The sequence below is a fragment of the Hymenobacter edaphi genome, assembly GCF_003258365.1.
Taxonomy (GTDB): Bacteria; Bacteroidota; Bacteroidia; order Cytophagales; family Hymenobacteraceae; genus Solirubrum; species Solirubrum edaphi.
On the sequence record NZ_QHKM01000008.1, the window covers coordinates 113,956 to 229,298 of the forward strand.

The 115,343-nt window shown below is 65.7% G+C and carries 93 protein-coding genes, 1 other RNA gene and 2 pseudogenes (2 of these 96 only partly in view); 55 read left to right on the forward strand and 41 right to left on the reverse strand.

Annotated features, from left to right (window positions below):
• Positions 1-1,461: the 5' portion of a hypothetical protein gene (locus tag DLM85_RS20270; protein ID WP_111480003.1), read on the reverse strand. It extends 669 nt beyond the left edge of the window; the window shows 1,461 of its 2,130 coding nt (coding positions 1-1,461); its start codon is at positions 1,459-1,461; its stop codon lies off the left edge, out of view.
• A gap of 442 nt (positions 1,462-1,903) precedes the next feature.
• On the opposite strand from DLM85_RS20270, the gene DLM85_RS20275 reads away from it, so the two are divergent.
• Positions 1,904-2,620, forward strand: a complete 717-nt coding sequence (locus tag DLM85_RS20275) for a hypothetical protein (protein ID WP_133257167.1) — start codon at positions 1,904-1,906, stop codon at positions 2,618-2,620.
• A 212-nt stretch (positions 2,621-2,832) separates the two neighbouring features.
• On the opposite strand, the gene DLM85_RS20280 is transcribed toward DLM85_RS20275, so the two are convergent.
• From DLM85_RS20280 to DLM85_RS20295, 4 genes are all read right to left on the reverse strand, one after another.
• On the reverse strand, positions 2,833-3,402 hold the full coding sequence (locus tag DLM85_RS20280; protein ID WP_111480005.1) for a Riean_0653 family protein: 570 nt from the start codon (positions 3,400-3,402) through the stop codon (positions 2,833-2,835).
• Positions 3,403-3,548: 146 nt separating this feature from the next.
• The gene (gene icd, locus DLM85_RS20285; RefSeq protein ID WP_111480006.1) at positions 3,549-4,814 is read right to left on the reverse strand and encodes an NADP-dependent isocitrate dehydrogenase; all 1,266 of its coding nucleotides are present in this window, start codon (positions 4,812-4,814) and stop codon (positions 3,549-3,551) included.
• Between the two features lie 478 nt (positions 4,815-5,292).
• Positions 5,293-8,343 (reverse strand): M16 family metallopeptidase, encoded by a 3,051-nt coding sequence (locus DLM85_RS20290; protein WP_243636072.1) that lies wholly within the window; start codon positions 8,341-8,343, stop codon positions 5,293-5,295.
• A gap of 367 nt (positions 8,344-8,710) precedes the next feature.
• Positions 8,711-10,798: a DNA polymerase III subunit gamma/tau gene (locus DLM85_RS20295; protein WP_111480007.1), complete on the reverse strand. Its 2,088-nt coding sequence runs from the start codon at positions 10,796-10,798 to the stop codon at positions 8,711-8,713.
• Between the two features lie 477 nt (positions 10,799-11,275).
• Between DLM85_RS20295 and DLM85_RS20300 the strand changes: the two genes are divergently transcribed.
• The 4 genes from DLM85_RS20300 (at position 11,276) to DLM85_RS20315 (ending at position 14,589) form a co-directional block, all read left to right on the forward strand.
• Positions 11,276-11,794 (forward strand): hypothetical protein, encoded by a 519-nt coding sequence (locus tag DLM85_RS20300; RefSeq protein ID WP_111480008.1) that lies wholly within the window; start codon positions 11,276-11,278, stop codon positions 11,792-11,794.
• A 157-nt stretch (positions 11,795-11,951) separates the two neighbouring features.
• Positions 11,952-12,321: a transfer-messenger RNA gene (ssrA, locus tag DLM85_RS20305) on the forward strand.
• A 317-nt stretch (positions 12,322-12,638) separates the two neighbouring features.
• Entirely contained in the window at positions 12,639-13,196 is a 558-nt protein-coding gene (locus tag DLM85_RS20310; protein WP_111480009.1) for a hypothetical protein, read from the forward strand.
• Between the two features lie 79 nt (positions 13,197-13,275).
• Positions 13,276-14,589 carry a cystathionine gamma-synthase family protein gene (locus DLM85_RS20315; protein WP_111480010.1) on the forward strand — a complete coding sequence of 438 codons (1,314 nt, stop codon included), beginning with the start codon at positions 13,276-13,278 and terminating at the stop codon, positions 14,587-14,589.
• A 191-nt stretch (positions 14,590-14,780) separates the two neighbouring features.
• On the opposite strand, the gene DLM85_RS20320 is transcribed toward DLM85_RS20315, so the two are convergent.
• The 5 genes from DLM85_RS20320 to DLM85_RS20340 form a co-directional block, all read right to left on the reverse strand.
• A complete protein-coding gene (locus DLM85_RS20320; RefSeq protein WP_111480011.1) occupies positions 14,781-15,143 on the reverse strand; it encodes a hypothetical protein in 363 nt (120 codons plus the stop codon).
• Positions 15,144-15,158: 15 nt separating this feature from the next.
• Entirely contained in the window at positions 15,159-16,073 is a 915-nt protein-coding gene (gene uvsE, locus DLM85_RS20325; RefSeq protein WP_111480012.1) for a UV DNA damage repair endonuclease UvsE, read from the reverse strand.
• Between the two features lie 67 nt (positions 16,074-16,140).
• Positions 16,141-16,893: a carboxypeptidase-like regulatory domain-containing protein gene (locus tag DLM85_RS20330; protein WP_165822227.1), complete on the reverse strand. Its 753-nt coding sequence runs from the start codon at positions 16,891-16,893 to the stop codon at positions 16,141-16,143.
• A 161-nt stretch (positions 16,894-17,054) separates the two neighbouring features.
• Positions 17,055-17,735, reverse strand: a complete 681-nt coding sequence (locus DLM85_RS20335; RefSeq protein ID WP_111480014.1) for a hypothetical protein — start codon at positions 17,733-17,735, stop codon at positions 17,055-17,057.
• A 115-nt stretch (positions 17,736-17,850) separates the two neighbouring features.
• The gene (locus DLM85_RS20340; RefSeq protein WP_111480015.1) at positions 17,851-19,098 is read right to left on the reverse strand and encodes a metallophosphoesterase; all 1,248 of its coding nucleotides are present in this window, start codon (positions 19,096-19,098) and stop codon (positions 17,851-17,853) included.
• A 114-nt stretch (positions 19,099-19,212) separates the two neighbouring features.
• Here DLM85_RS20340 and radC point away from each other — a divergent pair, with 114 nt between their 5' ends.
• From radC to DLM85_RS20375, 7 genes are all read left to right on the forward strand, one after another.
• Positions 19,213-19,956 (forward strand): RadC family protein, encoded by a 744-nt coding sequence (gene radC / locus DLM85_RS20345; protein WP_111480016.1) that lies wholly within the window; start codon positions 19,213-19,215, stop codon positions 19,954-19,956.
• A 60-nt stretch (positions 19,957-20,016) separates the two neighbouring features.
• Positions 20,017-20,640: a DUF1684 domain-containing protein gene (locus DLM85_RS20350; protein ID WP_111480017.1), complete on the forward strand. Its 624-nt coding sequence runs from the start codon at positions 20,017-20,019 to the stop codon at positions 20,638-20,640.
• Between the two features lie 221 nt (positions 20,641-20,861).
• Positions 20,862-23,300, forward strand: a complete 2,439-nt coding sequence (gene pheT, locus DLM85_RS20355; RefSeq protein WP_111480018.1) for a phenylalanine--tRNA ligase subunit beta — start codon at positions 20,862-20,864, stop codon at positions 23,298-23,300.
• A 128-nt stretch (positions 23,301-23,428) separates the two neighbouring features.
• Positions 23,429-23,725, forward strand: a complete 297-nt coding sequence (locus DLM85_RS20360; protein ID WP_111480019.1) for a hypothetical protein — start codon at positions 23,429-23,431, stop codon at positions 23,723-23,725.
• Positions 23,726-23,771: 46 nt separating this feature from the next.
• Complete coding sequence (locus tag DLM85_RS20365; RefSeq protein ID WP_111480020.1) at positions 23,772-24,062, forward strand: cell division protein ZapA; 291 nt, start codon at positions 23,772-23,774, stop codon at positions 24,060-24,062.
• Positions 24,063-24,282: 220 nt separating this feature from the next.
• Positions 24,283-25,947 carry a ribonuclease Y gene (rny, locus tag DLM85_RS20370; RefSeq protein ID WP_111480021.1) on the forward strand — a complete coding sequence of 555 codons (1,665 nt, stop codon included), beginning with the start codon at positions 24,283-24,285 and terminating at the stop codon, positions 25,945-25,947.
• Positions 25,948-26,207: 260 nt separating this feature from the next.
• Positions 26,208-26,936, forward strand: coding sequence for a hypothetical protein (locus DLM85_RS20375; protein ID WP_133257168.1), 729 nt, complete (start codon positions 26,208-26,210; stop codon positions 26,934-26,936).
• A 119-nt stretch (positions 26,937-27,055) separates the two neighbouring features.
• On the opposite strand, the gene DLM85_RS20380 is transcribed toward DLM85_RS20375, so the two are convergent.
• The 4 genes from DLM85_RS20380 to DLM85_RS20395 all read right to left on the reverse strand — a co-directional run bounded on the left by DLM85_RS20380 (position 27,056) and on the right by DLM85_RS20395 (position 32,492).
• A complete protein-coding gene (locus tag DLM85_RS20380; RefSeq protein WP_133257169.1) occupies positions 27,056-28,132 on the reverse strand; it encodes a hypothetical protein in 1,077 nt (358 codons plus the stop codon).
• 101 nt (positions 28,133-28,233) lie between these two features.
• Positions 28,234-29,049, reverse strand: coding sequence for a hypothetical protein (locus tag DLM85_RS20385; protein WP_111480024.1), 816 nt, complete (start codon positions 29,047-29,049; stop codon positions 28,234-28,236).
• A 60-nt stretch (positions 29,050-29,109) separates the two neighbouring features.
• On the reverse strand, positions 29,110-30,615 hold the full coding sequence (gene glpK, locus DLM85_RS20390) for a glycerol kinase GlpK (protein WP_111480025.1): 1,506 nt from the start codon (positions 30,613-30,615) through the stop codon (positions 29,110-29,112).
• A gap of 278 nt (positions 30,616-30,893) precedes the next feature.
• Positions 30,894-32,492 carry a glycerol-3-phosphate dehydrogenase/oxidase gene (locus DLM85_RS20395; protein ID WP_111480026.1) on the reverse strand — a complete coding sequence of 533 codons (1,599 nt, stop codon included), beginning with the start codon at positions 32,490-32,492 and terminating at the stop codon, positions 30,894-30,896.
• A 238-nt stretch (positions 32,493-32,730) separates the two neighbouring features.
• Between DLM85_RS20395 and DLM85_RS20400 the strand changes: the two genes are divergently transcribed.
• On the forward strand, positions 32,731-33,474 hold the full coding sequence (locus tag DLM85_RS20400; protein WP_111480027.1) for a hypothetical protein: 744 nt from the start codon (positions 32,731-32,733) through the stop codon (positions 33,472-33,474).
• Between the two features lie 93 nt (positions 33,475-33,567).
• Complete coding sequence (locus tag DLM85_RS20405) at positions 33,568-34,377, forward strand: hypothetical protein (RefSeq protein ID WP_133257170.1); 810 nt, start codon at positions 33,568-33,570, stop codon at positions 34,375-34,377.
• Positions 34,378-34,399: 22 nt separating this feature from the next.
• On the opposite strand, the gene DLM85_RS20410 is transcribed toward DLM85_RS20405, so the two are convergent.
• The 5 genes from DLM85_RS20410 to DLM85_RS20430 form a co-directional block, all read right to left on the reverse strand.
• A complete protein-coding gene (locus DLM85_RS20410) occupies positions 34,400-35,176 on the reverse strand; it encodes a hypothetical protein (protein WP_111480029.1) in 777 nt (258 codons plus the stop codon).
• Positions 35,177-35,199: 23 nt separating this feature from the next.
• Positions 35,200-36,141 (reverse strand): hypothetical protein, encoded by a 942-nt coding sequence (locus tag DLM85_RS20415; RefSeq protein ID WP_111480030.1) that lies wholly within the window; start codon positions 36,139-36,141, stop codon positions 35,200-35,202.
• Positions 36,138-36,965: a hypothetical protein gene (locus DLM85_RS20420; RefSeq protein ID WP_111480031.1), complete on the reverse strand. Its 828-nt coding sequence runs from the start codon at positions 36,963-36,965 to the stop codon at positions 36,138-36,140. The genes DLM85_RS20415 and DLM85_RS20420 overlap by 4 nt, the downstream gene beginning before the upstream one ends.
• On the reverse strand, positions 36,962-37,510 hold the full coding sequence (locus DLM85_RS20425; RefSeq protein ID WP_243636074.1) for an RNA polymerase sigma factor: 549 nt from the start codon (positions 37,508-37,510) through the stop codon (positions 36,962-36,964). The genes DLM85_RS20420 and DLM85_RS20425 overlap by 4 nt, the downstream gene beginning before the upstream one ends.
• A gap of 428 nt (positions 37,511-37,938) precedes the next feature.
• Complete coding sequence (locus tag DLM85_RS20430) at positions 37,939-39,342, reverse strand: mercuric reductase (RefSeq protein WP_165822228.1); 1,404 nt, start codon at positions 39,340-39,342, stop codon at positions 37,939-37,941.
• Positions 39,343-39,453: 111 nt separating this feature from the next.
• Here DLM85_RS20430 and DLM85_RS20435 point away from each other — a divergent pair, with 111 nt between their 5' ends.
• A complete protein-coding gene (locus DLM85_RS20435; protein ID WP_133257171.1) occupies positions 39,454-40,188 on the forward strand; it encodes a hypothetical protein in 735 nt (244 codons plus the stop codon).
• A 1-nt stretch (position 40,189) separates the two neighbouring features.
• Here DLM85_RS20435 and DLM85_RS20440 read toward each other — a convergent pair whose 3' ends face one another.
• From DLM85_RS20440 to sucD, 4 genes are all read right to left on the reverse strand, one after another.
• A complete protein-coding gene (locus tag DLM85_RS20440) occupies positions 40,190-41,221 on the reverse strand; it encodes a peptidase associated/transthyretin-like domain-containing protein (RefSeq protein ID WP_111480035.1) in 1,032 nt (343 codons plus the stop codon).
• 148 nt (positions 41,222-41,369) lie between these two features.
• Positions 41,370-42,305 (reverse strand): carboxypeptidase-like regulatory domain-containing protein, encoded by a 936-nt coding sequence (locus DLM85_RS20445; RefSeq protein WP_111480036.1) that lies wholly within the window; start codon positions 42,303-42,305, stop codon positions 41,370-41,372.
• A 50-nt stretch (positions 42,306-42,355) separates the two neighbouring features.
• Positions 42,356-42,619, reverse strand: coding sequence for a hypothetical protein (locus DLM85_RS25150; protein WP_133257172.1), 264 nt, complete (start codon positions 42,617-42,619; stop codon positions 42,356-42,358).
• A gap of 172 nt (positions 42,620-42,791) precedes the next feature.
• Entirely contained in the window at positions 42,792-43,685 is an 894-nt protein-coding gene (sucD, locus tag DLM85_RS20450) for a succinate--CoA ligase subunit alpha (RefSeq protein WP_111480037.1), read from the reverse strand.
• Positions 43,686-43,985: 300 nt separating this feature from the next.
• Here sucD and DLM85_RS20455 point away from each other — a divergent pair.
• A pseudogene (locus DLM85_RS20455) lies at positions 43,986-44,963 on the forward strand (PLP-dependent cysteine synthase family protein); the annotation flags it as partial.
• A gap of 72 nt (positions 44,964-45,035) precedes the next feature.
• A complete protein-coding gene (locus tag DLM85_RS20460) occupies positions 45,036-45,452 on the forward strand; it encodes a response regulator (protein ID WP_111480039.1) in 417 nt (138 codons plus the stop codon).
• Positions 45,453-45,680: 228 nt separating this feature from the next.
• Here the strand turns inward: DLM85_RS20460 and ade are convergent, their stop codons facing one another.
• On the reverse strand, positions 45,681-47,345 hold the full coding sequence (gene ade, locus DLM85_RS20465) for an adenine deaminase (RefSeq protein ID WP_111480040.1): 1,665 nt from the start codon (positions 47,343-47,345) through the stop codon (positions 45,681-45,683).
• 89 nt (positions 47,346-47,434) lie between these two features.
• Here ade and DLM85_RS25595 point away from each other — a divergent pair, with 89 nt between their 5' ends.
• From DLM85_RS25595 to DLM85_RS20520, 12 genes are all read left to right on the forward strand, one after another.
• Positions 47,435-47,596 (forward strand): hypothetical protein, encoded by a 162-nt coding sequence (locus DLM85_RS25595; RefSeq protein ID WP_165822229.1) that lies wholly within the window; start codon positions 47,435-47,437, stop codon positions 47,594-47,596.
• Positions 47,597-47,624: 28 nt separating this feature from the next.
• Positions 47,625-48,314 (forward strand): hypothetical protein, encoded by a 690-nt coding sequence (locus tag DLM85_RS20470; RefSeq protein ID WP_133257173.1) that lies wholly within the window; start codon positions 47,625-47,627, stop codon positions 48,312-48,314.
• An 84-nt stretch (positions 48,315-48,398) separates the two neighbouring features.
• Positions 48,399-49,058: a hypothetical protein gene (locus DLM85_RS20475; RefSeq protein WP_133257174.1), complete on the forward strand. Its 660-nt coding sequence runs from the start codon at positions 48,399-48,401 to the stop codon at positions 49,056-49,058.
• 9 nt (positions 49,059-49,067) lie between these two features.
• Positions 49,068-49,685, forward strand: a complete 618-nt coding sequence (locus DLM85_RS20480; protein WP_111480043.1) for a hypothetical protein — start codon at positions 49,068-49,070, stop codon at positions 49,683-49,685.
• Positions 49,686-50,067: 382 nt separating this feature from the next.
• Positions 50,068-50,745 carry a hypothetical protein gene (locus tag DLM85_RS20485; RefSeq protein WP_133257175.1) on the forward strand — a complete coding sequence of 226 codons (678 nt, stop codon included), beginning with the start codon at positions 50,068-50,070 and terminating at the stop codon, positions 50,743-50,745.
• 22 nt (positions 50,746-50,767) lie between these two features.
• Complete coding sequence (locus DLM85_RS20490) at positions 50,768-51,160, forward strand: hypothetical protein (protein ID WP_111480045.1); 393 nt, start codon at positions 50,768-50,770, stop codon at positions 51,158-51,160.
• A gap of 187 nt (positions 51,161-51,347) precedes the next feature.
• Positions 51,348-51,773 (forward strand): hypothetical protein, encoded by a 426-nt coding sequence (locus DLM85_RS20495; protein ID WP_111480046.1) that lies wholly within the window; start codon positions 51,348-51,350, stop codon positions 51,771-51,773.
• Positions 51,770-52,474: a (d)CMP kinase gene (cmk, locus tag DLM85_RS20500; protein ID WP_111480047.1), complete on the forward strand. Its 705-nt coding sequence runs from the start codon at positions 51,770-51,772 to the stop codon at positions 52,472-52,474. The genes DLM85_RS20495 and cmk overlap by 4 nt, the downstream gene beginning before the upstream one ends.
• 9 nt (positions 52,475-52,483) lie before the next feature.
• Positions 52,484-53,254, forward strand: coding sequence for a DUF1963 domain-containing protein (locus DLM85_RS20505; RefSeq protein ID WP_111480048.1), 771 nt, complete (start codon positions 52,484-52,486; stop codon positions 53,252-53,254).
• A 46-nt stretch (positions 53,255-53,300) separates the two neighbouring features.
• Positions 53,301-54,188 (forward strand): 4-hydroxy-3-methylbut-2-enyl diphosphate reductase, encoded by an 888-nt coding sequence (locus tag DLM85_RS20510; protein WP_111480049.1) that lies wholly within the window; start codon positions 53,301-53,303, stop codon positions 54,186-54,188.
• 153 nt (positions 54,189-54,341) lie between these two features.
• Positions 54,342-54,884, forward strand: a complete 543-nt coding sequence (locus DLM85_RS20515) for a DUF502 domain-containing protein (protein ID WP_243636075.1) — start codon at positions 54,342-54,344, stop codon at positions 54,882-54,884.
• Between the two features lie 246 nt (positions 54,885-55,130).
• Positions 55,131-55,946: an alpha/beta fold hydrolase gene (locus DLM85_RS20520; RefSeq protein WP_111480050.1), complete on the forward strand. Its 816-nt coding sequence runs from the start codon at positions 55,131-55,133 to the stop codon at positions 55,944-55,946.
• Positions 55,947-56,092: 146 nt separating this feature from the next.
• On the opposite strand, the gene DLM85_RS20525 is transcribed toward DLM85_RS20520, so the two are convergent.
• Positions 56,093-56,653, reverse strand: a complete 561-nt coding sequence (locus DLM85_RS20525; RefSeq protein ID WP_111480051.1) for an O-acetyl-ADP-ribose deacetylase — start codon at positions 56,651-56,653, stop codon at positions 56,093-56,095.
• Between the two features lie 148 nt (positions 56,654-56,801).
• Here DLM85_RS20525 and DLM85_RS20530 point away from each other — a divergent pair, with 148 nt between their 5' ends.
• The 8 genes from DLM85_RS20530 to DLM85_RS20565 all read left to right on the forward strand — a co-directional run bounded on the left by DLM85_RS20530 (position 56,802) and on the right by DLM85_RS20565 (position 65,119).
• Positions 56,802-57,095 (forward strand): 2TM domain-containing protein, encoded by a 294-nt coding sequence (locus tag DLM85_RS20530; RefSeq protein WP_111480052.1) that lies wholly within the window; start codon positions 56,802-56,804, stop codon positions 57,093-57,095.
• Between the two features lie 70 nt (positions 57,096-57,165).
• Positions 57,166-57,471, forward strand: coding sequence for a 2TM domain-containing protein (locus tag DLM85_RS20535; protein WP_111480053.1), 306 nt, complete (start codon positions 57,166-57,168; stop codon positions 57,469-57,471).
• Positions 57,472-57,698: 227 nt separating this feature from the next.
• Entirely contained in the window at positions 57,699-58,805 is a 1,107-nt protein-coding gene (locus DLM85_RS20540) for a PQQ-dependent sugar dehydrogenase (protein ID WP_111480054.1), read from the forward strand.
• A 144-nt stretch (positions 58,806-58,949) separates the two neighbouring features.
• On the forward strand, positions 58,950-59,429 hold the full coding sequence (locus DLM85_RS20545; RefSeq protein WP_111480055.1) for an ATP-dependent zinc protease family protein: 480 nt from the start codon (positions 58,950-58,952) through the stop codon (positions 59,427-59,429).
• Positions 59,430-59,484: 55 nt separating this feature from the next.
• A complete protein-coding gene (gene rimK, locus DLM85_RS20550; RefSeq protein ID WP_111480056.1) occupies positions 59,485-60,438 on the forward strand; it encodes a 30S ribosomal protein S6--L-glutamate ligase in 954 nt (317 codons plus the stop codon).
• A 68-nt stretch (positions 60,439-60,506) separates the two neighbouring features.
• A complete protein-coding gene (locus tag DLM85_RS20555) occupies positions 60,507-61,349 on the forward strand; it encodes a T9SS type A sorting domain-containing protein (protein WP_111480057.1) in 843 nt (280 codons plus the stop codon).
• A gap of 94 nt (positions 61,350-61,443) precedes the next feature.
• Positions 61,444-62,439: a succinylglutamate desuccinylase/aspartoacylase family protein gene (locus tag DLM85_RS20560; RefSeq protein ID WP_243636076.1), complete on the forward strand. Its 996-nt coding sequence runs from the start codon at positions 61,444-61,446 to the stop codon at positions 62,437-62,439.
• A 175-nt stretch (positions 62,440-62,614) separates the two neighbouring features.
• Positions 62,615-65,119, forward strand: coding sequence for an RCC1 domain-containing protein (locus DLM85_RS20565; protein WP_207891069.1), 2,505 nt, complete (start codon positions 62,615-62,617; stop codon positions 65,117-65,119).
• A gap of 122 nt (positions 65,120-65,241) precedes the next feature.
• Here DLM85_RS20565 and DLM85_RS20570 read toward each other — a convergent pair whose 3' ends face one another.
• The 3 genes from DLM85_RS20570 to DLM85_RS20580 form a co-directional block, all read right to left on the reverse strand.
• Positions 65,242-65,652 (reverse strand): response regulator, encoded by a 411-nt coding sequence (locus DLM85_RS20570; RefSeq protein ID WP_111480058.1) that lies wholly within the window; start codon positions 65,650-65,652, stop codon positions 65,242-65,244.
• Between the two features lie 7 nt (positions 65,653-65,659).
• Positions 65,660-68,638 (reverse strand): PAS domain-containing protein, encoded by a 2,979-nt coding sequence (locus DLM85_RS20575; RefSeq protein WP_111480059.1) that lies wholly within the window; start codon positions 68,636-68,638, stop codon positions 65,660-65,662.
• Between the two features lie 391 nt (positions 68,639-69,029).
• Positions 69,030-70,934: a S9 family peptidase gene (locus DLM85_RS20580; RefSeq protein ID WP_111480060.1), complete on the reverse strand. Its 1,905-nt coding sequence runs from the start codon at positions 70,932-70,934 to the stop codon at positions 69,030-69,032.
• Between the two features lie 259 nt (positions 70,935-71,193).
• Between DLM85_RS20580 and DLM85_RS20585 the strand changes: the two genes are divergently transcribed.
• The 5 genes from DLM85_RS20585 to DLM85_RS20605 all read left to right on the forward strand — a co-directional run bounded on the left by DLM85_RS20585 (position 71,194) and on the right by DLM85_RS20605 (position 78,505).
• Positions 71,194-73,644 carry an RCC1 domain-containing protein gene (locus DLM85_RS20585; protein ID WP_111480061.1) on the forward strand — a complete coding sequence of 817 codons (2,451 nt, stop codon included), beginning with the start codon at positions 71,194-71,196 and terminating at the stop codon, positions 73,642-73,644.
• A 180-nt stretch (positions 73,645-73,824) separates the two neighbouring features.
• Positions 73,825-74,523 (forward strand): OmpH/Skp family outer membrane protein, encoded by a 699-nt coding sequence (locus tag DLM85_RS20590; RefSeq protein WP_111480062.1) that lies wholly within the window; start codon positions 73,825-73,827, stop codon positions 74,521-74,523.
• 213 nt (positions 74,524-74,736) lie between these two features.
• Complete coding sequence (locus tag DLM85_RS20595) at positions 74,737-77,157, forward strand: TonB-dependent receptor (protein ID WP_111480063.1); 2,421 nt, start codon at positions 74,737-74,739, stop codon at positions 77,155-77,157.
• 12 nt (positions 77,158-77,169) lie between these two features.
• Entirely contained in the window at positions 77,170-78,159 is a 990-nt protein-coding gene (locus tag DLM85_RS20600; RefSeq protein WP_111480064.1) for a DUF4249 domain-containing protein, read from the forward strand.
• Positions 78,160-78,265: 106 nt separating this feature from the next.
• Positions 78,266-78,505 carry a hypothetical protein gene (locus DLM85_RS20605; RefSeq protein ID WP_207891070.1) on the forward strand — a complete coding sequence of 80 codons (240 nt, stop codon included), beginning with the start codon at positions 78,266-78,268 and terminating at the stop codon, positions 78,503-78,505.
• A gap of 225 nt (positions 78,506-78,730) precedes the next feature.
• Here DLM85_RS20605 and DLM85_RS25600 read toward each other — a convergent pair whose 3' ends face one another.
• The 4 genes from DLM85_RS25600 to DLM85_RS20625 form a co-directional block, all read right to left on the reverse strand.
• Positions 78,731-79,351, reverse strand: a complete 621-nt coding sequence (locus DLM85_RS25600) for a hypothetical protein (RefSeq protein ID WP_165822231.1) — start codon at positions 79,349-79,351, stop codon at positions 78,731-78,733.
• 76 nt (positions 79,352-79,427) lie between these two features.
• Positions 79,428-80,117: a Rossmann-fold NAD(P)-binding domain-containing protein gene (locus DLM85_RS20615; protein ID WP_111480065.1), complete on the reverse strand. Its 690-nt coding sequence runs from the start codon at positions 80,115-80,117 to the stop codon at positions 79,428-79,430.
• Between the two features lie 277 nt (positions 80,118-80,394).
• A complete protein-coding gene (locus tag DLM85_RS20620) occupies positions 80,395-81,228 on the reverse strand; it encodes a CvfB family protein (RefSeq protein WP_111480066.1) in 834 nt (277 codons plus the stop codon).
• A 507-nt stretch (positions 81,229-81,735) separates the two neighbouring features.
• Positions 81,736-83,637 (reverse strand): BamA/TamA family outer membrane protein, encoded by a 1,902-nt coding sequence (locus DLM85_RS20625; RefSeq protein ID WP_133257176.1) that lies wholly within the window; start codon positions 83,635-83,637, stop codon positions 81,736-81,738.
• 183 nt (positions 83,638-83,820) lie between these two features.
• Between DLM85_RS20625 and DLM85_RS20630 the strand changes: the two genes are divergently transcribed.
• The 7 genes from DLM85_RS20630 (at position 83,821) to rfbD (ending at position 94,315) form a co-directional block, all read left to right on the forward strand.
• On the forward strand, positions 83,821-85,146 hold the full coding sequence (locus DLM85_RS20630) for a putative DNA modification/repair radical SAM protein (RefSeq protein ID WP_111480068.1): 1,326 nt from the start codon (positions 83,821-83,823) through the stop codon (positions 85,144-85,146).
• A 44-nt stretch (positions 85,147-85,190) separates the two neighbouring features.
• Positions 85,191-85,373, forward strand: coding sequence for a hypothetical protein (locus DLM85_RS20635; protein WP_111480069.1), 183 nt, complete (start codon positions 85,191-85,193; stop codon positions 85,371-85,373).
• Between the two features lie 331 nt (positions 85,374-85,704).
• On the forward strand, positions 85,705-86,631 hold the full coding sequence (locus DLM85_RS20640; protein WP_243636077.1) for a TIGR03915 family putative DNA repair protein: 927 nt from the start codon (positions 85,705-85,707) through the stop codon (positions 86,629-86,631).
• Positions 86,632-86,731: 100 nt separating this feature from the next.
• Entirely contained in the window at positions 86,732-90,076 is a 3,345-nt protein-coding gene (locus DLM85_RS20645) for an efflux RND transporter permease subunit (RefSeq protein WP_111480070.1), read from the forward strand.
• Between the two features lie 33 nt (positions 90,077-90,109).
• Positions 90,110-91,849 (forward strand): efflux RND transporter periplasmic adaptor subunit, encoded by a 1,740-nt coding sequence (locus DLM85_RS20650; RefSeq protein WP_111480071.1) that lies wholly within the window; start codon positions 90,110-90,112, stop codon positions 91,847-91,849.
• A 52-nt stretch (positions 91,850-91,901) separates the two neighbouring features.
• Positions 91,902-93,371, forward strand: a complete 1,470-nt coding sequence (locus DLM85_RS20655) for an efflux transporter outer membrane subunit (protein ID WP_111480072.1) — start codon at positions 91,902-91,904, stop codon at positions 93,369-93,371.
• 86 nt (positions 93,372-93,457) lie between these two features.
• Positions 93,458-94,315 (forward strand): dTDP-4-dehydrorhamnose reductase, encoded by an 858-nt coding sequence (gene rfbD, locus DLM85_RS20660; protein WP_111480073.1) that lies wholly within the window; start codon positions 93,458-93,460, stop codon positions 94,313-94,315.
• Between the two features lie 90 nt (positions 94,316-94,405).
• On the opposite strand, the gene DLM85_RS20665 is transcribed toward rfbD, so the two are convergent.
• Positions 94,406-95,635, reverse strand: a complete 1,230-nt coding sequence (locus DLM85_RS20665; RefSeq protein ID WP_243636078.1) for an MFS transporter — start codon at positions 95,633-95,635, stop codon at positions 94,406-94,408.
• A gap of 158 nt (positions 95,636-95,793) precedes the next feature.
• Between DLM85_RS20665 and DLM85_RS20670 the strand changes: the two genes are divergently transcribed.
• The 3 genes from DLM85_RS20670 to DLM85_RS20680 all read left to right on the forward strand — a co-directional run bounded on the left by DLM85_RS20670 (position 95,794) and on the right by DLM85_RS20680 (position 100,533).
• Positions 95,794-98,778, forward strand: coding sequence for a glycosyltransferase family 117 protein (locus DLM85_RS20670; protein WP_111480074.1), 2,985 nt, complete (start codon positions 95,794-95,796; stop codon positions 98,776-98,778).
• A 221-nt stretch (positions 98,779-98,999) separates the two neighbouring features.
• Positions 99,000-99,536, forward strand: coding sequence for a GreA/GreB family elongation factor (locus tag DLM85_RS20675; RefSeq protein ID WP_111480075.1), 537 nt, complete (start codon positions 99,000-99,002; stop codon positions 99,534-99,536).
• Positions 99,537-99,606: 70 nt separating this feature from the next.
• The gene (locus DLM85_RS20680; RefSeq protein ID WP_111480076.1) at positions 99,607-100,533 is read left to right on the forward strand and encodes a bestrophin family protein; all 927 of its coding nucleotides are present in this window, start codon (positions 99,607-99,609) and stop codon (positions 100,531-100,533) included.
• A gap of 190 nt (positions 100,534-100,723) precedes the next feature.
• Here the strand turns inward: DLM85_RS20680 and DLM85_RS20685 are convergent, their stop codons facing one another.
• Together DLM85_RS20685 and DLM85_RS20690 are read right to left on the reverse strand one after the other, a co-directional pair.
• A complete protein-coding gene (locus DLM85_RS20685; protein ID WP_111480077.1) occupies positions 100,724-101,320 on the reverse strand; it encodes a DUF416 family protein in 597 nt (198 codons plus the stop codon).
• 31 nt (positions 101,321-101,351) lie between these two features.
• On the reverse strand, positions 101,352-102,284 hold the full coding sequence (locus tag DLM85_RS20690) for an AraC family transcriptional regulator (RefSeq protein WP_111480078.1): 933 nt from the start codon (positions 102,282-102,284) through the stop codon (positions 101,352-101,354).
• Between the two features lie 444 nt (positions 102,285-102,728).
• On the opposite strand from DLM85_RS20690, the gene DLM85_RS20695 reads away from it, so the two are divergent.
• Both DLM85_RS20695 and DLM85_RS20700 read left to right on the forward strand, forming a co-directional pair.
• Entirely contained in the window at positions 102,729-104,255 is a 1,527-nt protein-coding gene (locus tag DLM85_RS20695) for an aldehyde dehydrogenase family protein (protein WP_111480079.1), read from the forward strand.
• A gap of 352 nt (positions 104,256-104,607) precedes the next feature.
• Entirely contained in the window at positions 104,608-105,015 is a 408-nt protein-coding gene (locus tag DLM85_RS20700; RefSeq protein WP_111480080.1) for a DUF779 domain-containing protein, read from the forward strand.
• A gap of 2 nt (positions 105,016-105,017) precedes the next feature.
• Here DLM85_RS20700 and DLM85_RS20705 read toward each other — a convergent pair whose 3' ends face one another.
• The 6 genes from DLM85_RS20705 to DLM85_RS25155 all read right to left on the reverse strand — a co-directional run bounded on the left by DLM85_RS20705 (position 105,018) and on the right by DLM85_RS25155 (position 111,540).
• Positions 105,018-105,548, reverse strand: coding sequence for a hypothetical protein (locus DLM85_RS20705; RefSeq protein ID WP_111480081.1), 531 nt, complete (start codon positions 105,546-105,548; stop codon positions 105,018-105,020).
• Between the two features lie 80 nt (positions 105,549-105,628).
• The gene (locus DLM85_RS20710) at positions 105,629-106,087 is read right to left on the reverse strand and encodes a DUF4440 domain-containing protein (RefSeq protein ID WP_111480082.1); all 459 of its coding nucleotides are present in this window, start codon (positions 106,085-106,087) and stop codon (positions 105,629-105,631) included.
• An 86-nt stretch (positions 106,088-106,173) separates the two neighbouring features.
• Positions 106,174-106,755, reverse strand: coding sequence for a YMGG-like glycine zipper-containing protein (locus tag DLM85_RS20715; protein WP_111480083.1), 582 nt, complete (start codon positions 106,753-106,755; stop codon positions 106,174-106,176).
• A gap of 213 nt (positions 106,756-106,968) precedes the next feature.
• Positions 106,969-107,889 carry an alpha/beta hydrolase gene (locus tag DLM85_RS20720; RefSeq protein WP_111480084.1) on the reverse strand — a complete coding sequence of 307 codons (921 nt, stop codon included), beginning with the start codon at positions 107,887-107,889 and terminating at the stop codon, positions 106,969-106,971.
• A 352-nt stretch (positions 107,890-108,241) separates the two neighbouring features.
• Positions 108,242-110,794: a penicillin-binding protein 1C gene (gene pbpC / locus DLM85_RS20725; RefSeq protein WP_111480085.1), complete on the reverse strand. Its 2,553-nt coding sequence runs from the start codon at positions 110,792-110,794 to the stop codon at positions 108,242-108,244.
• 413 nt (positions 110,795-111,207) lie between these two features.
• Positions 111,208-111,540, reverse strand: a complete 333-nt coding sequence (locus DLM85_RS25155) for a hypothetical protein (RefSeq protein ID WP_133257177.1) — start codon at positions 111,538-111,540, stop codon at positions 111,208-111,210.
• A gap of 1,475 nt (positions 111,541-113,015) precedes the next feature.
• On the opposite strand from DLM85_RS25155, the pseudogene DLM85_RS20735 reads away from it, so the two are divergent.
• Positions 113,016-115,343: pseudogene (locus DLM85_RS20735) on the forward strand (alpha-2-macroglobulin family protein); its annotated part runs 1,869 nt beyond the window's last position; the annotation flags it as partial.

Sequence of the window (115,343 nt, forward strand, 5' to 3'; positions counted from 1 at the left end):
GGCGGGAATGCCGTTCAGTTCCGCGTCGCGGTAGGGAAAGACCACGTCGTAGCGCAGGCCGGTGCTGGTGGGAGCCGTCAGCTGGTACTGGCGCAGGATGCTCGCGTTGCCCGCGTCGCCGGTGGCAGCGGTGCCGGTGGTGCGCAGCGCGGTGGTGAGGCCGGGCAGGGGCGCGGCCCGGGGCGTGAGCTGCAGGCCGTCGGGGTAGGTGTAGGTGGTGCCCACCTGGCTTAGGTCGCGGCTCATCTGCAGGCGGCCGCGCAGGTAGCTGGTAGCGGTTTCGCTGAGGGTGGCGTTACCGGCCAGGGTCAGCGTCTGGGTGCCAGTGCTCAGGATACCGCCCTGAAAGTTCAGGGCCTGGTTGACGGTCAGCAGCGCCGTGCTGGTCTTGGTGCCGCTGCCGCCCACGTTCAGGTAATCGAATACGATGGGCGTGGTGGGGGCCCCGCCGCTGATGCTCTGGGTGGTGCCGGTGAGGTCGACAGAGCGGTTGTTGGGCTGGAAGGTGCCGACGATGCTCAGGTTGCCTTTCACGTTCAGGTCGCCGCCGATGGCGCTGGAGAGGCGCAGGGTGCTGTTGCCACCCACGGCCACGTTGCGGGCGGTGAGGGCGGTGCTGCTGCTGCCGAAGTCGAGGGTGCCGTTGAGCATCACCAGGGAGCCGTCGACCGTCCAGGCGCCGCCAGTGCGGGTGACGCTGCCGCCGGGCGCGTTCAGGCTGAAATCGTAGAGGCTGAGGGCGCCGAGGTTGAGGTTGGCGGCGTTGGCATACGTGAAGCTGGTGCGGCTGAAGGGGTTGGTGGCCGCGCCGTTGGCGGTGCTGCTGACGGTGAAGTAGTAGCGGAAGTCGGGCGTGCTGCTGCTGTTGCCGGCGTAGTTGGCGCCGGGCGTCTGGTCGTAGATAAAGGAGGGGGAGCCGGTGGAGCCCTGCATGCCCAGCCAGTTGAAGCTGGCGGGGCGGCCGGTGAGGCCGGGCAGGCTGGCCCAGCGGATGCGCAGCTCGCGGTTGTTGCCGCTGCGCAGCAACTCGATGTTGCCGGTGCTGGGGCTGCTGAACCCACCCCAGCCCCCGCTGCCGTTGCGGGTCTGAAACTCGATGTAGCTGTTTTGCATGTACACGCGCACGTCGGCCCGGAAAGGCAGGTTGGGCGTCATGTTGTAGTCGTTCAGGCCCGCGGTATTGCCGTTGGCGTTGCTGCCGCTGGTGGCGGGCAGCACGGGGTCTACGTCGAGGTAGATGAGGGTCTGCTCGGCGGCGTTGCCGTCGGTTTTGGCAATGTAGAGGTAGGTGTCGTCCCAGGTCAGGTACCAGGTGCCGCCGTTGTTGCCGCTGTATTCGGCGGCCGTGATGGTGCCGTCGAGGGCGGGGGTAGCAAACTGGGCGCGGGCCGCGAGGGCGGCGCTGAGCAAGAGGGCTAGTACCGCCAGGGTGCGGCGGCGCAGGGACGTAAAGGTGTGCATGCGGGAGGGGGGGTGGGGACAAGTCGAAGGCTAAAGGTCCGTAGTTTTTAGGGTTTTTCGGTGAGTGGGTAGGGCGTTTTCCGGTTGATGGAGCGTTGATGTAAACTGAAACTGCCGGCATGGGGCCATAGTGGATGATTTGCGGCAGCTGGAGTGGCTGTCGGAAGCGCTGGAAAGCGCATCGGCCACGCTGGGAACGGTGTCGGCCGGGCTGGAAAGGATATCGGCGGTGCTGGGTAACGTGTCGGCCGCGCTGGAAACGGGTCGCGGGTGCTGGGTAGCGTGTCGGTGGTGCTGGGAACGTGTCGGGGATACCGGGCAGCGGATCGGTGGGGCCTGGTATCGAGTTGAGAAATCGGTAATCTGGAGTGATGAAGGTTGGAAACGTGGCGGCAACCGGCTCGCATTAGCCCGCTTATTCCCCTTCATTCCCGTTTAGCCTATGCCGGATCGTTTAAAGCCGTTGTTTAATTGCCGCGCCGAAGAAGTGGTGCCGCTGGCTCGTTTGCTGCGGGCGCATTACCAGGCCGACGAGGCCGATTTTGTGGAGCTACTGCCGGAGGAGGATGGCAAGCCGTTTTTGACCGACCTGGACGCCCGCCTGCAGGCGGCCGACGACTCGGGCAGCCAGCGCAGCGCGGCCGGGCGCAGCCAGCAGCTGGGCCAGCAGGTGCAGACCATCATGCGGCAGCTGCCCCTGCTGCTGAACCGCCTCGAGGCGCGCCTGCGCCGGGCCGAGGGCCTGACGGTGCCGCTGAAGGCCTTTGGGGTGAAAGCCGTGCGCGACGCCGTGGTGGCCGAAGACCCGGAGCGGCTGGAGCTGGCCCTGAAAACCCTGCTCCAGAACCTGGAGGCCAACGCCGCCGCGCTGCAGGCCAAGGGCCACAAAGCCGAGGAAACCGAGCAACTGCGGACGCTGCGCCAGACGCTGGCCGCCGGCAGCACCGCCCAGGACGTGGCCCAGACCCGGCAGCAGGGCGTGACGCAGGAGAACCTGCAGGCGCTCAGCCACCTGTGCCAGCTGATGCAGGAGCTGATGGCCGACGGCAAGAGCCTGTACCGCGGCGTGGACAAGGCCAAGGTGAAGAACTACACGCTGACGCAGCTGCTGAAGCGGGTGCGGCGGGAGCGGGAGGCTAAGGAGGAGCCGGCGGGGTAGACCGCACGTACGCCTCAGCCCCCAGCCCCCTCTCCGAAAAGGAGAGGGGGTGCGTTCAATGAGTTTTGGGCTGAAACGTAACAGGGCACCCCGGTGGCGGGGTGCCCTGTTGGGTTGTGCAGTTCCGTATTGGGCAGTGGAGGCACAGCCTCCACGTCATGGTTGAGCACGAGTTATGCTGCGCTAAACTCGCGCCAGGTGGGGGAACCTAGCTACTGCTCGTACTTGACATCAAATCGGCCGTCACGAATGACAACCGAGGCAGCTGGGTCGTTCAGATTGTACAGGCGTCCCTCGAACGTGCCAGATATGATGCGCGCTACCGTGTCGAGACGCGTGACAACAATGCGCGACGAGGATTGAGGCCTGCTCCAGTAGGATTGGTTTTGTTTGGTATTGCCGAAGTACAGCGAATTGCGCAGTCTGCTATTGGTGGTGCTGTTGGGAAAAAGCTCAGCGTCATACACACCTGGCCCTCGTAGCGAGTCAATACTCAAGCTGAATCCTTCGTCAATATCCTTGGCATTTAGCCCCGCCGTCAGTACAAACTCCTGCGCGCCGTTGTATTCTGTTTCCACGTACCCGCGCAGTTGGTTGTCGTGGCAGCCATACATCGTGCAGCGCCGCCCGTGGTTCTGCCACACCCGATCATCCACGACGAAGCCCATCGTGTTGGCGCCCGTTTGCGTGGCCGCAGGCAATTGAAATGCGGGCGCGGGCTCCCTGTTGCGGCACCCTGCCACCGATACCAGCGCCAGGGTGAAAATCAAGCTATACTTCATAGCAACGGAAAATAATAAGCTACTCTCCTTGTAAAGATAAAAACGGGGAATGGTTGATTGTACGACCCTGATTGCCGGGAAATAAAACAGAAACCCCGCGCCGGCTTGCGCCAACGCGGGGTTTTTTTGGGCCGAAGCCAACGCACTTACATGTTCTTGATAATCTCGTCGCCGAACTCCGAGGTTTTCAGCAGCGTGGCGCCGTCCATCAGGCGTTCGAAGTCGTAGGTGACGCGCTTGGCGGCAATGGCGGCTTCGAGGCCTTTGTAGATGAGGTCGGCGGCTTCCTGCCAGCCCAGGTACTCCAGCATGAGGGCGCCGGAGAGGACGACGGAGCCGGGGTTCACCTTGTCCTGGTTGGCATACTTGGGCGCGGTGCCGTGGGTAGCTTCGAAGATGGCGTGGCCGGTGAGGTAGTTGATGTTGGCGCCCGGCGCGATGCCGATGCCGCCCACGATGGCGGCCAAGGCGTCGGAGATATAGTCGCCGTTGAGGTTCAGGGTGGCTACCACGTCGTAGTCGGCGGGGCGGAGCAGGATCTGCTGCAGGAAGGCGTCGGCGATGCTGTCCTTGATCAGGATTTTGCCCGAGGCCAGCTCGTTCTTCATGTGGGCGTTGGCCGCGTCCTGGCCGTGCTTGGCGGCCAGCTTGTCGAATTGGGCCCAGGTGAACACCTTGTCGCCGAATTCCTTTTCGGCCAGCTCGTAGCCCCAGGTTTTGAAGGCGCCCTCGGTGAACTTCATGATGTTGCCCTTGTGCACCAGCGTCACCGACTCGCGCTTGTTTTCCAGCGCGTAGTTGATGGCGGCGCGCACGAGGCGGTCGGTGCCTTCCTTGGACACCGGCTTGATGCCAAAGGAGGAGGTTTCGGGGAAGCGAATTTTCTTCACGCCCATCTCGTCCTGCAGGAATTCCAGCATTTTCTGGGCCTGCGGGGTGCCGTTCATGTACTCGATGCCGGCGTAGATGTCCTCGGTGTTTTCGCGGAAGATGACCATGTCGGTCAGCTCCGGCTGCTTTACCGGGGAGGGCACGCCCTCAAACCAGCGCACGGGGCGCACGCAGGCGTAGAGGTCCAGCTCCTGGCGCAGGGCCACGTTCAGGGAGCGGATGCCGCCGCCCACGGGGGTGGTCAGCGGGCCTTTGATGCCGACGAGGTATTCGCGGAAGGCATCGAGGGTATCGTTGGGGAGCCAGTTGTTGAGCTGCTTGTACGACTTTTCGCCGGCCAGTACTTCTTTCCACTCAATCTTACGTGCGCCGCCGTAGGCTTTTTCAACGGCTGCGTCGAACACGCGCACCGAGGCTGCCCAAATGTCGGGACCGGTGCCGTCGCCTTCGATGAACGGAATGGTGGGGCGGTCAGGAACGTTAAGTTTGCCGTTCTTGATGGTAATCTTCTGGTCAGCCATATGATGCGTTGTCAGGAAATGACGCGGGGGTTAGTGGGTTGTGGTTGGGATGAAATAGCCATTTCGGGCGGGCGGTGGGACGTACCCGGGGCGAAATAGGATGCAAAGCACCGACTAAAATCGGGGGGAAACAAGTGTTTGGAAAAAATGTCGTATATGCGGCGCGGCGCGAACAGAGCGCCCCTCCTCAGCCGAGGAAAGGCCGCCGTTGCGCCAGCCACGGCCGGAGTGGTCGACGGGCGTCCACGCCGCGTGGGCGCCCCTGCTCCCAGCACCCTGTCTTGCTTGATGCGTGATATAAAAAGGAGGGAGGTAGCCTGACGATTGGCATTATCAACAAACAGAACAGCCAACGCGGTGGGCGTTGGCTGTTAGCTGAGTGGCAAGTGGGAGCCTGACGGCGCGGACGCCCGTCAGCCACCCCAGCGGCAGCTAAAGCTGCCGCGTCTCCTCCTCGGCTGAGGAGGGGAGTTGTGTTCTAGTACCCGAAAATTTCCTTCAGGCTGAGCTGCTGCACCTGGCCGTACTTGGCCAGCTCCTTGAAGTTCAGACGGTCTTTGGAGCCAATGACGAGCACGGTTTGCGGGCGGCCTTTCACGCGGGCTTCCTGAAACTTCTTGAGGTCGGCCAGGCTCATGTTGGCCGTCTGCTCGTACACGTCGCGGCGCAGGTCGTAGTCGAGGCCGAGGCGCTTGGCCCGCTCGTAGGCGAAGAGCACGTCGGACTTGGTGATGCGCTCGGTGGCAATCGAGTTGCGGATGCTCTGGCGGGCGATGCTGAGGTTGGCCTCGGCCATGGGCATGTCGTTGAGCAGGGTTTCCATGCCGGCCATGGCCTCGGGCAGCTTATCGGCCTGGGTGCCGATGTAGCTGAGCTGGTAGTTGGAGCGGCCGGCTTTGTCGGCGTTGGCGTAGCGGGAGGTGGCGGAGTAGGCCAGGGCCTTGGACTCGCGCAGCTCCTGAAACACGATGCTGCCCATGTTGCCGCCGAAGTACTCGTTGTAGAGGCTCACCGTGGGCACCAGGGCCTTGTCGTAGGCGTCGCCGCGGGCGAGGAACAGGATTTCGGCCTGCACCATGTTGAAGTCGGTCCAGTAGACGCGGCGGTCCTTGAGCGGCAGCTCGGCAAAGTCCTTGGCGGGCGGGGTGGGAGTGAGCTTGGCGGGAGTCTGGTGCAGGGTCAGCAGCGTTTCGGTAATGCCGGCGTCAGCAGGAAGAGCGGTAGAGGTAGAAGCAGCATTGCCCGTTTTGTTGGCAGCCGATATCGTTACCTTGGTTACTGCCCGCGGCCCGTAGTACAGCACGCGGTGCTGGTACGTTTCCAGCTGCTTGATGCGGCTGATCAGCTCCTGGGGCTTGAGCGTCTTCAGCTCCTGGGCACTGACGATGTTGGTGAAGGGGTTCTTGGGGCCGAACTTGACGTAATTCAGCATGGCCTGGCTGAGGATGACGCCCTTGTTGAGCTTGGCGTCCTGGCGGTTTTTGAGGATGCCGGCCGTCATGTCCTTCAGCGCCTGCGGGTCGGGCGTGGGGTTGTTCAAGAGCTGCTCAAACAGCTGCAGGGCCGGCTCCATGTTCTTGTCGAGGCCCGAGAGGCTGACGAACACGCGGTCGGGGCTGCTGCTCACGTCGAAGGAGCAGCCGAGCTTGTAGAACTCCTGTTGCAGCTGGGCGGCCGAATACTTGCCGGTGCCCAGGTATTTCAGGTAATCGGCGGCCAGACCCAGCTTGGGGTCGTTGTTGGTGCCGATGTCGAGCACGTAGAACAGCGAGAACAGGTTGTTTTCCGAGTTCTTGGTGTAGAACAGGGGCAGGCCGGGCTTCAGCTCGGTTTGCTGGATGTCCTTCTTGTAGTCGAGGAATACGGGCTGCAGCTCAGGCGCCTGCAGGGCCACCACCTGCTTGTAGTAGTCAGAAGAGGCGTCGCGGTTGACGGGCACCGGCGTAATGGCGGGCTTGATGACCTTGGGCGTGCTGGTGTCCTTGCCGGTGCGCTTGTAGATGAGGGCGTAGCCGGGGCCGTAGTACTGATTGGCCACGCGCATCACGTCGGCCTTGGTGATTTTGCCGAACTGCTCGAACTGCTGCAGGTAGTCTTTCCAGTCTTCGCGGGCCACGAAGGCCGCCACGAACGCGCCGGCGCGGGCCTCGTTGCTTTCGTAGCTCTTGGTGCGCTGCAGCTGCTCGTTGTTGATGATGGCCGGAATCAGCCACTCCGGGAAGTCGCCCTTTTTCACCTTGTCGAGCTGGGCCAGCATCAGCGCCTTCACCTGATCCAGCGACTGGCCCTGGCGCGGCGTGCCGTAGAGCACGTGGGTCGAGTAGTCGTTGTTGAAGTCGGCGAAGCTCTGGGCTTCGAGCACGGCCTGCTTCTGGTTCAGGTTCAGGTCGATGAGGCCGGCCTGCCCGTTGGTCAGAATCTTGTCGATCATGCGCAGCACCAAGGCGTCGGGCGTAGCCGTGCCGGGGAAGCGGAAGCCAATCATCACGTTCTCGGCGTTCGGGCCCTTCACTTCCGTCACGATGGGCGCGGTAATGGGCGCTTCCTGGGCGGGCGTAAACGTAGGCACCGGCTTGTTTTTCAGCTTGCCGAAGTACTGGTCGACGAGGCGGATGGTCTGGTCAAAGTCCAGGTCGCCGCTCATGGCCACGGCCATGTTGTTGGGCACGTAGTACCGGTCGAAATACGCCTTGATGGCCGTAATCGAGGGGTTCTGCAGGTGCTCGATGGTGCCGATGGTGGTCTGCGTGCCGTACTCGTGCTTCTGAAACAGGCTGCGGTTCAGGGCCTCAAACTCCTTGCTGAAGTCGTTGTCGAGGCCGCGGTTTTTCTCCTCATACACGGCTTCCAGCTCGGTGTGAAACAGGCGCGGCACCAGCTCCCCAAACCGCTCGGCCTGCACCGAGGCCCACTGCTCCACGCGGTTGGAGGGAATGTCCTCCTGGTACACCGTCTGCTCCACCGAGGTGTAGGCGTTGGAGCCCTTGGCCCCGATGGCGCCCATCAGCTTGTCGTACTCGTTGGCCACCGCGTACTTGGCCGCCACCCCCGACACGGAGTCAATCTGGTGGTAGTACTTCTTGCGCAGCGCCGCGTCGCGGGTGCCGCGGTACTGCTCATACAGCGCCTCGATTTTGGCCAGCTCGGCCTTTTCGGCGCCGAAATCCTGCGCACCCAGCCGCGAGGTGCCCTTGAACACCATGTGCTCCAGGTAGTGCGCGAGGCCGGTGGCGTCGTGCGGGTCGTTCTTGGAGCCGGCGCGCACCGCCACGTAGGTCTGGATGCGCGGCGCGTCGTCGTAGTCGGAGAGGTACACCGTCAGCCCGTTGTCCAGGGTGTAGATGCGCGTCTTGAGCGGGTCGCCCTCGACGGTGGTGTACTTGTATTCCTTGGGCTTGGGTGCTTCAGGGGCGGCGGGCGCAGTTTGAGCCGGCGCAGTGGCCGTAGCCGCCGGCTTGCTCGACTGGCATTGGGTCATGAGCCCCAGCGCCGCCACGGCGGGCAGCAGGAGCAGGGAAGGGTTTTTCACGGATAGCAACGGAATGGAGTATGGGGGAAGCCAAAGGTAGCGAGGTCCGAATAACACCAGTCAAGCCCTACGAGTTGCCCGCCGGCGCTTTACCCAGCGGTTGGAGGCAGCCAGCCGCACCGGCTGTCATTGCGAGCGAGGCGCGGCACCCGCCGCAAGGCGTAGCCAATCGGTCCTTCAATAGCCCCGCCGAGCCAATGCCTGCTGCCCAAGAACGGCCCCGCCCGAAACCAGCATCAGCGGTTTCGGGCGGGGCCGTTCTTGGTTGGTGCGTATCAGGCCGTCGTGCCGCGCGCGGAAGGATTGACGCCGCTTGATGCGCGGCATGGTGGGCCACCTTGCAATGACGGCCAGTGTTACCGACAGCTTAGAAATCCGTGTCCAGGCCCAGCTTCTGCTTCATTTCCAGCAGCACCGGGAATTTCTGGGCCAGGTACTCGAAGCGGTCCGAGGAGGTGTAGAGGCGCATGGCGTTGTGCTCCTGGTGCGTCACCTCGGTCTGGATGCTGAGGCTGCGGTAGCCGGTGCGCTGGCGCAGGGCCGTGATGAATTCGGGCTTGAAGGCGTTGAACTGGTCGAGCTGCACCGTGTTTTCCAGCTGTAGCCGAACGACGTGCTGCGCATCGGCCTGCACCGGGCGGTTCAGGATGGTAAACTCGCTCATGCTGATCTGCTTGCGCCCTTCCGCCAGCTCGCGCCACACCTGCTGCAGCCGCTGCTGATCGATGCTGCCGGTAACGGGCGCGGCGGCTTCTTCTTCCAGCACGGCGGCCTGGGTTTCCTGGCGCTGCTGCGTGGCCTGGCTTTTCAGCGCCTGCAGGTTCATCTTCGGAATAGCCAGCGGCTTGGCCGCTGGCCGGGCGCTGCCGGGCGCCGTCGACACCGGGTCCGGATTCGCTACCAGCGGCCGGCTGCCGGGCTCGTGCCCGGCCACGCTCGGGCGGCCCGCTTCCACGTGCGGCAGCGTATCCACCAGCTGCCGGTGGGTGGAAGGCTGCTCCTCCAGCTCGTTTTCGATGCTGGGCGTTGGGTGCATTTCCGCCACTCCGCTCTGCACCGGCACAATGGGCTCAGGCGCAGCCGGGGCGTGGGCCAGCTGGTTGGCGGTTATTGGTTGTTGGGTGTTGGCCAGCGGCTGGGCCACGCGGGGGCCGGGCGCCGGCGTCGCGTAGCTGTTCGGGGCCGCGCCGTTGGTGGCACTTTGGCCGTTTGTGCCCTGGCCGTTGGCTGCGTAGCCGTTGCCGTTCGAGCCATTCGTAGCCGGAGCGGGCGTCGGGGCGGCGGCCGGGGCTATACCGTCAGTTTTTTTTTTAGCCTCGCCGTTGCTGGCCGAGGCTACCATTTCCTGCGTGAGCTGCACGGCCTGGCGCAGGTAGGCCAGCTTCATGAGCATCAGCTCCACGTGCAGGCGCTGGTTTTTGGCGGCTTTGAAGTCCCGGTCGCACTGGCTGAGCAGGTTCAGGCCGGTCACCAGGAAGCTCAGCGGCGCCTGCCTTGCCTGGTCGGCGTACCGCTGGCGCAGGCCCTCCGATACTTCCAGCAGCTGCACCGTCTGCGGGTCCTTGCACACCAGCAGCCCGCGCAGGTGCTCGGCCGCCCCGATGACGAACTGGTGCAAATCGAAGCCGTTCTGCACCACCTCATCGAGCAGCAGCAGGGTCTGGCTCAAATCCTGGCGCAGGCAGTAGTCGGTGAGGCGGAAGTAGTACTCGTAGTCGAGGATGTGCAGGTTCTGCACCACCGCCCGGTAGCTCAGCTGATGGCCCGAGAAGGTCACCATCTGGTCGAAAATGCTCAGCGCGTCGCGCAGGCCGCCGTCGGCTTTCTGAGCAATGAGGTGCAGCGCGTCGTCCTCGGCCGTCACCTGCTCCTGGCCCGAAATGTAGCCCAGGTGCCCCACGATGTCGTCGAGCTTGATGCGGTTGAAGTCGAAGATCTGGCAGCGCGACAGAATCGTCGGAATGATCTTGTGCCGCTCGGTGGTGGCCAGGATGAAGATGGCGTAGCCCGGCGGCTCCTCCAGCGTCTTCAGAAAGGCGTTGAAGGCCGCGTTCGAGAGCATGTGCACCTCGTCGATGATGTACACCTTGTAGCGGCCCTGCTGCGGGGCGTAGCGCACCTGCTCCACCAGTGAGCGGATGTCCTCCACCGAGTTGTTGGAGGCCGCATCCAGCTCGTGCACGTTGAACGAGGCGCTCTGGTTAAAGGCGCGGCAGGAGTCGCAGGTGTCGCAGGCCTCGGCCTCGGCCGTCAGGTTGGTGCAGTTGATGGTCTTGGCCAGGATGCGGGCGCAGGTGGTCTTGCCCACCCCGCGCGGGCCGCAGAACAGGAATGCCTGGGCCAGGTGGCCGGTCACGATGGCGTTCTGCAGCGTGGTGGTTACGTGCTGCTGCCCAACCACGCTGCGGAACGTGGCGGGACGGTATTTGCGGGCCGAAACGACAAAATTCTCCATAACTCCTAGCCACAAAGATACCCCTAAAAGGCGGGCCGGGAAAGGAAAGTTCGGCCGGTAGCGGCCCCCGCCCGCTCTGCCGATGCCAGGAGGCAGCGCCGAGTGAGCGGCCTACTTTGCGCGGCCCAAGCCCGTTGCTTATTCCGACTGGCACCGCCACGTTAAACCGTTACTGTTGGCCTTCCGCCACCGCGTCTGAGCTGCCGCGCCTCGAATAATTGCGTTCATGCCCTGCGCCTTGATGCAGTAGTCCAGCTAATGCGTTGCAGCAGCTCGTTTGCGGCAGCTCGTTTGCGGCAGATTTGCACAGCGTTGCTGATTTTTAGTAGGCACCAGTTCAACGCCAGCCAGCATATGTTGTAATTTTGCTAATTAAAATTTGTATTATAATATTGATTGCACTATATTATACCTGGATAGACAGGTTGCCCGCCGTGGTGGCGGGTGGCGACATCCCGGACCCCTAATCATTTCCCAATGAACCCTACCTCTACGCTTTCCCGCGGGCTGCTGCTGGCCTATGTGCTGCTCACCTTTTATTGCCTGGGGGCCGCCATTTTCACCGAATGGGCCGAGCTGCGCAACGCGGCCGATGCCAGCTCTTACCTGAGTGCGGCCGATCTGGCGGCCTGGCAAATGGCCAGCACCGACAACACCGCCCTGCTGCTAACCATTTTATCGGGCGTACAGACGGCCGCCCTGCTGGCCCTGGTCTGGCTGCTGCCCACTTCGGTGCCACGGGGTGTGCTGTGGGCCGCGCTGGCCTGCCACGTGGTAGTGTGGGGGCTGGGGCTGCTGGCCCGCCTGCCCGTGGGCAGCTTCGGCGGCGCCGACCCCGGCCTCGTCGACCTGCTGGTGCGCAGCGGCTGGGGCCGCAAGCTGGTGCTGCTGATCGAAGCCCCGCTGGCCGCCTACATGGCCTTCCGCGCCTTCTGGCCGGCCCAGGCCGCCAGCCGTCCGGCCGCCGCACCCGGCAAAGCGCCGGTGCTCGGTTAAGGCCGGCCCGCACGCAAAGACTTCCCGGAACGGGCGAATCGGCCGGGCCCGATTCGCCCGTTCCGGGAAACTTTTTACCCCCCTTCCACCGTTATTGCTCTGGTTGCGCTACCTTCGCAGCCCGCTCCGCTCGGCGGGGCATCGTTCTTACACATTTGGGGCTGACCGGAATTGACAGCTCGTGCAAGTCACGAGTAAGCGTGTCGGGAGTTGGACGAATCTCCCGCTAAAAAATCATCCGAAAAATACCTGGCGACTACTCGTACGCCATGGCTGCCTAGTCTAGGTACTAAGCATTAGCCATCATCCCGCATCCGTCTTCCTTTTCACGGGTGAGTTCGGGGTGTCGAAAGCATTAGGATAGTCTGGGTGGCGCTGCGACGCCCAGGCGAAACTCTAGTAGATAAGGGTAACCTATAGGCCTGATGTGCGCCTCGGTTGCTTCGAAAATTCAAGCATAGATACACACGTAGAAAGCTCGTCGTCTTCCTTGTCTGGACCAGGGTTCAAGATCGGACCTCCCACCCGGCGACGGATGGGTAATAAATCGGATGAATTCAGGGAAAGCTACGTTGGGGGCTCTGCCGCCAATATGCCAATCCTGAGCCAAGCCGGCCGTACACGGCCGGAAGGTGCAGAGACTACCGGAGGGCTGAAGCGCCCTTAATAACCGGCTAGAGCGTCCGACTTCTCCTGCGAGGCAGGAGAAGAAGAGATAGTCCATGCCGCTGGGAAACCAGTGGAAATCAGTCAGGCGACTCCCTGCAGCTCCACAACTCAAGAAAAGCCAATCTGCTCTGCAGGTTGGCTTTTTTATTGCCCGTACCGATCCGTATTTACGGTTATGGAACGGTACGTAGACTTGGTTTGTGCGAGTTGTGGCAAGGCGTTCCAGCGACGCGAAGCCAAACGCAACCAGCGGCTGGGGCGCCAGGCGTACTGCACCCGCGCCTGCAGCGGACGGGCCAGCCGGGAGAATCTGCCCGCGTACGATCCGGCCGCTACCTATGTCATTGCCCGTCACGCCGCCAACTACCGTGACCGGTATACCGGCTTTCGGGAACACCTGCGACGGTGCTGTCGTCGAGGCCACGACGCTACGACTACGCTGGATGACTTGGTGCAGCAGTGGGAGAACCAGCAGGGAAAATGCCCCTATACCGGGCTGACATTGGTGCAGCCTGGCCATCATGCTTGCAACGACGTGATACACACGGCCTCCCTGGACCGGATTGATAGCCGGCTTGGCTACGTGGCGGGCAACGTTCAGTTCGTGAGCATGGCTATCAATTATGCCAAGAACACGCTTACCCACACGGAGATGGTAATGCTTTGCCGCGTCATTGCGCAACACTGGCAATTGGAAAACCCCACTGCCGCGCTCGGATTGGAGGAAGCATAGCGTCAACCAAACGAACGTTCGGGTCCGGGTTGGGGCAATTTTCTACCTTCGTAGACTGCCACTTCCCCATCCCACCCCCATGAAAGTAAAAGAACTGCGCAAGCAAGCGGAGCTCAACGGGCGCGCCCTGAAGCCCGAGAGCCTGATGATGAGCTACGGCTTCAACCCCGAGTGGAGCGAAAACGCCATCAAGTGCCCCATCTTCCAGACGTCGACGTTTGTCTTCAGCAAGGCCGAGGAAGGTAAGGCCTTTTTCGAGCTGGCCTACGGCCTGCGGCAGGCCGACCCCGGCGAGGAAATGGGCCTGATCTATTCGCGCCTGAACAACCCCTCGCTGGAAATCCTGGAGGACCGCCTCACCCTCTGGGACGGCGCCGAGGACGCCGCCGCCTTTGCCTCGGGCATGGCGGCCATCAGCACCTCGCTGCTGGCTCTGCTCAAGCCCGGCGACGTGGTGCTGCACGCCGAGCCCGTGTACGGCGGCACCGATTTCTTCCTGAAAAACGTGCTGCCGCGCTTCGGCATCACCGCCGAAAGCTTCTCGCCCACGCTGCCGGCCGACGAGCTGCTGGCCCGCGCCGAAGCCCTGGGCGAGCGGCTGGCCGTCCTCTACGTGGAAACGCCCGCCAACCCCACCAACCACCTCGTCGACCTCGACGCCTGCGTGGCCGCTGCCCGCCGGGCCGGCTCGGCCGAGCGGCCCTGCCGCGTGGTGGTCGACAATACTTTTCTGGGCCCGGTGTTTCAGCACCCGCTCAAGCACGGCGCCGACCTGATTATCTACTCCGCCACCAAGTTCCTGGGCGGCCACTCCGACCTGATTGCCGGCGCGGCCCTGGGCTCGAAGGCGCTGATGAAGGAAGTGCGGGCCATGCGCACGTTCATGGGCACCATGTGCGACCCGAACACCGGCTGGATGCTCATGCGCAGCCTCGAAACGCTGAAGCTGCGTATGGAGCGCGCCGCCCACTCGGCCCAGATTATTGCCGACTGGCTGCGCGAGCATCCGCAGGTGACGCGCACCTACTACCTCGGCCACCTGGAGCACGACGCGGCCCAGCAGGATATCTACCGCCGCCAGTGCCTTTCGCCCGGCTCCATGATTTCCTTCGACATCCGCGGCGGCGAGGCCGAAGCCTTTGCCTTCCTCAACAGCCTGCAGCTCATCAAGCTGGCCGTGAGCTTGGGCGGCACCGAAAGCCTGGCCGAGCACCCGGCCACCATGACGCACTCCGACATCGAGCCGGCCACCCAGCGCGAAATGGGCATCAGCAGCAGCATGGTGCGCCTGAGCATCGGCGTGGAAGACCCGCAGGACCTGATGGCCGACCTCGCCCAGGCCTTTGCCAGCGTGGAAATTCCCGCCGAAGCGCAGTACGACGCCATGATTTAGCCGCGCTGGCTGGTAAAGGAAGCCCACGGTTCACCCCGCCGTCATTGCGAGCGAAGCAACCGCCGGAAGGCGTAGCCAATTCTTCCTCTCGCGGCACCACGGTAACACAAGCACCGCCCGAAACTTGCATCTGCAGGTTTCGGGCGGTGCTGTTTTTGGTCAGTGCGGATTGTATCGGCGGTGCGGGTAGCTTACCGGCCGTTGTTGTCGGTTTCCAGCTCGCCGCCGATGCGCAGCAGCAACGTGCTGAGCTGGGAGAGGCCAAGCTTCCGGTCTTCGGGCGCGTGGGGCAGGATGTCGCTGATCTGGGCGCCGAGCATGCCCAGGGAGCGGCCGAGAGCAGGGCCGTCGAGGGGCTGGCTGGTGAGCAGGGACTGGAAGTTGCCAATTTCGCGGGCTATGTCCTGGAGTTCGGGAATGCCGCTTTGCAGGAATTGCTGCTGCCAGGCCTCGGTGGTGTCCATGGCCTGGCTGATGGGAAGGGACGTCAGGCCGCTTTGCAGGGCGTGGATGGTGTCGGCAAGCAGGTCGGCGGTGGTGGCGGAAGTAGCCATAGGGATTAGAGGGGCTCAGAGGGCAGGAGTGGAAACGGGGGCCAGGCGGCCCAAATCGGTGAGGATGGCGCAGGCGCGGTGGGCACTGGCTTCCTTGTCTTTGATTTCGAGCATGATATCGGCGTCGATGCCGCGCAGGTCTTCGAGGAAGCTGCGAAACAGGTCTTCCTGCATGGTGTTGGTGTGCTTGCCCTTCCGCTCCCCCAGGGCCTGCGAGCTGTAGTCAATCATCAGCGGGCCGTCGTGAGTGGGGTGCCAGGTGGCGGCGGCCAGCTGCACGGCCATGCTCATCGGCTCCCCGCTGTTCAGGCATTCGTGATGGAAGTTGTCGAAGAGCACGGGCACGCCCACCGCGTCGAACAGGCGCAGGCAGTCCTGCAGCGAGTACAGCCGGTCGTCGTTTTCGACGACGAGGCGGCGCTTCACCGCGTCGGGCAGGGTTTTGTAGGTGGCAATCCAGCGGGTGAGGGCCGATTCCCGGTCGCCGTAGAGGCCGCCGGCATGAATCTGGAGCTTGGCCGTGCCGTCGAGGCCCATCAGGTCCAGCATCGAGCCCTGGTACACCAGCTCCTGCACGCTGCGCTGCACGATGCCGGCGTCGGGCGAGTTGAGCACCACGAACTGGTCGGGGTGAAAGGACACGCGCATGTCGTGGGCCTTTATATAGTCGCCAATGGCCCGGAACTCGGCCGCGAAATGCGTCTGCCAGGGAAAAGTGTTGATAGGGTGGGAGCCGAAGGGCACGAGGTTCGAGCCGATGCGGAAAAAGCGCAGGTTGTGCTGCACGTTGTACTGCAGAATGCGCAGCAGGCAGGCCAGGTTGTTCCGGACGGTTTGCTCCACCCGCTCGTCGGAGTACGACGCCAGGCGGAACGTGCTGGCCGTGGTGCAGTCGAGCGACTCGTTGACGCAGGGATACCCTATTCTCATATCAGGCCTTACGCCGCCGGGCCGCAGTGGGTTGGCCGCGGCAGCGCTGAGCAGCGCGAACGAGGGGCTACGGCTTCGGGGCCAGGGCGCCGGCGGGCGGCTGCACGGGCTGCACCGGCACCGCGGGCTGCGACGAGGGCAGCTGCCACGGCGCCGTGACGGGCCGGCGGGTGGAGTCCTGCTTTACTTCGTAACCTTTGTTGATGCGGAAATAGCGGTTGTAAGCACGGCGGCGGGCTATTTCGGCCTCGATACGTTTCTCTTCCTCGATTTCCTCCAGCTTACGCCGCTGGGCTCCTTCGCGTGAAAACTGGTCGTAGAGCAGGCTGATGGGGTTCTGCAGCGTGGCTACCGGGGCTTTGGGCGCGGTTGAGTCGACGGGAAACAGCGGCTGCGGGCGCGGGGCGCGCTTCACGGCATTGGGCGGCGGGGCCTGCCGGCGCACGTTGCGCAGGGCCCGGCTGATGGTGGCGTCGTCGGGGCGGCCTTCGCGGATGGTCACGCCGGTGAGCTGCACGCTGGCGCGCTCCAGCTTCACCTGCACGATAAGCTGGGAGAGGCCGGTGTTGCCCATGGGCAGGCGGTAGGCCTGAAAGCCCACGGCCCGAAACTCCAGCGTGTCGGTGCTGTTGACGCGGATGTCGAAGTCGCCCTGCTCATCGGCCACCACGCCGCGGCGGGTGCTCAGGTTGAGGATGGTGGCGCCGGGCACGGGCTTGCGCGTCTGCCGCTCGCTCACCGAGCCGGTGACGCGCACCAAGCGTTTCTGAGCGGCGGCGGGCAGAGCCAGCCCCAGGCTCAGCAGCAGCAGCGCCGCCAAGCGGCCCCTAGTTGTGTTAAAGCAAATCAAACTGGCAATCATTCAGCGCAACAACACCAAAACCGGCCACAAAGTAGGCAAGGCTCAGCGCAAGGAGCCAAAAAAACGCCGCTCCGTTGCGAACGAAGCGGCGTTTGTGGAAAGAAAATCGACCAACCGGCCTACATCTTCGATTTGTCGCCGTCAGCGGTTTTGGTTTTCACCTTACCGTTGTCCTTCACTTTGATCTTGTTGCCCTCGGCATCCTTGGCCTTCAGCTTATCGATGGCCATGCCGCTGCCCGAGCCGCCGCCCATGTCCGAAGTGGTGGTTTCCTCGGTCGTGGTAGTCGTGGTGGTGGTGCTCATATCCGACGACATCGAGCCCTCCGAATCCATGGACGAGCCGTCCGACATGCTGTTGGACGTGGTCATGTAGCGGTCCTCCAGGTACTCGTCGCGGCTGGTTTCGTAGGCCGAGTACTGGGCCGGGTCGGTAAACACCGATTTCAGTTCCGTATCGGTTTCCGAATACACGTCGCGCATGGCGGCGGCCATGCCAGTGGTGTCGGTGGCGTACTGGTTATGCAGTTCGCCGAGGCGCTTCGAGCGGTTGTAATAAGCCGTGCGCACCTTGGCGCGGGTGGCTTCGTCGAGCTTCATCTTGGTGGCCATGTCGCCCGAAATCCGGTCGGCGCGGCTGTTGTAATCGGCGTCGGAGTAGCCGCCCATGGCCGCGCTGCCGCTGCCGCTGGCATCGGCCGAGGTGGTATCGGTGGTGGCCGTATCGGCCGATTTATCCTGCGAGCAAGATGCCATCGTGAGCACACCGGCGCACGAGAGCAGCATGAGGTACTTTTTCATGGGAATTGAAAGGTGTCTTGGGAGAAGTCAGAAACAGAACAGGACAAAACCCGGAGGAATTGTCCTGTTGCTTTGTACGCCGCGGTACCGGAATCGTTACATTCTCCCGTGATTATCAAGCTCGTCGCAGCTCAAACACCGTAATTTCGGGCAGGAAGCCCACCCGGCCGGGGTAGCCGATAAAGCCCAGCCCGGTGTTGACGTAGAGGTACTGTTGCCCGCGCTGGTAGAGGCCCGCCCACTGCCGGTACACGTACTGCACCGGGCTCCACTTCATCCACGGCAGGTTCACGCCGAACTGCATGCCGTGGGTGTGCCCGCTCAGCGTCAGGTCAATGTCGGGGTACTGCTGCACCTGCCCGTCCCAGTGCGAGGGGTCGTGCGAGAGCAGGATCTTGAAGGGGGCCGTGGGGTCGGCGGCGGCGTGGGTTTTGGCCAGGTTGCCGTACTGCGCAAAGCCGCGGGCACCCCAGTTCTGCACGCCCAGGATGCTGATTTTCTCGCCGCCCCGCTCGATGACGCGGGCTTCGTCGAGCAGCAGCTGCCAGCCGATTTTGGCGTGGTTCTGCTTGATGCGCACCAGATTGGCGGCTTTGGCTTCGCGGCCGCCCAGCTCGTCCCAGTTCACGTAGTCGGCGTAGTCGTGGTTGCCGAGGATGGAGTAGATGGGCAGCTGGGACTTGATGCCGGCCAGCGTGTCGATGTGCTCCTCCACCTCGTGGGCGAAGTTGTTGACCAGGTCGCCGGTCATGAACACCAAATCGGCGCCCTGCTTATTGATCAGGTCCACGGCGCGCTGCAGAGGCTCCTTCGACTGAAACGAGCCGGTGTGCAGGTCCGAAATCTGCAGCAGCTTGAAGCCGTCGAAGGCCACGGGCAGGTTGGGAAAGCGCAGCACCACGCGCTTGACGGTGTAATCGGTGCCACCCTTCACCATGCCCCAGAGCAAGGACACGAAGGGCACCGCGCCGGCCACCAGAGCCGCTTTGCTCAGAAACTCCGAGCGCGAAATGGTCCGGCCGCCGGTGCTCTGCGTAGGCGGCGACATCAGCTGAAAGGCCCAGCGGCCCAGGCGGGTCACGTCTTCGAGCAGCAGCGGAATGACCACGACCAGCTTGGCGGCAATCATGGCCAGCAGCAGGCCGCCGAAGTAGGCCTTGTAGGAGGCGTGCTCGCGGCGCGAATTCATGGCCCAGATGCCCAGGCCCCAGATAACGACCGTCAGCACCCAGTACAGGGCGGTGACGAGGCGGCGCGTGGCGGGTTCGGCGTGCTGCACCAGGGTGCGGACGGCCTGAAAGCCGTACCATTCGCCGAACACGACAAACGCCAGAAAGAGAAACGGAAACAGACTTCTTGACATAGACAGGGGGCAAACCGGCCGACCGGCATTAAGGTTCGGCCGGCGAACTGCGCAGGTAGACGCGTGAGTCGGATTTTTACTTTACTTGAGAAGCCATAACAATTCCAGTGCCCTATGAATTCGGTTGACATCCTGGCGGAGGAAGAAACCCCGCGCAGCGCCTACCAAGTGCCCCAAAGCTTCAGCATCAAGAGCTGGGCCGAGGAAGACCGCCCCCGCGAAAAACTGCTGCTGAAAGGCCGCGCCGCCCTTTCCGACGCCGAGCTGATGGCCATTCTGCTCGGCTCGGGCACCACCAAATTGTCGGCCGTCGACGTGGCCAAGCTCATCCTGGCCAGCACCGGCAACGACCTCAACGAGCTGGCCAAGCTCTCGGTGAAGGAGCTGATGCGCCACAAGGGCATTGGCGAGGCCAAGGCCATAACGATAGTGGCCGCGCTGGAGCTGGGCCGGCGCCGCAAGGAAACGGCCGCCGCGGAGCGCGTCACCATCACCTGCTCCACCGATATCTACAACCTGATCCGGCCCAATCTGCAGGACCTTCCGCACGAGGAGTTCTGGGTGATTATGCTGAATCGGGCCAACGTGGTGATGCGCCACGAGAAAATCAGCAGCGGGGGCGTGGCCGGCACCGTGGCCGATCCGAAGATAATTTTCAAGCAGGCCCTGGAAAAGCTGGCCTCCTCGATTATCCTCGTCCACAACCACCCCAGCGGCAACCGCCAGCCCTCCGCCGCCGACATCATGCTCACCAAGAAGCTCAAGGAAGCCGGCGGTTTCCTCGACCTGCCCGTGCTCGACCACCTTATCTACACCGACCGCGGCTACTACAGCTTCGCCGATGAGGGGATTTTGTAGCGGCGGTTCTGCAAGTCAGCGGCAGCCCGCTGCCAGTTGCGGCACCGCTACCTTTGCCGCATGGCTTCTCTTTCTGCCCCCAAAATTCTGCTCGGCTTAGGTCTGGTATTCGTCGTTGGCTACGTGGCCACCGACCTCGTCTTCAGCGACGACCAGTACCTGCTCAAACTCAAGCAGGAGCGGAAGCAGAAAAACGAGCAGTTCCGCGGGCACCGCACCTCCCCGCTGCCCGAGGAGCTACACGAAAACTTCGACAGCCTGCGCTACTACGCGCCCCAGGCCATCTGGCGCATCAGCGCCGATCTGCAGCGCCTGCCGCCCGGCGACACCATCAGCCTGCCGCTCACCCAGGGCGGGGCCGATAAGTATACCCGCTACGCCCGCGTCAGCTTCGACTGGCAAAGCCACAAGCAGACCGTCACGCTGCTGCAGCGCGTGAGCAAGACCGACCCGACGCTGTTCGTGCCCTTCACCGACCGCACCAACGGCCACGGCAGCTACGGCGGCGGCCGCTACCTCGACGTGGAAATGCCCGGCGAGAATGACCGCCAAATCACCCTCGACTTCAACCGCACCTACAACCCGTACTGCGCCTACGGCGGCAATTTTTCCTGCCCCATGCCGCCCAAGGAAAACTGGCTGACCATCGAAATACCGGCCGGCGAGAAGAGCTATAAGGAGTAGCGGCTGGTGGTAGTACGACTCCAAGTCGCACTACCCGCCGTCGTTGAACGGCGGCCGGTGAACGGCCCCTGCGCCTTGCGCGGAACCCTCTGCGCCTTCGGCGGGCTAAAAACGTTGTTGTCACCCAGGAAAAGCATCATAGCCCCGCCGTGGTCTATCTTTGCCTTTCCGCTGTCGTTGCCGGCCCTGGTCTGACAACTGACAACCGACCCCTGACAACTATGAAGATTTCCCTCGACTGGCTCCGCACGCTCTTCCCCACCGATAAAACGCCCGCCGATATTTCGGCTCTGCTCACCAGCTCCGGCCTCGAAGTGGAAGGCCTGGAAGAGCTGGAAAGCGTGCCCGGTGGCCTGCAGGGCGTGGTGCTGGGCACGGTGCTCACCCGCGAGAAGCACCCCGACGCTGATAAGCTAAGCGTGACCACCGTGGACGTGGGCGACGGCACCATCCGCAACATCGTGTGCGGCGCGCCCAACGTGGCAGCCGGCCAGCGCGTGGTGGTGGCCCTGGAAGGCGCCACCTTGCACCCCAGCACCGGGGAGCCGTTCAAGATCAAGAAGTCGAAAATCCGCGGCGCGGCCTCCGAGGGCATGCTCTGCGCCGAGGACGAAATCGGCCTGGGCCAGTCGCACGCCGGCATTATGGTGCTCGATACCGACCTGCCCAACGGCACGCCGGCCGCCCAGTACTTCGGTCTCACGTCCGACCACATCATCGAAATTGGGCTGACGCCCAACCGCGCCGACGCCGCCTCGCACTTCGGCGTGGCCCGCGACCTGCGCGCCCTGCTGCGCCAGCCCGTGCAGCTGCCCGATGTGAGCGGCTTTCATGCGCCTGCGGAAGCGCCGGCGGGCAACATTACCGTCGAAATTGAGGACGCCGAGGGCTGCCCGCGCTACGCCGGCCTGCTGCTGGACGGCGTGCAGGTAGGCCCCTCGCCGGAGTGGCTGCAGCGCCGCCTGCGCAGCATCGGCCTCGCGCCCATCAACAACGTGGTGGACGTGACCAACTTCGTGCTGCACGAGCTGGGCCAGCCCCTGCACGCCTTCGACGCCGACAAAATCGGCGGGCAGGGCATCCGGGTGCGCCGCGCCGGGGCGGGGGAGAAGCTCACCACCCTCGATGGCACCGACCGCACGCTCAAGGCCGAAGACCTCGTCATTGCCGACGCCACCGGCACCGCGCTGGCCCTGGCCGGCGTGTTCGGCGGCAAGTCGTCGGGCGTGACGGAGGGCAGCACCCGCGTACTGCTGGAAAGCGCCTACTTCGAGCCCGCCGTGGCCCGCAAGACCGCCCAGAACCACCAGCTCAAAACCGACGCCTCCTTCCGCTTCGAGCGCGGCACCGATCCGCATATGGTGCCCCTGGCCCTGAAGCGCGCCGCCCTGCTGCTGCAGGACGTGGCCGGCGCCCGCGTGGCCGCCCCGGTGGTGGACGTGTACCCGCGCCACATCGAGCACACCGCAGTGCGCCTCAATCTGCCGCGGGTCGAGAAGCTCATCGGCCACTACATCGCGCCGGAGCGCATCCGCCAGATTCTCACCGACCTCGACATCCTCATCACCGAGGAAGGCACCACCGAAACCGGCGCCGCCGAGTGGCTGGTATCGGTGCCGCCCTACCGCGTCGACGTGACCCGCGAAGCCGACGTGGTGGAGGAAATCCTGCGCATCTACGGCTACGACCACGTGCCGCTGCGCAGCTTCAACGCCGCCGCGTTCCTGGCCAAGTTCCCCTCGCCCGACCCCGAAGTGCTGCGCCGCGACGTGAGCCAGCTGCTCAGCGGCCAGGGCTACTCCGAAATCATCACCAACTCGCTGGTCAACTCCCGCTACTTCGAGACGCCCGAGCAGCCCGCCGCCGACCTGGTGCGCGTGCTCAACTACAACTCGGCCGACCTCGACGTGATGCGCCCCTCGCTGTTGCACTCGGGCCTGGAAATCATCCGTCACAACGTCAACCGCCGGCAGCGCGACCTGAAGCTCTACGAGTTCGGCCGCAGCTACCACCGCCAGGACGACGGCAGCTACAAAGAAAAGCCCACGCTGGCCATCTACCTCACGGGCAACGTGCAGGCCGAGAGCTGGCAGCAGAAAGACGAGAAAACCGCCTACCACCACCTGGCCGGCGCGGTGCTGCAGGTGCTGCGCAGCCTGGGCTTCACGCCCTCGGGCCAGCAGCCCGTGCAGCACGCTTACCTGAACGGGGGGCTCACGCTGCTCTTAAATAATCAGCCCGTCGTGCACCTTGGTAGCGTCTCGCCCAAGGTGCTCAAGCAGCTCGACGTGACCCAGCCCGTGTGGTACGCCGAGCTGGACTGGCAATGGCTGCTGCGCAAATACCGCGGCGCCCTCACCGCCCAGGAGCTGCCCAAGTTCCCGGAAGTCCGCCGCGACCTGTCCTTGGTAGTCGACCAGGCCGTGACCTTCGACCAGCTGCGCCAGATTGCCAGCAAGGCCGAGCGGAAGCTGCTGCGCGAGGTGAACGTGTTCGACGTGTATCAGGGCGAAAACCTGGGCGCCGGCAAGAAGTCCTACTCCCTCAGCTTCCTGCTGCAAGACCCGACGCAGACCCTCACCGACCAGGCCATCGACCAGGTGATGCAGAAGCTCATGACCCAGTTCGAGCAGCAGGCCGGCGCCGTGATTCGCAAATAGTGCGTTCGTTTTTCGTTATTGGTTTTTCGTTTTTCGGCCCGGCCGCTTTCCCGCACGAATAACCTGAACCGAGCCTCCGAATCGTCTCCCGCGAAAAACAAAAAACCAATAACGAAAAACGACCCCCAATGGCCTCACCCCAGCAGCTTGCCCAACTGGACCGCATGGAGCGGCAGGTAACCACGTTAGTGGCTGCCTATCAGCAGGTGCGCGAGGAGCTGGCCGATGCCCACACCACCATCCAGCAGCTGCAGGCCGAAGTGCGCGACCGGGACCGGCAGCTGCGGGAGCACCAGAACCAGGAAAATATTGTTAAACTTGCTAATACCATAGCCGCCGAACCGGCTACCGCAACCGAGCTGAAACAACGTCTCAACGAATACATCCGCGAACTAGATAAGTGCCTTGCCTATTTGAGGGAATAACCTGCACCACACCACCGACCCCACCCGAAACGCCTCTCGCCCGACCGTGACCGAACTATCCATCAAAATCCGCATTGCCGACCGCGACTACCCCCTGCGGGTGTCGCCGCAGGAAGAGGAGCGCCTCCGCCTGGCGGGCCGCCTTCTGAACGAGCGGATCAAGGAATTTCGCGAGCAGTACGGCATCCAGGACAAACAGGACCTGCTGGCCATGATTGCGCTGACCACTTTGGCCGACCGCATGAAGGCTTCTAAGGAAAAGGACGGTACCGACGCCGCGCTGACCGAACGCCTCGAACGCCTCGATCAGCTGCTCTCGTCGGTGGTGCTTGCCTGACAATGAGCATAGATACTTGGCAGTGAGTGCCGAGCAGTCACGATTTGGGCCCGCGCCCCAGGCCAATAACCCTTCTGGCCGTCTGACCGCCCCGCCGCTCACGGCTGACTAACCCGAAAGGACCCTTGGGCAGACGGCCCGGTCCGGAAACCTGCCGTTGCGGCAGCCCATTCGACGCAGGCTATGGTGCTTGTTCCATCCTCCCCAACATCACCATACCATGCCCGAAATAATATACATCGTGCTGGCCGCGGTCGTCGCCCTCGTCGTGGGCTTCTTCCTGGGCCGGCAGATGGCCGGAAAAGCCCGGCAGGACGTAGAAGCGCAGGCCCAGGGCCGCGCCGCTGAGCTCTTGCAGGAAGCCGAGGCCAAGGCCAACCGCCTCCGCGAGGAGCGCATCCAGCAGGCCAAAGACAAGGCCCGCCAGGTTCGGAACGAATCCGAGCAGGAAATCCGCCGCCTCCGCCAGGAAGCCGATCAGGACCTGAGCCAGCGCCGCGAAGTGGTGGTGCAGCAGGAAGCCAGCGTGAAGCAGCTCACCCAGGCCACCCAGCGCCAGCTGGAGCAGGTGCAGCGCAAGGAAAAGGAGCTGGACACGCTGCGCGAGAAGGTTTCCAACGAGGCCCAGCGCCAGCAGGAGAAATTCGAGGCCCAGGAAGAAAAGCGCCGCCTGCACCACGAGCAGCTGGCCGCCCAGCTGCAGGAAGACCAGGAAGCCGCCGACGCCCTGCGCCACCAGCTGCAGCAGCAGCTCGAAACCATTGCCGGCCTCACCGCCGCCGAAGCCCGCGAGCAGCTGGTAGAGTCGCTGAAAAACGAAGCCCAGATTCAGGCCTCGTCCTTCATCAAGGACACCGTGGCCCAGGCCCGCCTCACGGCCACCAAGGATGCTAAGAAAGTGGTGCTGGAAACCATTCAGCGCACCGCCGCCGAGCACGCCATCGAGAACTGCGTGTCGGTGTTCAACATCGAATCGGACGACGTTAAGGGCAAAATCATCGGCCGCGAGGGGCGCAACATCCGCGCCCTGGAAGCCGCTACCGGCGTCGAAATCATCGTCGACGACACGCCCGAGGCCATCATCATCTCGGGCTTCGACCCGGTGCGCCGCGAAATTGCCCGCCTGTCCCTGCACCTGCTGGTGAAGGACGGCCGCATTCACCCGGCCCGCATCGAGGAAATCGTGGCCAAGACCCGCAAGAACATCGAGGAGGAAATCGTCGAAATCGGCGAGCGGACCATCGTTGACCTGGGCATTCACGGCCTGCACCCCGAGCTGATCAAGATGGTGGGCCGCATGCGCTTCCGCTCGTCGTACGGGCAGAACCTGCTGCAGCACAGCCGCGAAGTAGCCAACCTCTGCGCCACCATGGCCGCCGAGCTGGGCCTGAACGTGAAGCACGCCAAGCGCGCCGGTCTCTTGCACGACATCGGCAAGGTCAGCGCCGAGGAGCCCGAGCTGCCCCACGCCATCCTGGGCATGGAGCTGGCCAAGAAGTACAAGGAGCACCCCGACGTGGTCAACGCCATCGGCGCCCACCACGACGAGATGGAAATGACGGCCCTGATTTCGCCCATCATCCAGGCCTGCGACGCCATCAGCGGCTCGCGCCCCGGCGCCCGCCGCGAGATGATGGAAAGCTACATCAAGCGCCTCAAGCAGTTGGAAGAAACCGCCAACGCCTTCAAGGGCGTCAACCAGTGCTACGCCATCCAGGCCGGCCGCGAGCTGCGCGTCATCGTGGATGCCGAAAACGTGACCGACGACCGCGCCCAGGAGCTGTCCAGCGAGATTTCGCAGAAAATCGAGAAGGAAATGCAGTACCCCGGCCAGATCAAAGTCACGGTTATCCGCGAAATGCGCGCCGTGGCCTACGCCAAGTAAGGCAGGAGCTTGCCGCCCAACGCGCCGCCGCTTGTCCTTCGGGGCAGGCGGCGGCTTTTGTTTGCTGTAAAGTCTGATTTCCGGTCAGCTTCCAGCTCCTATTCACGCGCCCAATGCGGGCAGGGCGCTGAAAGGCTGATTCCGGCCGCGGTGAGCGGGGCCGGCAGAATCAGGAATACCCGCCGAATGGTGTAGGGCCCGCACACCGCCGCCTTACCTTGGTGGCAGGCCGGTCGGCATCACAGTCGATTGGCAGCCCCATGAAACAGCGAGTAGTACGTTGCCTGCTGACCGTGACCAGCCTGGGCACCTGCATCAGCAGCTGCACGACCTACGTGCCCACGCTCACTCCCACGCCCCTGCTGCAGCACGGCGGGCAGGTAGAAGCCGGTGCATCATTTCACCCCATCAGCCAGGCCGAAGCTTACGTAGCCTACTCGCCGGTCAAGCACCTGCTTCTCGTTGTGAACGGCGCCCAACGGTGGAATATGCCCACCGGCGACACCAGGATCAAGGCGACGCAGGGCGACGTGGCTGTCGGTGGGTATGGCACCTTCGGCAACAACCGCTGGTACCTCGGTGGCCTGGCTGGTTACGGCGGCGCGCAGTCGTTCTACCGGTTTTACGTGCCTGACTCACCCCTTAAGGAATACCGGTCGCGCTATGCCCGCCCGTACGGCCAATTGTGGCTGGCCCGGCAAACCACGGGCCTCGCCTACGGTGCCGCCCTGCGGGCGACCAGCCTGCACTTCACCCGCCTCACCTTCAACGACCAGCCAGTACAGCAATCCGTGCCTCACCTGTACGCGGCTCCCTCCCTGTTTGTGCGCTGGGGCCAGGGCGCCGTGCAAGGCCATGCCCAGGTAGGCGTGTCCACTCCTTTAGGCAGCGCGTTCAGCGGCCGGGAAACCGACCTGTATGCGTCGGAACTAGTGCTTGGGGTGGGCGTAGTGTTCAGCCCTCATCTGCGTCGACCCAAGGCGCAGTAACCAACCCTATAGTGCCACGCCTGTAAGTTGTGGCACTACTGCGTTTAAGCTGCCACAGTAAGCACGCCCCCGGCCCGCCGCAGCAGCCGTTGCGGCGGGCCGGGGGCGTGCTTTTACTCTCACATTTCCTGCCACCACCATTTCCGCGCCGCGTCTAGCGGATCGAAGAGGCGTAACGGGTCCGTTAGCCGGTCACGATGCACCTGTGCGGCTGGGCGGGGCCGCATCCGCAGGTTATCGTCGGTTAGGGGCGTAACCCAGGTGCCCAGCGTGTCGATGATGCCATACCGATTGCCTACGCGGACGATGGCCCGGCCCTGCCAAAAAGAAGTAGCGTCGGTGAACTCGCCGACAAACGCCGGCTGGCCGTTGAGCCGGTAGTAGCGGACGGCGCTGCTCTCCGGATACCAGGGCTTCCCGGTCGCGTTGGACGTAGGCCGGCGCGGTGGGGCATTGCGGCGGCGAAGCAGCCGGGCGTCGTCTGCCAGGCTCAACGGCCCCGATCCGAAGGGTATAATCTCATGCCCGAGCGAATCAATCAGGCCGTAGGTGAGCTGGTAGGTAATATCCCAGCTCATCGACGGGAGCCGGTAGGGGGCGCAACTGTCGGCCCGCACCGCCCAGATAGCATTGGGGGCAATGGCATGCAGACATAGGTAACGCGGCGGCGTGAGGCGCTGACCGTTCCGGCCCAGTACGCCTATTTTGCGCTCATCATCGTCTACTTGCAATAGGCCATAGCGGGCCAAGCCGGAATAGGTTACTGCTATATCCTCGGGCAACCGTTCCGCAGCAGTTTGCGGAGTCGAGTACGCCAGATGCCCAGAGCCGATACCTAGCAGGTGAGAAAACTCGAAATCGGTAAGACGCTTGCCCCGCGCATCAAACAAGGCCAACAGGGCGCCGTGCCGGTAGCGGGTTTCTGTACCTTTTGCCCGGGCACCGTGGGAGCCTTGCACCAATACGCTGGCCTCGGGGCGGAGGCGGTTGACTTCCCGCACAGCGAAAAAAGGCGCCTGGACATCGGGTAGCCCGGTAGCTTGCTCGATCAGAATCCGGCTGAGTGGTTCTGCTTCGTACCGGTGTCCTCGCGTATCAGCGGACGGCGGCAACCCGCTTGCAGTGGGCACCTGCCCAGCACAGGACGTCAGAACAGCCATTGCGCCAATGAGTCCGTGTAACAGCTGTTTGTGCATATCATGCGTTGTTACAATTGACGGATAGCTGGTAAAGATAACGTTGTCTCAGTGCGGGCTCCGGGCTCTGGGCCCGGGTAGGCACCGCGAAGCGCCCGGCCTTAGTCCACGTCCTCGCAGTCGAAGCGCGTTACTTTCCCGAACAGCTTCTCAAACGCCACCCAGGGCTGCTGCTCGTCGGCCACAGCCACGTACTGCCGCTGCTCGTTGGCGCAGTTCCACCAGCCGAACAGCATCAGCTCCAGGCGGGCGTAGCGCAGGTGCTCAGCCGACGCAAATTGCTGCTGGTATTTAGCCTCCAGATGCTCCGGGGCCCCGTTGTTCTTCTTCTGCGCCTCCACCAGTTCCCGCCAGGCTTGCAGCAGCTGCAGCGTGTCGGCCGAGGCCAGGGCCTGCACGTAGCGCTGGCAGCGGCCGGCCCGCGGGGCTTGTCGCAGCAGCTCGGGCTGGAAATAGGCCTGCAAGGTGAGCTTGCGCAGCTGGTACATTTCCGCCTCTTCCTGCTGGCGAAGCTTTTTCAGCCGTTGCCAGTAAGGCAGCGGCACCACCTGCAGGGCCTGCAGCGCGGCGCGCTCTTGCCGGTGCTGCGTTTCCAGCCGCTGCAGGCGGGTGTTGATGGAGTCGGGCGCGAGCTGCTCCAGCTCCCAAATCGACTCCTGGTAGGCCGCCGTCGCGTAGGGAAACGTCACCAGCTGGTACGAGTCGTGCAGCTGCTGCTGGGTGTACTGGCCCGCCCGGAAATACCCGTGGTAGCGGCAGGCATCGTCCTCCCAGCTGAAGCGCTGCCGCGCCGTATCGGGGGCGGCGGCGGGCGGGGCGCTGGCAGTTGGCGGGGTCGGCTGCTCGGCGGGCTGGTCGGGCGAGGAGCAGGCCGCGGCCAGCAGCAGCGCGGGGAAGAAAGCGGCGAAACGTGTCAACGGCGTCGGGGGTAAGGGCCTGGCAAGTTAGCGCCCCGCGGAGTTGGTTCCGCAGCCGGCTTACCCGCCCGCATCCGCGGCCCAGTAGCGCACGGCCCGCACCGATCGGTGCCACTGCGCCACGCTCGCCTCCACGGCGGCGCGGTCGGCCTGGGGCGCAAAGGTGGTGTCGGCCGGGCTCAGTGCCTGCAGCTCGTTCAGCCCGCTCCAGTAGCCCACGGCCAGGCCGGCGAGGTAGGCCGCGCCCAGGGCGGTGGTTTCGAGCAGGCGCGGGCGCAGCACCCGGGCGCCCAGCACGTCGGCCTGCACCTGCATCAGCAGCCCGTTGGCCGCCGCCCCGCCATCCACGCGCAGCTCCCGGATGGGCAGGTGCGCGTCGGCCTCCATGGCCCGCAGCACGTCCAGCGTCTGAAAGGCAATGGCCTCCACGGCCGCCCGCGCCACGTGGGCCGCCGTGCTGGCGCGCGTCAGGCCGAAGAGGGTGCCGCGGGCGTGCGCGTCCCAGTGCGGGGCGCCCAGGCCCGCAAACGCCGGCACGAAGCACACCCCGCCGCTGTCGGGCACCTGCCGGGCCAGCGCCTCCACCTCGGCCGCCGAGCGGATGATGCCCAGCTGGTCGCGCAGCCACTGCACCACGGCGCCGGCCATAAAAATGCTGCCCTCCAGCGCGTACTGCGTCTGCCCGCCGATCTGCCAGGCCACCGTCGTCAGCAGGTTGTGCTGGGAAAGCCGCGGCTCCCCGCCGATGTTCATCAGCAGAAAGCAGCCCGTGCCGTAGGTGTTCTTGACCATACCCGGCTGGGTGCATTGCTGCCCGAACAGGGCCGCCTGCTGGTCGCCGGCAATGCCCGCCAACGGGATTTTGGAGGCAAACACGGTGGTTTTCGTCTCCCCGTACACCTCGCTGGAGGCGCGCACCACGGGCAGCATCGAGGGCGGAATGTCGAACAGCCGGAGCAGCTCCTCGTCCCACTGCAGCGAGTGAATGTTCAGCAGCATGGTGCGCGAAGCGTTGCTCACGTCCGTTACGTGCAGCCCGCCCTGGGTGAAGTTCCAGATCAGCCAGCTGTCGACGGTGCCGAAGGCCAGCTCCCCGGCCTCGGCCTGCCGCCGGGCCCCGGGCACGTTGTCGAGAATCCAGCGCACCTTGCTGGCCGAAAAGTAGGCGTCGAGCACCAGCCCGGTCTTCTGCCGGATCAGCGCCTCGTGCCCGGCGGCGCGCAGCCCGTCGCAGAAGGCGGCCGTGCGGCGGTCCTGCCACACGATGGCGTTGTAGATGGGCCGGCCGGTGCCGCGGTGCCACACAATGGTGGTTTCGCGCTGGTTGGTGATGCCGATGGCGGCAATGCTGCGGCCGTTCTGCCCGGCCTTTACCGTGGCCTCGGCCGCCACGCCCGCCTGCGTCGCCCAGATTTCCAGCGGGTCGTGCTCCACCCAGCCCGGCTGCGGAAACAGCTGGGTGAATTCCTTCTGCGCCTGCGCCACGATCTGGCCCTGCCGGTCAAACAGGATGGCGCGGGAGCTGGTGGTGCCCTGGTCGAGGGCCAGAATGTACTGCTGGGGCATGGCGGGAAGGGTGAAAGGGCGGCTGGAGTTGGTAAAGAAAGGCGTCTGTCAGCAAACCAGACCGACATCCTGAGCCTTGGCGAAGGGCCTTTCGCGCACCCGGCCCCGCCGCTACCCGTGAAGGGCCGGCACTTTTGGGAAAAGCGCAGCCACGATGAGGCCCGGCCACCGAGCCCGAACGATTAGGCGTTGGTGGCTACGCTTTTCGGTCGGTGCAGGGTTGAAGGAAGGCCCTGCGTCCTCGCTTGATGCGCGACATGCTCAGGATGACGGCCTGTTTAACCTGGCAGCTGATACTGCCGCGCCAGCTCGGTAAATGCCGCCACCTGCGTCCGTTGCCAAGCTTCGTCGTGGCCCAGCTCGGCGGCCAGCAGGGCCGCCACGGCCGGCGCCGCCCGCCCGGCCGCGGCCGCGTCGAGGAACAGCAGGCGTACGCGGCGGGCCAGCACGTCCTCCACGGTGCGGGCCAGCTCGTGGCGCGCCGCCCACACCACCTCGGCCCGCACAAACTCCGCCTCCGGCACCAGGCGCTGCCGCAACTCCGGCTGCTCCTGCATCAGCAGCTGCAGGGCCGGCAGGTCATTGCCGTACACGTACAGGTGGCTGCCCCGGTCGGTTTCGGGCGTGGGCCGGGCGCCGTGAATGGCCAGACTGGCCGTCCGGCTGGGCTGCGGCGGCAGCTTGCCCCGCCGGATGGCCTCGTCAATGGTGTCCTCGCCCATGCGGCGGTAGGTGGTCCACTTGCCGCCGGTGATGGTGATGAGCCCCGCCGCCGACACCAGGATTTTGTGGCTGCGCGAAATTTCCTTGGTCTGGTTCTGGCCGTTTTGCGGGGCGGCCAGGGGGCGTAGCCCGGCGAAGACGCTCAGCGCATCACTGCGCCGGGGCGGGTGGGCCAGGTAGCGGCCCGCCGTGCGCAGAATGAAGTCGATTTCCTCGTCCAGAGCCCGGGGCTCGGGGCTGGCCGCGTCGAGCGGGGTATCGGTGGTGCCGAGCACCACGCGCCCGTGCCAGGGCACGGCGAAGAGCACGCGGCCGTCGTCGGTGCTGGGAATCATCAGCGCGTCGTCGCCGGGCAGAAAGCGGCGGTCGACCACGATGTGCACGCCCTGGCTGGGCCGCACCAGCCGGGGAGCGGCGGGCTCGTCCATGCGCAGCACCTCGTCGACGAAGATGCCGGTGGCGTTGACCACGACTTTGGCCCGCAGCTCGTAGCTGCGGCCGGTTTCCGCATCGGTGGCCCGCACGCCGCTGACCTGGCCCCGGGCATCCTTCAGCAGCCCCTGCACGGCACAGTGGTTCAGCGCCGTGCCGCCGTGGTCGACAATAGTCTGGGCCAGGTTCACGGCCAGGCGGGCGTCGTCGAACTGCCCGTCGTGGTAGAGCACGCCGCCGCGCAGGCCCGCGGGGCGCAGGTTGCCCAGGCGGCGCAGCGCCTCCGCGCGGCCGATGGCGTGCGAGGCGCCCAGGCTCAGGCGGCCGGCCAGCAGGTCGTACAGTTTCAGCCCGAGCGTGTAGAACGGGCCGCCCCACCAGGTGTAGCTCGGGATGATAAAGCACTGATTACGGACCAGGTGCGGGGCATTTCGCAGCAGCAGGCCGCGCTCGTGCAAGGCCTCGCGCACCAGGCCCACGTCGCCCTGGGCCAGGTAGCGCACCCCGCCGTGCACCAGCTTGGTGCTGCGGCTGCTGGTGCCCTTGGCGAAGTCGTCGCGCTCCAGCAGCAGCGTGCGGAAGCCCCGGCTGAGGCCGTCGAGGGCCACGCCCAAGCCCGTGGCCCCGCCGCCGATGACAATCAGGTCCCAGTCGGGCTGGGCGGTGAGCGGGTGCAGCAGCGTGTCCCGATGAAAGGCGGCAGGATCGGGCGAAGGCGTCATAGCGGCGGCGAAAGGGAGCGTCAGGCCTACAACGGTAAAACCGGCGCCGCGGCTGCCCGCAAAGGCCCCGCGCTGTGTGCTGGCCTCCCTGCCGCCGGTCCGGCCGGGTGACGGGCGGAGCGGTGAAAAGTCAGATTGCGGGAATAATTACTGCGAAATCGGGCTCGGGAAGTTGTAGGTTCGCCTCGTCCCCGTATTTCTTTCCCACCGTCGGCCGCCCGGCCTGATACCGTTATTTATGAAGCCTATTTACTACGGCTGGGCCCTGGGCCTGGCCACCCTCGCGTCGGGCTGCTCCGTGTACGCCCCGCTGATTCCGGCCACGCCGCTGCTGGAGCACGCCGGCGAAGTGGAGCTGCAGGCCGGCCTGCACACGCCCTCGGCCGTAACGGGCAGCGTGAGCTACTCGCCGCTGCCGCACCTGCTGCTCACGGCCACCGGGGCGGCCAACCTCAACCGCGGCGATACCACCTACTTCCGCTACCGCCACGCCGAGGTGGGCGCGGGCTACTACACCGTGCTGGGCGGGCGCACCTACCTGGGGCTGCTGGGCGGCTACGGGCGCACCCACAGCAGCCGCGGCTACCTGGAGCTGGGCTCCGGCTTTCTGTTTTTCCCGGCAAGAAACCCGCTGCAGTACGAAGCGCGCTACAACCGCTACTTCGCCCAGGCCTACCTGGCCTCGGTGGGTAACGAGGTGGTGAGCTGGGGCGGCACCCTGCGCGCCACCGCCGTCGACTTCAGCCGCCTGACGCGCAACGACGAGCCCGTAACCCAGGCCGCCCGCGTGTATCTGGAGCCCAGCGCGTTTCTGCGCATCGGCAGGTCGACTTCGCCCTGGCAGGGCTTCGGGGCCATCGGCTGGTCGGTGCCGCTGCGCACCCAGCGCCTCGACAGCGACCCTACCCTCTCGCTGCACACCCTGCTGCTGAGCGGGGGCGTGGTGCTGCGCCCGAAGTGGCTGGGGCAGGGTCGAGAATAACCATTATGCTACTTTGCCTCGTCCCAGCTTGGCAATCAATACCACCATAACAGGCTCTGACGAATAGCTCCTTCGTTATTCTAACTACTATTGATGACTACACAACTACTCTTATGTAGCGGGCTACTGCTGCTGACGGGCTGTGCCATTTACACACCGCTACAGCCTCCGGCGCCGCTTATCGACGGGCCACAGCAAGTGGAAATGAGCGGTAGCCTCCGCTCATTGGGGCCGCTGGAAGGCGCCGTTGCGTATTCACCCGTCCAGCACGTGCTGCTACGCGGGGTCATTGGGGGCGGTACCGCCACCGGCACCGATACCCGGGATTCTATCACGCAACCGGCCTTGTTCCGGACGCGGCAGTGGGAGGCCAGCCTTGGCACCTACTGGCGCCCTGGTCCGGCGGTGCTCCTCGGGGGCTTTGCCGGCTACGGCCGCGGTCGGGGCGCGCATGATTATCTACGGCGCAGCGGACAACGCGGAGTGTGGTTTCAGCCCGGGCCCGATTCGGTGTGGGCCTACCGCTACGAAGCGCAGTACCGCCGCTTGTTTGCGGAAGCATACGTGCACTGGCGAACGGAGCCATTCTTCTCGGGAGGCGCTTCTTACCGCATCAATCACGTGCGTTTCAGCCGCTACACAAACGACGGGGCCGCCATCGGCTTTCGGCAGATGTGGCGGCACGAACCAGTGGTGTTTTTGCGCATGGGCGAAGAAGAAGGACTGGAAGACTGGATTGCTGGTCAGCTCTCCTTGGGCTGTACTTTTGCGCCCGGTTTCCACACTCCGACGGAACGGGCTGGCAACCGCGACCTTGCCGAAGCCCGCAAGACGCTGCCGTTTGTAACGGTGAGCGTTATGCTGCGCCCGCACCAGATATGGCGCCGGTTTCAGTCGAGATAATCCGAAGCCCGGGGCCGCACGTTCAGCGCCCCAGCGCCAGCCCGATGCGCAGGTTCAGGCGCAGCCGAAACGCCAGCTGTTCGAGGCTGGCCGTGGGGTCGGGGGTGAGCAAGAAGGGAATGCCCAGGTTGAAATCGACGAAGCCGTAGGGGCCCAGGCGGCGCTGCAGGCCGTACTGCAGCATGGCCGTGGCCCGCGCCACCTGCCCCGACTCGTAGTAGTTGTAGAACGGCGAGAGGTTGGAAAAGCGGCCCAGGCCGGCGCCCAAGCCCAGGCCCAGGTAGTTGGCCGAAAAGTTACTAGCACTTTTGCCCTTGCGGATGCGCTGGTTCAGGTTGTAGTAGTAGCGGCCGGCCACCTGCACCCGGGCCGTCAGCACGGTGCGCATCCGCTGGTCGAGCGAGTCGCGGTAGTAGCGGAACACGTCGGGGCTTATTTCGCCCAGCACCGACCACTCCGTGCCGATTTTCCGCTCGTAGGCCAGGTGCGCCCCGTAGCGCACCCGGAAATAGGAGCCCTCGTTGTCGAACCCGAAACCGAAGTTGTTCAGCCCCAGCTTCCACAGCTGCCGCTCCTCCACCTGCAGGCGCGTGAGGCGGGTGTAAGCGTTCTGGGGCGGTGTGCCCACGGGCGGGCCCAGCGGCGCGGGCATGGTTTCCTCGTCGTAGCTGATGCGCGACGAGTCGACGGCGGGCTTGGTCTGGGCCCGGGCCGCCGCGCTGCCCAACAGCAACAGGAGCAGCAGCAGCCACGCGCCAACGGGCCGCGGGCGGAAGGCAGGGTATAAGCAAGTCAGCATAGCGCAGAAAAGCGGGAGCGGGGTCATCGTTTGATGATGAGCGGAGGAGCCTGGAGCGTAACTGGAGCCAGGGACGTCACGGCCCGGATCAGCGGCAAGCGGCCATTCGAGCTGGTGCGCAGCGTCTGCTGGTTGCCCTGGCGGCGCACCTGCCCGCTCAGGGCGGGCGGCACCGTGAGGGTGCTGCGGCTGGTGCTCAGCACGTAGTCGAACTGGTCGGGGTGGGCCACGGTCAGCTTCACCTCGGTGCGTTCCGCGTCGATGGTGGCCGAGCGCAGCTCCGCGGTGGGCTCCAAGGTCACGCTGCCGAAGCGGTTGCGGATGGCGTAGCTGCCGCCGGCGGCCTGCAGGTTCACGGCCGAGCGGTCGGCGTTGCAGCTCAGGGCCAGGTTGGTGTTCGTGCCGTTGATGTCGGCCAGGCGCACGTTGACGAGCAGGCTGCCGCGCAAGTCCTGCAGGGTTACCTGCCCAAAGTCCTGCTCCAGCTGCTGCCGGCCCGTCAGGCCCGTGAGCGTGGTGTGGCCGTAGGCATTGACTACTTCCAGGGCGTTGTCGGCGGGCATGAGCACGGTGTACTCGGCGCGCAGGTCGCTCTGCACGGCCGGCGCGCCAGGCGTTACGGCGAAGTAGTTCACCAGCTCGATGAGCGTGCCCGTTTTCTCAATCTGGTAGCGGGCCACCGGCAGGTCTCGTTCGGCCACGTCGCGCTCGGGGTGGCGCGACACGAGGCGTAGCACCACCCGCAGCGTGGGCTTGTCCCAGGCCTGCACCCGCAGCGTGGCTTTTTCGGCCCGGATGCGCACCAGCGTGCTCACCGGGCAGGCCAGCGTCTGCTCCACGGTGCGGGCCACCACCTGCACTTTCACCTGGGCGCGGGCGCCACCGGCCAGCCCCGCCAGCAAGTACAGCGTCAGCAGCCAGGCCCCGAGCCCGGCGCCGCGCGCTGCCCGTAGGAAGTTCCTCATGAGATAAGCAGCTGAATCAGCTCGCGGGTGACGGTGGCCTTTTGCGTGGTCACGCGGGCCTGGTTTTGCTCCAGCTCGGGCGAGGTGCCGAAGCGCTGGGCATCCTTTTGCAGGCGCTGCTCCTCGGCTTCCAGCTCGGCCAGCTCGGTGCGCAGCTCCTGAAACTCCGTCGTCTGGCACACGGTGGGCAGCGAGGTGCAGTGCGCGTCGATGAAGGCCACGCCCTGGGCCTGCAGCGGGTCGAAGGCCGTGCCGGCGAAGGTGGCCGTGGCGGCCTGATCGGCCGGCAGCACTTCCTCGCCGTAGCTGATGGTTTCGGTGGCGGCGGTGGTTTCGGGCGCGGTGGTGCTCACGCGAGCTACTTCGGTTGGGGCGGCCGAGGGCAGCGGGCGCTGCCACCACACCAGGGCCAGCACCAGCACCGCCGCGGCGGCCGTGGTGGCCCAGTGCCAGGGCTGCGTCAGCCAGCGGTGCGTCACGCCGGGCTGCTGCAGCGGCTGCACCGGTTCAGCCGGCATTTCGGCGGCCGGCGTGGCGTGCAGCGGCACGATGTCGGCTTCGGTTTCGGTGGCGGAGCGGAGGCTAAACGGCGCCGGGGCGGCGGCTTCGTGGTCGAGGCGGCCCACGATGACGGCCCACAGGTCGTCGTCGGGCTCGTGGGCGGGCAGCTCGGGCAGGGCACGGCTCACCGCCGCGTCGGTATCGATATGGGCGCTGATGCGCGTCCAGAGCGCGTCGTCGGGCTCGTGCTGGGGCAGGCTGTGCAGAGCCCGCCGCAGGTGCTCCTGGCCGGGTTCGGCGGGCAGGTCGGGGAAGTGGCTCATGCGTACAAATGGTGGAGTTTGACTTGCAGCATCTTCTTGGCGTGGAAGAGCTGCGACTTGCTGGTGCCCTCCGAAATGCCGAGCAGCTCGGCTACTTCGCGGTGCATGTAGCCCTCAATTTCGATCAGGCAGAACACCGCCCGGTAGCCGGCCGGCAACTCGCCGATGGCTTTTTCGAGGGCTTCGCCCGTAAGGTTGTCGTGCCAGGCCACCAGCGGCTCGGGGTGGCGCTCCTGGTCGTACACTTCCATACGCTGCTCACGCCGGAGCACGCGCAGGGCGCTGCGCACCACGATGGTCTTGATCCAAGCGCCCAAGGCCGATTCGCCCCGGAAGCTCTCAATCTGCCGAAACACGTCGACGAAGGCCTCCTGCAGCGCGTCCTGGGCCAGGTCCCGGTCGCGCAGGATGCGCAGGGCCGAGGAAAACATGGCCGATTTATAGCGCTGGTAGAGGCGGTACTGCGAGGCGCGGTCCTGCGCCCGGCAGCCGGCCAGCAGCAGTTGTTCTTCGGTAGGGGCGTCGGAGGCGGGCAAGGGAATCACGGCAGACGGGCTTTGGCGGAAAGTGACGCCTGCTCCCGCAAAGGTTGGCTGTCCACCCGAAAAATACCATCACATCATCGGGGGAGGCAGAGCTTGCGGGCGCCAGATGCCGCCCCCCGCCCAGGGGAAGCAAGGTTTCGGGCGCAAGACGTCTTTCCCGCGGTTGGGGGCGGCATCTGGCGCCCGAAACCTTGCTTCCCGTCGCCGATGATGATGAATTTCCCCTGAAAGATGCCCTTCCCACGGTTAGGAGCGGCATCTTTCGCCCGAAACCTTGCCTGCCGACTACTCGGAACGGCATCTTTCGGCGGCCTCCTGGACTGCAGAGACGCGTCGCTGCGTCTGCGCGCCCGCGCCGCGTGGACATCGTGTGGGCGAATTTCCACGCGGACGTTGGTCGTTCAACGACGCGCCGCAACGATGCGGCTCTACTGCGGCGCCCGCAGCTTGGCAAAGACGTTGTTGAGCGCCTCGGCCCAGGTGGGGTGGGCCAGCACCATGTTCTGCAGCTGCTGGTACTTCAGGCGCCCGGCCATGGCAATCTGCAGCATGCTCATGATTTCGCCGCCCTGCTCGCTGAGCACGGCCGCGCCCAGCAGCCGGTCGTCTGCCCCGACGAGCACCTTCAGAAAGCCGGCAGGGGCTTCCGTTTCGCGGGCCCGCCCGATGTGGTACACCGGCAGCTTGCCCACGCGGTAGGCCACGCCCTGCGCCGCGGCGTCTTTTTCCGAGAGGCCCACGCGCCCCAGCTGCGGCTCCGTAAACACCACGTAGGGCACCGGGCGCGCGGCCGTGCGGCGCCGCCGGCCGTGCAGCAGCCGGTCGCGCACGATGCGGTAGTCGTCGTAGCTGATGTGGGTGAACTGCGGGCCGCCCTTCACGTCGCCCAGGGCGTACACGCCCGGTACGCCGGTGCGCAGCTCGTCGTCGGCCCGGATGTAGCCGTGCTCGTCGGTGTCGATGCCGGCCAGGTCCAGGCCCAGCGACGCCGTATTGGGCTGCCGGCCCGCGGCTACCAGTAAGTGCGAGCCGCGCAGGCGCCGTTCGCCCTGCCGCGTATCGGCCGTGAGCGTGAGGGTGCCATCGGCCCCGCGCGACACCCGCCGGGCCCGGGCGCCGAGCACAAACTCGATGCCCTCGGCTTCCAGGAGCTGCTGCAGCTCCAGCTGCACGTCCTCGTCCTCGCGGCTCATGATGCGCGTTTCGGTATCGACGATGGTCACGCGCGCGCCGAAGCGGCGGTACATCTGCCCGAACTCCACCCCGATGTAGCTGCCGCCGAGAATGATCAGGTGTTCGGGCAGCTCCGCGAGGTCCAGCAGCGTTTCGTTGGTCAGCGCCCCCACCTCCCGAATGCCCTCGATATCGGGCCAGGCGGCCACCGTGCCGGTGTTGATGAAGATGAGCGGGGCCGTAAGCTTCTGCGCCTCGATTTCGCGGTTGGGCGTCAGCATCAGCGTACGCGGGCCCACAAACGCCGCGTGGCCGTGCAGCACCTTGATGCCCGGGTGCTCCAGCGTCAGGTTTTTGCGGATGCCCTCGCGGTGCAGCTCCACCAGGCGGTTTTTGCGGCCGATGACGGCGGGCATGTCCACCTCCGGCGCGGCCACGCGCAGGCCCAGCGCGCCGGCCGTGCGGATGGCGTGGGCGCGGTGCGCGGCCGCCAGCAGGGCCTTGGTGGGCGAGCAGCCGTAGTTGATGCAGGAGCCGCCGAGGTGGCGGCTTTCGATGAGGGCCACGCGGCGGCCGGCGTCGGCCAGGGCATAGGCCAGCGGATTGCCAGCCTGGCCGGAGCCGATGATGATAGCGTCGAAACGCTGGGATTCAGTCATATTGGGGGGTGGTTGGGCCGAGGCTGCCCCGCGGGGCACTTGCGGCCCCCGGCCTTCCATACAACGAAACGCCGCTTCGGGCGTTGCTTACCCGTCTCATCCGCAGTTTTCATGGCCCTCCGACGCTACTTGCCCCTGGGGGCGCTGCCGCTGCTGAGCAGCTGCGCGTCCATCTACTTTCCGCCGCCCGCCGCCGCGCCCATGCTCACTCAGAAGGGCGAGTTCAGCGGCGGCCTGCACACCAACTGGAAGGCCAACGTATCGGCCCAGGGCGCCTACGCCGTCGGCGAGCATATCGGGCTGATCGGCACGGCCTCGTTTCTGCACAACAACGGCAAACGCAAGCTCTACGAGCAGGATTTCGGCGAGCTGGGCGTGGGCTACCACACCCGCTTCGGCGAGGACCAGAGCCGCATCCTGGAAGTGTACGCCGGCGCGGGCTTCGGCCACGGCAAGCGCGTGGAGCGCAACCGCGCCGCCGACGTGACGCAAACCGTGGAAGCGCGCATGGAGAAGTACTTCGCGCAGGTGAACTACACCAAGAAGAAGCGCGAGCAGTTCGATTTCCTGGGCCGCACCTGGCAGTTTCGCTACGGCGCCGCCCTGCGCCTGAGCTACCTCAACACGCCCGAGCTGATCCTGAACGGGCAGCGCATTCCGGGCGAAGACAACATTTTCTTCGAGCCCGTCAGCTACACCCGCATCGGCCTGATCGGGCCGCTGAAGTTTCAGGCCATGAGCGGGTGGAACTTCGGGCTGAAAAACCGCAAGTACCTCACCGCCGGCAACTCCGTGTTCAGCATGGGCCTGATCATCAACGTGGGCGGCGACGGGAAAGGGGAGTAGGCTAGAGTTCCTCCACCTCCAGCTCCAGCTCGTAGTTGTAGGGCGTGAACTCGCGCTTCGGAAAGCGGCTTTTCAGGTCCTGGTAGTAGGCCACCACGCTCTGCCAGCGCCCGGCGCGGTAGGCCCACGCATAACAGGCTCCGAAGGAAGGCGCCGTGAGCTGCGCAAGGGCCGGAAACTCGTGGCGCAGCACCAGGCGCGTGGCTTCCGTGGCGGCGGGCTGCACCTCTACGTAACTATTGACGCGGGTGCTTGGGGCTGAACCTTTGAGCTTCTGCGGATCGAATTCGGGAGCCGCTGTGGGGTTGTGCTTCCGGTAGAGCAGCGTGCGGTTGCGCACGAAGGTTTCCGCCGCCGAGCCCGTCAGCCCGTTGGCCACGATGAACACGCCCGCGGCCGGCAGGCGCAGCTCCGCATCGGCTACGGGCAGGCGCAGCCAGCCGCCCTCGTGCTCCTCGGATAGCGCGGGCGTAATTTCCCAGCTCGCCGGCAGCAGCGCCGTGGCCGGGGCACCGTCGGGGCCGGGAGCCAGCAACTGCACCTGCAGGCGGCCTTCGGGAAAGCGGCGCAGGTCGCGCAGCAAATCGGCCGGGCCCTGCGGCGCGCGGGAGCCCAGCCGAAGGCGCACGGCCCGGATGCGGTAGCTGCGCGTGGCATCGGCCGGGCGGTAGAGCATGGCTACCTGCTCAGTGGGCGTGAGGCTGTTGGCAAACGCGTCGTAGGGCCAGCGCGCCTTGCCGGGCGCCCGCCACACCAGCTGGCGCGGCTGGGCCCGCACGCGCACGTTGGGCAGGGCCACGGCCTGCGGCGTGAGCCAGAGCGTGTCGGCAGCCGGGGCGGGCTGCCACTGCCGCGGCTGGTAGCCCACGTGGCTGAGCTGCAGCTGTGCCGGCCGGGCCGGCAGCTCGAACCGGCCCGCTTCGTCGGTGCGCAGGGTGCGGCCGGCGGCCTGCACGGTGGCGGCGGGCAGGGCGGCGCGGGTGCGGGCATCGGCCACCACGCAGCGGTACGACTGGGCGAGGGCCGGGGCCACAGACAGAAAGAAGAGCCCCAACGTTATGCGGGCAGGGCGGGAACAGGGCATCAGCGGGGGATATTTAGTAGCAGAACTGAGGGGGCACCAACTTCTTGCGGCAGGCAGATGAGCGCTGCCTGTGGCGCTGCAACGCCGCCCGCCGGGCCTATTCCACGCTCACCGTCACTACCGGCACCAGGCTTCCGGCCCTGCTTTCCAGCCACGCATGCGTGCGGGGGCTGTAGCGCCAAAACCGACAGCCGGCAATGTTGGACCGGCCACTGAGCAGCATGGGAAATGCCGAAGCCGCGACCTTGCGTTTCAGGCCTGTTTTCGTTGAAATGAAAGCCAGCATTTCTCCCTCGTCCGGCCCGCTGTTATTGATGCCCAATTCATCGGGATTGGTAGGGGTAAATCCCAATACCACCGCAAATCCGTGCTGCGGGGCGACAATATTTTCGCTGGATAAATCAAATACCAATTGCCCATTTTTATCAGGGTGCATCTGGCGGGCTGGCACTTCGATTACTTTGGTCAGTAAATTACCTTCGATAGGAGCCAAATTATTATTCAGCGGCGCCAGCCGAATAAATAAATTACCCTCCGCAATAGCGCGCTTGTTGCCTAATTGCAAGCCAATGCGCCGCAGAGAGGTGCCCGCCGGTATTACCGCTTCCGTAAAAGCTACGGCATCCGCCTGATCAGAGGCAACCATTGAGCTGTTGCGGTCAGGTTTGCCGGAGGTAATTACGCGCAGCTTTGCGGGTGCTGAATTGGCCACTACGGCTACTTCGGGCAGCGTGAACGTTTCGGGCTCCAGCAACACCGTATCGACCACTGCGTTGCCGGCTACCTGCAGGGGCGGCGACGTTTTATAGCCGATGTGCGAGACGCGCAGCACGCGGGGGCGTCCCAGGGTTGCCTGTCCTTGCTGATCGGTAACTATTTGCTTGGCAGGCTCTTCGCTGACAATGGTGGCTCCTGGCAAGGGCTTGCGTTCGGCCGCATCCAGTACATGAACGTTGTATTGGGCAAGCGCCGGAACCGGCGCTAGCAAACCGATAATTGCGGCGCTGAGAATACGTGCCTGTTCAGGCTTCATAATTCGCTATAAATGAGCCGCTGCTTGGGTAAGCAGCGGCTCATGCTTATTTATTTGTAGCAGGTAAACTCCCGGGTCTCGGAGTCTACGCTGAAGTAGAAGAAGTACTGCTGACGGTGGCAGGTTTTGCGGCCCGTATTGGGGTCACATACCCCGCACGACCAACCGCTCCAGCCAAAAGCCTTTTCCTCTTCTTCAGTAGGAGTTTCGGTAGGCGTTTCTTCCGAAAGAACACCCTGGGCCAGCGTACGGGAAGATACTGCTGCAACAGCTATGCCAGCTACCACCAACAGGTAGCGCAATTTTCTTTTCATTGTAAATACGATAAGTCCACAATGCCTACTCTAATTGCCGCTTTTCGGCGTCCGCGGGCTAGCGGGACAAACATAATTGAGAAAATCCAACAAAATGAATACTTGGGCTGAAAAAAAGCCGGAGTGGATATGATCCGCTCCGGCTTTTGCAATAAAAGCGTCCGCTAATTGCTTACGCTTCCACTTTGTCGCCGTTCAGCACGCGCAGCATGGTGTCGCCGATTTCGGCCGGCGAATCCACCACGTGGATGCCGCACTCGCGCATGATGGCCATTTTGGCCGCGGCCGTGTCGTCGGCCCCGCCGACGATGGCACCGGCGTGGCCCATGCGGCGGCCGGGAGGCGCCGTCTGGCCGGCGATGAAGCCCACGACGGGTTTCTTGTTGCCGGTTTCCTTGATCCAGCGGGCGGCTTCGGCTTCCATGCCGCCGCCGATTTCGCCGATCATCACGATGCCCTCGGTTTCGGGGTCGTTCATGAGCAGCTCCACGGCTTCCTTGGTGGTGGTGCCGATGATGGGGTCACCGCCGATGCCGATGGCCGTGGTCTGGCCCAGGCCGGCCTTGGTCAGCTGGTCTACGGCCTCGTAGGTCAGCGTGCCCGATTTCGACACGATGCCGATTTTGCCTTTCGAGAAGATAAAGCCAGGCATGATGCCCACTTTGCACTCACCGGCCGTCATTACGCCGGGGCAGTTCGGGCCGATCATGCGCAGGCCTTCGCGGCCTTTCAGGTACTCCTTCACCGCAATCATGTCCTTGGTCGGAATGCCTTCGGTGATGGTGACGATAACCTTGATGCCCGCGTCGGCGGCCTCCATGATGGCGTCGGCGGCAAAAGCCGGGGGCACGAAGATGATGCTGGTGTCGGCGCCGGCCTCGCGCACGGCGTCGGCCACGGTGTTGAACACGGGCCGGCCCAGGTGGGTCTGGCCGCCTTTGCCGGGCGTTACGCCGCCAACGACGTTGGTGCCGTAGTCAATCATCTGCTGGGCGTGGAACGAGCCTTCGGAGCCCGTAAAACCCTGCACAATCACTTTCGAGTCCTTATTGACCAGTACGCTCATGTGGGAAGTGAGTGAAGATATTTCGGTGGGATGACCCGCCTACGGCGAGTCGGCGGCAAAGGTAGGCTTTTCGGCGGGCGGGAAAATGGTGAGATTGTGAAATTGTGAAATAGTGAAGCGCCGGGGCATCTGACGCGGGGCGCGGACAGCCTGCGTGCGGCGGAGTAGTTGGGGCGGGGCTGGCAATTGAGGCGGCCACGTCGCGCTTCAGGCGCAGGCACAAGCTTACGCGGGTGAACAGGTTTGGGCCCGAGACGAACGACCGTTTTCCTACCTTTGTGGTTTCCCAATCTCCCTCCCATGTACCTCAATAACATCGTCGAAGCCATCGGCAACACGCCGCTGGTGAAGCTCAATAGCATAACCAAAGGCATTCCCGGCACCATCCTGGCCAAAGTCGAGTACTTCAACCCCGGCAACTCGGTGAAGGACCGCATGGCCATCCGCATGGTGGAGGACGCCGAAAAGGCGGGCCTGCTCAAGCCCGGCGGCACCATCATCGAGGGCACCAGCGGCAACACCGGCATGGGCCTCGCGCTGGCCGCCATTGCCAAGGGCTACCAGTGCATCTTCGTGATGTCGGACAAGCAGAGCAAGGAAAAGCAGGACATCCTCAAAGCCGTGGGCGCCCAGGTGGTCGTCTGCCCCGTCGACGTGGCTCCGGACGACCCCCGCTCGTACTACTCGGTGGCGCGGCGCCTGAACCAGGAAACGCCCAACTCCTTTTACCCCAATCAGTACGACAACCTCTCGAACGCGGCCGCGCACTACGAAACCACCGGCCCCGAGCTGTGGCAGCAGACCGAGGGCCGCATCACGCACTGGGCGGCGGGTGTGGGCACGGGCGGCACCATCTGCGGCGTGAGCAAGTACCTGAAGGAGCAGAACCCCAACGTTTACACCCTGGGCCTCGATACGTACGGCTCGGTCTTCAAGAAATATAAGGAAACCGGTATTTTCGACGTCAACGAAATCTATCCTTATAAGACCGAAGGCATCGGCGAAGACATTCTGCCCAAGAACGTGGATTTCGACCTCATCGACCAGTTCATCAAAGTAGGCGATAAGGAAGCAGCCCTGATGACGCGCCGCCTGGCCAAGGAAGAGGGCCTGTTCGTGGGCTGGTCGTGCGGCTCGGCCGTGCACGGCGCCCTGGAATACGCCAAGGAAAACCTGAAAGCCGACGACACGATGGTTATCCTGCTGCCCGACCACGGCACGCGCTACCTGGGCAAAGTCTACAACGACGAGTGGATGCGCGCCCAAGGGTGGTTGGACTAAATTTAGTAACTTAGTAGTCCCGACTGCACGCGTGGCCGGAATTCCTGTTCACTTAACCAGGCCAATTTCATGTCTCGCAAGCTGAACCAAGTCGTCCTGATTGACGACAACGAAACCACGAGTTTCCTGAACAACCGGCTGTTGCAGCGGCTGGACCTGGCCGAGCACATCCTCTCGTTCACCAACGCCGAGCAGGCTTTTTACCAGCTCTGGAGCCCGCAGGCCATTGCCGAAGCGCAGGTGCCCGAGTTGGTGTTCGTCGACCTGAAGATGCCCGGCATGGACGGCTTCGAGTTTCTGAACCAGTACAGCCGCCTCTCGCCGGAGGTGCGCGAAAAGACCGTCATGGCCGTGCTCACCACCTCCATGCACTCGGCCGACACCTCGCGCGTGGCCCAGTACGAAGGCGTGGAGTACCTGGCCAAGCCGCTCACCGAGGAAAAGATGCAGAAGCTGTTCGACAAGCGCTTCTCGATGGCCAACTAAGCCACGACTACTACCAACAAAAAAGGGCCGCCCGGCAAACCGGGCGGCCCTTTTTTGTTGGGTTCACTCAGGGCCCGTGGACAGTAATCGAAAAAGCTATTTTGAGGCTTTCTAGGTCGACAAGCTTAGCATGACGTTCTTTCTGCTTGTTGTCCACACAGCCTAGAACGTCATGTCGAGCGCAGCCGAGACATGACGTTCTAATTGGCTCGACTGCCAAACCGGCACTTACGCCAGCACCGATACAAACTCAAACTTCTCGCCGTCGAACAAGCCTTTGTCGCTGAGCTTGAGGGCCGGAATAACCAGCAGGGCCATAAACGACAAGGTCATGAACGGGGCGCCCAAGGGGCTGCCGAGCTGCTTGGCCAGCTGGTCGACGGCGGTGTAGGCCTCGGCCACGGCGTAGCCCTCCGCGTCCGACATCAGGCCCGCCACCGGCAGCGGCAGCAGCAGCGCTTCCCCGTCGTCGCCCACGGCGGCCAGCCCGCCCTTGGCTTCGATGACGAGGTTGACGGCACGGGCCAGGGCCTCGTCGGAGCAGCCCACGGCGGTGATGTTGTGCGAGTCGTGGCCCACGCTGCTGGCCAGGGCCCCGCGCTTCAGCCCGAAACCGCGGATAAAGCCCACGGCGGGTGCGACGCCGGCTTCGTAGCGGTTCACCACGGTCAGCTTCAGCACGTCATTGGCCACGTCGGGCACCAGCTGGCCGTGCTGCACGGGCACCGCGGCCGGGTCGGCGGCGGTGATGAGCTGGCCGTCGTAGCAGCGGATGGCGCGCACCATGGCGGCCGTAGCGGCGGCGTCGGGGGCGGGCAGGGCAAAGTCCTGGGGCTGCACCGGGCGGGCGTGGAAGTTGTTGGGCGCCTGGTGCGCGGCGGTGGGCAGCCGGGTGCGGCCGTGTTCGGCCACCAGCGCGCCGCGCAGGTAGGTTTGCTGCACCCGGAAGTCCTGCAGGTTGTCGACCACGATAAAATCGGCCGCGTCGCCGGGGCGCAGTTGGCCCACGGCCAGGCGGTAGTGGGCCACCGGGTTCAGGCAGGCCGCTTGCAGCACCTTCCACACGTCGATGCCCCGCGCCACGGCCCGCCGCACCAAGGCGTCGATGTGCCCCAGCACGAGCGAATCGGGGTGCTTGTCGTCGGAGCAGAACATGATCCGGGCCGCATGATCGGGCAGCAAGTCCACCAAAGCCTCGAAGTTGCGGGCGGCCGAGCCCTCGCGGATGAGAATGTGCATACCGGCGGCCAGCTTGTCGAGGGCCTCGTCGGCGGTGAAGCACTCGTGGTCGGTGCTCAGGCCGGCGGCGGCGTAGCGGCGGGCGTCGTCGCCGCGCAGGCCGGGGGCGTGGCCGTCGGCGGGGCGGTTGTACTGCCGGGCCAGCGCGATTTTGCGCAGCACGTCCGCGTCGCCGTCCAGCACGCCGGGCCAGTTCATCATTTCGGCCAGGTAGCCGATTTCGGGGCGCTGAAACAGCTGCTCGATGTCGTCGGCGGTGATGGTGGCGCCGGCGGTTTCGAAAATGGTGGCCGGCACGCACGACGGGGCCCCGAAGCAGAAGTGAAACGGCGACTGGCGGGCGTTGTCGAGCATAAATTCCACGCCGGCCACGCCGAGCACGTTGCCGATTTCGTGCGGGTCCGACACCGTGGCCACGGTGCCGTGCACCACCGCCAGGCGGGCAAACTCGGCCGGCACCAGCAGGGAGCTTTCCACGTGCACGTGGGCATCGACGAAGCCCGGCAGGGCGTAGGGCAGGGCCGGGTCGGCCGCCGCGCCGCCCTCGTACTCAATGGCGGCTATGCGGCCGGCGGCCACGCGGATGGTGGCGGGGCGCACCGTTTGGGCGGGAATGTCGACGACGTTGGCGCGCAGAGAAAAATCAGCGGACATAAAGCGGGAAGAGGAAGCTAAAAGCGGGGGCGGCGGCGTTAGAGCAGCCGGGCAAAGAAGGTTATCTTTGGCTGAAAATCCAGTTATCGGTGAAAAAGACGCTGACCCTGCTGCTCACGGTGCTCACGCTGGCCGCCTCGGTGCCCAGCCTTACCAGTTGCGCCCGGCGCACGCCCCAGCAGAAAAAAACCGCCTCCTTCAAGCGCAAAGCCCGCGGCGGCCACGTGCCCTGTCCCTGCGACAGTCACTAGGTTGCTTGCTTATTTTCGACGTGATTTAATGGCTATGCTTTACCGTTTGATAACCGGTCGGGGGCTGCGCGGCGGCTGCGTACTGGCTTTGCTTGCCGGCCTGCCGGCCGCTGCTCTGGCGCAAAACGTTGGCGGGGCCGTGGTGGGGCTGCTGCGGGCCACTTCGGACAAAGAAGGGTGGGGCACCGCCAACGATTTTTATTTCCGGCGGGGCAAAGGGCGCTACCAACTCGCCGGCGCCGAATGGCAGACCGACCGCGTGGCCGTCAACAACGTGCAAATAGCCGTTGGGGGTGGGCGGGAGCCGCAGACGTACTACCTGAACGATGTGCGGCAGGTCGTCATCGGGGCCGACTCCTTCGTAACGGTGTTCGACGTGCGGCGCTGGAGCCAGCCGCAAGCCGCCCCGACGCTGGTGCTGGGCAAGCGGGCGTGGCGCCGACCCCAGGTCGAACTGTTCACGGTGAACACCTTTGCCGGTGAAATACCCCTGCTGCGCTTCCCCGATCAGACCGCCGTGGCCTTGCCGCTCAAGCAAAAAGATTATCAGCAAGCCATGTTGGCCCTCGTTGGCGACTACTCCGCGTTGGCCACGCAGCTACGCACCGGGCAGCTGGATGCTTCTCATACGGCCCAAATTCTGGAAACGTACCTGCGCTGGAAGCCCGCTGGCTTCAACCCCACGACCTTGCTGGCGGCCTGGCCAGCGGTAAAATAGCCCGTTACCGGTGCTTTGCCGGGTGCTGCCTGTCAATGCCGGTCGGACCCTTTTTTTAGCTGATTTTCTTCATTCCTTTTCTACATGCGTCAACTACTACGCCCGGTTTGTTCGGTGCTGTTATTCTTGGGGCTGAGCACCGCCAGCCACGCCCAGGTGGGCCTGATCATCGCCGCCGCCCGCCTCGGCGTGGCCGCCGCCACCCTGGCCAACGCCGATATGCAGTACACCTGCAAAGGCCCCGGCAGCTACCAGCTAAATAGTGCCGACTGGCAGCCGGCCCCCATCGTGCTGACCAACGGCAATCTGACCGCCGGCAAAGGCAAGGAGGCCAAGCAGTTCGGGCTCGATGAAGTCCGGCAGGTAGTGGTGCGCACCGATACGTTCGTGGTGGTGCGCAACGTGAAGTTTCCGGGCGCCAACGCCATTTCGGCCGCGCCCGCGCTGGGCCGGCGCACCTGGCGCCACGCGCAGGTGGAGCTGTTCAACTACTACGCCGCCGCCGGGGCGCTGCCCATGCTCCGCTTCCCCGACGGCAAGGTGCTGGTGCTGCCCCTGAAGCCCAAGGACTTCCGCGCCGCCATGCTCAAGCTCGTCGGCGACCAGCCCCGGCTGGCCGAGCAACTGCGCGGCAACGAGCTGGAGCCTGAGCACACCCGTCTGATCCTCGACGCCTACCTGCGCTGGAAGCCCACCGGCTTCGATACCACGGCCAGCTTCGCCAACGACCAACCCGGCAACTAACCGTCTATCATGCATTTGCTACTGCGAAGCCTGCTGACCGCCGCGGCGGCCGGGCTGCTGAGCCTGCCCGCCCTGGCGCAGGCCCCCATGGCCATGCCCGGCGACGTGCCCCGGATCAAAATTATCCGCAACCACCGGCCCGGCCACTTCCAGCTGGCCGACGGCCGCTGGCAGGCCGGCGAGCTGTACTACGACGGCGGCGAGTGGGTGAGCGTGCGCCAGCCCGGCGTCGACGGCCGGCGCGAGTACCTGCCCCAGGACCTGCGGCGCTTCGTCATCAAAGCCGACACTTTCGGCGTGGTGGACGGCTACGGCCCGGCCGACCGGCAGGGCAGCACCGGCGTCTTCGGCCAGGAGCTGTACCGCACGCCCTTCCACACCCTGTTCAGCTACCGCGAATCCGAGGGCAGCATGGCCGTGACCCTGGTGCAGCCGGTGGGCGGCGCGGCCGTGAGCGTTCCGCAGGGCCGCAAGTCCTTCACCACGGTTATGCTGCGCGTGTTCGGCGACTGTCCGGCCCTGGCCGAGGACATTCGGCGCGGCAAGCTTGGGCCCCAGCACCTGAAGCGCATCATGGCCACGTACGCGCAGTGGCGCCGGACCGGCGGGGCGGCTGATAAATCGTAACGGGCTTTCGGGCAGGGTCTTGCTCTCGGGGCAGCGCCGACTTCGCGCGAATGCGCCGATGCGTACGTGGCGCTTTCCCGCCCGGCTACCCGGGTGCGTAGGCCGGCGCAGCGAGTAAATGGCTGAAATCCAGTTGACTTGGTGCTTCTGGAGTCAGAAGGGATAAGTTTGCTCCGCTGACCTACGACACAGATGGTGGAGCGGTAGCTGTGCCGAAAGCCCGCCGGCCTCGCCGCCGCAGCCCGCTTCGCCCACGACCAGCCCGGCCACTGCACACCGGGCGCTAAGTCAGGCTTTTTCTGAGGCAGAGCCGGCCGGGGGCTGCGGCGCCGTCGGCTGTTCTCCCGTTGTCACTGATTTTTTTTCCTTCATACCGTTTTTTATGTCGTTGCTTTCTCGGCGCCCGGTGTTGCTGGTGGTGCTGTGCCTGTCCGCCAGCTATGCACGGGCGCAGGCCGGATTAATCGTGGCCGCCGTCCGGGCCGCTACCAATGTGGTTTCGATTGCCACGGCCGACCGCCAGTTTGCCCGCAAAGGCAAGGGCACGTACCAGCTCAGCGCCAACGGCCAGTGGCAGACGGCGCCGCTGCTGCTCACCGGCGAAGGGCTGCGCGCCGGCTCGGGCAAAACCGAGCAGACCTACCCGCTGGGGGAGGTTCGGCAGGTCGCGTTCGGCCGCGACACCTTTGCCGTGGTGCAGGCCGTGCAGTTTCCGCCGCCGGCCGATGCCAAAGCCGCCGCGCTGGCGCCGCCCGATGCTATTGTGGGGTACCGGGTCTGGCGCCACCCGCAGGTGGAGCTGCTGGAGTTCAGCAGCACGGCGGGGCCGGTCACGGTGCTGCGCTTTCCCAATCAGGTGGCGCTGGCCCTGCCCACGGAGCGCACGGCCTTTCAGCAAACCATGCTGACGGTCATCGGCGACCATCCCAAACTGGGGCCACAATTGCGCAACGGGCAATACGACCCGATTCACACCCGGGCGCTGCTGGAGTACTACCTGCGCGACAATCCTGCCGGTTTTGCGTTAATTACCAATTCAGGCGCCGCGCCCGCTCACTAACGCTGCCTTTTTCGACTTTCCCATGCCCGACGAAAATCCCTTAGCCCACCTGCACCAAGCCGCCGAAGCCGTGCGGCAGCAACTTCCCGCCGATGACTTCAACGAAGCCGGCGTGCAGCGCCTGACGGCCTTTATCGAGGAGCAGCGCCCCCTGCTCACCCGCGACAACGTGCAGGGCGTGGTGCTGGCCCTCGGCGCTTTTCTGGGGGAGTGCCTGGTGCGAAGCTACCAGGGCGAGTGGGCCTCCGGGCCCGACGGCACCACCGGCGTCGGCTTTCAGGGCACGCGCTTCTACAACCCCTTCTACCGCGTGATGCTGCAGTTCGACAACGGCCTCAAGGATTCCGTCGCCGAGTTCTACGCTTCCATCCCGCAGCGGCTGGCCGAACCGCTGCCCAAGCGCGGCTGGATCTGAAGAAACTGCGCAAGATTGAAATTGCACTTTCTTAAAAATATCTTATTTGATTCTCATAAAAAGCCTCGCAAGAGGTTTTTTTATTGCCTGTTCTGATGCATTCGGTCGAAAATTTTGTAACTACGTTATCAGCCCGCTGCGGGTTGATGATTCTTTCGTTCCTTCAATTTCTCCACCACCTACTGCCATGGAAGAGCTGCGAGCCGCTGCCGAAGCCGTGCGGCAACAACTGAACGTACCCGCCTTTGACGAAGCCGCCGTGCGGGTCCTGATGGATTTTATTGAAACCCAGCGCGAAGCCCTGGGTGCTGTCGATAGGCCCAACGTAGTCAACGCGTTAGGCTGCTTTCTGGGGGAGTGCATCATCCGCTCCTTCGGCGGCAGCTGGGAAGCCAATACGGCCGGGGTTATGGGTATCCAGCTCGGAGGCCATACCTTTGTGCGGCCGTTCGAGCATGTGGACCGCCAATTGACGCACGGACTCACCGAATCGGTGGTCGGGTTTTACCAGTCGGTACCCGAGCGCCTGGCTTCGGCCCCGCCCGCCCGTCGGTTGACGTGGATTCCGCTGCCGCTTCCCGCGACGACGGCCCGCCGACCGCTCAATAGATGAAAAATATCGTCATAGCCATCGACGGCTACTCTTCCTGCGGCAAAAGCACCACGGCGAAGGCCGTTGCCGCCGAACTTGGCTATGCGTACATCGACACTGGGGCCATGTACCGCGGCGTCACCCTGTATCTGCTCGAACACGGCATCGGGTTCGAGGACCTTGCCCGCGTGGAAGAAGCCCTGCACCAGATGCAGATCAGCTTCAAGCGCAACCGCCGCACCGGCCGCAACGAGCTGTGCCTCGACGGAACCATCCGGGAGGATGAAATCCGGCAGATGCGCATTTCCAACGCCGTGAGCGAGGTATCGGGCATCGTGGCCGTGCGCCACGCCATGGTGCGCCAGCAGCAGCGCATGGCCCGCAAGCGCGGCGTGGTGATGGACGGCCGCGACATCGGCACCACCGTGTTTCCGGACGCGGAGGTGAAAATCTTCATGACCGCCGACGTGCACACCCGCGCCATGCGCCGGCAGGTGGAGCTGGCCGACAAGGGCGAGCAGGTGCCGCTGGACGACATCGTGCAGAACCTGCAGAAGCGCGACTATCTCGACTCGACCCGCACCGAAAGCCCGCTGCGCCGCGCCCCCGACGCGGTGCTGCTCGATACCTCGCACATCACCCTCGACGAGCAGGTGGATTTCGTGCTGGAGCGCGTCTCGTCGGTGCTGGTGGACGGGCTGCGCGCGGCCGAAAACGGCTGATACGGGCGTATGTGGGCCTGGCTGACCCGGTGGCTGCGGCCCGCGGCCCCATTACGGCCGCCGGCTCAGCCGGCGACTTTTGTTGATCCTGCGGTCTACGGGAAATGGCGCGAGGCCAACCGGCGGCCGCTGTGGCTGCCCGTTACGCAGGAAGGGCAGCTTCCGGGCTCCGCTAGCCGTTTCGGGGGCGCGCCGGATTTGGCGGCGGATGAGGTTTGGCCCCGGTGCCCGCACTGCCGGGCCACCATGCCCCTGTTTCTGCAGCTGGATGTAGCCTCCCTGCCCGCTGGGGCGCCCATGCAGGTGGAATCAGGAGCGGGGCTGGTGCAGTTGTTCGGGTGTACAAACTGCGGGGCGCTATCCGAAGATGGCTCGGCCGTGGCCCGCCTGCTGCCGCCCGCGGCCCGGCAACCCGCCTTGATGGGCCACGATACGCCACTGCTGACGCCGCGCAGCATCGTGGGCTGGCAGCGCTACGAGCAACGGCCCACCGGGAGCGAATGGGACGGCGACGACCTGCCCGACGACGAGCCCGAAGAGGCGCAAGCGCCCTGGGAAGACCACCACGGCTACGGCCGCGACATGCTCGGCGGCTGGCCCAGCTGGGTACAGTACGCCGAGTACCCGCCCTGTCCGGTGTGCCAGCGGCCGCAGCGGCTGCTATTTCAAATTGCGTCGGAGGAAGGCCTGGATTTTATGTTCGGCGACGTGGGAACTGCGTATCTGTTGTATTGTTCTCATCACGCTGATCAGCTGGCCTTCAGCTGGCAGTGTACTTGAGCTGCCACGGCGGTTGCTAACGGTCTTTTCCCGAACTTTGCAGGACATGAACGTCACCATCGATAAGAACTCCGGGTACTGTTTTGGCGTCGAGTACGCTATTCAGATGGCCGAGGACGAGTTGCAGGACTCCCAGGAGCTGTACTGCCTGGGCGACATCGTGCACAACCGCATGGAAGTGGAGCGCCTGCACCAGCGGGGCCTGCGCATCATCGACCGGGAGCAGCTGGCGCAGCTGCACGACTGCAAGGTGCTCATCCGGGCCCACGGCGAGCCGCCCGAAACCTACCAGCTGGCCCTGCAGAACAACATCGAGCTGATCGACGCCTCCTGCCCGGTGGTGCTCAAGCTGCAGAACCGCGTCAAGCACGCCTTCGACGCCACCACGCGCCAGGACGGGCAAATCGTCATCTACGGGCAGCCCGGCCACGCCGAGGTGGCGGGCCTCGCGGGCCAGACCGGCAACCGCGCCCTCATCGTGATGACCGAGCAGGACCTGGACCAGATTGACTTCCGGCGGCCGGTGACGCTGTTCAGCCAGACCACCAAGAGCACCGCGGGCTTTTACCGCATGAAACAGCTCATCGAGGAGCGCATCGTGGCGGCGGGCGGTGAGCTGGCAAGCTTCGACGCCAACGACTCCATCTGCCGGCAGGTATCGAACCGGGAGCCGCAGCTGCGCAAATTCGCCGTGGAGCACGACGTTATCGTGTTCGTGAGCGGGCGCAAAAGCTCTAACGGCAAGGCGCTGTTTCAGGTGGTGAACCAGACCAATCCGCGCAGCTACTTCGTGGAAAACGAGCAGGAGCTGCTGGACGAATGGTTTGAGGGCGCGGCCTCCGTGGGCATCTGCGGGGCCACCAGTACGCCCATGTGGCTGATGCAGCGCGTGGCCGACCGCATTGCCGAAATCGGGGAGGCCGTGGCGCTGTAGCGGGCCGCCGCTTCGCGAAGCGGCCTGATCGTTCGGGCCGTCAGGTGCTGCCTCACTGCCGGAACGTTCGCCGGGTTGTTGTTCGAGAATACGCGAAGTGAAGCTTCGCGCTACATTCGCCTGGCTTCGGCCGGGCGTTTTTGCTTGCTGCTTATGATCAAAAAAATACTCGGCTACTTTCTGCGCGGGCTGCTGATTCTGGCCCCCATTGCGCTGACGGTTTACATCCTCTTCGCCTTCTTTCACTGGCTCGACGCCATTTTCGACATCAACGGCATTCCGGGCCTGGGCCTGGCCGTGATGGTGGTGCTGCTGACGGTGCTCGGCTTTATCGGCTCGCAGGTGCGGCCGTTTATCGTACTCGGGGAGCGGATTCTGAACCGCCTGCCCGTCATCAACATCCTCTACAGCAGCATCAAGGACATATTCGACGCCTTGCTGGGCGAGGAGCAGAAGTTCAACTGCCCGGTGCTGGTGAAGGTGTTTGCCCAGACCGAGTGCTACAAGCTGGGCTTCGTGACCCAGGACACCATGCAGGCCATCAACCGCCCCGACCTGACGGCCGTGTACTTCCCCGACTCTTACAACTTCAGCGGGGAGCTGCTGCTGGTGCCCCGCGAAAACGTGACCTTCCTCGACCTGCCCAGCTCCCAGGTGATGAAGTTCGTGGTGTCGGGCGGCGTGGCCAAGCTGTAGAGGTAATTAGGCGGAAGGCCAACATAGAACGTCATTCCGAGCGAAGTCGAGGAATCTCGCGTGCTGACTTCAGATAGTATAATCTTCGTTCAACGAAGGGTTTACTATTCAGATAAACACGCGGGATTCCTCGACTTCGCTCGGAATGACGTTCTGCTTGCCCCTTATTACCATCCGACGCCGTAGGCACCTCATCACCTCATCACCTCATCACCTCATCACCTCATCACCTCATCACCCAAACCCATGTTCGTAGAATCGGGCCGGACGCGGCTGCACTACCAGGTTTATGGCCGCGGGCCGCTGCCGGTGCTGGCGTTTCACGGCTACGGGCAGCACGAAAGCCACTGGCGCCACGTGGCCGCGCTGCTGGGCGAGCGGGTGACGGTGTATGCCTTCGACCTGTTCTACCACGGCCGCAGCCGCCTGGCCAAAGCCGATGCGCCCATCACCAAAAGGCGACTAACGGAGCTGCTGACACAGTTTCTGGCCGAGCAGGGCATTGAGTCGTTCGGGCTGCTGGCCTTCAGCATGGGCGCCAAATTCGCGCTGACGCTGGTGGAGGCCCTGCCCGAGCGGGTGGCGCACCTCTGGCTGGTGGCCCCCGACGGCATCCGCACGCAGTTCTGGTACTCGCTGGCCACCTACCCGCCCTGGATGCGCGGGGTGCTGGGCCGGGCCGTACTGCGCCCCCGGCGCCTGCTCAGCCTCATCGACGCACTGGGGCAGCGCCGCCTGGTCGATTCGGGGCTGGTGCGCTTTGCCCAGTGGCAGCTCGACAGCCGCGAAAAGCGCCTGCGCGTGTACCGCAGCTGGACGGGCTTCCGCCACCTCACCTTCGACACCCGGCGGCTGGCCCGGCTGCTGAACCAGCGCCCGACGCCCGTCACCTTCTTCCTGGGCAAGTACGACCGGGTGATTCCGCACGCCGGGCTGCGCGAGTTCATCAGCTCGCTCACCGCCGCCCATACCGTGCTGCTCGACGCTGGCCACGGCGGCCTGCTCCACGACGTGGCTGGCTACCTGCGCCGCCACCCCGAAGAGCTTCGCGGGGCCGCCTGATGGCGGTTCACCCCGCCGTCATTGCGAGCGAAGCGAAGCAATCTGGCCTCTCGTGGCACTACGGCTCAACTGGCACAACCCAAAAAACGCACGTTGGGCAGGACCGATTTCTTCGCTCGCAATGACAGTCAGGCGAATCGGCTGCTCTACGATTCCTCGTTCAACTCCTGCTCGTAGAGCCGGTAGGTTTCCTCGTTGAAGGCCACCAGCACCACGGTTTCGGGCTGGGCGTGCGTGGCCAGGAACGCCCGCACCGTTTGTACGGCAATGCGGGCCGCTTCGGCCTTAGGGTAGCCGTAGATGCCGGTGCTGATGCCGGGGAAGGCTACGCTGCCCAGCTGGTGCTCGGCGGCCAGCTGCAGGGAGTTGCGGTAGCAGTCGGCCAGCAGCTCCGGCTCGCGCTTGTGGCCGCCATTCCACACCGGGCCCACGGTGTGGATGACGTAGCGCGCCGGCAGCCGCCCGCCGGTGGTGATGACGGCCTGACCGGTGGGCAGGCCCTTGCCGTAGTGCCCGGCCCGCAGCTGGCGACAGGCTTCCAGGATTTCGGGGCCGCCGGCGCGGTGAATGGCCCCGTCGACGCCCCCGCCGCCGAGCAGCGAGGAGTTGGCGGCGTTGACGATGGCGTCGGGGTCGAGCCGGGTGATGTCGGCCTGGGCCAGCAGGATGCGGCCGAAGGCCTGGCGGGCGGAGTAGGGCAGGGGCATAGCAGCAGGGGTAAAATAGGAGGGAAGCGTTGCGGCTCGTCGGCCTTTTTAGACGGTTCGGCCCCGCAAGGTTGCCATTTGGGCAAGGTTTTATTGGCGCCGGGGGCCACAGCGGCTACGTTTGACTCAACCTAACCGCCTGACCACCATGGAAACGCCCGCCAACCTCGATTCCCAGCTGTGGCGCCTTGCCCAAAGCCGCGCCCACTTCAAAGCCCAACTGCTGCGCTACGTGCTGGTGTGCGCCCTGCTGTGGACCATCTGGTACGTCACCGGCCACCACTTCTACGGCAGCGGCCTGCCCTGGCCGGCCTGGGTGACGCTGTTCTGGGGCCTGGGCCTGGCCAGCAAGGGCGCCACCTGCTACGGCCTGTGGGGCACTGCCTCGTGGACGGAGCGCGAGTACCAGGAGCTGCGGCGCCAGCAGCAGGCCCGGCAGTAACGGCGCCGCCCGCTGCTTGCCCGAACATCAGCCTCTGCCTATATTTAACGACACCTCACCGCCTTTCGCCATGCAACCCCTCGACCGTGACCCCCACCTGTGGCGCATTGCCCGGGCCCGCGCCAAATTCAAGTCTCACCTGGTAACCTACCTGCTGGTCAACGCGCTGCTGTGGGCCATTTGGTACTTCACCGACGGCCTCTCCCGACACCACCACCACGGCTTTGGGGTGCCTTGGCCGGTGTGGCCGACGCTGTTCTGGGGCCTGGGCGTGGCCATTCAGGGCCTGAGCACCTACGGCTTCGTGAGCGAGCAGAGCTGGTCGGAGCGCGAGTACCAGCAGCTGCTGCGCGACCGGGAAGCCGGCCGCCTGTAGGCGCCTGATAGGCCGGTAGCCGCAACTCGGAAGAACGTCATGCCGAGCGTAGCCGAGGCAGCCAGCGGGCTGACGTTGAGCGGCAGCCATTGAACGCCATGCAGAGCCCCGCATGGCGTTAATTGTCTGGCGAGATGCCTCGGCAGGGCCGGGCTGATTTTACAGCCTGATTGCCCCGCCGGTCCGGCCCCGCGCAACCTTCGCCGGGCTGCGGCAGTTGCAGCGGTATGATGCGCCAACTTCTTCCTCTGCTGCTGCTGCTGCCGCTGGCCGGCTCGCGCCCGGCCGCGCCCGCCGATAACCTCGCCTCCATCAAGCTGCCGACGGGCTTCCGCATCAGCTACTACGCCCAGCGCGTGGGCGGGGCCCGCTCCCTGGCCCTGGGCCCCGATGGCACCGTGTACGTGGGCACCCGCGGCGACAAGGTGTACGCCCTGCCCGACCGCAACAAGGACCACAAAGCCGACGAAATCATCACCGTGGCCGCGGGCCTGAACGAGCCCAACGGGGTGGCCGTGCGCAACGGCGCGCTGTACGTGGGCGAAATCAGCCGCATCCTGCGCTTCGACAACATTGCCGGCACGCTGCGCCAGAAGCCCAAGCCGGCCGTGGTGTACGACCAGCTGCCCGACAAGGAGCACCACGGCTGGAAGTACATCAGCTTCGGGCCCGACGGCAAGCTGTACGTGCCCGTGGGCGCGCCCTGCAACGTGTGCCTGCCCGAAGAACCCATCTTCGCCACCATCAACCGCCTGAACCCCGACGGCACCGGCCTCGAAACCGTGGCCTACGGCGTGCGCAACTCGGTGGGCTTCGACTGGAGCCCGGTGGACAAGGCCCTCTGGTTTACCGACAACGGCCGGGACATGCTCGGCGACGACCGGCCCGCCGACGAGCTGAACCGCGCCCCCGCCGCCGGCCTGCACTTCGGCTTCCCGTTCGTGTTCCAGGGCGACATCCTCGACCCGCAATTCGGCAGGGGCAAGCAAACGAGCACCTACACCGCGCCCGCCCAGAAGCTGGGCGCGCACGTGGCCGCGCTGGGCATGAAGTTCTACACCGGCAAGATGTTCCCGGCCCAGTACCGCAACCAGATTTTTATCCCTGAGCACGGCTCCTGGAACCGCAGCAGCAAAAGCGGCTACCGCATCACGCTGGTGACGGTGGATGCCTCCGGCAAGAAAGCCACCGGCTACCAGACCTTCGCCTCGGGCTGGCTGCAGGGCCAGCAGTCGTGGGGGCGGCCAGTGGCCCTGCTCGTCATGCCCGACGGGGCCCTGCTCGTGTCCGACGACCAGAACGACTGCGTGTACCGCATCAGCTACGGGGGCTAAGGAGAAGCGGCTCGGGTGGCCGCGCTTCGCTCGCAATGTCAGCGGGGTGAACCGGCCGCGCCCTGATGTGCCGTGGCGCTTGCGCCCGAAAAAAATACCCGCCCGTTGCCGGGCCTCTGCCCGCCGTGCCCGTATTTTGCTCCCGTGAAAAAGGCTTCCTCCCGCCGTCCCCCCAAGCGTATCGTTGGCCGCCGCGAGCTGGTCGACTTTCCGCAGTTTCAGCTGCGCGGTGTGGAAGCCAAGGTGGACACGGGCGCCTTCACCGGAGCCATTCACTGCTCCACCATCTACGTAGACACGCTGCCCGACGGGCGGCCCCTGCTGCGCGTGCTCCTGCTCGATGACGCCCACCCCGCCTTCGACGGCACGCCGCTGCAATTCGCGGAGTTTTCCCTGCGCGACATCCGCTCGTCCAACGGGGAGGTGCAGGAGCGCTACGTCATTCGCACGGCCATTCGGCTGTTCGGGGAGGATTTCGACGCCGAATTTTCCCTTTCCGACCGCTCCGACATGAAGTACCCCGTACTGATCGGGCGCGCCCTGCTGCGCCGCGCCCGGCTGGTGGTGGATGTGGCCCGCCGCAACGTGTCCTACAAAAGCCAGCACCGCCCGATTCCGGACTGAGACCCACCCGCGCCGTCCGGCTTATTTCCTCTCCCTGCATCTTCTCCCTGCCTATATGAAGCTGGCGATTCTCTCGCGTGAGCCCAAACTATATTCCACCCGGCGCCTGGTGGAGGCCGCCGAGCTGCGCGGCCACCAGGTCGAGGTCATCGACCACCTGCTCTGCAACCTGGTGTTGGAAAAAAGCACGCCCGGCATCATCTACGAAGGCCGCCGCCTCGAAGGCTTCGACGCGGTGATTCCGCGCATCGGGGCCTCCGTCACGTTCTACGGCACGGCCGTGGTGCGGCAGTTCGAGATGATGAAAGTGCGCACGGCCATCGAAAGCCAGGCCATTGTGCGCTCCAGGGACAAGCTGCGCTCCATGCAGATCCTGGCCCGGGCCGGCGTGGGCATGCCCAAAACAGCCTTCACCAACTACTCCGACGAGGTGCCCGAAATGATCCGGCAGGTGGGCGGCGCCCCGGTCATCATCAAGCTGCTGGAGGGCACCCAGGGCCTGGGCGTGGTGCTGGCCGAAACGGAAAAAGCCGCCCAGTCGGTCATCGAGGCCTTCCACAACCTCAAGGCCCGCATCATCGTGCAGGAGTTTATTGCCGAAAGCAAGGGCGCCGACCTGCGCGCCTTCGTGGTCAACGGCGAAGTGGTGGGGGCCATGAAGCGGCAGGGCAAGGAGGGCGAGTTTCGCTCGAACCTGCACCGCGGCGGCACCGGCATGCTGGTGAAGCTGAGCCGGGCCGAAAAAGCCGCCGCCCTGCTGGCCACCAAGGCCCTGGGCCTCGGCATTGCCGGCGTGGACATGCTGCAGAGCAAGCGCGGCCCGCTGGTGCTGGAGGTGAATTCCTCGCCCGGCCTGGAGGGCATCGAAAAAGCCACCGGCCTCGACATTGCCGGCAAAATCATCGAGTACACCGCCGAGCTGGCCTCCCGGAAGAAACCCAAGAAGAAGCCCGCCGCCAAGTCGGCCAAGGCCCTGCCCGACACGCAGTCGGACGAGCCGCGGGTGTAGCCCGGGCGCCTGGCTGGGTTACGTTCGGGCCGGGCGGCGGATCAACGGGTAGTCCAACCGCCTCCCGTATGCGCGCGTCTGCCTGCTGCCGCTTGTCGTTCCTGCTGCTGTGGCCCCTCCTGATGGGCTGCGACGGGAAGGAATCGGCCGAGACCTACCACTTTGTCAACGCCCCGACGGCGCACCGGGTGAACCTGGCGCGCCTGCTGGGTGAGCGGCTCACGCTCGTATCGGCCACCGACACGCTGGAGCTGCGGGTGCGTTTCGAGCGCGCCACGCGCACGAGTATGGTACTGAATGCCCGCAGCGGCGACACGCTGATGCGGGGCTGGGTGACGCGCCACCGCCGCCTGTACTATTTCGCCGAGCCGCTGCGCGACTCCACGTACTGGATCCACGCCTGGCGCCGCACCAGCGGCATGGTGCAGGGCCTGACGGACGATGCCGCCCAGATGCTGGCCCTGCGAGCGGCCACTGATGCGGGCCGGCTGCCCCCGGCGCTGGTGCTGCCCGTGCTGCGCGCCGATACGCTGTTTACCAAACGGCTGCGCTACGAAGCCGCGGCGCTGCGGCCGGTGTTTGAGGCGCTGGTCGACAGCTGCCCGCCCTACCGCCTGCAGACGGCCGCCCCGGCCCGCCTGGCCGCTGGTGAGGCGGGGGCAGCCGCGCTGATCGGGGAGGTGTATCCCAACCCCGCGCCCGCCGGTGGCCTGGTCCACGTGCGCACCGGTGGGGCCGCGGAAGTGTCCTACACGCTGCTGGACGCCCAGGGCCGCCGCTGGCGCCGGGGGCAGCAGTTGCGCGCTTCGTTCACGCTGCCACTGGAAAATGTGCCGGCCGGCACCTACCTGCTGCGCCTGACCGAGCCCGCCAGCGGCCGGACCGCCACCCGCCACCTGGTGGTGGAATAACCGCCCGGCCCGCGAACTGCGGAATATTCGAGAAATTAAAGGCCGCCGAGCCCGCTCCGGGCCCGGCGGCCTTTAATTTCTACCTGCTCCGCCCTTGTCCGACACTCCGCCTATTGCCCCGCTGCCCGGCCCCGCCGACTTCTGCCTCAACGGCCTCACCATCGGCCCCGGCGAGCAGGTGCTCACCCGCCTGATCATCGCCAAACTGCCCTCCGGCACCGTTATCGACGTGCCGGTGCACGTGTTTAGGAGCCCCGAGCCCGGCCCCACGGTACTGCTGATGGCCGGTATGCACGGCGACGAAGTGAACGGCATCGAAACCATCCGGCGCATGATCCGGCGCGGGCAGCTGCAGAAGCCTTTGCGGGGCAGCATCATTGCCATTCCCATCCTGAACATCTACGGCTTCCTGAACTTCTCGCGCGAGGTGCCCGACGGCAAGGACGTAAACCGCTCCTTTCCCGGCTCGCCACGCGGCTCGGTGGCCAGCCGGGTGGCCCACCGCTTCATGCGCGAAATCATGCCGCTGGTCGATTACGGCATCGATTTTCACACCGGCGGGGCGGCCCGCTCCAACCACCCGCAGGTGCGCTGCCTGCTCGGCATCGATGCCGAAACCGATGCGCTGGCGGCCGCGTTTGCCGCGCCCTTCACCCTGCACGCCGAGCTGCGGCCCGGCTCGCTGCGCGAGGCGGCCATGCGCCAGGGGCGGCGCATCATCGTGTACGAAACCGGGGAGTCGCTGCGGCTCGATGAGCACGGCATCGAGCTGGCTTCGGCCGGCACCTTCCGCTTTCTGCAGCACCTGGGCATGCTGGCCGATGCGCCCGAACCCACCCAGGCCACCGTGGTGTGCCGCCGCCATACCTGGCTGCGGGCCAAATACTCGGGGCTGTTCCGCACCAGCCTCAAAACCGGGCAGTACCTGGAGAAAGGCCAGGAATACGGCATCGTGGCCGACCCCTACGGCGAAATGGCCGTGCGCTTGGAGTCGCCCATCAGCGGCTACATCATCGGGCTGAACCACATGCCGGTGGTCAATCAGGGCGACGCGCTGCTGCACGTGGCCGTGGAGGTGACGACCGGGTAGGCGCACCCGCCGGCGCCGGCAGCGCTGTGGTAAAAAAATAGGTCAGGCCGGTGGCGAAGCCACTCGAACGGCGCTAGTATTAGGGGCTTAAAGGGGCTGCGCCCCCAACGATGCTGCTCGGGTGCCTCCCGTTCGGCCCTTCACTTCAAATTAGGAATCAATTAACGAACTCGTTATGGTCAACGCTTACCGTCAAATTATTGCCCGCTCGGGGCGCGCCAACCGCCGGGGGCGCTTGCTGCTGAGCCTATTGCTGTGGCTGCTCGTGGCTGCCGCTGCCCGGGCCCAGGCCCCGGCCATGCAGGTGGCGGCGGGCGGCGGCCATTCCCTGAGCCTGCACACCGACGGCACTCTGTGGGCCTGGGGCGACAATAGCCTTGGGCAGCTGGGCAACGGGCAAGCGGCCGTCTCCCAGTTCAGTCCCGTGCAAACGGGCGTCGGGGCGGTCTGGCAGTTCGTCAGCGCGGGCCAGACGCATACGGTGGCGATTCGCCAGGACGGCACGCTCTGGGCCTGGGGCGCCAACAATGCCGGCCAGCTCGGCGACGGCACCACCACCACCCGCCCGACACCGGTGCAAATCGGCACGACTGCCACGTGGCAAAGCGTCAGCGCGGGCACCGACTACACCGCGGCGGTGCGAACCGACGGCACGCTCTGGGCCTGGGGCAGCAACATGGACGGACAGCTTGGCGACGGGACGACCACCAATCGTCTGGCCCCGGTGCAAATTGGCACGACTGCCACGTGGCGCAGCGTCAGCGCGGGCGTTTTTCACACGCTGGCCCTGCGGCAGGACGGCACTCTGTGGGCCTGGGGCTACAACGCCTTCGGCCAGCTCGGCGACGGCACCACCACCACCCGCACCAGCCCGGGGCAGGTGGGCGCCGGCACGGCCTGGCAAACGGTCAGCGCCGGGGGCGCCCACTCCGTTGCGCTGCGCACCGATGGCTCGTTGTGGACCTGGGGTAACAACACCTACTGGCAGCTGGGCATCGCGGCCACTGCCGATCAGCTGGTGCCGGTGCGCTTCGGCACTGCGGCGGCCACCTGGCGCAGCGCCAGCGCGGGCGGTAGCTTCACGGTGGCCGTGCATACCAATGGCACGGTGTGGGACTGGGGCATCGACGGCGTGGGCTGGATGAGCACGCCCTTCGCCCCTGACTACTCGCCCAAGCAGATCGGGGTCGATGCTACTTGGCAGCGCGTCAGCGCCGGCTACGCCCACGCGCTGGCCGTGCGCCAGGACGGCAGCGTGTGGGCCTGGGGCAGCAACTACGAGGGGCAGATAGCCCGGACGGCCCGTTCGTTCCGCGCCTCGCTTTCCCCGGCGCAGGTCGGGGCGGATACCAACTGGCAGCGCGCCAGCGCCGGCGACCAGTCCAGCACGGCCGTGCGTACCGATGGCACCCTGTGGACCTGGGGCAGCAACCGGTACGGGCAGCTCGGCGGCCCTTCCACCACCGGGCTGCCCGGCCCGCGGCAGGTGGGCGCGGCCACCACCTGGCAGCGCGCGGAGGCCGGCGCCTCGCACGTGACGGCCCTGCGGACCGACGGCACGCTCTGGACCTGGGGCAATAACGCCAACGGCCAGCTCGGCGACGGCACGACCGGCTCCCAGCGCGACGCCCCCGCGCAGGTGGGCACCGTCGCCAGTTGGCAAAGCAGCAGCGCCGGGCTGAGCCACACCGTCGGGGTGCGGGCCGATGGCAGCTTATGGACCTGGGGCAGCAACACGGACGGGCAGCTCGGCGACGGCACCACCACGCGGCGCAGCAGCCCGGTGCGGGTGGGCACGGCCAGCACCTGGCGGAGCGCCAGCGCCGGGCTGAGCCACACCGTCGGGGTGCGGGCCGATGGCAGCTTATGGGCCTGGGGCAGCAACGGGGCCGGCGAGCTGGGCGACGGCACCACCACCCCGCGCACCAGCCCGGTGCAGATCGGGGCCGGGGCCACGTGGCAAAGCGCCAGTGCCGGCAAGAACTTTACCGTAGCGCTGCGCACCGATGGCACGCTCTGGGCCTGGGGCTACAACAGCAACGGCCAGCTGGGCGACGGCACCATCATCCGGCGCAGTACCCCCGTGCAAATCGGTGCGGCCACCACCTGGCTGAGCATTAGCGCTGGCCAGAACTTCGCGCTGGCCCTGCGCCAGGATGGTACTCTCTGGGCCTGGGGCGACAACTCTTACGGGCAACTCGGCGACGGCACCACGACCAACCGCCTCACCCCCGTGCAGATCGGCAGCGGCACCACGTGGCGCAGCGTCAGCGGCGGCTACTCGCACGCGCTGGCCGTGCGCCAGGATGGCACGCTCTGGGCCTGGGGCAGCAATGGCAGTGTCGGGAAACTGGGGTATCCCGATGTGTTTGAGCAGCCCCAGCAGGTGCTGCCGAACACCCCCCTGGCCACGGCGGCGGCCCGTTTGGCCGGCGCGAGCTTCACCCTGTACCCCACGGTGCTGGCGGCCGGGCAGGCCTTGCACTACCAGCTGCACGCCCGCGCCGCAGCCGGGGCCGAACTGGCGGTGTACTCGCTCACCGGCCGGCACGTCGCTACGCACCGCCTCGCGGCCGCTGGGGGAATTGTGCCGGTCGGCGCGCTGCCCGCCGGCTGGTACCTGGCCCGCCTGCGCCTGCCCGACGGCCGCACGGCCACCAGCCGATTCCTGGTGCGCTAAGGCCGCCACGCCAGACGCGCTCTAACCAAGCGGCGGCTCCTTCCCGGTAGGAAAGGAGCCGCCGCTTCGTATTGGCCCACCAATGGGGCTGGCCTGCCTGGCAGCAGGCCGGGGGCGGGGCCTTACTCGTCGGGCAGCCGGCGCTGAAAGTGCAGCTGCAGCAGCGTGTCAATCTTTTCCCGGTCCAGGGGTTTGCTGATAAGGCCCGCAATGGGCAGCTCGTTGATGCGGGCCAGGGCGCTGCCGTCCATGTAGGTGGTCAGCATCACGATGACGGTGGCGTCCTGCTGCTCCTGGGGCAGGCGCAGGTAGGCTTCCAGAAACTGGATGCCGTCCATGCCGGGCATGTTCACGTCGAGCAGCAGCAGCGAAGGCACGTAGGGCGGCGGCTGGGTGAGCAGGGCCAGGGCCTCCTCGCCGTTGTGGGCCACGCGCACCTGGTGGGTCACGTCGAGCTTTTTGAGTAGGTGCTCGTTGAGGAAATTGGTGGTGTCGTCGTCGTCGACGAGCAGAATGTGGGGCAGCTTTTCCATATAAAGTCTAGTCGGGGGAAGTACGCGGGAGGGTAACGGTGAAAATGGAGCCCAGGCCCGGCCAGCTGCGCACCGCAATGGTGCCATCGGCGTTTTCCACGATGCGCTTGAGCATGTAGAGGCCCACGCCCGAGCCGTCGACGTGGGAGTGCAGGCGCCGAAACAGGGTGAACAGCTTACCCTGTTGCTGCTCGGTCAGCCCCAGGCCGTTGTCCTGCACCGTCAGCACCACCTGCCCGGGCAGGCAGTGGGCACGCAGGTGTACGAGGGGCGGGCGCTCGGGGTGGCGGTACTTGAGGGCGTTGCTGAGCAGGTTGTAGATGATGCTGCGCAGGTTTTTGGCCGCGAAATACACGGTAGGGCAGGCGTCCAGGTCGAGCATGAGGTGGGCGCGGGTGGTTTCGATGAGCGAGGCCAGGTCCAGGCGCACGTCGTCGACGAGGGCGGCCAGCGGCACCAGCTCGGCCGGCTGGGCGTGCTGCAGGCGCGACACGTCGGTGAGGTGGCCCACCGTCTGCTGGAAGCGGGCCACGGCGCCCTGCATCAAGCCCAGCAGGTGCAGCACCATGGGCTCGGCGGTGTCGGCGGGCAGGTAGTCGCGCAGCGCGTCGAGCAGGCCCTCGATGTTGGCAATGGGCGCTTTCAGGTCGTGCGAGGCCGTGTACACGAAGGTGTCCAGGTCGGTATTGATGCGCGTGAGCTGGGCGTTGGTGTCGTTCAGCTCCTCGTTGGCGGCCTGCAGCTCCTCGTTGAGGGCCTGCACCTGCCGGCGGGCCTGCACCTTGTCGGTCACGTCGAGAATAAAGGCCAGAATGCCCGTGACCTGCTGCTGCTCGTCGAACAGCGGCTGGTAGAGGAAATCCACGTAGCGCTGCTCGGGGCGGCGGGTACGCCGGTCGTAGAGGGCGGCCGGCACGTCGGTGCCCACAAACGGCTCCCCGGTGGCGTATACCCGGTCGAGCAGCTCGATGAAGCCCTGCCCGACCACCTCCGGAAACACCGCGGCCACGGTGCTGCCCAGCGTGGTGCGGTCGGCCGACAGCGCCTGGTAGAACTCGTTGAAGAAACTAAAGCGGTGCTCGGGGCCGCTGAGCGTGGCAATGGAGGCCGGCACCAGGCGCAGAATCTGGCTGAGCAGCCCCTGCTGCACCCGCAGCTGCTCGCGCTGCGCCTCGGCGTCGGCCAGGGCATCGGCCAGCTGCCGGGTACGCTCCTGCACGCGGGTTTCCAGCTCCTGGTTGAGCTGCTCCAGCTGCCGGCGGGCCTGCACCTGCTCGGTTACCTCGTTGGCCACTACCATGGCCCCGTCGATGCGGCCGTCGGCCTGGTACACGGGCACGTACACAAAGTCCCAGTACACGGTGTCGCGGCGGCCTTCGCGCTCGTGCACGGCTTCCATGGCGTGGGCCACGTGGGGCACGCCGGTGGCCATTACCTCGTCGAGCAGTTCTTCGTAGCCCATGCCGGCCACCTCGGGCAGGGCCTCGAACAGGCCCCGCCCCACAATCTGGTCCTGGGTACGCCCCCACAGTCGGCACACGGTGGGGTTGGCCAGCTCGATAACGTAGCGCGGCCCGCGGTACACGGCAATGGCAATGGGCGCCTGCTCGAACACGCGCTGCAGCTCGCCGCGCTGCCGCTCGGCTTCGGCGCGGGCCGCCTGGGCCTCGTGGGTGCGCTCCTGCACGCGGGTTTCCAGCTCCTGGTTGAGCTGCTCCACCTGCCGGCGGGCCTGCACCTGCTCGGTCACGTCCACCGCGAAAACCAGGATGCCGGTCTGGCCCTGCTCGTCCCGCATGGGCTGGTACACAAAGTCGAAGTAGCGGGGCTGCAGCGTGCCGGTGGCGGCCTCGTGCAGCTGCACGAGCAGCTCCTGGCCGATAAACGGCTCCCCGGTGGCGTACACCCGGTCGAGCAGCTCGATGATGCCCTGATCCACCAGCTCGGGCATGACCTCGGCCACCGACTGCCCCAGCCGGACGCGGTAGTCAATCAGGCCCTGGTACAGGTCGTTGGCGAAGGAGAAGCGGTGCTCGGGGCCGCTGAGCGTGGCAATGGCGGCCGGTACCTGCCGCAGAATGCGGCTGAGCAGTTGCTGCTGCTCTTCCAGCTGCCGGGTACGCTTCTGCACGCGGGCTTCCAGTTTCTGGTTGAGCTGCTCCAGCTGCCGGCGGGCCTGCACCTGCTCGGTTACGTCCACCGACACATCGATGACGCCGAGCACCTGGCCCTGCGCGTCGTAGAGTGGCTGGTACACGAAGTTGTGGTAGGTGGTCTGCAGGCGGCCGTCGCGCAGCATGGTGGCCGGCGTTTCGGTGCCCGTTACGGGCACTCCGGTGCTGAGCACCTGCTGCAGTAGCGCATCGAAGCCCTGGCCCTGCACCTCGGGCAGCGCCTGCAGCAGCGGCCGGCCCAGCACCTGCTCGACCGGGCGACCCAGGGTGGCGGCCATCTGCTCGTTGGCGGCCGTGATGCGCAGCTCCTCGCCCTGAAACAGCCCGATGGCCACCGGGGCCTGGGCCAGCAGGGCTTGCAGCAGGTTTCGTTCGCGCTCGGCCTCGGCGCGGGCCGCTTGTTCGCGGGCCTGGCTGTCGCGCAGGGCCTGCTCCTCGCCGGCCAGGCTGCCCGGCCCGAAGCTGACCAGCAGCCCGTCGCCCACGCGGCGGGCGGCCAGCCGGTAAGCATCGGCGCCGTCTTCGGCCGGGTAGTGCTGGGGGCCGTCGGTGAGCAGCGCATCCCGGTGGAAGGCCCAGAGGCCGGTGGCCTCGCCGTCGGGAAACTGCTGGCGGTACGTGGCGGCTGGGCGGGCGGGCAGGCGCAGCAGCCGCTGGGCGGCGGGATTCAGGTAGCCGAACACCAGATCCGTGACTTGCCCGGCCTCGTCGCGCACGGGCTGGTAATACACGATGCCGGAAACCGATAAGTCGAGTAAAGCAGCAAAGAACTCGTCGGGCGGTGCCAGCAGGGGCAAGTCAGCAGGAAGCATTGAGCAGAACAACCCGGAAGCAATGGGTGGATAAAGGTAGCAGTACGGAATGTGGCGTCGCCGGACTATATGCAACCGCAAAACGAATAACCGCGCGCCCGGCCCGCCGCGAACAACACGGCCAGCCAAGCTCGGCGGGCGGGCGCCTGCGTTTGAAGCCGACTAATATACGACGCCGCGCCCAGCGCCGCAGACCGGGCGGGCGCGGCGGGGCCGGAAAGGCAGCGGGCGCGGCGCGGGGGCGGCCCCAAGGTATCCTGCGAAGCTCAGCGGGCCGTCGGGCAATAGTCCGCCTCCCGGCCCGCTGGCCAGGGTCGATACGGAATGCGGTGTTCCTTGGCTCCGCAGCGCCGAAGTGGCCCCGCGCAGCCGCCCAAATGCCGCCGCGCCGCTAATTGGCCGGCTGCAGGTAGCGGTTCAGAAAGGTAAGCGTCGACTCGTAAGCCCGCTGCTCGTTGGCGCGCTTGGCGAAGCCGTGGCCCTCGTCCTCAAACACCACGTACTCCACGGCCCCGCCCTTCTTTTTCACCGCCGCCACGATGTCGTCCGACTCGGGCTTGATGACGCGCGGGTCGTTGGCCCCCTGAATCACCAGCAGGGGCCGCTCGATGCGCCCGGCGTGGAACAGGGGCGAGGTAGCCTGCAGCCGCTCGATTTCCGTGGTCGGGTCGCCGATTTCCTGGTACAGCGCCTGCCGCTGCGCTTCCCAGTACGGCGGAATGCTCTGCAGCGTGCGTACCCAGTTCGACACGCCGAAGATGTCGACGCCGGCCGCGAAGCGCTGCGGGGCGAAGGTGAGGGCCGCCAGCGTCATGTAGCCGCCGTAGGAGCCGCCGAGGATGGCCACCCGGGTGGTGTCCACGTAGCCCAAAGAGGCGAGGTACTTTTTGGCGGCCAGGCAGTCCCAGAGCGGCTCGCGGCCGTGCTTCCGGTCGTCGGCGGCGAAGAAGGTTTTGCCGTAGCCCGAGGAGCCGCGGTTGTTCACGCGCAGTACCACGTAGCCGTTGTTGGCCAGGTACTGGGCCAGCGGGAAGTAGTTCGGCGTCGACTGCCCGCCGGGCCCGCCGTGCACCTCCACCACCGCCGGCAGCTTGGTTTTGCCCGGGCGGGTGCCCAGCGGCGTGTAGAGCAGGGCCGGTATTTCCAGCCCATCGAAGCTTTTGTAGCGAATGGTTTTGGTGTCGACCAGATCATCGGCGCTGATGGCCGGGTTGAGCGTCTGCGTGAGGCGGGTGGTGCGCCGGGTGGCGAAGTTGTAGACGTACAGGTCCGAGGGGTTTCGGTCGCCGTTGACGTAGTAGGCCAGCAGCATGTCGGAAGGGGAGAAGCTCACCCCGCTGATGTTGCCGCTGGGCGGGGCCGGCAGCTCCACGGGCCGCCCGCTGATGGCGTCGTAGAGGCGGATGCTGGTGCGGCCGTCTTCGTTGAACATGGTGAGGCGATACTGCCCGGTGCGCGAAAAGCCAGTGTACACCGCGTCCCACTTGCTTTGCTCCACCGTCTGGCGCGGGCCGCCGCTGAGCGGGTAGCGCACCACGTAGCTGAACTCGGCCCCGTCGTCGGTGGTGGCGTAGAGGTAGCGGTTGCTGGGGTCGAAGGCCATCGGGTTGTTGCTCACGCTGCCCTGGTGCTGGCTCACCGCTTTCAGCTCCTTCGAGGCCACGTTGTACAGGTACACATCCGAATCAAGCGTGGTGGCGGTTTTCTGCAGGGCCACCCACCGCTCGTCGTCCGACACGGCCGCCGGGTCGAAGCCCTGCTCGTTCTTGAACAGCAGGGTGCGCTGCAAGGAGGGCACGGCGTAGCGGTACACGTCCATGAACTTCGGGTCGCGCTCATTCGACAGCACGTAGAAAGCCTTGTTGTCGCGGCGCCAGGCCAGGAATTCGGCCCGCAGCTTGGCCCCCGGCGTCAGGTCGCGCTCCGCGCCGTCGGCCTCGCGCAGGTAGAGGTGGAAGTTCTCGTCGCCGCCCTGGTCGTGGCGGTAGAGGATGCGGCCATCGGGCAGGTAGGTAACGGCGTAGAGGCTTTCCCTGGTGCTGGCGCTCAACGGCGTGGCCGCGCCGCCGCCTACAGGCACGGTGTAAAGGTTGAAGATGCCCGTCTGGTTTGAGGAGTAGAGCACCTGCTGCTCGTCGGGCGAGAAGGCCCGGCCGCTGAGGCGGGTAGTGGTCATAAACTGCTCGATGCTGTAGCGCTTGGGCACAGCGGCGGCCGGGCGCTTTTTCTGCTGGGCCGGGGCTGCCAGCGCCAGCAGCAGCCCGCCGGCCAGTAACAGGGGGGAGAAGTGTTTCATGGGCTTGGTTGCGGAAAAGGGGCTGGACGAGGCGCGGCCGGCAGCGTGAGAATCTATCTGGCTTGCCTTGTATTAATATAGTATAATTTGCTTATAGTTCAATTGGCTCCCGGCCTAATGGGTGCGCGGTATCCCGGGCTGCGCGCCAGGCGAAACAAACCCGCCCGCGCAAACGGCCGGGGAATTAGCTCACGGTAACCGGTTTGATCAGCAGGAGCGGTATGTTTACCTGCTATTCTTCATCCTCAGCATTACTCGTATGGTACACCTTTGTCGCCGGCTTTTTCACTACAGTTGCCTGATCGGTTGCCTGCTGGTGGCCGCAGTGGCGTCCGGGCAGGCGCAGCCCGCAGCGGCCGTAACCCTGGACGCCGGCCAGGAATACACCATGGTCCTGCGCGCCGACGGTACGCTCTGGGCGTGCGGCGATAATTACGCGGGCCAGCTCGGCGACGGTACCACCATCCGCCGCTTTGAGCCGGTGCCCGTGCGTGGCGGCGCCACCTGGCGCAGCATCAGTGCTGCAGACCGTACAACCTTCGCCATTCGGACGGATGGCACGCTGTGGGGCTGGGGCGAAAACTCGTGGGGCCAGCTCGGCGACGGCACCACGACCAGCCGCAGCACGCCCGGGCAGGTGGGCACCGCCACCAACTGGCTGAGCGTTGCCACAAGCTCGGGCCACACCGTCGGCATCCGCACGGACGGCACCCTGTGGGCCTGGGGCTTCAACGGTGGTGGTCGGTTGGGCGACGGCACCACCACCGACCGCCTCACGCCGGTACAAATCGGTTCGGCGACCAATTGGCAGAGCGTCAGCATCGGCGGCGGCAGCACCCTGGCCATCCGTACGGACGGCACACTCTGGGCTTGGGGGTGGAATTACCACGGTGTGCTCGGCGACGGTACCACGACCAGCCGCAGCACGCCCGGGCAGGTGGGCACGGCCACCAACTGGCGGGCCGTCAGCGCGGGATACAAGCACGTAGCCGCCCTGCGCGCCGACGGCACGCTCTGGACCTGGGGCACCAATAACAACGGGCAGCTCGGCGACGGCTCCACCACCGACCGCCTGACGCCCGGGCAGGTGGGCACGGCCACCAGCTGGCAGCTGATCAGCGCCGACTCGCACACGCTGGCGGTGAAAGCCGACGGCACGCTCTGGGCCTGGGGCTTCAACTACTCCGGGCAGGTGGGCGACGCGACCCGGACCAACCGCCTCGTACCCGTCCAGGTGGTGACGGCCGGCGGCTGGCGCGTCGTCAGTGCCGGCGCCCGCCACTCCCTGGCCCTGCGCGCCGACGGCACGCTCCTGGGCTGGGGCGAGAATCATTACGGCCAACTCGGTACGGTGGAACGCTCATTGCAGCAGAACTCGGCGCCCGTGCGCGTCGGCGCGGCAACCACTTGGCGCAGCGTCAGCGCCGGGGTCAATCATTCGCTGGCCGTGCGCGCCGATGGCACCCTATGGAGTTGGGGGCAAAACCTGTTCAACCAGCTGGGCGACGGCACGACCACCGACCACTACCCCCCAACGCAGGTGGGCACGGCCGCCGACTGGGAAAGCAGCAGCGCCGGCGAGGGTCACTCGGGGGCGGTGAAAACCGATGGCAGCCTGTGGGCCTGGGGTAGCAACTATTCCGGCCAATTGGGCATTGGGGCGGCCGCGGCCAGCCCCATGCCGGCCCGGGTGGGCACCGCGCAGAACTGGCAGAGCGTGGAGGCCGGGCAGAGCAGTACGCTGGCCATCCGCCGCGACGGTACGCTCTGGGCCTGGGGCAACAACGGGTATGGTCAGCTCGGCGACGGCACCACGACCAACCGCAACACGCCCACGCAGGTGGGCACGGCCACCGACTGGCTGAGCGTATCCAACAACGGTACGCCTACGCTGGCGCTGCGCACGGATGGCTCGTTGTGGAGCTGGGGCGCCTTTGGGCAACCGGGCAGCTACACCACGCCCGCCCGCGTCGGCACCGCCAGCTGGCGGGCGGCGGCGGCCGGCAGCCACTATTCGCTGGCCGTACGCGCCGACGGCACGCTCTGGGCCTGGGGCGACAATACCTACGGGCAGCTCGGCGACGGTACCACGACCAGCCGCAGCACGCCCGGGCAGGTGGGCGCCGCCACCAACTGGCAGAGCATTAGCGCTTACCCCGACTTCGGGTCCGAATTTGCGGCCGCCCTGCGCCAAGACGGTACGCTCTGGAATTGGGGGGCTAACTCCTACGGGCAGCTCGGCGACGGCACGCTCACGGCGCACCCGACCCCGACTCAGCTCGGAACGGCCACCTGGCGGCAGATCAGCACCGGCCGCGCCCACACCCTGGCCATTCACCAGGATGGCACGCTGTGGGCCTGGGGCGACAATACCTACGGGCAGCTGGGCTACCACCCCAACTACTTCGACGTCCCGCACCCCCTCAGCTGGGCGCCGCTGGCTGCGGCCACGGCCCGCGCTGCGGTTTCCTTCGCCGCCTACCCCACCGTGCTCGACGCCGGCCAACCCCTGCGCTACGTCCTTGCCGCCCCCGTGGCCGGGGCCGAGCTGACGGTGTACTCGCTGGCGGGCCGCCGCGTAGCCACGTACGCCCTGCCGCCGGCCGCCACCGGGGCGGTGCCGCTGCGCCCGCTGCCGGCCGGCTGGTACCTGGCCCGCCTGCGCTACCCCGACGGCCGTACGGCCGCGGCCCGCGTGGCCGTGCGCTAACTGCCGCCCGGCGGCGCTGCAAGCCGGGCCGCCGGGCGGCGCTTCTACGCCGGGCCGTGGCCGGAGCCCGCCGGCCCGGCGTTGCCGCCCGGCCGGCGGCCACGCCGGGCGTTTTGCCAAATCAGCGCATCTTTGCCGGATAGGGCCACGCCAGGCCCGCTTTTGTCGCGTTCTGCCCGCATGAAAAACTCCCCGCTTCAACTCGCCCTCAACGCCGTCCTGCTGCTTGCCGTCGGGGTGCTGTTCTACCTGCACTTTGCCAGTAAGCCCGCCACTTCCGCCCCGGCCGTGGCCACCACCGCCCCCGCTCCGCCGCCCATGACGGCCCCCGACTCAGCCGCTGATGCTGACGATGCGCCGGCTGCCGCAGAAGAGGCCAAGCCCGCCGCGCCCGCGCCGGCCGCTACGGAAGACAACGTGCGCAAGGTGGCCTACGTGGAATCGAGCAAGCTGCTCGACCGCTACCGGGGCCTGCAGGACGCCCGCCGGGCCTTCGAGAAAAAGGCGGCCGTGTGGGAGCAGAAGCACCGCGCCGCCGTGCAGAGCCTGCAGAACGCCGTGCAGAGCTACCAGAAAATGGCCCCCAGCATGACCGATGAGCAGCGCGCCACAGCCGAGCAGCGCCTGCAGCAGCAGGAGCAGCAGGTAGCCCAGCAGCAGCAGCAGTTGCAGCAGCAGGCCCAGGAGGAGGAAGCCAAGATGACCGGCGGCGTGCTCACCAAGGTCAACAAGCTGCTGGAAGTCTACGGCAAGGAAAATAACTACGACCTGATCCTGGTGGCCGGGGGCGGCACCATTGCCTACGCCCGCCAGGGCCTCGACATCACCGACATCGTGCTCAAGCGCCTGAACGCGGATTACGCCGCCGGCCGAAAATAAATGGCCCGCTCCGCGCGTTCTGAACCCCGCCGCCCGCACCCGGGCGGCGGGGTTTTATTTTTTCCGCTGATTATCCAACCAATCCGCCGCCAGTTGGCTCTTGCCGACAGGTACGGCGGCTGCCGGCGCACCACATCCGCTGCATTATGCTGTGGCCGAATGTGGTAGCTTGCCGGGATTTTGCCTGCCCCCTCTCCCTCAATTTATAGTTCTATGCATTCCTCTTTACGCGCCGGCGTGCTGGCGGCCGTGCTCGGCGGCCTGCCCACGGCCGCCGTGGTGGCCCAGCAGCCCACTCCGGCCCGCGTCACCTTCAGCGGCTACGTGCGCGACGCCCGCACCGGCGAAAACCTCATCGGCGTGGCCGTGGTGCACCCGGGCTCGGGCCAGGGCACCGCCACCAACACCTACGGGTTCTTCTCGCTCACGCTGCCCGCCACCGGCGACACCACCCGCCTGCTGACCTCCTACCTGGGCTACCAGCGCCAGCTGCGCCCGGTGCGCCTCGACAAAAGCCAGCAGCTCGACATCCGGCTACAGCCGGCCAGCAGCGAGCTGCAATCGGTGGAAATCGTGGGCACCCGCGAGGAGCAGATTGCGCGCACCACCCGCATGGGCACCATGAACATTCCGATCAGCCAGATGAAGGCCGTGCCGGCCTTGTTCGGCGAGCGGGACGTGCTGAAGGTGCTGCAACTGCTGCCCGGCGTGCAGAGCGGCGGCGAGGGCCAGAACGGCCTCTACGTGCGCGGCGGCTCGCCCGACCAGAACCTGATCCTGCTCGACGGCACGCCCGTCTACAACGCCTCCCACCTGTTCGGCTTCTTCTCGGTGTTCAACGCCGACGCCCTGAACAACGTGGAGCTGGTGAAGGGCGGCTTCCCGGCCCGCTACGGCGGCCGCCTTTCTTCGGTGCTCGACATGAGCATGAAGGAGGGTAACATGCAGGAGTTTCACGGCGAAGGCGGCATCGGGCTGATTGCCTCCCGCGTGACGCTGGAAGGGCCCATCAAGAAGGATACCGCCTCGTTTATCATCTCGGCCCGGCGCACCTACATCGACGTGCTGGCCCGCCCGCTCATCAGCCTGGCCATGGCCGCCGAGGGCATTCCGGCCGACGAGCGGCCCACCATTGGCTACTTCTTCCACGACCTGAACGCGAAGGTGAACTGGAAACTGGGTCCGCGCGACCGGCTGTATTTGAGCGCCTACACCGGCCGCGACAAGTTCTACGCCCGCATGAAGGACAAGCGCGGCAGCTCGGACGAGTACTCGAAGATGAAAAACGGGCTGGGCTGGGGCAACCTGACCTCGGCCCTGCGCTGGAACCACCTCGTCAACGACCGGCTGTTCGTCAACACCCACCTCACGTTCAGCCGCTACCAGTTCGACGTGGGCATCGAGCAGGAGGAGCGGCGCAACGACAACGGTACGCTGCGCACCGATAAGTACGCGCTGAAGTACCTCTCCAACATCCGCGACTGGTCGCTGAAGTCGGACTTCGACTACGTGCCCCTGCCCGACCACTACATCCGCTTCGGCGGGCAGTACATCTGGCACCAGTTCCGGCCCGGCGCGGCCCAGGCCAAGAGCAACAACCCCGACGACAACATCAACTTCAACATCGGCTCGCGCACCCAGGCCCAGGAAATGAGCCTCTACGCCGAGGACGACTACAAAGTAACGGAGCGGCTGAAGGTCAACGGCGGCCTGCGCCTCAACAGCTTTCTGGTGCGCGGCAAGCTCTACCCCTCGGTGGAGCCGCGCCTGGCCGCCCGCTACCTGCTCACCGAGGACTGGTCCTTGAAAGCCTCGTACGCCCGCACCACCCAGTACATTCACCTGCTGGCCAACTCGGGCATCGGCCTGCCCACCGACCTGTGGGTGCCGGCCACGCCCAAGGTGAAGCCCCAGAAAGCCCAGCAGGTGGCCCTGGGCGCGGCCCGCAACGTGCGCTTCAAGGACGAGGACTACGAAGTGAGCCTGGAAACCTACTACAAGCCCATGCAGCGCCTGATCGAGTACCGCGAGGGCGCGAGCTTCCTGGGTACGACGGACAGCAACTGGGAAGACAAAGTGACCAGCGGGCAGGGCTGGGCCTACGGGGCGGAGGTGTTCGTGCAGAAGAAATCGGGGCGTACCACCGGCTGGGTGGGCTACACCCTGGCCTGGAGCCGCCGCCGCTTCGCCGAGCTGAACCAGGGCCAGATCTACCCCTACAAGTACGACCGGCGCCACGACGCGACGCTGGTGGTCATTCACCAGTTTTCGCCCACGCTGCGGCTGTCGGGCACCTTCGTTTACGGCACCGGCAACGCCGTCACGCTCTCGCGCGGCAGCTACACGCTCGGCCCCGATTTCTACCAGTTCGACGACTACGGCCCGCGCAACTCCTACCGCATGCGCGCCTACCAGCGCCTCGACCTGGACCTGAGCCAGACCAAGAAGAAGAAGTGGGGCGAAATCGTGAACAGCTTCTCCGTCTACAACGCCTACAACCGCCGCAACCCCTACTTCCTGTACTTCGACCCGGGCTACCAAAATTCCTACACCGGGCAAACGCAAAAGCCGACCTACCGCCAGATCAGCCTGTTCCCCATTCTGCCCTCCTTCAGCAAGAGCTTCCGCTTCTAATCCGATTCTGCCATGACGTTCATCCAGTCTGATTTTCTGCGGAAAACCCGGTCCGCCGCCCTGCTGCTGCCGGCCCTGCTCGCGGCCTGCGACACGGCCATCGACGTGCCCGAGCCCGCGCACACCCCCCGCGTGGCCATGGTGCTGACCCTCGACAACCTGGCCGCCAACGACTCGGTGATGCGCCAGAACTACCTGGGCCGCCTGCCCTTCGTGAGCGTGAGCCAGCGCCTCTACGACCTGACGCCCCTGCAGGGCCGCACCGACGCCACCGTGGAGGTGCGCGACGCGGCCGGCGCGGTGGTGGAGCGCTACCGGCCCATTACGGCGGCGCCCTCCCCGTACCCGGGCGGCGGCTACTACAACCAGGGCCAGTACCGCCCCACGCTGCGCTACCAGTTCCGGCCCGGGCAGACCTACCGGGTGCGCACCGCGGTGCCGGGCATCGAGCCGGCCGAAAGCCAGCTGACGCTGCCCGCGCCCGTGGCCGTGGACGTGACCCAGACCCCGCTGAGCAGCAACAGCGGCCAGACGCGCGCCCGCGTCACCGTGGCCTTCGACGAGCCCGGCGGCAGCAACGACTACTACCTGGTGACGGCCCAGATCGTGGACGCCGATGGGCAGCGTGTGGGCTACCTCAACCTCAGCGACGAGGACGATACCGGCGTGGCCGTGCCCACCTATCGTCTCTCGGATCCGCGCTCCTCTTACGAGCTGTATCCCTTCAGCGACTCGAACGTGAACGGGCAGCGTCTCAGCTTTTCGGCCAACGTGACGTTCTACAGCGGCAGTGGGCAGCCCGGCACCGGCGGGCAGGCCTATCTGCAGGTCACGCTCAGCCACCTCACCCGCGACCTGTACCTCTTCTACAACAGCTACGTGCAGTACAGCAACAACGACGGCAACCCCTTCGCCGAGCCCACGCCGCTGTACTCCAACGTGGCGCCCGGCTTCGGCATCTTCGGCGGCGCCACCGATACCTGGGTGCGCCTGCCGCTGTAGGCTACGACTGGAAAAATCGGCCCGGAGCCTGTAGCGGCATTAAACTTGCGTAGGTGGGTTGCGTCTAATAATGCAGAACCAACCCGCGCTCCGGCGCTTCTGATATATGCCTAATCTGCTGAAAACCTTGGTGCTGGCTGGCGCCGTGGCCGTTGGTGGCCTGCTGACCAGCTGCGTTTCGTCTGGTTACGTGGTCGGGCCGCCCCCGCCGCCCGTCATCGTGCGGCCGGCCCCGGTTATCGTCACGCCGCGTCCGTACTACCGGGCCCGGCCATACTACCGCCCCGCCCCGCGGCCCTACTACGGCCCGCGCTACTACGGGCACGGGCACGGCCGCCGCTGGTAGCTTCGTTCTACTGCCGCGACTGTAAGCCACGAGGCCCCGCCGGATCATCCGGCGGGGCCTCGTGCGTTTTTGAGAAAGTCAACCGGCACAGTGTAGAGACGCAACCTTGCATCTCAATCGTTGCTGATGTTGTTTTAGCCAGTGCAGGTTTGGCCGTTCAACGGCAAGACGTAAGGTTGCGTCTCTACACCGGACTAACGAGCCAACAATCAACCGAAAAACGCCCTAGAAGCTGAAGCGCACGCTCACGGCCGCGTCCTGGTACACGGCGCTGTTGCCGCGGTACACGTCGAAGTAGGGCTTGTAGTCGGCGCTGATGACCAGCGGCAGGTCCGGAATCTTGTACTCCAGGCCCAGCACGAAGTCGGCGCCGAACACCGGGTACACCTGGTCGTCGGCGTAGTAGGCGTAGTAGTACCGGTCGTGCTTTTTGCGGCGGTACTCCACCACGTAGTAGTAGCGGCCGCGGTAGGCGCCGGCGTGCAGGCCCGCGCCGAGGTACCACTGCAGGTTTTTCACGTCGGGCAGGATGGTCCAGTGCTTTTCCAGCAGCAGCGTGAAGCGGGCGCCCCGGCCGAGGTATTCGGTCGTGACCAGGCCCTCGACGGCTGCGCCCTTGCCGGGGTTGAAGAAGTGCTTCACCGTCAGGCCCGAGGCAAAGCCGCCCCCGCGCAGACCGATGCCGGTGGTGTAGCCGGCGCCGCCGCTACCACTGCTTTTGCTGCCGCCGCCCTTGCCCCCGGACGACTTGCCGGACTTGGTGCTGGTTTTCTTGGTCTGGGCCGAAACTTGTCCGATTCCGAGGGCCAGCGTGAGCAGGAACAGAAGCAGAAGGGGCTTTTTCATGGATGAATGCAAAATTAGGGTCGCTGCGTTTGTTTTCGGAGTTATCAGAAGCCAAACTTACGGATTCGAGTGCAATTCAGGCCGAGGGCGAGACGCCCGCCTGAATTTCATCGGACAGGTGCACGCGCACGCCGCCGCCGTCCTGGTAGGCCGCGTTGAGCATGGCCTGCGCCACCGCCTGGGCCGCCACGGCCCGGTAGCGCCGCAGCGGGCCCAGCAGCAGCGGGTTCACCAGCTTCAGCAGCACCGCCCCGATTTGCTCGCCCAGGCGCTTTTCGGGGCGCGCCCCCAGCAGCAGAGAGGGGCGAAAGATGTGGACGGACCGGAACGGCGCCTGCCGCACGCTGGCTTCCATGTCGCCCTTCACGCGGTTGTAGTAGAAGGAGGAGTGGGCATCGGCGCCCATGGCCGACACGACCATGAACTGGGCGGCGAAGTTGGCGGCCGTCAGGGCGGCCAGCTTCACCACGTAGAGGTAGTCCACCTTGTAAAACGCCTCCTTCGAGCCGGCCTGCCGCATGGTGGTGCCCAGGCAGCAGAACACGTCGTCGGCAATCAGCGAGAGGCGGTGGTCTTCGAGGTGGTCGAAATCGACGGTGCGCTGCACCAGCAGCGGGTGCATCAGCGGCAGCGGCCGGCGCCCCACGCTGATGACTTTAGTGTAGCGGCCGCAGCTGAGCAGCAAAGGCAGCAGCTGGCTGCCCACGAGGCCGCTGGCGCCGGCAATGAGGGCGACTTTCTGGGGCGCCGACGAAGTGGGGTCCATGTCTGGCAAACGGTCAGGGGAGGAGTTGACGGTTTCCCCAACGGGAGAAGCGCCCGAAGGTTCGGCCAGGCTTGCTGAGGACGCGCGGGCGCCGGTTTAGCCGCGCCGCGCCGTAACCGGTGCCTACCCCAAGGCAGGCTTTCAGCCTGCGTCTGACGCGCAAGCAGCCCTTGCGAGTTCGGCGAAGCCTCGGGCTACGTAGGTTGAACACCAGCTTTAGTTCGGGCACCGGTTACGCCGCTGAGTGGCTAAACCGGCGCCCGCACGGCCGGCGCTTTTACTCGGCGTCGTCGATGAGGCGCGTGGAGTCGGGGTGCAGCTCCACCTGGCCGCGGCGGTAGAGGGTGCCGAGGGCTTTTTTGAACACCTTCTTGCTCATGCCCACGCGGCGGTAGATTTCCTCCGGGTCGGTTTTGTCGGTGATGGGCAGCTTGCCGCCGGCTTTGCGCAGGTAGCGCACCAGCTCGTCGGCGGCGGCCAGGGCTTCGTCGTAGCCCTGGCGCTGCAGGCTCACGTCCACCTTGCCGTCCTCGCGCACCTGGCGCACGTAGCCGGTCAGCTGGTCGCCGATGCTGAGCGGGCGAAACACCTCGTTGCGGAACAGCATCCCCTGGTAGCGCCCGTCGACGAGCACGGCGTAGCCCAGCTCGCTCTGGCCGGCCACCAGCAGCGGCACCTGCTGGCCGGGCTCCAGCAGCGGGTTGCGGTCGGTGAACCGCTCCCACTTGGCAGTGGCCACCAGGCGGTCGGAGGTTTCGTCGAGGTAGATGTAGACCAGCACCAGGTCGCCCACGTGCACGCGCTTGGGCTGGTTGCGCAGGGGCAGCAGCAGGTCCTTGAGCAGGCCCCAGTCGAGGAAGGCGCCCAGCGCGCTGGCGGAAGTGACCTTGAGTACGGCAAACTCATTGACCTTGGCCAGCGGCGTTTCGGTGGTGGCGATGAGGCGGTCCTCGGAGTCGCGGTACACGAAGGCGCGCACCATGTCGCCCACGCGCACGCCGGCCGGCACATAGCGGTCGGGCATGAGAATGTCGCCGTCGTCGGAAGTCAGGTAGATACCAAATTCGACGAAGCGGGCTACTTCCAGGTCGTTATAGTCGCCAAGGTTCATGGGCAGGGGAGGGGCAGTTATCGAGGAGCAACGCGGCTCTAGCCGGGCAAAGGTCGGGAAGTTTAGGCGTTAGGGAGGGGCAGGGTGTATACTTATAGTTTGTCTGGAAATTCTGGTAGGGAAATAACCCTTATCCACCCGGTTTCCCACCCGTAGCTGCTATTGCCCAGGTAAGAAACACCAAAGGTGAGATACACAGAACGGCTCCCAGCGCGTAGGCAGTAGCAAGTTTATAGCGTTTTGTAGTCAGCATTATCACCAGCAGTACGGTATTGGCTAAGCTGCTGAACAGAGCTGTGAACCAAGCAAAGACGGCAAGTGCTAGCCAAGTCGATTCTGAGTGAGGCAGGATCTTAGTACTCCAAAAACACAGGGCCAGTACTACTAAAACACACGTGTTCAGAATAGATGGCCCTGCAGAAGCGCGGACAAATACACGAAGCGGCATAGTTGTGAGTTCATCATTTATTTCCCTTAGCGCATAACCTATTACCCTTCTAAGCTCCGCTACAATCCCGAGTCATACCGCACGATGCTGGGCTGGCCAAAGCTGAAGTCGTTGAAGCGGTAGATGGTGCGCGAGGTCTGGTAGAGGCGGGTGCCGCGGCCGTCGTCGACGCCCTGGGGGTAGAAGCCAAACAGCAGCTGAATGGTGTTGACGGCCAGGTATTCGTTGCGCAGACGCACGCCCAGGCCGAAGCCGGTGTAGGGCTTGTTCTGAAAGGGCGAAGGGCGGCCGTTTGTGCTCAGCCAGGCTACGTCGGCCCAAGCAATGCCGGCCACGCGGAAGCCCAGGAACGACACCGGCGTAAACACGTTGGCCTCGTAGTTGAGCACGAAGCGCGAGGTGCCGCGCAGGATGCCGTCGTCGCTCATGCCGCGCAGGCCCCGGTCGCCGGCAATGCTCAGCACCAGGTCGGAGGGCTGCCGGCCGATGCCGATGATGCTGCGGTTCCAGAAGAAGTGGCGCCACTGCCAGTTGCCGGTGTGGTACAGGCGCGTGAAAGCCAGAATTTCGCTGGAAAACGCGCCTTCCTGCCAGCGCCCGTAGCGGTAAAAGCGCCCGTACTCACCGTTGACGTACAGGTAGCCGTGCAGCGGGTTGAAGCCGGCCAGCGCCACGCGCCCCGCGAAGTAGGAGCGCCCGCCGGTGGGGTTCACGTCGTAGCCGCTGGTGAAGGTGAGCAAGGAGCCCGTGGGCACGTCCTCGGTGCGGCCGAAGCCGAACAGGTAGCGGTCCTTGTAGTAGCGGCGCACGCTGTAGCCCAGGCTGAACAGGGCCGTGTTGCTGCTCTGAAACGTGGGGTCGGGGCGGCGGTAGTAGTCGGTGCGAATGGCGCGGGTGGCCACCACCACGCGGGCCGGGTTTTCGTAGCCCAGGTCGTAGGAGCGGGGCTGAAAGGCGCGGCCCACCCAGGCATCGGCCACGGTGTAGCCCATCGGGTCGAACTCCGGAATGGTGCCGTCCTCCGGGAAGGTGCGCTGAATGCCCTGGTTGAAGCGCGTCAGGTTCAGGGCGTAGGCGTAGCGCGTATTCACCGACACGAAGCCGCGGTACAGCGACGCCCCCGCTTCCTCGTACTGCCACTGGTTGCGGTAGCGGGCCTGCACGCCCACGTAGTTGCGCAGCGGCACGGTGTAGCTGCCCTCGTACTGCCAGCCCTGCGGGTTCGAGAGGCCGTAGTCGAGGCGGTTGCGGAAGTCGTGGCCGCGGGCCAGGAAGTTCTTGTCGCGCAGCGTGAGCAGGCCCGCGCCCACGTCGCGAATCTGCAGGCCACCGCTGATGCTGAACACGTCCTTGGTGATGACCTTGATGTCGACGCTGTCCTTGGTGGAGGTTTTTTCGTTGACCACCACCCGCGCATCCAGGATAAAGTTGGTCTGGCGCAGCAGACGCTCGGTTTCGGCCAACGACTGGGGCTTCAGCTCCTGGCCGGGCCGGAACAAGAGCAGCTTGCGAATCTTGCGCCGGGCCGTCTTGATGTGCAGCGCGTTGCCGCCCTTCTCCAGAATGTTGCGCGGCACCCGCGTCGAGTCGTTGATGTTGAAGCCAAACGCGTCGAGCGTCTTCACGTCGACGCGGCGCACCACCTTGTAGTTGTGCCGGTCGTACTGCCGGTCGAGCAGCGTGGCATCGAGGCCGCCCTGCTCCTCGCGGCGCTCGGTGAAGTTGAAGAGCACCGAGGCTGCCTTGCCCAGGATGGTTTTGCGCTTGGTGTAGGCCTTGAGCCCGCCGAGGAAGCGCTGCTGGTCGAAGCCGCGGCGCAGCGAGTCGACGGGCGCGCTGGCGGGGCGGCGCACGGTGTCGCGCACAGCGGGCTGCTGCTGGGCTACGGCCGGGCCCGCCGACGCCAGGGCCAGCACCGGTACGAGTAAGGATAGGAAGTAGCGCGGCAGACGGGTAAGCACAGGAATCAGACACCGCCCGGGCCCCGGGCGTTGCCAACGAAGATACGAAAGCCCCGGTCGGTGCGGTTGCGCGGCGTATTATGCTGAGGTTGTGTCTAAAAAAATTAGTCCCAAAAAAACTGGAACTGAGTTGCGCAACCAGGCGTTTTTTGGGTTCTTTACAACCCGAAGCGCAGCCCCTCGATGAACGAGCGAATCATAGAAAAGCTAAGCATTTTGGCCGACGCCGCCAAGTACGATGCCTCCTGCTCGAGCAGCGGTGGCAAGCGTAAGAACATGGACAAGGGCCTGGGCAACGCCGAAGGTATGGGCATCTGCCACTCCTACACCGAGGACGGCCGCTGCGTGAGTTTGCTGAAGATCCTGCTCACCAACCACTGCATTTTCGACTGCGCCTACTGCGTTTCGCGCAAGTCCAACGACGTGAAGCGCGCCGCCTTCACGGTGGAGGAAGTGGTGGACCTGACCATGAACTTCTACCGCCGCAACTACATCGAGGGCCTGTTTCTGAGCAGCGGCATCTTCTCCTCGCCTGACTACACCATGGAGCGGCTGGTGCGCATCTGCAAAAAGCTGCGCACCGAGGAGCGTTTCAACGGCTACATCCACCTCAAGACCATTCCCGGCGCCTCCGAGGAGCTGATTCAGGAAGCCGGCCTCTACGCCGACCGCCTGAGCGTCAACATCGAGCTGCCCTCGGAGCTGAGCTTGCAGGCCCTGGCGCCCGAGAAAAACTACGCCGAGATTCTGACGCCGATGAGTCAGATTCAAAGCAAGGTGGCTGCTAACCGAGAGGAGCGGGAGCTGTTCAAGAAAGCCCCGCAGTTTGCCCCCGCCGGCCAGACCACCCAGCTCGTCGTGGGCGCCTCGCCCGAAACCGACCACCAGATCATTCAGCTCACCGACAGCCTCTACAAGGGCTACGGCCTGAAGCGCGTGTACTACTCGGGCTACGTGCCCGTGTCGGGCGACCAGCGCCTGCCGCAGGTGGTGCAGCCCCCGCTGATGCGCGAGCATCGCCTTTACCAGTCGGACTGGCTGATGCGCTTCTACGGCTTCGACGCTGACGAAATTCTCGACCCGGCGCACCCCCACCTCGACCTGGAAATCGACCCGAAGCTGGCCTGGGCCCTGCGCCACCGCCACGTATTCCCCGTCGATGTGAACACGGCCGATTACGAGCTGATTCTGCGCGTGCCGGGCGTGGGCATGAAGTCCGCCAAGCGCATCGTGGCCGCCCGCCGCTTCGCCCCGCTCACCCTCGACCACCTGCACAAGTTCGGGGTGGTGCTGCGCCGGGCGCGCTACTTCATCACCTGCCGCGGCATGGCCCTGGAAAAGCGTGAGTACGACGAGCAGACCGTGCGCCGCAAAATCCTCTACGGCGACGGGCAGACCCGCTCGGCCCTGGTGAAGCGCCAGCTCGACCTCTTCGCCCCCGAGCCCACCATCGTCACCGCCCCCGACCTGGTGTCGCCCCAGCTCGATTTGTTCCGCCAGGCCGGCTGACTGCCCGATCAAGCCTAGCCCCCTCTTCTCTCAATACCACCGCCATGACTATTCTCGACCACCAACAACCCGCGCTGCCCCTCGGCCCCACGCTCGACGAAGCCGATAAAGTGGCCCGCATGGCCTGCTGCTGCCGGCTTTCGGAGCTGCTGCCCATCGTGCGCCAGCAGCTGCAGGCCCGCCGCGAGCAGCTGGCCGCCCAGCAGCGCCCCGCCGAAGCCGCGTAAGCTTTATTTCCGCGTCGTAGCGCGAACCGCAGGTCAGCGGAGCGAACTTTCAGTTCGCGTATTCCGCACGTTTGTCGACCCGAATGGCGCGAGTCTGTCGCGCGTGACTCGTGTTGATGAGTAGAATTCTTCAGACTCCCGGCCGCCAGCGGCCCTGCGGAACCGCGCCAATCGGGAAGGAAACACTTTATCGTTTAAGTGCCGGGAGTCTGGAGACTCCCATCCATCGGGCGACACGAGTCAGGCGCTGCGCGCTTCAGACTCGCGCCAGCCAGGAGCCAGCGCCGAGCCAGCTAAGACTGGAATCAGCTTGTAAGCCCGTTTTATCACCGTGAAAAAGCTGCGCCCTACTTCCCTGGTCCGCCGCGCCCCCGGGCTGCCGGCTCAGCCGTCCGTTACCTCGCTGCGGGCGGGCGGGGCGCTGCCGCCCGGGTTCGATGCGGCGGCCCGCTTTACCTACGACGGCTCGTTCGACGGGCTGCTGTCGGTGCTGCTCACCTGCTGGCAGCTGCGCCGCTGGCCCGAGGCCATTGCGCCGGAAGGGGCGGCCCAGGGCGGGTTGTTCAGCGAAACCCACTCAGTGCTCACCGACGAAGACCAGGCCCGGCGCGTGTGGGAAGGCATGCTGCGGCACATGCCGGGCGAGGCGCGCACCAACCTCTACAAAACCTTTCTCTCGGAGCGCGCCGACCGGGAGCTGCTCATCTTCCGCTACGTGCAGCTGGCCATTCAGGCTGGTGGGCAGGACATCAGCGAGCATTTCGCCGACGATACCGTGCGCACGGTGGCCGAAATCAACAAGCAATTGTTTCGCGAAAAGCACCGCATGGAGGCCTTCGTGCGCTTCGAGCGGACCCAGGACGGACTGTTTCACGCCAGCATCGAGCCCGATTTTGACGTGCTGCCGCTCATTGCCGAGCACTTCACCAAGCGCTACGCCGACCAGCGCTGGCTGATTTTTGACCGGCGCCGCCGCTACGGCCTTTACTACGACCTGCAGCGCACCGACGTGGTGAGCTTCGACCGGGCCGTGGAGGCGGTGGCAGCCAGTAGCAGCGCCGTATCGGCCGCCGTGCTCGACGAGCGGGAGCCGCTGTTTCAGGTGCTCTGGCAGGCGTATTTCGACCACGTCAATATCCCCGAGCGCAAAAACGTGAAGCTGCACCGGCGCCACATGCCCAAGCGCTATTGGCGCTACCTCACCGAAAAGCAGCCCCGGGAGCGGCAGTTCCGGCCCATTGACAATAAGCGACGGTAACACACTATCCGGGCGGGCATTTCGACTGTCCCCACGCATTCTCCGTAAGGGCTTGGAGCACTGAGTCGGCACCCGAGCGCCGGCGTTGCCGCAGAGCTCTATGTGGATTGTTCGAATTGCGCTTTCGCGCCCGTACACGTTTGTCGTCATGGCCCTGCTCATCGTGGTGGCCGGGGTGGCGAGCGTGCTGACCATGGCGGTCGACATCTTCCCCGAGGTCAATATTCCCGTGGTGGGCGTGGTGTGGCGCTACGAGGGCATGAGCGCCGAGGAAATGAACAAGCGCGTGCTGAACGTGAACCAGCGCGTGTACACCACCACGGTTAACAACATCGAGCACCTGGAGTCGCGCGCCATCAAGGGCGTGGGGCTGATCAAGGTGTTTTTTCAGCCCGGCACCGACCCCGAGGCCGGCGTGGCCCAGCTCACCGCCATTACGGCCACGCTGATCCGGGGCTTACCGGACGGCATCGGCGCCCCGCTGATTATCCGCTACTCGGCCTCCAACGTACCCATTGCCCAGGCCAGTCTCAGCTCCGAAAGTCTGGGCGAGGCGGACCTCTACGACGCGAGCAGCTCGTTTATTCGCCCCGGGCTGGCGGTGGTGAAGGGCGCCTCCCTGCTGGTGCCCAACGGCGGCCGGCGCAAGCAGATCATGGTGGACCTGGACCCCGAGGCGCTGGCCGGCAAGGGCCTGTCGGGCAACGACGTGGTCAACACCCTCATCAGCCAGAACGTGATTCTGCCCGCCGGCGTGGCCAAAATCGGCGACCGGGAGTACGACGTGCGGCTGAACAGCAGTCCGGAGATGATCCAGACGCTCAACGACCTGCCCATCAAGACCGTGGACGGCGTGCCGGTGTACATCCGCGACGTGGCCTTCGTGCACGAAGGGGCGGCCGTGCAAAACAACCTGGTGCGCCAGGACGGCAAGCGCACGGCCGTCATTCCCATTCTCAAAAGCGGCCTGGCCAGCACACTGGACGTTATCAACGGCATCAAGCAAGAGCTGCCGCAGGTGCTCCAGACCGCCCCGCCCGGCCTCGACGTGAAGCTCCTGTTCGACCAGTCGTTTTTCGTGCGCTCGGCCATTACGGGCGTGGTCGTCGAAGGGCTGACGGCGGCGGCGCTGACGGGCGTGATGATTCTGCTGTTTCTGGGCTCCTGGCGCTCCACGGGCATGATTACGCTCAGCATTCCGCTGGCGGCGCTGCTCACCATCACCATTCTGTACGGGCTGGGGCAGACGCTCAACATCATGACCCTGAGCGGGCTGGCCATGAGCATCGGCAACCTGGTGGACGACGCGACGGTGGAGGTGGAAAACCTGCACCGCAACATGAGCATGGGCAAGGGCGTGAAAAAGTCCATCCTCGACAGCGCCAGCGAAGTGGCCCTGCCCGCGCTGGTGTCCACGCTCGGGCTGGCCATCGTGTTCGTGCCCGTGTTCTTCCTCACGGGCGTGGCCGCCGACATCTTCACCCCGCTGGCCACCACGGTGATTATCGTGCTGTTTGTGTCGTATCTGCTGTCGCGCACCCTGCTGCCGACTATGGCCTCGGTGTTTATGCGCAAGGAGCTGCCCATCTACCACCAGCAGGGGCCGGAGCGGGTGCCCAGCCAGGAAATCCGCGACGGGCAGCCGGTGAGCGAGGCTGAGAAAGGCCTGCAGCGCCTGCGCGCCGCCGAGCAGGACAAGGAAGCCGCCCGCGACACCCCGCAGGAAGAAGCCGAGGAAGCACCCTTGACCGACGAGGAAAAGAAGGGCGCCGAGAAAATTGAGAAAAGCTGGATCTGGCGGGTACACGTGGGCTTCGAAAAGCGCTTCAACCGGCTGCGCGACGCCTACGGCGAGGCCCTGCGCTGGTCCCTGGGCCACCGCAAGCTGGTGGTGGGCTGCTTTGTGGGGCTGTTTGCGGTGTCGGCCTGCTTGTACCCGTTTATCGGGCAGGACTTCTTTCCCAAGGTCGACGCCGGGCAGATCCGCCTGCACGTGCGCGCCCCCACGGGCACCCGGCTGGAGGAAACCGAGCGGCGCTTCCGGGAAGTGGAGCAGCTGATTCGGCGCGTGGTGCCGGCCGAGGAGCTGGATCTGGTCTTGTCCAACATCGGCCTGCCCAACATCCCGGTGAACCTGCTGCTGAGCGACAACCCCGTCATCGGGCCCGGCGACGGGGAAATCCTGGTGGCGCTGAAGGAAAAGCACGGGCCGAGCGAAGACTACATCCGCGAAATCCGGCGGCGCGTGAAGCAGGAGTACCCCGACCTGGAAATCTTCTTTCAGCCGGCCGACATCGTTAACCAGACGCTCAACTTCGGCCTGCCCGCGCCCATCGACGTGCAGGTGACGGGCCGCTCGGTGGAGGAAAACGAAAAGCTGGCTCGGCGCCTGCAGGCCAAAATAGCCGCCGTGCCCGGCGTGGTCGACGCTTTTATCTTTCAGACCAAAGTGCCCCAGCTGCGCCTGGACGTGGACCGCACCCGCGCCCAGCAGGCCGGCCTCTCGCAGAGCGACGTGGCCGACAACGTGCTCGTCAACCTCAGCTCCAGCACCCAGACCAACCCCAACCAGTGGCTCAACCCCGAGTCGGGGGTGAACTACACCGTGGCCGTGCAGACGCCGCCCAGCCGCCTGGCCACCCTCGACGCGGTGAAGAACATCGGCATCACCGGTCCGAACCAGCCGGAAGCGCAGCTGCTGGGCAACTTCGCCACCACCCGCCGCGAGCTGGCCACCGCCGTAGTCAGCGACTACGACATTCAGCGCGTGCTCGACGTGTACGCCAGCGTGGAAGGCCGCGACCTGGGCGGGGTGAGCAAGGACATCCGCGACATCGTGAAGTCCCTGGAGCTGAACCTGCCGGAGGGCTCGTTTATTGAAGTGCGCGGGCAGGTGGAGAGCATGCGCACCTCGTTTCTGGGCCTGGGCCTGGGGCTGGTGGGCGCCATCGTGCTGCTGTACCTGCTGATGGTGGTCAACTTTCAGTCCTGGCTGACGCCGTTTATCATCATCACGGCCCTGCCGGGCGCCCTCTCGGGCATGCTCTGGATGCTGTTCGTGACGCAGACCACCTTTAGCGTGCCCTCGCTGATGGGCGCCATCATGTGCATCGGCATTGCCACGGCCAACAGCATTCTGGTGGTGTCGTTTGCCAACGAGCGGATGCAGGCTGAGCCCGAACTGAGCCCCGCCGACGCGGCCCTCGACGCGGGCTTTACCCGCCTGCGGCCGGTGCTGATGACGGCCCTGGCGGCCATTATCGGGCTGCTGCCCATGTCCCTGGCCCTGGGCGAAGGCGGCGAACAGAACGCCCCGCTGGCCCGCGCCGTCATCGGCGGGCTGCTGCTGGCCACGTTTACCACCTTGCTGTTTGTGCCGCTGATGTACAGCATTCTGAAGAAAAAACCGGCCGCCGCGGCCCCGCCCGCCCGGCAAGCCGCCTGATTCCGTACCGACGTATCCGCTGAGCCCCGCCGCATGTCCTCCGAAAAGCCCGACCAGCCCCAAGACGCCCGCCCCGACGCCGACGATGCGCAGCCGGGTGCCGCCGCGGGCCCGCAACGCCGCCGGGCCGACGAGCACGGCATCGAAGACCCGAGCCCGGCCGACAACGCCGCGCCCGACCCGGTGAACCACAACGAGCCCGGGCAGGCCATCAAGGACCACATGCGCTTCGGCGAAAACCCGGTTTCGGCGCGGAACGAAGGGCAGGAGGGAGGCGAAGCGGCCCCGGCCAAACCGGCTGCGAACGATAAGGCCGGTGACGAGGGCGCGGAGCTGGACGGGAAAAAGGCAGCCGAAGCGGACGGCCAGCCGGAGGATAAAGACGGGGCGCAAGAACGCAAAGCTGACGAGCAGAAATCAGAGCAGGAACCGACCTCGAAGCCCGACGACAAACCGGACGGCGCAACGGCTGCGGATGACGGAAGGGACGACGAGGATAAGAAACCGCCCGGCAAGCGGCGCTTCTGGCTGGTGGCGCTGATTGCGGGCGGCTTGTTCGTGGTGTTGCTGCTGGTAGGCATCATTCCGCGCATCAAAAAAAGCCAGGAGCGGAAAAAAGCCGCCCGGGCTACCCTCATTGCCAAGCCCGTGGTGCGGGTGCTGCCCGCCGTGAAGGCGCCCGATACCACCCGCCTGGAGCTGCCGGCCAACACCCGCGCCAACCGCGAAACCTACCTCTTCGCCCGCGTCGACGGCTACGTGGAGGCCTGGTACGCCGATATCGGGGCGCGGGTGCGGCGCGGGCAGCTGCTGGCCCGCATTGCCACGCCCGAGCTGGATCAGCGCGTGACCGAGGCCCGCGCCAACGCCGAGCTGGCCCGTACCAGCTACAACCGCCTGCGCAGCGTGGCCCTGCCGGGCGCCATTTCGCGGCAGGAGCTGGACCAGGGCCGGGCGCAGTACGAGGCCCAGCGCGCCATTCTCAACCAGCTGCTGGCCCAGCGCAGCTTCCGGTTGGTCACGGCCCCGTTCAGCGGCATCGTGACGGAGCGCAACGTGGAGCTGGGCGGGCTCATTGCCGTCAGCAACGCCGCGGGCAGCCAGCTTTTCAAGCTGGAGCAAACCGACACGCTGCGGGCCTTCGTCAACGTGCCGCAGAACTTCACGCCCAGCATCCGCCGCGGCCTTACGGCCGACGTCATCGTGCCCGAGTTTCCGGACAAGCCCTTCCCCGGCCGCGTCTCCCGCGACGCCGGCGCCCTGGCCCCCGACACGCGCACCCTGCTCACCGAAGTGAAAGTGCCCAACCGGCAGGAGCAGCTTAAGCCCGGCGTGTTTGCCCTGGTGCGCTTCCGGGTGCCGCGCACGGCCCCGAGCGTGGTCATTTCGGCCAATGCCCTGGTGCCGAGCGGGCTGGAGCCGCGTGTGGTGGTGGTGCGCAATCAGAAAGTATACTACCAGCCCATCGTGCCCGGCCGCGACTTCGGCGACGAGGTGGAAGTAACCAAGGGCCTGAAAGGCGGGGAGCTGCTGGTCATCAACCCCAGCGAAACCCTGCGCGACGGGCTGGCCGTGGAAGTGCGCCAGGCCGAGGCCGGCAAGGACGCCAAAGGCAAGAAAGGCCCGCCCGAAGGCCCCGAGCCGCTCTACGACCCGGACCGCCCGCGCCAGTCGCTGCCCGTGGACAAAAAGCCCGCCGGCCCGGAGGACGCCCAGGCGGCCCGCAGCGCCGGCAAGCCGCAAGGGCGGGAATCAGCACAACGCAAACCCTGAGGCCGTGCCGCTGCTCTCGTTTCCATCGTCGCTCCCCACCCGCCGCCCGCGCATGTGGTCGGCCGTTCGTTTGCTGCTGGGTCTGCTGGTGGCCGCCGGGCTGAGCAGCTGCGCCCGCGGGCCGCGCTACCAGCCGCCCGCGGTGCCCCTGCCCACGGCCTGGAAAACTCCGGCCGACCCGGCCGCGCCCGTGGTGCCGCAGCCGCTGACCACCGCCGAAGTGCCCGCGCCCGAGCCGCCGTCGGCTCTGCCGCCGTGGTGGCAGCTGTTTGCCGACCCCGAGCTGAGCCGGCTGGAAGAGCAGGCCCTGGCCGCCAGCCCCACCCTGCAAGCCGCCGCGGCCCGGGTGGAGGAAGCCCGCGCCAACCTGCGCATTGCCACTTCCTACCGCCTGCCCGAGCTGACCCTCGACCCGCAGGCCTACCGCACCCGCCTCTCGGGCCTGCGCCCCATCCCGTTTGCCCTCGGCGACGGGGCCAGCAACCGCCGCGGCGTGGTGCAAACGCAGTATTACGTGCCCCTGAATGTGAGCTACGAAGCCGACGTGTGGGGCCGGCTGCGCGGCGGGGTGCGGGCGGCCCGCGCCGAAACCCAGGCCGCTGAAGCCGACCTGCGCACCGTGCAGCTCACCCTGACCACCGACGCGGCCACCTACTACTTCGGCCTGCGCGCCCTCGATGCCGACGCGGCCGTGCTCGACACCACCCGGCAGGACCGGCTGCGGGCCGTGCAGCTCACCCAGGCGCGCTTCCGGGCCGGCGTCGACAATGAAATAGCCCTGCGCCGCGCCGAAAGCGAGTTGGCCCTGGTGGAAGCCTCGCTGCTCGACGTGCAACGCCAACGCGCGGGCCTGGAAGCCGCCCTCGCCGCCACCGTGGGCCAGCCGGCCAGTGCCTTTGCGCTGGCCCCGCGCCCCGGCGTGCCCGCCCCGCCACCCGCCGTGCCGGTGGCCCTGCCCGCCGCCCTGCTGGCCCAGCGCCCCGATCTGCAGCGCGCCGAGCGGCAGCTGGCCGCCGCCGGCGCCCGCGCCGACGTGGCCCGGCTGGCCCGGCTGCCCACGGTGGCGCTGAACGGCTTTATCGGCCCGCAGAGCGCCGAGCTGGCCGATCTGGCGCGCGTGGCCGACAACTACACCTACTACGTGGGCGGGGTCGTGTCCATTCCTATTTTCAACGGCGGGCGGCTGCGGGCCACCCAGCAGGTGGCCGCCGCCCAGTACGACGCCCTGGCCGCCGAATACCGGCAGCGGGCCCTGACGGCCGTGCAGGAAGTGGAAACCGCCCTGACCGACGTGCGCTTCCGGCAGCAGCAGCTGGCCGCCCAGGAAGCCGCCCAGCGCGCCGCCCGCCTGGCCGTGCGCCTCACTGCCGAGCGCTACCGCACCGGCCTGACCACCTACTTCGAAGTGGTGGATGCCAACCGCATCAGCCTGGAGGCCGCCCGGCTGGTGGCCCAAAACCGCGGCGAGCAGCTGCGCGCCACCGTGCAGCTGGTGCGCGCCCTGGGCGGCCGCTGGGAGTGAGCCGCCGGCCCCCCGAGCACGACCAACACGCGGCCGCAAGCCGAAACGCGCTATTTTCGCAGCGGATACACGCATAAGCGCTTGGCATGAAGACAACGTTGGTTTTTGGCGCCTCCGGGCAATTGGGGCAATGCCTGGCGCACGTAGCGGCCGAGCGAAACATGACCGACTACCTGGTGCTGCTGCCCGAGGAGCAGGCCAACATCCTGAACCCGGAAGGCCTGCGGGCCGCGTTTGCGCAGCACCGGCCGCAATACTGCATCAACTGCGCCGCCTACACGGCCGTCGACAAGGCCGAGGACGAAGTGGACATTGCCCGCCGCGTGAACCGGGACGGGGTGGAAAACCTGGCCCGGCTGTGCGCCGAGTTTGGCACCACGCTGCTGCACGTGTCCACCGATTTTGTGTTTGCCGGCGCGGGCAATCAGCCCCTGCTCGAAACCGACGAAACCGCGCCCATCAGCGCCTACGGCCTCACCAAGCTGGAGGGCGAGCAGGTTATTTCGGCTCACACGGATAAGTATTTCATCCTGCGCACCAGCTGGCTGTACTCCGAATTTGCCGGCAACTTCGTGAAGACCATGCTGCGCTTCGGCCGCGAGCGGGACGAAATGCGCGTCATCTGGGACCAGACGGGCACGCCCACCTACGGCATCGACCTGGCCGGGGCGCTGCTGCACATCATCGAGACGGAAAACCCCCACTACGGCCTCTACCACTACAGCAACGAGGGCGTCACCTCGTGGTACGACTTCGCGGTGGCCATTTTCGAGCTGGCCGGCCTGCCCACGCGCGTGGTGCCCATCCGCACGGCCGAATACCCGACCCGGGCTACGCGCCCGGCCTACTCGGTGCTCGACAAGAGCAAGGCCAAAAACCAGCTGGGCATCGGCATTGCGCACTGGCGGGTGAGCCTGCAGGAGTGCATGCGCCGGCTGGCGTAAATCGGCCCTGCATTTCGCGAAAAGCCCCGCGTCGAAACCAGTCGACGCGGGGCTTTTCCATCTCACCTTCGGCCAGGTTCCGAGCGGCGCCTAGGCGGCCGGGGCGCTGTCGGTGCCGCGGGCGTAGAAGCGGCTGACCAAAAAGGCCAGCGCCACGAAGCCCAGGCCGGCGGCGCACACGCCGGGCCAGCGGGCGTGCGTCCAGGCCCAGCCGCCGACGAGCGAGCCGGCCGCCCCGCCGATGAAGTAGGCCGTCATGTAGACGGTGTTGAGGCGGCTGCGGGCTTCCGGAATCAGGGCAAAAATGCGCGTCTGGTTGGCAATGTGGGTGGCCTGCACGCCCACGTCGAGCAGGATGACGCCCACCACCAGCGCGGCCAGGGCGGTGCTGCCCAAAAACAGGATGCCGTAGGCCAGCACCGCCAGCCCCACGCCGATGCGAATGGCGAAGTCGGGGCCGCGCGTGTCGGCGGTGCGGCCGGCCAGGGGCGCGGCCAGGGCCCCCACGGCCCCGATCAGGCCGAAAAAGCCCGCGACGTCGGCGCCGTAGTGGAAGGGCGGGCCTTCGAGCAGAAACACGAGGGTGGTCCAGAACACGCTAAAGCCGGCAAACATGAAGCCGCCGATCAGCGCCGAGCGGCGCAGCAGCGGCAAGGTGCGGGCCAGGGTCAGCAGCGAGGTCATCAGCGAGGCGTAGGTGCCGCGGAAGGCGGGCTGGTCGCGGGGCAGGCGCCAGGCCAGCACGGCGCCCAGCAGCACCATCACGGCCGCGCCGCCGCCGAACACCGTGCGCCAGCCCAGGTGCGCCCCCACGTAGCCGCTGACGGTGCGCGAGAGCAGAATGCCGATGAGTAGCCCGCTCATGATCTGGCCCACGATGCGGCCGCGGTCGGCGGACGGGGCCAGGTGCGCGGCCATGGGCAGCAGCAATTGCGGCACCGCCGAGCACACCCCGATGAGCAGGCTGGCCCCGAGCAGTACTCCAAACGAGGGCGCCCAGGCCGCGGCGGCCATGCACAGGGCCGCCCCGAGCTGCATCAGCAGGATCAGGCCCTTGCGTTCGAGCTTGTCGCCCAGGGGCACGATGAGCAGCATGCACAGCGTATAGCCCAGCTGCGTGACGGTAGCCACCAGGCTGGCCTGGCTTTCAGTTTTGCCGAAAGTGCGCCCGATTTCGCCCAGCAGCGGCTGATTGTAGTAGATGTTGGCCACCACCAGCGCGCAGGTCACGGACATCAGCCAGACCAGGGCGGGCGGCAGGGGAGAAGAGGAAGCGACAGTTGATTCGGTTAATTCCGCGGAGCGCGGCGCTTTTTCCATGAGTACGAGAGCAAGAAGGGAAGAAGGCGGCCTGCGGTAAACCGTATTTCGTGGTGGATGGTTGGCCGGGAATTTCGGCGAGGTGGCAACCCGGCAGGCAACCCTTCACCGCGCCGCTGCATCTGGCCCCATCGGACGTCCTTACCCGCTTTCGGCCCATGCGCTACTCTTATTCCCGCCTTCATACCCTCGCCGGCGCCCTGGTCTTCGCCACGGCCCTGGCCACGTACGGCCTCACCCTGGAGCCCACCGTGAGCTTCTGGGACTGCGGCGAGTTCATTGCCAGCGCCGACAAGCTGCAGGTGCCGCACCCGCCTGGCGCGCCCACCTTCCTGCTGCTGGGCCGGCTGGCCGCGCTGCTGAGCCTGGGCGAGGCCAGCCGGGTGCCGGTGCTCGTCAACCTGCTTTCGGCCCTGAGCAGCGCCTTTACGGTGCTGTTGCTGTTCGGGAGCATCACCCTGCTGGCCCGCCCGCTGGTGCTGGGCGCGGCCACCCGCGCCGCCGAGCCCACCGGCCGCCAGGCCGCGCTGCTGCTGAGCGCCGGAGCCGTGGGCGCCCTGGCCTTCGCCTTTTCCGATTCGTTCTGGTTCAACGCCGTGGAGGCCGAGGTGTACGCCATGTCGAGCCTGGGCACGGCGCTGGTGCTGTGGCTGATGCTGCAGTGGGAGCGGCGCGCCGAAGCGCCCGATGCGGCTAAATGGCTGATTCTGATAGCCTACGTCATCGGGCTGAGCATCGGGGTGCACCTGCTGAACTTGCTGGCCCTGCCCGCGCTGGGGCTGATTTACTACTTCCGCCGCCCGGCCGCGCCCACCACGCGCGGCCTGCTGCTGACGCTGGTGGGCAGCGGCGCCGCCGTGCTCACGATTCTGCTGGGCGTCATTCCCGGGCTGCCCTCGGTGGCGGGCACGCTGGAAATCTTCTGCGTCAACGTGCTGGGGCTGCCTTACAACTCCGGCGTGGTCCTCTTTGGGCTGCTGCTGGCCGGCGGGCTGGCGTACGGGCTGCGCACCGCCGCGCGCCGGCAGCAGCACCTGCTGCACACCGGCCTGCTCAGCCTCGCGTTTGTGCTGATCGGCTACTCCACCTACCTCATCGTGCCCATCCGCTCGGGCTTCAACCCGCTCATCGACGAAAACAACCCCGAGGACGTGCTGTCGTTCGTGAGCTACCTGAAGCGGGAGCAGTACGGCGACCGGCCGCTGTTCTACGGCCCGCAGTTCAACGCCCAGCCGGTGGCCCAGACCGACGGTGCCCCGCGCTACGAGCGCCGCAACGGCCGCTACGAAGTGGTGGAGCAGAAGCTGGTGAGCGAGTACGCCGCCGAAGACAAGATGCTGCTGCCGCGCCTCTACAGCACCCAGCCCGGCCACCTGCGCGAGTACCAAAAGTGGACCAACGTGCAGCCCGGGCAGCGCCCCACCATGGCCGACAACCTCGGCTTCCTCGTGCGCTACCAGCTCGGCCACATGTACTGGCGCTACTTTCTCTGGAACTTCGTCGGCCGCGACTCCGACGTGCAACAGGCCGGCGTGCTCTGGCCCACCGAAACCGCCAGCGGCCTGCCCGCGCACCTGGCCGACAACCGCGCCCGCAACAACTACTTCGCCCTGCCGCTGCTGCTGGGCCTCGTGGGCCTCGTCTTCCAGCTGCGCCGCGACGGGCGCCGCGCCGCCGTGGTGGCCCTGCTCTTCGGCCTGACGGGCGTGGCCATCGTGCTGTACCTGAACCAGCCGCCCCTGGAGCCGCGCGAGCGGGACTACACCTTCGTCGGCTCGTTTTACGCCTTTGCCATCTGGATCGGGCTGGGCGTGCTGGGGCTGCACGCGGCCCTGCGCGCCGTGCTGCGGCAGGAGCGCCTGCGCGTGGCCGTTGTCGCGGCGCTGGGCCTGGCGGTGCCCGCGCTGATGGCCGCCCAGGGCTGGGACGACCACAACCGCACCGACCGCACCCTGGCCTTGGACTGGGCCCGGAACATGCTCAACAGCGTGGCCCCGAACGCGCTGCTCATCACGGCCGGCGACAACGACACCTTCCCGCTCTGGTACGCCCAGCAGGTGGAAGGCATCCGCCCCGACGTGCGCATTGCCGTGTCGCCGTACCTGAACACGGACTGGCACATCGACCAGCTGCAGCAGCGCATGGGCGCCTCGGCGGGCCTGCCCATGACCCTGCGCCACCCCGACTACACCCAGGGCACCAACGACTACCTGCCGCTGGTGCCCAACCCGGCCGTGGCCGCCGTCGATGCGCGGCAGTTTGTGCAGCTGGTGCGGCAAAACTCGCCCCTGCTGCAGGTGCAGGCGCAGAACGGCCGCTCGCTGCTGAGCTTTCCCACGCGCCGGTTTTTCCTCGACGTGGACACGGCCGCCGTGCGCCGCGCCGGCCTGGTGCCCGCCGAGCGCCGCGGCCACCTCACGGCCCGCATGCAGTGGCAGGCCGGCGCCGGGGGCTACCTGGAGAAGAAAGAGCTGGCCCTGCTCGACATCCTGGCCGCCAACAACTGGCAGCGGCCGGTGTACTTCTCGGCCTATATGTCGCCGAGCGAGTACGCCGGGCTGGAGCCGTATATGCAGCTCGAAGGCCTGGCCTACCGCGTGCTGCCCTTGCAAAACCCCGCGCCCCAGGCCGAGCAGCGCGGCGAAATCGGCTACGTGGCCCGCGAGCTGCTCTTCGACTCGCTGATGCGCAAATTCAGCTACCGCAACCTGACCAACCCGCGCGTGTACTACGACGAGTCGCAGCGCCGCATCGTGGGTGCCTACCGCGAGCAGTTTGCCCGCCTCGCCCAGGCCTATTACCACGACGGCAACCCGGCCAAGGCCCGGCAGGTGGTCGACCGCTGCCTGCGCGTGATGCCCGACGATACCGTGCCCTTCGACTACAGTACCGCCGACCTGCTGGCCCCGCTGGCCGCCGCCGGCGAAGCCCCGCGGGCCCGGCGCCTGATGGACTTGCTCACCAACCGCGCCCAGCAGAACCTGGCCTACTACGGTTCGCACGAGCCGGCCCGGTTCGAGCGCGAAATCCAGGTCAACGCGGTCATGCTCAGTCGGCTCTACCAGGCCGCCGCCGACACCAACGATACCGCGCGGGCGCAGCGCATCGTGGGGCTGCTGGAGCAGTACGTGCCGAGGTCGTAAGCGCACAGCATTGGCCGTGGCCTGTGGCGGATTTTTGAAACCGCATGGGGTTCCACAAACTGGAACACGATAGCTCGAATGATGCGGCAGTGTTTCACCAGCTGGAACACTCCCGTTCTTTTTTGGGAGTAGGGTTTCACTCCGAGCGGCAGGGCGACATAACCAGCAGGCTGTCCCGCTCGCAGCGCAAACCGTCGCCGTCCGGCTGCGTTTGTGTAGCCATGAGCCGAGGATTTGTAAAAGAAGACGATTCGCAGGCGCCGCCCATCATTCCGCCCCGCGCCGCCCTGCCCCCCAATACGCCCAACTACGTGACGCCCCGCGGGCTGGAGCAGCTGCGCGCCGAGCTGGCGGCCCTCGAAGCCACCCGCAGCCAGGCCGAGGCCGACCGCGCCAACGACACCGACCGCACCCGGCAGCTGAGCTTGCTCAACGGCCAGCTTAGCCAGCTCGCCGCCCGCATTGCCAGCGCCCGCGTGGTGGACCCGCGCCAGCAGCCCGCCGAGGAAGTGCGCTTCGGCGCCACCGTAACGCTGCGCCCGGTGGGCGGCGCGAAGCCCGGAGGCAAAGCTGTACCCGAGCGGCGCTTCACCATCGTGGGCGTCGATGAGGCGGCGGTGGCCGAGGGCCGGGTGGCGTTTGTGGCGCCCATTGCCCGGGCGGTGCTGGGCGCCAGGCTGGGCCAGACGGTGGCGCTGCGCCTGGGGCCGCAGCCGGAGACAGTGGAGGTGGTCCGCATCAGCTACGAGGGCGACTAGCCGGGGCGGCGAAGTTTTGGGCCGGGGTGTAGCTTTGCGGTCCGGGGCCGCTGATGGCCCCTCGCTGCCCATGATTGTGTACAAATCCAGTGACTGGTGGGACGCCTTCCGCCACCTGCACAAATCGGCCATCATCCGCAAGCTGCTGCGGCGCGTGCTGCTGCTGGGCCTCTACGGCCTGGCCGTGGCCATTCTGGGGCGCGGGGTGATGGACGTCAAGTTCACCGTCGATCCGCAGTATTTCTCCTTGCTGGGCATTCTGCTGAGCTTGCTGCTGGCCTTCCGCACCAACACCGCCTACGACCGGTTCTGGGAAGGCCGCCGGCTGTGGGGGCAGCTCGTCAATAACTGCCGCAACCTGGCCGTGCTGCTGCACGCGCGCCTGCCCGCCACCGACCAGGTGAACCGCTTTCACCTCGCCAAGCTGCTGTCCAACTTCCCGATGGCCCTCGACGGGCACCTGCGCGGCGGCGTGCGCTTCGAGAAGCTGGAAGACCTCGGCCCCGACATGATGGAGGCGCTGCGGCAGTCGGGGCACGTGCCGTCGTTGCTGGCGGCCACTCTGCAGGAATTCTACGAGGAGCTGCTGCGGCAGGAGCTGATCCTGCCCATTCACCTGCTGGCCATTCAGCGTCACCACGAGGTGCTGCTGGACGTGGCGGGCGCCTGTGAGCGGATTCAGAAAACGCCTATTCCGTTTTCCTACAGCTTCTTTATCAAGGCCTTCATTTCGGTGTTTCTGGTGGTAATGCCGCTGGTGCTGCTCGCCACCTACGGCTACTTCATGGTGCCCATCACCATGTTCGGCGCCTTTGCCCTGCTGGGCGTGGAAATGATTGGCGACGAAATCGAGGACCCCTTCGGCAAGGACAGCAACGACCTGCCGCTGACCCAGATGGCCAACCGCATCCGCGTGAACGTGCACGAAATCCTGGGCGTGGCGCTGGACGAAGAGAAAAAAGCCATTGCCGACGCCCCGTACAGCCTGGTGTTCTAAGCCGGTAAAGGAGTGAAAAGCCCGCCATCCTGACGAAGGAAGAACCCAGCACCAGCCACGAAGCGCAGCCGCCAACGCCTTGACGTCAGTGGCTGCGCTTCTGCTTTGTTGCGCCCACCAGAAAAGCGTTGGTGCCTGGACTGGGGCGGTGGCGCCAGGGAGGGCCTTGGCTTCGTCAGGAGGACAGACGTTAGCTCTGAGGCAGCCGCGCCAGATCCACGATGCTGCCGCTGCCGTTGAGCCGGCGCAGCTGGTGGATGCTGGCCGCGTCGAACTCGTGGAGGCTGAGCAGGGCGTCGAGCAGGCGGTGCTGCCGGGCTACTTCGGCTTGCATGAAGGGGTCGGCGGCCACGGCGGCCTCGAAGCCGCGCTGGTCGGGGTTGAGCTGCCGGTAGTCCTGCACGAACATTTCCACGCTGTCGAGCGTGGCCGTGGCGCAGTGGCTGATGTGGCTTTCCTGCTTATCGGCCAGAAACTGCAGGGCCTCGTGCAGGCTGATGCAGGCATCCAGCGCGTAGGCCGTCAGCGGGCCGCGGAAGTCCTGCAGCCCCGGCGTGACGAAGTCCAGCTTTTCCAGCAGCGCAGCGGCTTCGGCGGCGTGAAACTCGCCCAAGCCGGAGTTGTAGAGCAGCTCCACGCCGCGCTCGTACACGGCCGGGCTACCCCAGTTTTCTGCCCGACAAAACGTCTCGTACTGCGGCAGCAGCCGCTCGCACACGAGGCCCGCAAACACGGCTTTCTGCCGGTCGGATAAGCTGTAGATCAGGGTTTCGAGGTCGTCGGCCATGCCGCAAAGCTAGCCCGGAATGCGCGGCCGCTCAGCCCAGAGCCGTTTGCTGTTTCTTGTACAGCCCCGGCGTGAGGCCCTCGTGCTTGCGAAACAGCTTCTGGAAGTAGGCCGGGTTGTTGAAGCCCGTGCGGTAGCACACTTCGGCTACGGTGCTCAGCGGCTGGCGCAGCAGGCGCTTGGCCTCCTTCAGCCGCTCCTGAATGATGAATTCCACTGGCGTGAGGCCGAATTCGCGCTTGAATAGGCGGAAAAACGTGGCCTTGCTCATGCAGGCCAGCTCGCTGAGCTTGTCCACCGGCAGCGGCTCGGCCAGGTTGCGCTTGATGAACTGCACTACGTGGGCGAAGCGGTGGGCCGTCAGGTGCTGGGCGTAGTTGTCGAAGATGAGCTTGCGGGCCTGGGTCTGCATCAGGCGCACCAGCAACTCCTGCAGGGTGAAGCCGGCCAGCACGTCCTTGGCGGCCGTGTCTTCCTGCGAGACGCGGATGATGCGCTCCAGGGTGCCCGTCAGCTCGGGCGTGTTGTGCAGGTGGGCGTAGGCCTCATCGTCGAGCTGCCAGGGCGTGTGCGCTTCCACCCGCGGGTACCGCTCGTTCAGCATATCGATGGTACCGCGGATGGTGTCGGCCGGAATGGCCACCGCCAGGCACTGGGTTGGGTTTTCGGCGTCGGCCTCCGGGAAGTCGATGACCATGGTCTGCTGCTCGCCCACGATGACGGACTCGCCCGGCAGGTAGTCGAAAGCCTCGCGGCCGGGCAGGTGCATCACCTTTTTGCCGCGCAGCATGGTGGTCAGCACCAGGGCGCCCATGCTCAGCGGCACGCGGGCAGCCTGCTGGTGCGTCTCGAAGATGTTCAGCTCAAAGGCGTTGAGCGAGTACACCGTGCGGTTTTCGACCAGCGTGGTCAAATCCGCTTCGCGGCGCAGGGCAATGGGCGTGGGCAGCAGACGTTGGCTCATGGGGCGGGGGGGCAAAGCCAGAAACGAGGAGCGGGATACTTTATAAAGATAAACAACTCAGCCGCAGGCTGCTTGGTTTGGACAAGAGTAGGCCTTTTGAACGTCATGCAGAGCCGAAGGCGAAGCATCTCTACCACTTCGTTGAATAGTATCTGACGAAGCGGTAGAAATGCTTCGCCTTCGGCTCAGCATGAAGTCCTTTTTCGTTGTTCGACGAAGCACGCGAGATGTAGCGGCTGCGCTCGACATGACGTTCTTTTTATTCCGGGGCAAGCTCCGCAATATAGGCGCTTTCGCTCGTCTGGATCGAACGAAAATGCCGGGGGTGAGCGAGTCCTCACCAACTTGCGACAATCGGAGAGGTTGTTGCGACAATAGTGCAGCAGTTCGGCGGAGAATAGGGGGAGATTGGGCTACCCAAAAACCACAACACTTCCCATCCGCATGGAAACGCTAGAAAGAACCAGCACCCTCGTCGCCCGCCCCCAGTTCAAGGACCACTACGACAACTTCATCGGCGGCAAGTGGGTGGCCCCGGTCAAGGGCCAGTACTTCGACAACCTCTCGCCCATCGACGGCAAGGTGTTCTGTAAAGTGGCCCGCTCGACCAAGGAAGACATCGAGCTGGCCCTGGATGCGGCCCACGAGGCGTTTAAGACCTGGAAGCACGCCTCGGCCACCACGCGCAGCAACGTGCTGCTGAAGATTGCCGACGTCATCGAGAAAAACCTGGAGCACCTGGCGGCCGTGGAGTGCGTGGAAAACGGCAAAGCCGTGCGCGAGTGCCTGGCCGCCGACCTGCCGCTGGCCGTCGACCACTTCCGCTACTTCGCCGGCGTCATCCGGGCCGAAGAAGGCTCGGTGGCCGAGCTGGACGAGACGACCGTGTCGTTGAACGTGCACGAGCCCATCGGCGTGGTGGGCCAGATCATTCCGTGGAACTTCCCGCTGCTGATGGCTACCTGGAAAATTGCGCCCGCGCTGGCCGCCGGCTGCTGCGTGGTGGTGAAGCCCGCCGAGCAGACGCCCACCAGCATCATGGTGCTCATGGAATTGATTCAGGAAGTGGTGCCCGCCGGGGTGCTGAACGTGGTCAACGGCTTCGGGCTGGAAGCCGGCAAGCCGCTGGCCAGCTCGCCGCGCATTGCCAAAGTGGCCTTTACCGGCGAGACGACCACCGGCCGCCTCATCATGCAGTACGCGGCCGAAAACATCATTCCGGTGACGCTGGAGCTGGGCGGCAAGTCGCCGAACATCTTCTTCAAATCGGTGATGGACGCCGACGATGACTTCCTCGACAAGTGCATCGAGGGCGCCGTGATGTTTGCCCTGAACCAGGGCGAGGTGTGCACCTGCCCCTCGCGCATGCTGGTGCACGAAGACATCTACGACGAGTTCATCGAGCGCGTAGTGGCCCGCGTGAAGGCCATCAAGCTCGGCAACCCGCTCGACAAGGAAACCATGATGGGCGCCCAGGCCTCCAACGACCAGTTCGAGAAAATCCTGAGCTACCTGGAAATCGGCAAGGCCGAAGGGGCCGAAGTACTAGCCGGCGGCGACGCCTACTCGCAGGAAGACGGCGCCCTGGCCGAGGGCTACTACATCCAGCCCACGCTGTTCCGCGGCCACAACAAGATGCGCATCTTCCAGGAGGAAATCTTCGGCCCAGTGGTGTCGGTGACGACCTTCAAAACCACCGAGGAAGCCATCAGCATTGCCAACGACACGCTCTACGGCCTCGGCGCCGGCGTCTGGACGCGCGACGCCCACGAGCTGTACCAGGTGCCGCGTGCCATCGAGGCCGGCCGTGTGTGGGTCAACTGCTACCACCACTACCCGGCCCACGCGCCCTTCGGTGGCTACCACAAGTCCGGTTTTGGCCGCGAGAATCACAAGATGATGCTCAACCACTACCGCCAGAACAAGAACATGCTCATCAGCTACAGCCAGCAGAAGCTGGGCTTTTTCTAGGCGGTGAAATGGTGAGCTGGTGAAATAGTGAGTTTGATGGCCGGAAGGCGCAGTACCGCGCATTTCGCGCCAGCAGCACGACACTCACCAGTTCACTAGTTCACAACTCCCCATTCAGCGCGTGGGGGCGCGCTGCTACCGGTCCGGGCTGGGCGCGCATGAAACTCCGTGGGGACGCGCCCGGCTTGGCCGGTAATTCTCGCCCGCCGCCGTGCTTTGTCGTGCCGCCGCCGGCCGCGCCCGTTGCTTCTGGCAGCGTCGGCGCGGCCGGTTGGTATCGGCCCGCACCAATTAGCCGGCTGCCAGCAATGCTGGTCGACTCTTCAATCCGCCTCAACCCCACCCGAACCTCATGACTGCTTCACCCGAACCCACGCCCCGCGTGCTCGTCACCCCGGCCGCCGAGGCCACCATCGACGTGCTGCGCGAAGAGCACGGCCCGCTGATGTTTCACCAAAGCGGCGGCTGCTGCGATGGGTCGTCGCCCATGTGCTTTCCCAAGGGCGAGTTTCGCGTCAGCACGAACGACGTATGGCTGGGCCGCATTCACGGCTGCGACTTTTTCATGAGCGCCGCGCAGTTTGCGTACTGGCAGCACACCCAGCTCACCATCGACGTGACCAAGGGCCGCGGGGCCAGCTTCTCGCTGGAAATTCCGCTGGGCGTGCGCTTTCTGATTCGCTCCCGGCTGTTTACCGAAGCCGAAGAGCAGCACCTCGCGCCGGTGTACGACGGGGAAGAGTACCCGCAGGAGGCGTAAGCTCAGCGGGTAATCTGGAATACCAGCGGCGTATCCAACTCAAGATGATACGTGCCATGCGCAACGTCGTACAGGCTTTCGGCCCAATACCAGCCGTTGGCTTCTAGGTAAGTTATTAGCTGGGCGGCTGAACCCGTTTTCAGCCGGATATATCGGTCTTTGGGCCACTCAAACGAAAAAAGATAATACAGCTTTATAGGATTAGGCGTGGGCAATGAGTTTACCCGGAGGATGCACGCGGCAAAGTTTGCTTCCTTGCCAGCGTACTTTGGTTCGCGTTGGTAGCCCAACTCCAGATAAATCAGGTCCGACGAAACCTTGATCCGGCGGTGCGCGGGGTAGTTCAGGCAGAGCAGTAGGTTCAGGCCCATCTTTTCCTGAAAAACGCGCACGCCTTCGCTGACTTCGTAATCAAAATCAGGGTTATTGACGATGACCTGATACCCGTAAAGCTGGCAGATTTCTTGCACGGCCGCGGCGAATTGCGCGGCGGCTTCTTCAGTTTCGAACTGTCCGGCTATGGCGGTATACATGGCAGGAAGGTAGGCTGTAAAATCAAACGCCCCGGCAGTCACCGACTGCCGGGGCGTTTGATTTTCGGATGAACAGGCCACTAACGGGCCCGCACCGGCAGGCCTTCGAGCTGGGCGTAGCCGAGCTTCCAGAGGCCTTTGGGATTCTTTTTCCAGATCAGCACGAAGTTGCCTTCGCCGACGCCGCTGGGCTGGCCGGGCCCGGCGGGCAGCACGTCGACCGAGTAGGTGCCGCCCTCGTAGGCGGTTTTGTCGTCGTTCATGGAGCTGGCCACGTTCAGGCGCAGGTTTTCGATGGTGCCCATCGTGGCGCGGATCCACTTATCCGAGACTTCCGACTTGCCCTGGTAGTGGGCCTCGCCCTGCAGGAAGTGCACGTCGTCGGCCAGCAGGGTGTCGAGCTGAATGGCGTTGCGCGAGTTCCAGGCCGTGATGAACTGCTGATCGAGGGTCTGCACGTTGACGGCGGGCGTTTCGGCGGTTTTGGTGCACGCCGCGGCCAGGGCGGAAGCCAGCAGAATGGCTGCAAATGCTTTCATGGGACGGTTTTGGTTGGAGAGGTGAGGAAAGCGAAAACCCAGGCCCGAAGGCCTGGGTTTTCGGGGGCGCTTCGCGGCGAGGCGAATTACCAGCTTTTCCGGCGTACTTCCGACGAAGCGTAGGGGGTCGACCGGTCGCCGTAGGAGTTGTTGGGCAGGTAAGCGCCGGCCATCGAGCTGTTGTTGTACATCATGCCCGGGGCCGAGGCGGCGGCAAAGCCGGTGGCCATGGCGGTGGGCTGCAGGGCCTGCTGCTGCAGCACCTGGGGCTGCGGCTGAGTCTGGGCCAGGGCTACTTTGCGCTCGGCGGCTTCGGCGCGGCGGGCCAGGGCATTGCGCTCGGCGCGGGCGGCGGCGGCGTTGCGCTCGGCGCGGGCAGCACGGTTGGCGGCGGCTACGCGGGCAGCCTCGGCGGCTTCGGCCTTTTTGCGGTTCTGGATGTTGCGGCCGATCATGTAACCGGTACCGGCACCCGCGGCGGCACCCACGGCCCCGCCTACCACGCGGTTTTTCTTGTTGATGATGGCACCGGCGGCGGCACCGCCCAGGCCACCGATGATGGCACCTTTAGCTTGCGGGCTTACTTTGCTCTGCGCTTGAGCCGCGGCCGATTGCATTAGAATAACAACGGCGAGCAGCAGGCTGAAGATATACGGGAGCTTTTTCATGGCTGGGTTTCAGGTTAGGATTCCGAAGAATCAGACTCAACTTTGTTTCCTGGTTCTGACTGGGGTTTTGCAAGCACCGTGCCAAGAACGGACACAGAGCCCTTAACTGACCTCGCCAACGGAAGGTTGCACCGGCCCTGTAATGGCTGAGGTTAGAAGCAAAAAAGCGCCTCGAAACTAGTTTTACGGCGCTTTTTGCATGACTGAAAAAAATTACCGGCGCAGCCAGCCGCCCGCGTCCAGCCAATTCTGCAGGCGCTCAAACCACTGGTCTTTGGTGGTCTTGTTGTTGAGCCCGAAGCCGTGGCCGCCCTGCGGGTAGAGGTGCATTTCCACCGGCACGCGGTGGTGCAGGCAGGCCTCGTAGAAGCGCAGGCTGTTTTGCACTTTCACCGTTTTGTCGTCCTGGGCGTGCACCAGGAAGGTGGGCGGCGTCTGGGCCGTCACCTGTAGCTCGTTGGAGTACAGCCGCACTTGTTCGGCCGCGGGGTTGGCGCCCAGCAGGTTGGTGCGCGAGCCGGCGTGCATCAGGCTGTCGGAGAAGCTGATGACGGGGTAGAGCAGCACCAGGAAGTCGGGGCGCACGGAGGTGCCGGATTTGTCGTCGCCGAGGGGCTGGGCGAAATGGGTGCCGGCGGTGCTGGCCAGGTGCCCGCCGGCCGAAAAGCCCAACAGGCCCACGCGGGCCGGGTCGATGCCGTAGTCCTTGGCGCGTTGGCGCACCAGGCGCAGGGCCTGCTGGGCGTCGAGCAGCGGGGCGGTGGCTTTGTCGGGCTGGCTCTGGTCGTTGGGCAGGCGGTACTTCAGCACGAAGGCCGTAATGCCCAGCTCGTTCAGGCGCTTGGCCACGTCGTAGCCTTCGTGGTCGATGGAGAGGCGGGCGTACCCGCCGCCCGGGCACACGACGACGGCCGTGCCGTTGGCCTTGTCCTTAGGGGCGCGAAACACCGTCAGGGTGGGCTGCACCACGTTGGAAATGCGCACGCCGCCGTTGGCCAAGGTCACGTTGGTTTCCTTCACCTCGCTGGGCTTGGAGTTGGGAATGGTGCCCGAGTAGAGCGGCTCGACGGCCTGAGCCGAGAGGGAGGAAGCGGAAGTCAAGAGCACGAACAGGGAAACGACAAGCTGGCGCATGGTCGGAGAAGAGTTAGTCGCCGAAGATACACGGCAGCGCGTCCGGCGGCACGGCCACCGACTGTCGCGGCGGTTTGGCCTGGGTATGGACAGTAAACCCAACAGAACGTCCTGCTGAGCCCCGCGAAGCGTCTCTACCGAACGATTTCGGGCGAACAAAGCGGTAGAGATGCTTCGCGGGGCTCAGCAGGACGGCCAAAAAGCGCCTAAACTCATTTTCCCGGTTGCTGCCCACACCGCCGAGGTGGCTTGGGTGTTGGCAAGCTCCGCATCGGCAATCGAAGTTGTATCATCAGCAACGGCAGCACCGACTGCGACGCGAACCAAAGGAAGGCGCAGCCAATCCGCGTCTCTACAGCCGTTCTACCAGCACCTGCACGTCGGTGTTGCGGCCGTGGTCGTCGGCGCAGGAAATCTTCAGCGGGCCGGCCGCGGGGCGGATGAACACGGCGTCGGTGGGGGCGGCAGCTTGCACGAACTGGTCGTTGGCGTACCAGTACACCCGGCGCACGTCGCTCCAGGCGGCGCAGCGCAATTGCAGCTGCTGGGAGCTGCCGCGTTCCAGGGCGTATTCGGCATTGGGGGTGGGGGAGAGGATGCGCGGGGCCTGGGTGCCGGTGTCGTCGGTGCGGACGAGGGTGCAGGCGGGGTTGTGCGGGGGGCGCAGGGCGTGGGGCAGGCCCTGGGCGGCTTTGAAGGCCAGCACCTCGGGCGTGAAGTTGGGGTAGAGCACGCGGCGGTAGCCGGCGGCGGGCAGGCAGGCGCGGCAGTAGCTCACCGAGCCGTCGGCCGCCACGAACACCGCCTGCTGATGCTCGCAGCGGCGCACGTCGGAAATGCCGGGCAGGAAGTAGTCCATGATCTGATCGGGGCAATGCTCGCCGGGCACCTGGCCCGTGACGGGGCACACGAGGCGGAAATCGAGGCCGGCGGGCGGGGCGTACCACTCGGCGCCGTCGTTGTAGGTGAGGGCGTTGAAGAGGTCGAAGAGCAGCGGGGTGGCCACGTCGGTGCCGGTGAGGGCGGGGGCGCCCTGGCCGGTGAAGTTGCCCACCCACACCCCGATGGTATAGTGGCGGTTGTAGCCGATGCTCCAGGCGTCGCGGCGGCCGTAGCTGGTACCGGTTTTCCAGGCAATGTGGGGCAGGCGCAGGGCGTTTTCGTGGCCCACCGGCAAATCGGGGCGCACCAGCTGGGAGAGGATGTCGGTGACGAGGTAGGCGGCGGACTCGGAAACGAGGCGGGTTTCAGCCGCTGCTCCCCGCTCCGGGCGCCTCACGGGACCCCTCCGGGGCCGGCCTCCTCTCCGAAGAGGGAAATGCGCATCAAGCATTTCTTCGGGGGAGCCGGACGTCAGCAACGACGCGGGGCTGCTCCGCTCGCGCCGCGCAGCTCTGCTGGCGGGCGGCTCGTTGTTCGGTTTTGCGTTGGCAGCTAATGCGTGTGGCTCGTTGGGGCTTTTCGATGAGGGCTGAGTCCAGCGCAGGGGGGCATATAGGCCGCCATTGGCCAGGGCCGAGTAGAGCCCGACTAATTCTTCCAGGGTGGTGCCGCAGCCGCCCAGGATGGTGCTCAGGCCGAGCTGCGGGGCCTGCCGGGCCACCGTGCGGAAGCCGGCGCGGCGCAGCTGGCCGGTGAAGTCGCCCACGCCCACCTGCTGCAGCACGTGCACGGCGGGAATGTTGAGCGAATAGGCCAGGGCGCGTTCCAGCGTCACTTCGCCCTGGCAGTGCTTGTCGAAGTTTTCGGGCCGGAAGCCGCCGAAATTGGTGGGCACGTCGGGCAGCACGCGCTTGGGCGTGACGAGGCCGCGGTCCAGGGCCACGGCGTAGAGAAACGGCTTGAGCGTGCTGCCCGGCGAGCGGACGGCCCGGATGCCGTCGACCTGGCCCTGGTGCGCCCCGTCTAGGAAATCGGCCGAGCCCACGTAGGCCTGCACGGCGTGGGTGCGGTTGTCGACGACGAGCACGGCGGCCTGGCTGATGCCCAGCGGCGCGAGGCGGCGCACGTACTGGCGCGTCAGGTCTTCGGCCTTGGCCTGGGCCGGGCGTACCAGCGTCGACTGCACGCCGGCGCCCTGCTCCAACAGCGAGGGGGAGTTCTGACGCGGCCGGTGGGCGTAGTAGTCCTGCACCAAGCGGCGGGCGAAGTGCGGGGCCAGGCGCGGGGCGGGGCGGCGGCGGGCCAGCAGCGGCTCCTGCAGGGCGTTGTCGATATCCTTCTGTGGGAAGACGCCTTCACTACCCAGGCGGCGCAGCCAGCGGTTGCGCGCCGTGAGCAGGGCCGCGTTGTGGCGGCCGGGCGCCAGGCCGGTGGGATTGTTCGGCACGATGGTGAGCGTGACCGTTTGGGCCAGCGAGAGGTAGTGCGGGGGCTGGCCGTAGTAGAGCAGCGCAGCCGATTTGACGCCCTCCACGTTGGAGCCGTAGGGCACCAGGTTCAGATAGAGCTGCAGGATTTCGGCCTTGGAGTAGTGCGCTTCGAGCTGCAAAGCGCGCAGCATCTCCTGCAGCTTGCCGCCCACGGTGCGCTCCTTGGGCTCCAGCAGCCGGGCCACCTGCATGGTGATGGTGCTGGCCCCGGTGCGCCGGCCGCGGCCCAGGGCGTTGCGCCCGGCGGCCTGCAGCAGGGCTACGGGGTTGATGCCGGGGTGCCAGTAAAACCACCGGTCTTCCTTGGCCACCAGGGCCCGGCGCAGGGTGGGCGAAATGTCGGGCAGGCCGGTAGGCAGGCGCCACTTCTGGTCGGGCGAGAGGTAGGCGTGCAGCACCGAGCCGTCGGCGGCCAGCACCACCGGCGAGGCGGGCGGGGGCGGGGGCAGCGGAAACAGGCGGTCGAGCCCCGCCAGCAGCAGGAGCAGCAGTCCACTTCCGAGCAAAAGCGGTAGCCCGCGGCGCCGATTCATACCCGCAAGATACGTATGCGGGGGCAGGCCGATGAGATGCGGCCTACGGGGGTAATGGCTGTGGGAAGGCAGCAACGCATGCGGTTCAAGCTGCGACGTGCTCGGCCGGGTGCGCAAGGCGTTGGGCCGCGCTTGCGAAGCGTTGGGCAGAGGCTGCGAGGCGTTGCGTTCGGGGCGGGGAGTGTTAAGCCGGGCGTGGGGGCCGCTGCATAGCTGCCGGATTTCAGCGTAGGGTGAGATGTTTGAGCAGGTCGGACCGGCGGATGGGTGTTGAGGACCAACAATAAACCGCAACTATACAGCGGTTTCCTGAACGGTGTAGCGACGCAAGTATGCGTCTCGTCGGTTGCCGCTACATCGTTCGCGAATCCGCTATGAGCGACTCGAACGGGGGAGCTATAATAAACGGCCATTTATTCTTCAAGCTCTGGAAATACATCCCGCAGCTTGAATTTAAAGTCATGGGGCTCCTTAAATATTACTTGAACATCCTCCGGGCTGTCCCAATGCATATTGCGCATGTGATTTATTAGCCTCCTAAGGTCAAGGTTGTTATAAGCGCCAATTAATAGGTTGGCCTCTAAATACTTTGACCCGCCATACCAGCCTCTAGGTAGCGCATCATCATCAACTGATTTGATAACGAAAGGGTAGCCATGGTGTTCAAATTTGTGCAACCCGGTGACTGCCCTGTCGATATCCTCACCTGCCGCCAACGTGATTATCAGATTGGTTACTTGGCTCATATTATGCTTGCTGTTTAAGAACGAAAGTTTACCGACAAAGCTACCCTGGTTCGTGCTCTATCTGAACCGGTTTCTCTACCTTTCCCGCCCCTGCCGCCACCTATCTACCCTATTCCTTCATGACCCCCAACCAACTGCTCCGCCTGCCGCTGCTGGTGTTGCTGGCCTTGCTGTGCGCCTGTTCCAAGCCCGGCGCCGACGACCAATCTACTGCTGATGCCGCCGACGGCGAGGAAATCGACCCCTACGAAAACGTAGTCTTCCGCTTCGACGAGGCGGTGGCCACGGAAAACCAGCTCAACCGCTGGGACACCACGCAGGTGGTGCGCTTCGAGCCGGCGGTGCGGGGCAGGTTTAAGTGGGCTTCGGACCGGGAGCTGGTGTTTTCGCCGGCCGAGCCGTTTCGGCCCAGCACGGCCTTCCGGGCCGAAGTGCGGCCCGAGGCTTTGCCCAGCGGCAAGCAGAAAGCCAAAATCAGCCGCACCAACTTCCACACGCCCTACCTGCGCATGAGCGAGCCGCAGGTGTTCTGGACGGCCAGCGGGGCCGGCTCGGAGCCGCAGGCCCGGCTGAACGCGGTGTTCAACTACAACGTGCGCCCCGCCGACCTGCGCAGCCGCCTCCGCCTGACTTCGGGCGGGCAGCCCGTGGCCTTCGAGGTGATATCGGCCGAGCCCGACCGGGTGGTGGGCATCCGGCCCACGCAGCCGCTGGCGCCGGGCAGCACGGTGGAGCTGCACGTGGAACCCGGCCTCAAGCCCGTGGGCGGGGGCAAGGGCACGGCCGGCAAGCTGGAGGCCTCGGCCCCGGTGCCCGACCCGCGCCAGCTGCAGGTGCGCGAGCTGATCGGCTCTTTGCTCAACGGCGAGCCGGTGGTAACGGTGCTCACCGACCAACCGATATCGGCCGAGCAGGCCCAGGCGGTGGTGCGGGTGGCGCCCACGGTGCCGTTTTCGGTGGAGTCGCTGGAAAGCGGCTTCGTGCTGCGCGGCGGCTTCGAGGTGGGCAAGACCTACACCGTCAGCCTGAACTCGGGCGGCTACGGCAGCCTGGGCGGGCAGATTACCGAGCCGTTCAGCCAGGCCGTGTCCTTCGGCGACGAGCGGCCCAGCATCAGCTTTGCCTCGGGCGGCGAAAAGGCCATGTACCTCGGGGCGCAGGGGCTGCGCAACCTCGGGCTGCGGCTCAACGAGGTCGACAAGGTCAAGGTGAGCATCTACAAGGTGTACGCCAACAACATCCGCGAAATGCTGCGCGCCGGCGAGCAGTACGGCTACGAGTCGAGCGACGAAGAAGGCGGCGAGGAAAGCAACTACGAGGACGGCGAGTACGTGGACCGCAGCTACCGCTACTACAACACCGAGGACTTCGGCAACCTGCTCACGGAGCGTACCTACACCACCTCGGGCCTGCCCAAGGCCGGGGCCCTGCGCCTGCTGCACCTCTCGCTGGATGAGCTGGAATTCGGCTCCCAGATGAAGGGCCTGTACGTGGTGCGGGTACAAGACACGGAGCGCACCTGGCTGCAGGTGTCGAAGCTGGTGGCCGTGTCGGACCTGGGCGTGGTGGTGAAGCGCGACCTGAACGGCGGGGTCATGGTGTTCGTGAATTCGCTGCGCACGGCCAAGCCGGTGGGCGGTGCGGCGGTGCGCTTTATCAGCCAGAACAACCAGGTGATGTTCACCGGCGCCACCAACAGCGGCGGCGTGGCCATGCTCGGGCGGGCCGACAGCGTGCAGAACTCCCGTTTCCGCCTCGACATGGTGATGGTGCAGCACGGGCAGGACTTCACTTTCCTGCAACTCGAACGCGCCCGGGTGGAAACCTCGCGCTACGACGTGGGCGGGCTGCAAAGCAACGCGGCCCACTACCAGGCGTTTCTCTACGGCGACCGGGACCTGTACCGCCCCGGCGACACCATCCGCTCCAATACCGTGGTGCGCACCGACGACTGGCGCCTGCCCGGCCCGGTGCCCATGAAAATCCGCCTGCTGCTGCCCTCGGGCAAGGAATACGCCAGCTACCGGCGCACCCTGAGCAAGGAAGACGGCTCCTTCGAGGCCCAGTTCATCCTGCCCCCGGCGGTGATGACCGGCCTCTACACCATGGAAGTGCTGACCGGCAACGACGTGCTGCTGACCTCGCGGCAGGTGAGCGTGGAGGAATTCATGCCCGACCGCCTGAAAATCACCGTGACGGCCGCGCCCAAATCGGTGCAGCCGGGCCAGACGGTGCGCGCCGCGGTACTGGCCCGGAACCTGTTCGGCCCGCCCGCCACGGATAGAAAAGTGGAAGTGGAATTCTCGCTTAAGCAGAAGCCCTTCACCCCCAAAGACTACCCCGATTACGACTTCTCAATCCGCAGCGGTACCGAGCGGCGCCGCTACTACGGCGAGGAAAGCGGCGACGACAACTCCCTGAACTCGCGCTTCGAAAAAGCCGTGCGCGAAGCCCGCACCGACGCCGCCGGCCGGGCCACGGCCGAATACCAAGTGCCCGACTACGCCGACCTGGGCACGCTGGAAGGCACCGCCTTTGCCACCGTGTTCGACGAAACCGGCCGCCCGGTCAACCGTCTGGCTACCTTCGAGGTGCAGACCCAGTCGGTGATGTTCGGCCTGCAACAGATTCCGGAGCTGGTGAATACCCGGCAGGCGCTGCCGCTGCGCGTGGTGGCCCTTACGCCCCAGGGCCGGGCCGCCCAGAACGCCCAGGGCCAGGTGCAAATCGTGCGGGTGCTGTGGGAAACGGTGCTGGAGCGCCAGGGCGGGCGCTACACCTACAACTCCCAGCGCAAGGAACAGACGGTGCTGAACACGGGCATCGTGGCCGGGCCGGTGGCGCAGCTGGAATACACGCCGGTGTACTCGGGCGAGTACGAGGTGCGGGTGATGCGGCCCGGCGCGGCCACCTACGTGGCCCAGACCTTCTACGCCTACGGCTACGGCGACACCCAGAGCAACGCCTTTGAGGTCAGCAACGAGGGGCAGGTGCAGATTGAGCCCGACAAGCCCAAGTACCAGCCCGGCGACAAGGCCACCCTGCTGCTCAAGACGCCCTTCCCCGGCCGCGTGCTGGTGACGGTGGAGCGCAACCGCGTGCTGGATCACTTCTACGTGGATACCGACGAGAAATCGGCCAAGGTGACCATTCCCATCCGTGCCGGCCACGTGCCCAACGTGTACGTGACGGCCACCGCCATCCGCCCGCTTTCCGCTGATTCCAAGATTCCGCTGACCGTGGCCCGGGGCTTCGTGCCCTTGACGGTAGAAAAGCCCGACTCGCGCCTGCCGGTGGCCATCAAGGCCGTGGCGCAAAGCCGCTCCCAGACCTGGCAGACGGTGGAAGTGCAGACCAAGCCCAACGCCGCCGTGACCCTGGCCGTGGTGGATGAGGGCATCCTGCAGATGAAAAACTACCGCACGCCCGACCCCTTCGGCTACTTCTACCAGAAGCGCGCCCTGGAAGTGTCGGCCCACGACGTGTACCCCTTCCTGCTGCCCGAGCTGGGCACCAGCAGCAGCGGCGGCGACGGGTACGGCCTGAACCGCCGCACCACGCCCGTGCCCTCGCGCCGGGTGCAGCTGGTGGCCCGCTGGAGCGGCGTGAAGCGCGCCGACGGCAACGGCCGCGTGCTGGTCAAAATCCGCGTGCCGCAGTTCAGCGGGGCTTTGCGCCTGATGGCCGTGGCCTACCGAGGCGACGCCTTCGGCTCGGCCGAGCACACCATGCGCGTGGCCGACCCGGTGGTCATCAGCACCGCGCTGCCCCGCTTCCTCAGCCCCGGCGACACGATTGACGTG

Bases quoted from the DNA above. Each gene is read 5' to 3' on its own strand.
- DLM85_RS20695 (WP_111480079.1), top strand. From the start codon at position 102,729: ATGGAAACGCTAGAAAGAACCAGCACCCTCGTCGCCCGCCCCCAGTTC.
- DLM85_RS20400 (WP_111480027.1), top strand. From the start codon at position 32,731: ATGAAGCCTATTTACTACGGCTGGGCCCTGGGCCTGGCCACCCTCGCG.
- DLM85_RS25155 (WP_133257177.1), bottom strand. From the start codon at position 111,540: ATGAGCCAAGTAACCAATCTGATAATCACGTTGGCGGCAGGTGAGGAT.
- DLM85_RS20685 (WP_111480077.1), bottom strand. From the start codon at position 101,320: ATGGCCGACGACCTCGAAACCCTGATCTACAGCTTATCCGACCGGCAG.
- DLM85_RS25150 (WP_133257172.1), bottom strand. From the start codon at position 42,619: ATGAAAAGAAAATTGCGCTACCTGTTGGTGGTAGCTGGCATAGCTGTT.
- DLM85_RS20575 (WP_111480059.1), bottom strand. From the start codon at position 68,638: ATGCTTCCTGCTGACTTGCCCCTGCTGGCACCGCCCGACGAGTTCTTT.
- DLM85_RS20605 (WP_207891070.1), top strand. From the start codon at position 78,266: ATGCCTAATCTGCTGAAAACCTTGGTGCTGGCTGGCGCCGTGGCCGTT.
- DLM85_RS20340 (WP_111480015.1), bottom strand. From the start codon at position 19,098: ATGTCAAGAAGTCTGTTTCCGTTTCTCTTTCTGGCGTTTGTCGTGTTC.
- pbpC (WP_111480085.1), bottom strand. From the start codon at position 110,794: ATGAATCGGCGCCGCGGGCTACCGCTTTTGCTCGGAAGTGGACTGCTG.
- rfbD (WP_111480073.1), top strand. From the start codon at position 93,458: ATGAAGACAACGTTGGTTTTTGGCGCCTCCGGGCAATTGGGGCAATGC.
- DLM85_RS20700 (WP_111480080.1), top strand. From the start codon at position 104,608: ATGACTGCTTCACCCGAACCCACGCCCCGCGTGCTCGTCACCCCGGCC.
- DLM85_RS20680 (WP_111480076.1), top strand. From the start codon at position 99,607: ATGATTGTGTACAAATCCAGTGACTGGTGGGACGCCTTCCGCCACCTG.
- DLM85_RS20375 (WP_133257168.1), top strand. From the start codon at position 26,208: ATGAAACAGCGAGTAGTACGTTGCCTGCTGACCGTGACCAGCCTGGGC.
- DLM85_RS20280 (WP_111480005.1), bottom strand. From the start codon at position 3,402: ATGAAGTATAGCTTGATTTTCACCCTGGCGCTGGTATCGGTGGCAGGG.
- DLM85_RS20470 (WP_133257173.1), top strand. From the start codon at position 47,625: ATGGCTATGCTTTACCGTTTGATAACCGGTCGGGGGCTGCGCGGCGGC.
- DLM85_RS20645 (WP_111480070.1), top strand. From the start codon at position 86,732: ATGTGGATTGTTCGAATTGCGCTTTCGCGCCCGTACACGTTTGTCGTC.
- DLM85_RS20315 (WP_111480010.1), top strand. From the start codon at position 13,276: ATGAAAGTAAAAGAACTGCGCAAGCAAGCGGAGCTCAACGGGCGCGCC.
- DLM85_RS25600 (WP_165822231.1), bottom strand. From the start codon at position 79,351: ATGAAAAAGCCCCTTCTGCTTCTGTTCCTGCTCACGCTGGCCCTCGGA.
- DLM85_RS20360 (WP_111480019.1), top strand. From the start codon at position 23,429: ATGGCCTCACCCCAGCAGCTTGCCCAACTGGACCGCATGGAGCGGCAG.
- DLM85_RS20480 (WP_111480043.1), top strand. From the start codon at position 49,068: ATGCATTTGCTACTGCGAAGCCTGCTGACCGCCGCGGCGGCCGGGCTG.
- icd (WP_111480006.1), bottom strand. From the start codon at position 4,814: ATGGCTGACCAGAAGATTACCATCAAGAACGGCAAACTTAACGTTCCT.
- DLM85_RS20380 (WP_133257169.1), bottom strand. From the start codon at position 28,132: ATGCACAAACAGCTGTTACACGGACTCATTGGCGCAATGGCTGTTCTG.
- DLM85_RS20395 (WP_111480026.1), bottom strand. From the start codon at position 32,492: ATGACGCCTTCGCCCGATCCTGCCGCCTTTCATCGGGACACGCTGCTG.
- DLM85_RS20435 (WP_133257171.1), top strand. From the start codon at position 39,454: ATGGCCCTCCGACGCTACTTGCCCCTGGGGGCGCTGCCGCTGCTGAGC.
- DLM85_RS20460 (WP_111480039.1), top strand. From the start codon at position 45,036: ATGTCTCGCAAGCTGAACCAAGTCGTCCTGATTGACGACAACGAAACC.
- DLM85_RS20675 (WP_111480075.1), top strand. From the start codon at position 99,000: ATGAGCCGAGGATTTGTAAAAGAAGACGATTCGCAGGCGCCGCCCATC.
- DLM85_RS20335 (WP_111480014.1), bottom strand. From the start codon at position 17,735: ATGAAAAAGTACCTCATGCTGCTCTCGTGCGCCGGTGTGCTCACGATG.
- DLM85_RS20705 (WP_111480081.1), bottom strand. From the start codon at position 105,548: ATGTATACCGCCATAGCCGGACAGTTCGAAACTGAAGAAGCCGCCGCG.
- DLM85_RS20310 (WP_111480009.1), top strand. From the start codon at position 12,639: ATGGAACGGTACGTAGACTTGGTTTGTGCGAGTTGTGGCAAGGCGTTC.
- DLM85_RS20690 (WP_111480078.1), bottom strand. From the start codon at position 102,284: ATGAGCCAACGTCTGCTGCCCACGCCCATTGCCCTGCGCCGCGAAGCG.
- DLM85_RS20490 (WP_111480045.1), top strand. From the start codon at position 50,768: ATGCCCGACGAAAATCCCTTAGCCCACCTGCACCAAGCCGCCGAAGCC.
- DLM85_RS20655 (WP_111480072.1), top strand. From the start codon at position 91,902: ATGTGGTCGGCCGTTCGTTTGCTGCTGGGTCTGCTGGTGGCCGCCGGG.
- ade (WP_111480040.1), bottom strand. From the start codon at position 47,345: ATGTCCGCTGATTTTTCTCTGCGCGCCAACGTCGTCGACATTCCCGCC.
- DLM85_RS20670 (WP_111480074.1), top strand. From the start codon at position 95,794: ATGCGCTACTCTTATTCCCGCCTTCATACCCTCGCCGGCGCCCTGGTC.
- DLM85_RS20530 (WP_111480052.1), top strand. From the start codon at position 56,802: ATGGAAACGCCCGCCAACCTCGATTCCCAGCTGTGGCGCCTTGCCCAA.
- pheT (WP_111480018.1), top strand. From the start codon at position 20,862: ATGAAGATTTCCCTCGACTGGCTCCGCACGCTCTTCCCCACCGATAAA.
- DLM85_RS20555 (WP_111480057.1), top strand. From the start codon at position 60,507: ATGCGCGCGTCTGCCTGCTGCCGCTTGTCGTTCCTGCTGCTGTGGCCC.
- DLM85_RS20535 (WP_111480053.1), top strand. From the start codon at position 57,166: ATGCAACCCCTCGACCGTGACCCCCACCTGTGGCGCATTGCCCGGGCC.
- DLM85_RS20410 (WP_111480029.1), bottom strand. From the start codon at position 35,176: ATGCTGACTTGCTTATACCCTGCCTTCCGCCCGCGGCCCGTTGGCGCG.
- sucD (WP_111480037.1), bottom strand. From the start codon at position 43,685: ATGAGCGTACTGGTCAATAAGGACTCGAAAGTGATTGTGCAGGGTTTT.
- DLM85_RS20540 (WP_111480054.1), top strand. From the start codon at position 57,699: ATGATGCGCCAACTTCTTCCTCTGCTGCTGCTGCTGCCGCTGGCCGGC.
- glpK (WP_111480025.1), bottom strand. From the start codon at position 30,615: ATGCCCCAGCAGTACATTCTGGCCCTCGACCAGGGCACCACCAGCTCC.
- radC (WP_111480016.1), top strand. From the start codon at position 19,213: ATGAATTCGGTTGACATCCTGGCGGAGGAAGAAACCCCGCGCAGCGCC.
- DLM85_RS20295 (WP_111480007.1), bottom strand. From the start codon at position 10,798: ATGGAGAATTTTGTCGTTTCGGCCCGCAAATACCGTCCCGCCACGTTC.
- DLM85_RS20405 (WP_133257170.1), top strand. From the start codon at position 33,568: ATGACTACACAACTACTCTTATGTAGCGGGCTACTGCTGCTGACGGGC.
- DLM85_RS20300 (WP_111480008.1), top strand. From the start codon at position 11,276: ATGAACCCTACCTCTACGCTTTCCCGCGGGCTGCTGCTGGCCTATGTG.
- DLM85_RS20565 (WP_207891069.1), top strand. From the start codon at position 62,615: ATGGTCAACGCTTACCGTCAAATTATTGCCCGCTCGGGGCGCGCCAAC.
- DLM85_RS20715 (WP_111480083.1), bottom strand. From the start codon at position 106,755: ATGAAAAAGCTCCCGTATATCTTCAGCCTGCTGCTCGCCGTTGTTATT.
- DLM85_RS20475 (WP_133257174.1), top strand. From the start codon at position 48,399: ATGCGTCAACTACTACGCCCGGTTTGTTCGGTGCTGTTATTCTTGGGG.
- DLM85_RS20275 (WP_133257167.1), top strand. From the start codon at position 1,904: ATGCCGGATCGTTTAAAGCCGTTGTTTAATTGCCGCGCCGAAGAAGTG.
- DLM85_RS20350 (WP_111480017.1), top strand. From the start codon at position 20,017: ATGGCTTCTCTTTCTGCCCCCAAAATTCTGCTCGGCTTAGGTCTGGTA.
- DLM85_RS20580 (WP_111480060.1), bottom strand. From the start codon at position 70,934: ATGAAACACTTCTCCCCCCTGTTACTGGCCGGCGGGCTGCTGCTGGCG.
- DLM85_RS20515 (WP_243636075.1), top strand. From the start codon at position 54,342: ATGATCAAAAAAATACTCGGCTACTTTCTGCGCGGGCTGCTGATTCTG.
- DLM85_RS20445 (WP_111480036.1), bottom strand. From the start codon at position 42,305: ATGAAGCCTGAACAGGCACGTATTCTCAGCGCCGCAATTATCGGTTTG.
- DLM85_RS20630 (WP_111480068.1), top strand. From the start codon at position 83,821: ATGAACGAGCGAATCATAGAAAAGCTAAGCATTTTGGCCGACGCCGCC.
- DLM85_RS20510 (WP_111480049.1), top strand. From the start codon at position 53,301: ATGAACGTCACCATCGATAAGAACTCCGGGTACTGTTTTGGCGTCGAG.
- DLM85_RS20615 (WP_111480065.1), bottom strand. From the start codon at position 80,117: ATGGACCCCACTTCGTCGGCGCCCCAGAAAGTCGCCCTCATTGCCGGC.
- DLM85_RS20495 (WP_111480046.1), top strand. From the start codon at position 51,348: ATGGAAGAGCTGCGAGCCGCTGCCGAAGCCGTGCGGCAACAACTGAAC.
- DLM85_RS20505 (WP_111480048.1), top strand. From the start codon at position 52,484: ATGTGGGCCTGGCTGACCCGGTGGCTGCGGCCCGCGGCCCCATTACGG.
- DLM85_RS20570 (WP_111480058.1), bottom strand. From the start codon at position 65,652: ATGGAAAAGCTGCCCCACATTCTGCTCGTCGACGACGACGACACCACC.
- DLM85_RS20320 (WP_111480011.1), bottom strand. From the start codon at position 15,143: ATGGCTACTTCCGCCACCACCGCCGACCTGCTTGCCGACACCATCCAC.
- DLM85_RS20520 (WP_111480050.1), top strand. From the start codon at position 55,131: ATGTTCGTAGAATCGGGCCGGACGCGGCTGCACTACCAGGTTTATGGC.
- DLM85_RS20590 (WP_111480062.1), top strand. From the start codon at position 73,825: ATGAAAAACTCCCCGCTTCAACTCGCCCTCAACGCCGTCCTGCTGCTT.
- DLM85_RS20420 (WP_111480031.1), bottom strand. From the start codon at position 36,965: ATGAGCCACTTCCCCGACCTGCCCGCCGAACCCGGCCAGGAGCACCTG.
- DLM85_RS20650 (WP_111480071.1), top strand. From the start codon at position 90,110: ATGTCCTCCGAAAAGCCCGACCAGCCCCAAGACGCCCGCCCCGACGCC.
- DLM85_RS20720 (WP_111480084.1), bottom strand. From the start codon at position 107,889: ATGCGCCAGCTTGTCGTTTCCCTGTTCGTGCTCTTGACTTCCGCTTCC.
- DLM85_RS20600 (WP_111480064.1), top strand. From the start codon at position 77,170: ATGACGTTCATCCAGTCTGATTTTCTGCGGAAAACCCGGTCCGCCGCC.
- DLM85_RS20665 (WP_243636078.1), bottom strand. From the start codon at position 95,635: ATGGAAAAAGCGCCGCGCTCCGCGGAATTAACCGAATCAACTGTCGCT.
- DLM85_RS20585 (WP_111480061.1), top strand. From the start codon at position 71,194: ATGGTACACCTTTGTCGCCGGCTTTTTCACTACAGTTGCCTGATCGGT.
- DLM85_RS20525 (WP_111480051.1), bottom strand. From the start codon at position 56,653: ATGCCCCTGCCCTACTCCGCCCGCCAGGCCTTCGGCCGCATCCTGCTG.
- DLM85_RS20430 (WP_165822228.1), bottom strand. From the start codon at position 39,342: ATGACTGAATCCCAGCGTTTCGACGCTATCATCATCGGCTCCGGCCAG.
- DLM85_RS20415 (WP_111480030.1), bottom strand. From the start codon at position 36,141: ATGAGGAACTTCCTACGGGCAGCGCGCGGCGCCGGGCTCGGGGCCTGG.
- DLM85_RS20635 (WP_111480069.1), top strand. From the start codon at position 85,191: ATGACTATTCTCGACCACCAACAACCCGCGCTGCCCCTCGGCCCCACG.
- rny (WP_111480021.1), top strand. From the start codon at position 24,283: ATGCCCGAAATAATATACATCGTGCTGGCCGCGGTCGTCGCCCTCGTC.
- DLM85_RS20485 (WP_133257175.1), top strand. From the start codon at position 50,068: ATGTCGTTGCTTTCTCGGCGCCCGGTGTTGCTGGTGGTGCTGTGCCTG.
- DLM85_RS20710 (WP_111480082.1), bottom strand. From the start codon at position 106,087: ATGAAAGCATTTGCAGCCATTCTGCTGGCTTCCGCCCTGGCCGCGGCG.
- cmk (WP_111480047.1), top strand. From the start codon at position 51,770: ATGAAAAATATCGTCATAGCCATCGACGGCTACTCTTCCTGCGGCAAA.
- rimK (WP_111480056.1), top strand. From the start codon at position 59,485: ATGAAGCTGGCGATTCTCTCGCGTGAGCCCAAACTATATTCCACCCGG.
- uvsE (WP_111480012.1), bottom strand. From the start codon at position 16,073: ATGAGAATAGGGTATCCCTGCGTCAACGAGTCGCTCGACTGCACCACG.
- DLM85_RS20620 (WP_111480066.1), bottom strand. From the start codon at position 81,228: ATGAACCTTGGCGACTATAACGACCTGGAAGTAGCCCGCTTCGTCGAA.
- DLM85_RS20595 (WP_111480063.1), top strand. From the start codon at position 74,737: ATGCATTCCTCTTTACGCGCCGGCGTGCTGGCGGCCGTGCTCGGCGGC.